The organism is Streptosporangium sp. NPDC002607, assembly GCF_053592655.1.
The window spans coordinates 171,936-266,419 of record NZ_JBSFWD010000002.1 but is presented as its reverse complement, the minus strand read 5'-3'; the positions used below and the strand labels follow the sequence as shown (position 1 = coordinate 266,419).

The window sequence follows — 94,484 nt, the reverse complement described above, 5'->3', positions numbered from 1 at the left end:
TGGGATGCCGGGTGCGGTCGGGTTCGCCTTCGCGCACCTGCCGCAGTCGGCGCCGGTGTTCTCCCGGCCCAGTCGGTCCGGCGCGCGCTGTCCCCTGTTCTGGACGCACGCCAACCTTTACGGCACGATCCAGATCGACGTGGACCCCCATCTCGGCCTCGGCCTGGTTGCACAAAGAAGATGAGGAACTTCTCGTTCCGCGGCTGCGTCCGTAGGCCCATGGGAGATCCTCCTGAGCCGGCGGTACCGGCGTACGCGGCGCGCCGCCGCTTCGCGAGGAGGTCGTCCGTCCACAGCGGACGATGAAGGGAAAGGGGAGTACCCACTCCTTTCCACTCTCAACGTATAGCGCACCGGGGGGCTTGCCACAAGACCCGGGTCGTGCCGCAGAATCGTCGGCCGAGGCCAGAACCTGCGGAAACGGGGGATACGAAATGCGGGTGTTGTTGTCGACGTATGGGTCACGCGGGGACGTCGAACCGCTGGTGGGACTCGCGGTGCGGTTGCGGGAACTCGGCGCGGAGGTGCGGGTGTGCGCGCCGCCGGACGAGGACTTCGCGCAGCGGTTGGCCGGTGTCGACGTGCCGCTGGTGCCGGTCGGTCGGTCGGCGCGCGCGCTGACAACTACGGCGTCGCCGCCGTCGGCGGCGGACCTGCCCCGGCGCGCGGCCGAGTTGATCGCCGGCCAGTTCGACGTGGTCACCGCGGCGGCCGAGGGATGTGACGCGTTGGTGGCGACCGGCATAATGCCGGCCGCGGCCGGCGCGCGGTCGGTGGCCGAGAAACTGGGCATCCGCTCCGTGTCCGTGACCTTCCAGCAGCTCACCCTGCCGTCGCCGTACCACTCGCCGCTGGCGTATCCGGGCCGGCCGTTCCCGCCGGACGTGACCGACAACCGGGTGCTGTGGGAGCTGGACGCCCAGAGCGTCAACGCGCTGTTCGGTGCGGCGCTCAACACGAACCGGGCGTCGATCGGCCTGCCACCGGTGGACAACGTTCGCGACTACGTCATCGGCGACCGGCCGTGGCTGGCGACGGACCCGACCCTGGACCCGTGGCAGGAGACGCCGGACCTCGACGTCGTGCAGACCGGCGCGTGGATCCTGCCGGACGAACGCCTGCTCCCGGCCGAGTTGGCGGCGTTCCTGGACGCCGGCACACCACCGGTGTACGTGGGCTTCGGCAGCATGCCCATGCGCGCGTCGAAGGACGCCGCCCGGGTGGCCATCGAGGCGATCCGCGCGCAGGGCCGCCGTGTACTGGTCTCCCACGGCTGGGCGGACCTGGCCCTGATCGACGACCGGGACGACTGCTTCGTCGTCGGTGAGGTCAACCAGCAGGCACTGTTCGGCCGGGTGGCCGCCGTCGTGCATCACGGCGGCGCGGGCACGACGACGACGGCCACCCGGGCCGGCGCGCCTCAGGTGGTGGTACCCCAGGCGACGGATCAGCCGTACTGGGCCGGCCGGGTGGCCGGCCTGGGCATCGGCGCGGCACACGACGGTCCGACTCCGACCGTCGAGTCCCTGTCGGCCGCGCTCAGGACGGTCCTGGCCCCCGAGACCCGCGTACGGGCGAGGGCCGTGGCCGGCACGATCCGCACCGACGGGGCGGCGGTGGCCGCGACGTTGCTGCTCGACGCGATCAGCCGGGAAAGGCCGCCGGTGTCCGCGTGAACCACACGGGATCGGCGATCCAGGACCCGGAACACGAGAACCTGCGAACCCTGGCGACCTGAACCGGCAACGGCCGGGGGCCATGTCAGGCGGAGCGTTGCTCGTCATGGCCACCAGGTTCGTCACGCTCGTCCAGACACCTTGCCACGCGCAATGGCCGCAAGCGACCTCAGATCGGAGCTGATGCCATGAACCCCCTGACCACCAGTGCGTTCGACCTTCCCGACCACCTCGCCCCCAAGGCCGACCCGACGCTGATCGACGGCGACGAGCAGCACTTCGCGGCCATCGCGGAGAGCCTTGAGCACTCGATCGCCGACCTGTCCGACCGCCTCGATGCCGAGCGCAGGGCGCCCGGCGGCAAAGGCCGGCAGGCGATGGACCGGGACCTGGAGATCCACCGGCTGACCGCTCGCCTGCGTGCGCTGCGTCGCTTCGGCTTGGACCTGTGCCTCGGACACATGGTCAGCGCGGACAACCCCGAGCCCGTGTACGTCGGACGACTCGGCCTCACGGACAGCGCGGGTCGTCGGCTGCTGCTCGACTGGCGCTCCCCCGCGGCCGAGCCGTTCTTCGGAGCCACCCACGCCAACCCGATGGGGCTGGCAAGCCGTCGCAGGTATCGCTGGACCCGCGGCCGGATCAGCGACTACTGGGACGAGGTGTTCACCCCGGACGGGCTTGTCGGGCACGCCGCGCTCGACGACCAGTCCGCCTTCATCGCCAGCCTGGGCGACAACCGGTCGGCCCGGATGCGAGACGTGCTCGGCACCATCCAGGCCGACCAGGACGCCATCATCCGTGCGGGATCGCGCGGCGCTCTCGTCGTCGACGGCGGTCCGGGTACGGGGAAGACCGTCGTCGCTCTGCACCGCTCCGCCTACCTCCTCTACTCCGACCCTCGCCTCGGTCACCACCGGGGCGGCGTGCTGTTCGTCGGTCCGCACCAGCCGTACCTGGCCTACGTCGCCGACGTCCTCCCCAGCCTCGGCGAGGAGGGCGTGCAGACCTGCACCCTGCGGGGCCTCGTCGCCGAGGGAGCCGCAGCGGCGATCGAGGCCGACCCGGACGTGGCCCGCCTGAAGTCGTCCGCGGATCTGGTGAAGGCGATCGAGCCTGCCGTCAGGTTCTACGAGAACCCGCCCACCAAGGGGATGACGGTCACCACCCTCTGGTCCGACGTCTGGCTGAGTGCCGACGATTGGGCCGAGGCGTTCGAAGCACCGGACCCCGGCACTCCGCACAACGAGGCCCGCGACCAGATCTGGGAGGAATTGCTCACGATCCTGATGGACAAGCACGGCGACGACGCCCCGGCTCACCTGCTCCGCAAGTCGCTGCTGCAGGACAGGGAGCTGCTCACGACCTTCAACCGCGCGTGGCCGCTGATCGAAGCGGCCGACCTCGTCGGAGACCTGTGGTCGGTACCCGCCTACCTGCGGAAGTGCGCTCCCTGGCTCAGCCGCGATGACGTTCAGGCGCTGCAGCGCGCGGACGCCCAGGCCTGGACGGTGTCCGACCTGCCGCTCCTGGACGCGGCGCGGCAGCGGCTCGGCGACCCGGAGGCGTCACGACGCAAGCGCCGACAGGAAGCCGCTCTCGCCGCCCAACGCGAGCGCATGGCCCAGGTCGTCGACGCCCTGATCGAGGCCGATGACGACGGCGAAGGCCTCGTGACGCAGCTGCGCCGAGAGGACCTCCAGCGAAATCTGGTTGACGAGTCCGAGCTGCCCACCCTCGACCCGGACCTGCTCGCCGGCCCGTTCGCGCACATCGTCGTGGACGAGGCTCAGGAACTGACCGACGCGGAGTGGCAGATGTTGCTGCTCCGCTGCCCGTCCCGGAGCTTCACCATCGTCGGGGACCGTGCCCAGGCCAGGCACGGGTTCACGGAGTCGTGGCAGGAACGGCTTGAGCGGATCGGGCTCGACCGGATCAACCTGGCCTCCCTGACCGTCAACTACCGGACGCCGGAAGAGATCATGGCGGAGGCCGAACCGGTCATCCGGGCCGTGCTCCCGGACGCCAACGTGCCGACCTCCATCCGCAGCGGCGACGTCCCCGTCGTCTACGGATCCGCTTCGGATCTGGGCTCGATCCTCGACACCTGGCTCGCCGCGCATGCCGACGGGATCGCCTGCGTCATCGGCGATCCCACGTTCCGGGCGACGCCTCGCGTCCGGTCGCTGACCCCGGAGCTGTCGAAGGGGCTCGAGTTCGACCTGGTCGTCCTCATCGACCCGGAGGCGTTCGGCGACGGCATCGAAGGAGCGGTCGACCGCTATGTCGCGATGACCCGAGCGACCCGGCAACTCGTCATCCTGACGAGCTCCTGACGTCGGCCGGACGAACGCCCGTTCCCGGCCGAGTCGGTGGCGTTCCTGGACGCCGGCGCACCATCGAGTCCCTGTCGGCCGTGCTCAGGACGGTCCTGGCCCCCGAGACCCGCGTACGGGCGAGGGCCGTGGCCGGCACGATCCGCACCGACGGGGCGGCGGTGGCCGCGACGCTGCTGCTCGACGCGATCAGCCGGGAAAGGCCGCCGGTGTCCGGGTGAACCACGTGGGATCGTCGAGCCAGGGAAAGTGCCTTGTCCACGGGTGCCCGGCGACACCGGAGGTATCGCGCGGCATCGGGCACCCGTCACGTCGCGCCCAGGCTTCGTGTCGGCCGATCTTTGACTCGTCCTCGTCGAGGCCCGGTAAACCTTTACTCGAAGGCCAATGGTCAGCCCACTAGCAATTAGGAAACTTTCCTATTAGATTTGCGCCAAGCCGCCGTGGGAGCGCTTTCCCCGGAGGTTCTGGACAACGTGGGGTCTGCGCGCCTTCGGCATGGGACGCCGACCGGTCGTCAGGCGAGGAGTGGTGAATGAAGCGCGGCCCAGAGCTGCTCCGTCTGGCGGAGACCGTCGTCCTTCCCGGTTTCGAGGGCAAGGCCCCGCCCGACTGGGTGCGGCGCAGGCTCGGCGAAGGACTGGCCGGGGTGGTGCTCTTCTCCAGGAACATCGCCACCCCCTCCCAGGTCGCCGACCTCACCGCCGCGCTCCGCGAGGAGAACCCCCAGGTCCTCGTCGGCATCGATGAGGAGTCGGGCGAGGTCACCCGCCTGGAGGCGGCCGGCGGGAGCACCCGGCCGGGCAACTTCGCCCTCGGCGTGGTCGACGACACCGGCCTCACCGAGGAACTCGCCGCCGATCTCGGCCGTGACCTGGCCCTGGCGGGCGTCAACCTCAACTTCGCCCCCTCGGCGGATGTGAACTCCAACCCCGACAACCCGGTCATCGGCCTGCGCTCCTTCGGCGCGGACCCCGATCTCGTCGCCAGGCACACCGTGGCCTGGATCCGGGGCATGCAGTCGGCGGGCGTGGCGGCCTGCGCCAAGCACTTCCCCGGTCACGGCGACACCTCGGTCGACTCCCACCACGGCGTGCCGCTCGTCGCCGCCACCGCGGGGGAACTGCGCGACGTGGCGCTGCGGCCCTTCCGCGCGGCCGTCGAGCAGGGGGTGCGCACGGTCATGACCGGCCACCTGCTCGTCTCCGCCCTGGACCCGGTGATGGCCGCCACGCTCAGCCGCCGGGTCCTGCACGACCTGCTCAGGGTCGAGCTGGGCTTCGAAGGCGTCATCGTCACCGACGGCATCGAGATGACCGCGGTCTCCGGCCCGTACGGCATCGGCGGTGCCTCGGCCCTCGCCGTCGCCGCGGGCGCCGACGCGATCTGCGTGGGCGGCGAGCACGCCGGAGAGGAGACCGCGATCGCGGTCCGTGACGCGATCGCGGACGCCGTGATCGAGGGCAGGCTCTCCGAGGAACGGCTGGCCGACGCCGCCCGCCGCGTCCGCGAGCTCGCCCTCTGGACCGCGACCACCCGGCGGGGCACGCCCGCGCGCGCCGCCTCCGGCGGTTCCGGCGACGCGTCGATCGGCCTGGCCGCGGCCCGGCGCGCGCTGCGGGTCACCCGCCGCTCCGCGACCGCGGCCTTCCCCCTGTCCGCCCCACCGCACGTCGCCGAACTCGCCCCCGAGATGAACCTCGCCATCGAGAAGGACACCCCCTGGGGCGTCGGCGAGCCGCTCGGCAAGCTCCTCCCCGGCACCACGGTCACCCGGCTGGACGCCTCCACCGCCACCGGGAGCGCCATCGAGACCGTACTCGCCACCGCGGCCGGGCGCCCCCTGGTCATCGTCGTCCGCGACGCGCACCGCCACCCCTGGCAGACCGACGCACTCCGGCACCTGCTGGCCGCCCGCTCCGACGCCGTCGTGGTCGAGATGGGCCTGCCCGGCCGATCCGACCTCGGCGCCGTGCACATCGCCACCCACGGATCCGCCCGCGTCTGCGGCCAGGCGGCCGCCGAACTCCTCGCCGGAGACGAGAACGGGACCTGACCGGCGGACGGCGCGAGTGTCGCCCGACACCCGGCTCCTTCCCGCGGGGGCGTACGGCGCGGTGATTCTGTCGGGGCGGGCTGCTTGAATCGCCGGATGGATGTGGCACGGTTGCTGGCGGACCAGCGGGAGATCAACGGGGTCGATCTGGCGAGGCTCTCGCTCGGCGATCATCTGACCGGCGAGGGGCCCTACGTCTTCAAGGAGTGCGACCTCACCGGCGCCGACTTCAGCGGGGCGTCACTCGTGGGGGCCTCGTTCGAGGGATGCGTGCTGGAGCGGGCCGACTTCCGCCGTACGGATCTGGACGGGGCGCGTTTCTCCGGCGGCGGGGGAGCGGGGCTCAGGTTCGCGAACGCCGAACTCGTCGACGCGGCCTTCACCGACGTCGACCTGTCGGGTGCGAACTTCGGGCGGGCACTGCTCACCGACGTCGTCTTCACCGGCTGCCGCATGATCGGCGCGGTGCTGACAGGTTGCCGGGGCATCGGTTACCGGTTCGACGGTGCCAACCTGATGCTGGCCGACCTGATCGGCTGCTCGTTCCGAGGCGCCCACCTGCGGGGCACCCGTCTCGACGAGGCCAACCTGTCGAACTGCGACTTCACCAATGCCGTGTTCGAGGACTGCCGCATGATCGGCGCCCGCACCGTCGACACGGTCTTCACCATGGCCGACCTGCGCGGCCTGGACCTCGGCGAGGTCGACGACGCCCGGCTCCGATCGCTGCGCGGAGCGATCATCAGCCCGTCCCAGGCCGCCCTGATCCTCGCCTCCCGAGGGCTGACCGTGAACTGACGGAGACTCACTCCACCGGAGGCCCGCCGAACCCGGCCCGCCGATCCTGCTCGGCCTGCCACGCCCACTCCGCCATGTCGGCTCCAGGGTGTTCGGCGGGACCTGCCCGGCAGGTGAATCGCTGCCCTGTCACGGTTCCGGTGTTCGAAGCGGTGATGGAGGGAGCGGCGGAGTCACTTCGACCGGTTCGTTGCGGACGGCCCACCGGGCCGAGACCGTCAGGATCAAGGCGTCCGGTCCAGACGGTCCAGGTGGTCCAGCACGGCGTGCGCCTCCCACATGATCCGGTCGATCAGCTCCGCGCAGGACGGCAGGTCGTCGATCAGCCCGACGACCTGCCCGGAGGCCATGACGCCGAGGTCCGCGCGCCCGTCCACCATGGCGGCCTTGAGCAGCACCGGGGTGTTGGCCGCCTGGAGCACCTGGGCCCAGGTCAGGTCCCGGCCGTGCCGCATCCGGCGGCCTTCGCGGATCATCGCCGCCCACGACATGCCGGACAGCCGCTTGAACCTGGCCCCGTTGGCGACCGCGCGGAGCAGCCGCAGGCGCGAGCGTTCGAGCGAGTCGACGAACGGGGTGCGCAGCACGCGGTGCGGAACGCCGTCCACCCGCGTGGTGACCACCGTCTCGGCGGTGCCGAGGTAGACCTTCTTCACCTCGTCGCCGACCGTGGAGTCCGAGGTCAGCAGGAAGCGGGTGCCCATCGCGACCCCGCAGGCGCCGTACGACAGGGCGGCGACCAGCCCGCGCCCGTCGCAGAACCCGCCCGCCGCGATCACCGGGATGTCCACCGCGTCCACGACCTGGGGGAGCAGCACGGTGGTGGGGACGGCCCCGGTGTGCCCGCCGCCCTCACCGCCCTGCACGATCACCGCGTCCACGCCCCAGGCGGCGACCTTCTCGGCGTGCCGGCGCGCGCCGACCGAGGGGATCGTCAGCACCCCGGCGTCCTTGAGCCGGGCGATCAGCTCGCGCTTGGGGGCCAGCGCGAACGACGCGACCCGTACGCCTTCGCGGATCATGACGTCGATCCGCTCGCCGGCGTCGTCGGCGTCGGAGCGGATGTTCACCCCGAAGGGCGCGTCGGTGCGCTCCTTGACCGACCGGATCGCGGCGGTCATCTGCTCGACGGGCATGGTGGCCGCCGCGATGACGCCCAGACCTCCGGCGGCGGAGGTGGCGGCGGCCAGCCGAGCCCCGGCCACGTAGCCCATGCCGGTCTGCACGACGGGGTGGCGGCAGCCGACCATCTCGGTGAGCCGGGTCACCAGCCCCGGCGGCTCCTTTCGCGGTGCGGACGTGCCGGTCGCGGGTCCCGGCGGGTCCGGGACGGGGCCGGAGTACGAGGTCATGGGAGTTCTCCTGACGGGCGGCTGGCGGTGAGGCGGGAAGCCCGGCCGGCGAGGACTCTGCCGGTCTCGTCATCCGATGCGGGACACCCAGGTCGCGAAGATCGAGAACGAATCGACCGGCAGGGTCCGTGCGGGATGGAATCCCTGGTTCCGGCGGTGGGGAGGAGGTCAGGCGGGGATCTCGCGGTCGCGGAGTGAGCCGGGGTCGAGGACCTCGCGCAGGACGCGGAGCTCCTCGCCGGTCGGCTGCCGGGTCTCGGGGACGTCGCCGGTGACGGCCAGCGGGAAGCCGGTCGCCGCCACGACCTCGTCCACGGTGACGCCCGGGTGGACCGAGGCCAGGCGCATCGAGTGGTCGGGGCTCTGGAAGTCCAGCACCGCCAGGTCGGTGACCACACGGCGCAGGTCGTGGTGGCGGTGGGCGCTCGGCCCCGCCTCGGCCGCGCGGTCGTGGCCGACGCCGCTGACCATGTCCACCCGCGGTACGAACACCCGGGTCGAGTGCCGGGGGACCCAGTAGCTGGTCGGGCAGCAAACGGTGTTGCCCGGCACCCCGCGCACGCCCAGGAGCTGGGACTTCGGCCGGGACCAGTCGCCGATGCAGGAGATGTTGCTGTTGCCGTACCGGTCGATCTGGCTGGCTCCCAGCATGACGTGCCGCCTGCCGTTGAGCACCAGCCACAGGTGGTCCCGGAACGGCAGCCAGCCCTCGACGACCTGTGGACTCTGTCCCAGCGGCGGCACGTCGCCGGTCAGCAGGCACAGCCCGTCGTGCGTGATGAGGTCGGGCTCGAAGGTGAGCCGGGCCAGCCGGGCGGCCAGCACGGTGATCGCGCCGCCGATGCCCGCGGCCAGGATCTCCCCGTCCCCCCTGAACGCCTCGGCGCAGGCGACGACGCACACCTCGGCCCGCGTGGCGACGGTCACGCTCATGATTCCTCCCGAAACTGGCGTACGGCCTCCTGGTAGGCGGCCTCGTCCCCGGACAGGTAGCGGCCGGTGAAGGCCCGCCACGTCTCGGGGCCGGTGGCGGCGCTCGCGTACGCCTTCTGGAACGCCTCGTCGCGACCGTAGTCGGGCTCGCAGGTGGTGAAGTGGGCGCCGCCGGGGGTCTCCACCACGCCGGTCACCATGGATCGGCTGATCAGCAGAGACTGGACCGGCCCCTCCTTGAGCAGGTCGGCGGTGTCCACCACGCGCTCGCAGGAGACGTAGCAGCGCTCGGCCGCCTTGGCGTAGAGGTCGTCGAAGTAGGGGTCGGGGCCGAGATACTGGGCGTTGCCGCGCTGGTCGGCCCGGTTGAGATGGACGAGCGCGACGTCCAGGGTCAGCGCGGGGACGGCGACGAGCTCCTCGCCTCCGGCGTAGGGCGACCGTACGGTCCGCAGTTCGGGGTTGACCCGCATCACATCCGAGCCGAGCCCGGCGCGGGTCGGCAGGAACGGCAGCCGGTGCGCCGCCGCGAGCAGGCCGAACATGAACATGCTCTCGTCGTACTCGGTGAACTTCACGGTCCCGGCCTGCCTGGCGGTCCGGAAGTGCGGTTCGAGGGGGATCGAGTCGAGCGACACGAACGGGGCGACCACCCGGGCGACCTTGCCGTACGCGCACAGCAGGCCGACGTCGGGGCCGCCGTACGAGACGACCGTCAGGTCTTCCAGAGAGGACCGGCAGATCGCCCGGACCAGCGCCATCGGCTTGCGACGCGATCCCCAGCCGCCGATCCCGACGGTCATCCCACTGCGCAGTTCCCCGACGACGCCGTCAATGGACATGATCTTGCTCACTGCTCGCTCACCGCTCCTCCCTCGCTGCGTCGGGTTCGCTTCGGGTTCACTGGTCGCTCACCGCTTCTCCCTCGCTGCGCGGGCGGCTTCGTTCCTCGCTCACCGGCTGTCCGCCTCTCCAACCGGCGATGTGCCGGACGGCTCCCGACTCGCAGAGCCATTGCCTCTCGCGATGAACGCGTCGCGGTGTCTGTCACCGGAGCCCATCAGGTTGAGTTCGAAGGTGAAGCCCTGCTCGAACCGGTAGCTGCGCCTGACATCGACCGGGTCGATGCCGTTCAGCGACTCCTTGGCCCGCCGGATGACGTAGGGGTCCTTTCCGGCGATCTGGGCGGCGACCTCGAAGGCGGTCTCGCGCAGCCGGTCGCGGGGCACGACCTCCAGCACCGAGCCGAAGGCGTGCAGTTCGGTGGCGGTGACGGTGCGGCACGTGTAGACCATGGCCCGCATCAGATGCTGGGGGACCAGCCTGGCCAGGTGGGTGGCCGCGCCGAGCGCGCCCCGGTCCACCTCGGGCAGGCCGAAGTAGGCGTCGTCGGAGGCCACCACGATGTCGGCGTTGCCCGCCAGCCCGACCCCGCCACCGAGGCAGAAACCGTGCACGGCGGCGATCACCGGGACCTCGCACTCGTAGACCGCCGCGAACGCCGCGAAGCATCCGCGGTTGGCGCCGACCAGCGCGGCGTGCCCGCTGGTGGCCTGCATCTCCTTGACGTCCACCCCGGCGTTGAACCCCCGGCCCTCCGCGCGCAGTACCACGACGCGGGTCTCGGGCGCGTGCCCGGCCTCCTGGACGGCCTCGGCCAGCTCGAACCAGCCGGAGACGGGTAACGCGTTGACCGGTGGCACGTCCATTACGACCTCGGCGACCGCTCCACCGCCGTGAAGGATGATTCTCATCGCGCCTCACTGTTCGCACCTAACGCTTGCTTGGTACGGTAGCACGCGGCAGCCGGACACAGGAGTGCACCCGGCGGCTGCCGCCGGGCGACCTTCCGGTGGCCGGTTCGAGGCTCGGCCGGCCCACCTGGGAGGGCATGTGACGGCGGCCGGTCTTCCGGAGGCTCCCCCGGGTGACCGCTTCGAGGACGAGGGCGAGGAGGCGAGCGCCGTGAACGCTGAGGGCGATGCGGATCGCGCGGCCGGTGTGGACGGCGCGACGGGCTCTCGTGGCGAGGTGGACGCCGAGGCTCGTGGAAGTGGCGGAGTACCCGGCCGGGTTCGCTACGACCACACCGGATCGGTCGTGCTGGTGACCGGTGGCACCAGGGGGCTCGGCGCGGGTATCGCCGACGCGTTCCTGGCCGCCGGAGCCGAGGTGGTCGTGTGCGCCCGCAGGAAGCCGGAGACCCTGCCCGAGGACCTCACGTTCGTCGCGGCCGACGTGCGCGACACGGCGGACGTGGACCGGCTGGTCACCGAGGTCGAGGAACGGTACGGGAGGCTCGACACGGTGGTCAACAACGCCGGAGGCTCACCGTACGCGCTCCTGGCCGGAACCTCCCCGCGGCTGCACGCCCGGATCGTGGAACTCAACCTGATCGCCCCGCTGCTGGTCGCGCAGCGCGCCCACCCCCTGCTCGCCGCCTCCGGCGGCTCGGTCATCATGATCGGCAGCTCCAGCGGTACCCGCCCCTCCCCGGGCACCTCCGCGTACGGCGCGGCCAAGGCGGGCCTGCACCACCTGGCCGCCTGCCTCGCCGCCGAGTGGGCGCCGCGGGTGCGGGTCAACACGGTGGTCGTCGGCCTCGCCGAGACGGAGGACTCGGCAGACCACTACGGCGGCCCCGACGGGGTCGCGCGGATGGGCGCCGCCGTTCCCGCGGGCCGGATGGCCCTTCCCGCCGACGTGGCCGAGGTGTGCCTGTGGCTGGCGGTCCCCGGCTACGTGACCGGCGCGGAGATCGCGGTGCACGGCGGTGGCGAGATCCCCGCCTGGCGGGAGATCGCATCTGGACACGACGGGTGAACAGCCGGGAAACTCTGCATGATCACGATGAAAGGAGCCCTGGCATGGGTGGGATCTGTGACGGGCGTGTGGTGATCGTGACCGGTGCCGGGCGCGGCATCGGCAGGGAGCACGCCCTGGAGTTCGCCCGGCAGGGGGCCAGGGTCGTGGTCAACGACCTCGGCACCGGCCGCGAGGGGGACGGGCGGTCGGGCGACCCGGCCCTGCGGGTGGTCGAGGAGATCCACGCCCTGGGCGGCCGGGCCATCGCCAACAACGACGACGTCACCGACTGGGGCGGCGCCGACCGGCTGGTCAAGACGGCGCTGAGCGCCTTCGGGCGGCTGGACGTACTGGTGAACAACGCCGGATTCGTCCGTGACCGGATGCTGGTCTCGATGACCGAGCAGGAGTGGGACGACGTGATCCGGGTCCACCTCAAGGGCCACTTCCTGCCGCTCCGGCACGCGGGCGCGCACTGGCGGGAACGCTCGAAGGCGGGCGACCCGGTGGACGCCCGAGTGATCAACACCTCCTCGGGGGCCGGACTGCTCGGCAGCGTCGCCCAGGGCAACTACTCCGCGGCCAAGGCCGGCATCGTCGCGCTCACCCAGGTCGCCGCCGCCGAACTCGGCCGCTACGGCGTCACGGTGAACGCGATCGCCCCGGCCGCCCGCACCCGGATGACCGAGGAGGTCTTCGCCACCATGATGGCCAGACCCGAGGACGGCTTCGACGTCATGGACCCGGCCAACATCGCACCCCTGGTGACCTGGCTCGGCTCGGCCGCCTCCGGGCACGTCACCGGCCGGGTCTTCGAGGTGGAGGGCGGCGTCATCTCCCTCGCCGACGGCTGGCGCCACGGCCCCCGCGTCGACCGGGGCGCCCGCTGGAACCCGGCCGACATCGGCGACGCCGTCGCCGAACTCCTCACCGAGGCCCCCAGCCCCGAGCCGGTCTACGGGGCATAGCCACCGGGCCGGGCCGCAGGCGCTGCCTTTGGCGAGAGAAGAGCGCTCAGCTCATGTCCTCCGGGTAAGTAGACCTGCTCGTGCCCCGGAGCCTGGGCAGCAGCGGCCAAAGCACATCGCGGACGGGGCACGCACTGCCGATGGATGGTGGTGGAGCGGATCCTGGGCTTCGTCTCCGAGGAGGACGACTGACCCTGGCGCGCGGCAGTACGACGCCCTGTGGTCTCCGGTCCAGCGGTGCAGCCCGGTCTCCGCCTGATGAGGCGACCCGCCTGGCGCCATCAGCCGCTCGGCTTGTCAGATCATCCGCACACCCTCTGAAGGGGCGCGTATCGAGACGCAGGTCTTTACGGTTTCCCGCCATTGAAGTCGGAGGTTCGCCTCCATGGTGGCCGTGGCCGTCGGTTGCCTAGCGTTGGCCGACGTGATCAGTCTCCAAGGTTTGTGCAAACGCTACGGTGACCGGATGGTCGTCGACGACCTGTCGTTGGACGTGAGGCCCGGCACGGTCACGGGCTTCCTCGGGCCGAACGGGGCAGGCAAGTCGACGACGATGCGCCTGATCCTCGGGCTCGACCGCCCCACTGCGGGCACGGCGCTGATCGGCGGTGTGCCGTACCACGAGATCAGGAACCCGCTGCGGACGGTGGGCGCGATGCTGGACGCACGGGCGCTGCATCCCGGGCGTAGCGGGTACGCGCATCTGCGGGCGCTGGCGCGCAGCAACGGCATCACGCGGAGCCGGGTGACGGAGGTCCTGGAGCAGGTCGGGATGGCGGATGCGGCGGGTAAGCGGGCCGGTGGGCTGTCGCTGGGAATGAGCCAGCGGCTCGGTATCGCGGGCGCGTTACTGGGCGATCCGAAGGTGCTGATGTTCGACGAACCGGTCAACGGTCTGGACCTCGACGGCGTGCGCTGGGTGCGCCACCTGATGCGCTCGCTGGCCGAGGAGGGCCGCACGGTGTTCGTCTCCAGCCACCTGATGAGCGAGATGCAGCTCACCGCCGACCATCTGGTGGTGATCGGCAGGGGACGGCTCATCATGGACGCGCCGCTGGCGGAGGTCATCGGGCGCAACTCCCTGACCGCCGTGGTCGTCCGCACCCCGCACGCGGCCGACCTGTCCGTACGGTTGAACGGCGCCGGGATCACGGTGGAACGGCTCGGCGAGAACGAGCTCGTCGCCACCGGCGCCACGATCGAGCGGGTCGGCGACCTGGCGTACGAGGCGGGCATCCGGCTGCACGAGCTGCGTACTCGCGAGGCCTCGCTGGAGCAGGCATATCAGGAGCTGACCGCGAGCAGCGTGGAGTACGGCACACGGGAAGCGGGAGTGTCAGCTTCTCGGCCCCGAAGGGCTGAGCTTGCAGCTCCTCACCGTGCATAGGGTGCACGGTTCAGGCCGCGTCGTCGGCAGCGTGACTCACTGCCCTGCGACCGATGTTGATCGCAGCGTTGTGGTCGGCGGGGCCGGCGAACCCGCAGCCGAGGCACTTGAAGTCGTCCCGGTTGGGACGGTTGCGTTTGTCGCAGTGCCCGCACCGGTGGCAGGTGCGGGAGGTGTTGCGAGGGTCGACCAGACGCACGGGCACGCCGGCGATGGCGGCCTTGTAGGTCACGAACGTGCGGAGCTGGTAGAACGCCCACGAGTGCAGGTCGGCACGCTGAGCCTTACGAACCGTTACCCGGTCGCGGATACCTTCGAGGTCTTCGAGGGCGATCCCGGCCTGGGTGTCTTTGGCTTTGCCGACCAGCTGCTTGCTGATCACATGGTTGACGTCCCGGGCGAACCGGGACTCGGTGCGCTTGCGTTTCTTCAGGAGTCGCTTGGCGGACTTGGTGCCCTTGGCCTGCAGGCGTGCCCGCAGGCGGGCGTTGCGCCGCCGCACAGCCCGTACACCCTTGCCGGTGTGTGTTTCGCCGGTGGAGTCGGTGGCCAGGTTGACGATGCCGAGATCCACACCCAGCCACTCGTCCGGCTCATCACCCCGCGGCGGTTCGGGAACGTCGATCACGGTGGCGAGGAAGAACATGCCGTCGCGGTAGACGAGATCGGCCTGTCCCCGCGCGGTGGCCCCGCTGGTCTTCAACCAGCGACCCTGATAGACGACGGGGACAACGATGCGGCCGGTGAGGGTGAGGATGCTGACCGCGTCGCGGCCTTTCCAGGTGAGAATCCGCTGGTCGTAGGCGACCGCACCCAATTCACGAAACACCGGCTTGATCTTCTTGTCGCGTTTGTACGCCTCACATGCCTTGGCGATCGACCGGATGGCCATCTGTGCCGACAGGCCGAACTCGGCTCGCAGGTCGGCGTACACCAGCTTCTGCAGGGCGATCTTGTTGGCGGTGTGGTGCTCGAGCGCCACACCGGCGGCACGGTTGGCGGCGGCGTTGCATGCCCGCATCGTCGCCAGCAGCGCCTCGCGCTGTTCAGCGTTCGGGGCGAGCTTCAGCATCTCCGTCACCAGCATGCATTGAGTATGGCATTCAATGGTTCTTCCGTTCCGTGTTTCCTCTACACGACTCAGAAAGAAGCTGATCGAAATGACTGACCGGTCTGGGCACGCTCGGGCCTTGGCGGCCCTCCCGCTCCCGATTCCTCCCAGGTCTGAAGGCTGGGGCATCCTCGGGAGGTGTCGGTGAACATGCGGACCAGAGAGTTGGGCCAGGCGGTCGGCGCGGAGTGGGCGAAGCTGTGGTCGGTCCGCTCCACCTGGTGGTGCCTGGCCGGCGCGATGGTGCTCATGGTGATGAGCGCGCTGACGCTGGGCGGGGCGACGGCCACGGACATGCTCCGTGCCGAGGGCGGCGGAACCCGCTTTCCGGCGAGCGAGCCGGTGATCTCGGCGACGTCGTTCGCCCAGTTCGCACTGGTCGCGCTGGCGATGCTGGTGATCACCTCGGAATACGCGTCGGGCAGCATCCGGAGCACGCTGCAGGCCACGCCGATCCGCGGCCGGGTGATCGCCGCGAAGGCACTGGTGGTGGGGCCGGTGATGTTCGCCGTCGGAGTGCTGTCCGGGGCCGTGGCCACCGCGGTCGTCTACACGGTGCTGTCCGCCGACCTGTTCGGCGGCTATGTGGCGCTGCCGCCCGCCGAGGTCGCGCTCGACCTGCTGCGGGTCGGTGTCTTCTTTGCCCTGGTATCGGTGATGACGCTCGGCGTGGGCACCGCGGTGCGCAGTGCGGCGGGCACCCTGACCGTGGTGTTCATGCTGCTGATGGGCCTGCCGCTGATGCTGCTGATGACGGGTGTTCCGGCGGCGTTGGAGGTGTCCCTGCGCATGCCGCTGTTCGCCGGCCTGGCCTTCATGGGCAGTACCGACAACCTGACCGGCGGCCCGATGCCCTACGGGGCGGGAGAAGGTCTGCTCTGGCTGCTGGCATGGACGGTGGCGGCGGTGGCGGCCGGCCATGTCGTGCTGCGCCGGCGTGATGCCTAGACTTCGGGCCGTGTCAGGTAACCGTGCCGCGCGCACCCTGGTGGGGGTACTCGCGGGCATGGTCCTCGGGGTCGTCGAGCTGGCCTTCCTCTGCCTGGCCTGGCCGGCTTCCCTGATCGCGGCCACGCGGCCCGCCGCCGACCGGGGCCTGGCCCGGCTGATGGCACTCGAACGGGCCCGGCTGGCCAGGTGGCTGGGCCACGACACGACGCGGACGGCCGGCGGCTACGGCTTTCTCACCGCCCGCGCCGCCCTGGGCGTGGTGGGCGGGTACGGCTGCGCGGCGGGTCTGTTCCTTGGTGGCCTGCTCCTGTTCGGAGGGCTGTGGGACCTGCTCTGGGGCGAGTCCGAGGCGGTGCCGGTGAACCTGCCCGGCGTGAAGCTGGTCACCACCGGCGGGATCCTCGGGCTGACCGGCGCGGGGGCACTACTGGCCCTGGTGACGCTCGGGGTCCTCGCCGTGGGAGCGGCCGAACGGCGGCTGGCCGACCACTTCCTCGGACCGGGCAGGCAGGAGCTGATGCGCAGGCGCATCGCCGAACTGACCGCGACCCGCGCGGGCATCATCCGGGCCGTCGACGACGAACGGCGCAGGATCGAGCGCGACCTGCACGACGGCGTGCAGCAACGGGGGGTGGCGCTGGCCATGCTGCTCGGCCGTGCCCAGCACAGCCCCGACCAGGCCAGGACCGCCGAGCTGGTGGGCCAGGCCTACACCGAGTCGCGCCAGCTCCTCGACGAGCTACGCAGTGTGGCCTGGCGGATCTATCCGACCGCACTCGACGAGCTGGGTCTGCGCGCCGCGCTCGCGGGCATCGCCGAGCGGTCGAGCATGCCGGTGACCGTGCACTACGGGCTGGCCGACCGGCCCGTCTCCGAGGTCGAGACCGCCCTGTACTTCACCGCCCGTGAGGCGATCACCAACGCGATCAAGCACGCGGGAGCCCGTGACATCCTGGTCATGCTGACAGAGGACGAGCGGACGGTGAGCGTGGCGATCTCGGACGACGGCAGGGGCGGCGCGGATCCCTCGGGGGGAGGGCTCTCCGGGCTGGCCAGGCGAGTCCTGGCGCTCGACGGAGTGTTCACCGTCGACAGTCCGGAAGGCGGCCCCACCAAGATCGCCGCGACGCTGCCGAAGGACACGCCGTGCAACTGATCCTGGCCGACGATTCCGTGCTGCTCCGCGAGGGCCTGATCCGGCTGCTGAACGACGCCGGGCACGAGGTCCTCGCCGCCGTCGGCGACGCGCGGGCGCTGCTCGACGCCATCCGGCGGCACCCGCCGGACGTGGCCGTGATCGACGTACGCATGCCCCCCACGCACACCGACGAGGGGCTGCGGGCAGCACTGGAGATCCGCGAACACCGGCCGGACGTCGGGGTCCTCGTGCTGTCCCAGTACGTGGAGAAGACGTACGCGGCCACGCTCCTCGCGGGAAACACCGAAGGGCTGGGCTACCTGCTCAAGGACCGGGTCTCGGAGGTCGCCGACTTCCTGGACTCGCTGGAGCGGGTACGCGCCGGCGGCACGGTCTTCGACCCGGAGGTGGTCCGCCAGCTGCTCGCCCGCACCACCCACGCCGACCCGTTGAGCAGGCTGAGCAGGCGCGAGACGGAGGTGCTGCGGCACCTCGCGCAGGGCTACGTCAACGCGGCGATCGCCGAACGCCTGCACGTGTCGCTCAGCACCGTCGAAAAGCACATCAACGCCATCATGGACAAGCTCGACCTACCCCGCGACCCCGGCTACAGCCGCAGGGTGCTGGCCATCCTGCGCTACCTCGACGCCTGAAGGCCCGGCCGCTCCTTACGGCATCGACCCCGCGCCGTGTCGGAGAGACACGCGTCCCCTACGGGGGCAGCCGGAATACGGGAGAAAAGACACCGAGGCCGGGTGTTCCCGCTGGTCGGTGGCGTCGGCGGGGTGCGGCGAGGTGTTCAATGACGGCGGCGATCACCTCGCTGCCGGGCCGGGTGTTCGGAGCGGGCGGGAAATTCTCGCGGTCCGGTGCCGCAAGAATGTGGCACCGGCTCCGACTCCATGGTGAACGGCGCCTTCGGGGGTGCCGCCCGACCATTGAGGGAGACGACGTTGAAGTTCATGTTGATCATGCACAACAACCCGCAGATCTGGGACGCGCTGACCGAGGAGGAGCGCAACGAGGTGATGAGCGGCCACGGCCCGTTCATGGAGACCATCAAGAAGTCCGGGGAGATGATCGGCACCACCGCGCTGGCCGACCCGTCGCAGAGCGCCGTGGTCAGGGTCCGGGGCGGCGTCCCGGCGGTGACGGACGGGCCCTACCTTGAGGCCAAGGAGTACCTCGGCGGCTACTACCTGGTGGAATGCGACAGCCGGGAGCGCGCCCTGGAGCTGGCCGCGCTCATCCCGGACGCCGGCGTCGAGGGCCTCGGCGTCGAGGTGCGGCCGGTGGTCTACGCGGGCACGGCCGACGACTGAGCACGCGGTGAAGTTCCTGCTGAGTCTCTACCTGAGCGCCGCGGCCCTACCCCGGGGAGGGCTCGACCATGAGGAGTTCCTGGCCACGGCCGGGCAGGCAGGGGAGCTGATCAGTGCTCACGTGTTCGCCGATCCGTCCATCAGCGCCGTCGTATGGGCTCGGGACGGTGTGGTGACCGTGACCGAGGGCCCGTACCTGCAGACCCCGGATCATGTCGTCGGCCAGTACGTGGTCGACTGCGAAAGCCGGGAACGCGCCGTGGAACTGGCCGCCCTGATACCGAGTGGTCAGGTCGGCGGCGTGGAGGTGCGGCCGCTGATGGACTCGGCCGGGATGGAGATGTGAGCACGACCGAACGCCTTGGGGACCTGCTGCGCGAACTCGCGCCGCAGGTCCTCGGCGTGCTCCTGCGCCGCTACGGCGGATTCGAGGAGTGCGAGGACGCGGTCCAGGAGGCGCTGCTCGCCGCGGCGACGCAGTGGCCCGCCGACGGGGTTCCGGACAGCCCGCGTGCCTGGCTGGTCACCGTTGCCTCCCGCCGCCTGGTCGACCAGGTACGCAGCGAGCAGGCGCGCCGCCGCCGGGAGGTCACCGCGGCGGTGCGGGAGGCGCCGGACGCCGCCGTCGTGCCGGCGCCCGGCGAGGAAAGCCCGGGCGACCAGGACGACACGCTCGCGCTGCTGTTCCTGTGCTGTCATCCGGCGCTGACACCCGCCTCTCAGGTGGCGCTCACGCTGCGCGCCGTCGGCGGGCTCACCACCGCCGAGGTGGCGCGGGCGTTCCTCGTGCCGGAGGCCACCATGGCGCCGCGGGTCAGCCGTGCCAAGCAGCGGATCAAAGCCGTCGGTGCGTCGTTTGAGATGCCGAGCGTCCAGGAGCGGGCCAAACGGCTGGACGCCCTCCTGCATGTGCTCTACCTGATCTTCAACGAGGGTTACACCGCCAGTTCCGGACCCGACCTGCACCGCGGCGAGCTCACCGCAGAGGCGATCCGGCTCACCCGTATGGTGCACCGGTCCTTGCCGGATGACGGGGAGGTCGCCGGGCTGCTGGCACTGATGCTGTTGACCGACGCCCGCCGTGCGGCTCGCACCGGCCCGGACGGCGTCCTCATACCGCTGGCCGAGCAGGACCGGAACCGGTGGGACGCCGCCCTGATCGAAGAGGGCACCGCGCTGGTCACCGGCGCCATGTCCTCCTCACCCCTCGGCCCCTACCATCTCCAGGCGGCGACCGCCGCGCTGCACGTCCAGGCACCGCGGGCTGAGGACACCGACTGGGAACAGATCCGCATCCTGTACGCAATCCTCGGCCGGATCGCGCCGAACCCGATGGTCACGCTCAATCACGCCGTCGCGGTCGCGATGACCCGCGGGCCCCAGGCCGGACTCGAACTGCTGGAAAGCCTGGACAGCGACCCTCGGATCGCCCGCCACCATCGCCTCTACGCCGTCCGCGCCCACCTCCAGGAACTGGCGGGCGAGTACGCCGCCGCACGAGAGAACTACCGGCTGGCGGCCCGGCGTACCACGAGCCTCCCCGAACAGCGCTACCTGCGAGACAGAGCGGAAAGGCTAGAGCGATAGCAACCGGCGAGAACGCGCCCGGTGTCCGCCCGTACCGATGTCAAGAAGCTCCCGACCGCTCCGACTGACCGGTGAGACATCGAGAGAACAGGGAGTTTCGGATATGCGAGTCAACCGGGCCTGGCTGGGACTGATCGTCCTCGTACTGCCGACATTTCTCGTCGCGATAGACATGACGGCGTTGCTCCTCGCGCTCCCACAGCTGGCTGCCGATCTGGGTGCCACCAACGTCCAGCAGCTGTGGATCAGTGACGGCTACGGATTCATGGTGGCCGGTTTCGTCATCACGATGGGTACGCTCGGCGACCGGATTGGCCGCCGACGGCTGCTGATGATCGGCGGGGCGGCGTTCGCGGTGCTGTCGGTCGTGGCCGCCTTCGCGACCAGCCCGCTGATGCTGATCGTCGCGCGTGCGCTGCTGGGTGTCGCCGGCGCGACCCTGGCACCGTCCACACTTGCCTTGATCACCAACATGTTCCGCGACGAACGGCAGCGTGGGCAGGCCATCGCGATCTGGGCGACCTGCCAGTTCACCGGTGGCGCGCTCGGACCCGTACTCGCCGGATTCCTGCTCCAGCACTTCTGGTGGGGATCGGTGTTCCTGGTCGCCGTGCCGGCGATGGCGTTGCTGCTGCTCGCCGGGCCGGTCCTGCTGCCGGAGTTCCGCAGTGACCAGGCCGGTCGGCTGGACCTGGCCGGCGTCGGGCTGTCGCTCGTGGCGGTGTTTTTGATGGTCTACGGCTTCAAGCAGCTGACCGTCGAGAGCGTGCCGGTCGTGCCGGCGGTGGCCCTCGTCGTCGGTGCGGCCATCGGATTCCTGTTCGTACGCCGGCAACTGCGGCTGGAGACGCCGCTGCTGGACCTGCGACTGCTCCGCAACCGCCCGTTCACGGCCGTACTCGTCGGGCTGGCCTTCGCCGGCATCGCCATGGCCGGTACCGGCCTGCTGGTGACCCAGTACCTGCAGAGCGTGCTGGGCTTCTCGCCGTTCGCGTCGGCGGTGCTGTTCGCACCGATGGGCCTGGGCGTGGCGGTCGGCACCATGGCCGCGCCGGCGCTGGGCCGGCGGATGAAGCAGACGACCGCGATCGCCGGCGGGCTGGTGGGGTCGGCGCTGGGCAGCCTGCTGCTGGTCGGCGTCGACGGTGCGAGCGCCCTGCCGCTGGTGATGATCGGCATCACCGTACTGGCGCTGGGCACCGGCCCGCTGTTCGCGCTGGGCACCGGGCTGGTCGTCGGGTCCGTACCACCGGAGCGCGCCGGCTCGGCGGCGTCGATGTCGGAGACCGGCAACTACCTCGGCGGTTCGCTCGGCTTCGCGCTGCTCGGTGTGGTGGCCGCGGTGGTCTACCGCAGCCGGATGGGCGGCACGTCCGACTCGCTGGCCGGCGCGGTCGCCGCCAGCCGGCACCTTCCCGCCGGCCAGGGCGCGGAACTGCTGCACACCGCGCGGGAGGCGTTCACCGCCGGCCTGCACGTGACCGGCGTCGTCGCCGCGGTCATCTTCGCCGGGCTGGCCGTACTGATCCTGACCATGCGCCCGGCAACCCGGACCACCCCGGCCGCACTACCCACGTCGACCCGCTGAGCAGGCTGAGCAGGCGCGAGACGGAGGTGTTGCGACACCTCGCGCAGGGCCACTGATCGCGATGGAGGGAGCGGTGCCCGGCCGGAGCCCGCTTCGCTCCTCGCGCGGCCGGGGTCTCAGGGGCGGAACGCCTTGAGGGTGAGGTCCACGAGGGCGTCGGCGTACTCGGGCGTGAGGGGGCCGGAGCGGTGCAGCCAGCGCTGGTAGAGGGGGGCGTAGAGCAGTTCGAGTACCAGGTCGAGATCGGCGTCCGCCGCGATCTGGCCCGCTCGCTGCGCGCTGCGCAGCCGCACCTTCTTGGCCTCGTCGACGGGGTCGGCCAGCTTCTCGCGGTACTGGGCGGCGAGGTCGGGATCGTTGATGATCTCCGTGTTGAGCGCCCGGATCGGCGCCTCGAAGTCCGGATCGGCGAACTCGGCGACGGTCGCGCGCATGACGACCTTGAGGTCGGCCTCGATGTCGCCGGTGTCGGGCAGCGTCATCCCCTCCCCGTGGGTCCCCTCGCTGAGCGCCAGGAAGGAGTCGAAGACCACGGCTCCCTTGGACCGCCACCACCGGTAGATCGTCTGCTTGCCCACGCCGGCCCGCGCGGCGATGGCCTCGATCGAGACCTTCGCGTACCCCACTTCGGAGACCAGTTCGCGCGCGGCGTCCAGAATCGCCCGCCGCGACCGCTCACTGCGGCGGGCAGGGTTCGGTTTCTTGGCGGTGGACATGCCGCTGAGGATAGCAGATGGACAAGACGAGACGGTCCGTCTTGACATGACGGGGAAGCGGGTGCAGATTAAGGATCGCAACATGGCGAGACGTAACGTCTCGTCTTGAGAGACGATCCAAAGGAGGTGAGGGCCTGTGACGAACGGCCGAGTATGGTTCATCACCGGCGCGTCCCGGGGCCTGGGCAGGGCGTTCACTGAGGCCGCACTGGCCGCGGGAGACCGGGTCGTGGCCGCTGCCCGCAATATCGATCCACTCGCGGAACTGGCCGAGGAGTATCCGGGCAGCCTCGTACGGCTGCCGCTGGACGTCTCCGACCGCACGGCCGTGCGGGAGGGGGTGGACCGGGCGGTGGCGGCCTTCGGCAGGCTCGACATCGTGGTCAACAACGCCGGCGGCCTGCTGTACGGCATGCTGGAGGAGGCCACCGAGGAGCAGATCCGGGCCCATTTCGACGTCAACCTCTTCGGCGCGGTCTGGGTCGCCCAAGCCGTCGTCCCGTATCTGCGGGCGCAGGGCTCCGGGCGCATCCTCCAGGTCACCTCGATGGGCTCCGGCGGCGGTTTCGCCTCAGTCGGGTTCTACGGGGCGGGCAAGGCGGCGCTCGACTCGGTCAGCGAGGCGCTGGCGATGGAGGTCGAGCCCTTCGGCATCAAGGTCACCATCGTCCAGATGGGCGGGTACGACACCGGGCTGTTCACGGTGGGCACCACGACGACACAGGCTCATCCGGCCTACGAGCCCCTGCGGGTCAAGCTGGCCGAGATGTGGGGCGAGGACGCCGGCCCCGCCCCCGGTACGGCCGCTCCCGTCATCATGGAATTGGTCGACCTGCCGGATCCGCCGCGGCGGCTGATCGTCGGCGGTCACTCCTACGACCTCGTCCAGCAGATGGACCAGGCCCGCACCGAGGAGTACCGCGCCTGGGAACACCTCAGCCGCAAGGCCCCGGGCTGACCGGCGAACGCGAGGCGACGCCGACTGAGCCTCCCTGAACGACTGGTTGCCGGACAAGACCAGCGCGCTCTTGGGTGTCGCCATGGAGGTCACTGACTGCCTTCACCGGGAGGGAGGGGGATTGTGTCCTGATGAGAGGGGCTCTGCCCGAGCTGGAACCAGACCGTTCCGCCGGTTTCGTCGTTCTGGCTGCTGCCCCATGTGCTCGCCAGGAGATTCACCCAGCTCAGGCCGCGCCCGCTGAGGCTGTCGTCGTCGGCCGTCCGGATCGCGGGCGCGCTGGTGGCCGAGCCGTCGTCGATCACCTCGATGTGGATCAGGCCGTCGCCCAACCCCACCCGGACCGTCACCAGCCCGCCGGGCCTGGCCGAGTCGCTGTGCAGGACGGCGTTGGTCACCACCTCGCTGACCAGTAGTTCGAGCGTCTCCAGCGTCTCGGCGGTCGCATGGCCGTCCAGGAGTTCCAGCACCCACTTGCGAGCGGCCCCCGCTGACTGCGCGATGCCGGGAAAGTCCCGCTGACCCACGATCCAAAGCCCGTCCCAGCGCTTGACCGCCGCCTCCGCCGCGCTGGGGCCGTCCTGTCCCCGCGCGCTCACGCGGTCACCGCCGACGCGATCATGTCGGCCGCGTTGTTCGCCTCGGCCCAGATCCAGTCACGCCGCCAGATTACCGACCACCAGGGACGCCAGACGAAGACCCAGCCGCAGGCCCGGCGGGTGACCTGGATCCGGACCCGAACCCCGGTAGAAGACATGATCTCCAACACCGGCGCCCCAGCGACGGGGACGACCACCGAGGTGGCCACCCCAAGAACCCGGAGGTCCCAGCCGAGTCGTACGAGGTGGATGTACTGCACTTGCTGCGAATCGCGCTCTCGCCCCGGTATCTCCATCACCCCACCGCTTCTGTAGTCATTCGATTACACTCCGATAAGCTACCTCGGGCCGTATGTTCCTGGTAGTTACCTAAGGAAGTTTCCAAAGATAGTTTTCAGACGTAAGACCTCCAGGAGGGTGCGGCCATGGCTGCCGACACAAGTCCCACCGTCCGCAGGCGTCGCCTGGCGTCAGAGCTGCGCCGGTTGCGCACCGAACGCGGCCTGTCCATGCAGGAGGTGGCCGACCGCATGGAGTTGACGGCGGCCTCGATCAGCCGGATCGAGACGGGCCGTAGAGGCATCCGACCGCGCGACCTCCGCGCGTTTCTCGACATGTACGAGGTCCCTGAGGCCGACAGGGAGCCGCTGATGGCCCTGTCCAGGGAAGCGCGACAGCGAGGATGGTGGCAGAACTACGGGGACGTGTTGCCCGGCGAGTACGCGACGCTCATCGGCCTCGAAGCCGAGGCGACATCCATCAAGACCTACCAGCAGACGTTGGTCCCCGGCCTGCTGCAGACCGCGGACTACGCGCGGGCGGTTGTCGCGGCCACCCGCCCCGGAGACGCATCAGAGGAGATCGAACGCAGGGTCTCCGTGCGGATGGAGCGTCAGAAGCGGCTCGCGGACGATAACCCGCTGGAACTATCCGTAATTCTCGGGGAGGGTGTGGTGCGTCAGCACGTGGGAACAGCCGAGATCACTGCCAGTCAGCTCAAGCACCTCGCCGAAGTCGGCCAGCGACCCAACATCATGATCCAGGTCCTCCCCTACCGGGCCGGCGCGCATCAGGCGATGACCGGATCATTTAACATCGTGGGCTTTCCTGCTCCGAGCGACCTGGATGTCATCTACCTGGAGAACATGTCCAGCGGTCTGTACCTGGAGGACAGCGCTGACGTCCGACGCTACGTCGCGGTGTTCGATTACCTCAGAGCAGCGGCACTCAGTCCGGCGGACACGATGGTTATGCTGATGAACGCGTCAAACAACCTGGTATGAGTGTCCAGCGGAAGGGCCGTGCGATGTCCAACCCGGTAGACCTGACCAAAGCCGTGTGGCGAAAGAGTTCGCTCAGCGGAGGCAACGGAGACTGCGTAGAAGTCGCGAACCTGGACGATGCAGTAGCCGTCCGGGATTCCAAGAACCCCGAGGGGCCCAGGCTCGTCTTTGCCCGTAACACCTGGGCGGCATTCGTGGCAGACCTGAAAAACGGCGCGTAGACCGCGGCACCACCAGCCTTCCACATGGCGCAAGAGCAGCCGCAGTGGTGGCAACGGCCGGTGCGTCGAGGTGACCGGCAACCTCACCGGCATCGTGGCCGTCCGCGACAGCAAAAACCCACACGGCCCCGCGTTGGTGTTCTCGCCCTGGACTGCCCGGAGGACGGCGTGGCACACGACCTCGGGGCCTGGGCACGCGCAGGCCTGAGGTTTGTGCGTCACACGGCCCATGTGGGCGGGAGGCCTCAGCCGGCGGTGACCCTGCTGTACTCGTAGAAGGTGCGACCGTTCTCATCCCCCTGGTGCCGGCGGCCGGTCATGACCAGAGGGGCGAACGCCTGCGAGGAGTGGTTGCTCTCCGTCATGGCCGCGGTCCACTGCCGGGAGGTGAGCCGCACCTGACTTCCGCGCCAGTGCAGCGTGCCGACGAGGTACCACGTCAGACCGTTCTCGTCGCCCTGATGCCTCCTGCCGATGAGGACCTGATCGGCAGAGGCGGCGAAGTACGAGTTGCTCTCCTTTATGCCGTAGCTCCAATTTCCGGTCTGCACGGTGACCGCTTCACCGTCGATGCGGATCTGGCCGCACCGGTAGCGGGTCCAGCCGTTCTCGTCCCCCCAGTGGGCGCGGTCGATCAGCACCTCTCCGGCTGAGCAGACGAAGGTGCTGTCCGGTTCCCTGAGGGTGATGGTGGGTCCGAAGATGGTCTCGATTGTCGGAGCCGCAGACGCGGGTGCCGGGGCCGGCGTGGACAGGACGGCCGCCGCCATCGCGACGGTCAGGGCCTTCTTGTACATTTCCATGTCCTCCGGTTCGCGTTCCGCTTCGTCCGATATGCACTGAGAGCGCATGCGCCGACAGCTCACGCCATCAGGTCTGGGGACAAGATTGCGGGCGGCACTGAAGATCGTCTTGGAGCTGACTTGCGGGTTTCTGGGAACGATCCGGCTTCCGATCCCTACGGCATCGACCCTGCGCTGTGTCGGAGAGACACGCGTCAGCTACGGCGATCAGCCTGAGCGGTCTCGTCGCGAGAGCTTCAGCGTCGGAGAGTCCACTGGGCGGCCGGAGAGTGAGCGGCTACGGCACGCACGCGGTACGGCGGGGTGGAAGGCGCGGAGGTGGGTGGGTGCTCCGGCCGGCGTATGAAAGCCCGCAACCACCGCGCCCGAGCAGGCCGGAGGCCTGAAACACCGGGGAGCGACTGAGACGGCCGGCCGGAGCACCCACCCACCGGAGCGCGCGCACGCCCGTAAGCCGTGAAGTCCTCATCGCCCCTGCGAGGGGTCGCAACACGTGCAGCGCGTTCAGCTCGAACACGGTGGCGTCGTGTCCTCATTGTCCCTACGAGGGGGGCACTGTCCGGGCGGCCGGTGCCTCGTGTGCGAGACCGGATACCTCCTCATCTGTCAGTCGAGGATGTTGGTGTGCAGGGCGCGCAGCACCGCGTTGGTGCGGTCGCGCGCCCCGAGTTTGAGCAGCACGGTCGAGACGTGGTTCTTGACCGTGCCTTCGGCCAGGAACAGGGCCTGGGCGATCTCGCGGTTGCTGTAACCCTCCGCGACGAGCCGCAGCACCTCCAGCTCTCGTTCGGTGAGCTGCTGGATCGCGGGCAGGTCGTCGTCGCCCGGCGGCCGGCGGCGGTGCACCGCGCGCAGCAGCCGGGCGGTGATCGACGGCGAGATCAGCGTCCCTCCGCCGGCCAGGACACGGATGGCCCGGGTCAGCCGTTCGAGCGTCACGTCCTTCAGCAGGTAACCGCATGCCCCCGCCCGCATCGCGTCCAGCACGAGGGTGTCGTTGTCGAACGTGGTCAACACGAGCACCGGTGGCGCGACGTCCGCGCGCTCCCGCAGCGCCGTGAGCGTCCAGATACCGTCATGGCGGGGCATGCGCAGGTCGAGCAGGACGACATCGGGGGCGTGCTCCTCGATCGCCGCCAGCGCGGACATGCCGTCGTCGGACTCTCCCACCACCTCGATGTCGTCGGTCAGGTCGAGCAGGCTGCGGATGCCCTGCCGCACCAGGGTCTGGTCGTCGACCACGATCACCCGGATCATCGCGCGGGCACCCTGGCGGTGACGCGGAACCCGTCGCTGCCGTCGAGCCGCACGTCGCCGCCGATCGCGTCGATCCGCTCGCTCAGGCCGCGCAGCCCGTTGCCGGGCCGCAGCTGAGGGCTGCCACGCCCGTCGTCGACGGAGGTGAGTTTCACGGCTTGGTCCGGCGTGTTCTCGATCCGGATGCGCAGCGAGGTCGCGTTCGCGTGCCGGATGGTGTTGGTGACGATCTCCTGGACGACGCGGATGAGCGTCATGGTCACTTCCTCGGTGGGGCGTACGTCGTCGTCGATCCACACGCCGATGTCGAGGCCGGGAATGTCGCGTACCACGGCGCTCAGGGACGCGCGCAGATCGGGCGCGTCGGCGCGCAGCTGCCCGACGGTCGTGCGCACGTCGCGGAGCAGGTCCCGCGCCACCCGGTCGGCGCGCTCGATGTGCACGCGCGCGCCGGAGCCGTCGTGGTGCCGGGCGACCTCCAGTTCCAGGGTGAGCGCCGTGAGCTGGTGCCCCATGAGGTCGTGCAGCTCCCGGGCGATGCGCAGGCGTTCGTGAGCGCGTGCGGTGTCGGCCAGGATGACGCTCGCCGCCCGCAGCTCCAGATGCGCCTCGACCAGCTCGCGGCGCATCCGCTGCTCCCGGATGATCGCCAGCGAGCTCAGCAGCGTCGCGGTCTGGATCAGCAGGTACAGCAGCGCGCTGAGGCCGATCTCGGTGAAGGTGGCGCCGGTGAGGCTCACGGTCACGGCGATGACGACGGTGTTGAGCGTGACCACCACCGGGCCCGCCCACAGTGGCGCGATGTACGCGCTCAAGGCCGCGGTGAAGACCAGCAGGATCGGCAGCAACCCGGCGCTGGGCGCCGTCAGGATCGTCAGCCACCCCAGCACGACGGCCGCGCCGTAGCAGACCCGCGCCGGCCTCGGCCGGCGATCCTCCCAGACCGCGGCGGTCAGCGACGTGGCCAGCAGCGCCACGAACAGCACGCCCCACACCAGCTTGGGCACCCGTGTCCCGGCCGCGCCGAGCAGCGTCGGGGCGCCCACCGCGAGGCACACCAGAAGTACCGCCAGCCCCGCCCACGCGTCCGGCTCGATTCGCCGCATACCGTCACTGTACTGGCGCTCGCATCCGGGCTGAGGTGCCGAAAGTCATGGGTGCCAATGCTGACCATCGGCACAGGCGCCAAGGGCTCGCCCCTCCTAACGTCGACGGCATGCATGCGACAACGTCATCTCCCGCCGTCGAAACGGAGCGCCTGCACAAGCGCTACCGCTCCAAGGTCGCCGTCGAAGAGGTCAGCCTGTCGGTCGCCACCGGCGAGATCTTCGGCATCCTGGGGCGCAACGGGGCCGGCAAGACGACCACCGTCGAGCTGATCGCCGGGCTCAGGCGGCCCGACCGCGGCACCGTCCGCGTGCTCGGCCTGGACGTCCGGCGCGACCGGGCCCGGCTGCGCCAGGTCCTCGGAGTCCAGCTGCAGGAGGCCACCCTGCACTCCGCGCTCACGGTCACCGAACTGGTCCGCCTGTACGGGACCTTCTACCGCGACCCGCTGCCTACCGGCGACCTGATCGAGTCGGTCGGCCTGACCGCCTCCCACCGCACCCGCTTCGAGAAGCTCTCCGGTGGCCAGCAGCAACGGCTGTCCATCGCGCTCGCCCTCGTCGGGCGGCCTCGGGTGGTGATCCTCGACGAGCTCACCACCGGGCTCGACCCCGAGGCGCGCCGCCAGATGTGGTCGACCCTTGAGCGCCTGCGCGAGTCCGGCGTGACCATCCTGCTCGTCAGCCATGCCATGGAGGAGGTCGAACGGTTGTGCGACCGGGTCGCGCTGCTCGACGCGGGACGGGTCGTCGCCCTCGACTCGCCCTCCGGGCTCGTTCGAAGGGCCGGGTTCGCTCAGCGGGTCACCTTCCGCACGGCCGCTCCCGTGCCGAGCGGGCTGCTCGAAGGACTCGACGAGGTCGAGCGGGTACGCGCCGACGGCGACCGCGTCGCCGTCGAAGGCCGCGGTGACCTGCTCCAGGCCGTCAGCGTCGCGCTCGTACGCGCCGGCGTCGTGGCGACCGAGACGCGCAGCGAACAGGCCGGCCTGGACGACGCCTTCGTCGCCCTGACCGGGCACCGGCTCGACACCAAGGAGGAGACGATCCGATGACGGACATCACCGTCCACCGCCCCGGCCCACGCGCCTGGGCCGGACTGCTGATCTGCGAGCTCAAGATGGTTGCCCGCGACACCGCCGGGCTGATCGTGCCGATCGGCCTGCCCATGCTCATCCTGGTGATGAGCGCCTCGTCCGCAGGCCGGGAGACGATCGCGCACGGCCGCACGGCCCTCGACGTCCATGTGCTGCCGCTGGTGTTCACGATGGTCGTGGCCACGACCGGCATCGTCAACATGCCGAGCTTCCTGGCTTACTACCGTCGCAGCGGCATCCTGCGACGCCTCGGGGTGACGCCCGCCTCGCCCGCGTTGGTCCTCGTCGCCCAGGCGGCCGCCGGCGTGCTGCAGATCGCCGTTGGCATCGCGGCCGCCTGGATCCTGGCCATCCTGGCGTTCGGCGCCAACCCCCCGGTGCACGTCGGCGCGGCGCTCGGTGTGCTGGCGCTGACAGTGGCCGCCATGTACGCCGTGGGCCTGATCGTCGCCGCACTGTCGCCCACCCCGAACTCCTCCGTGGCGATCGGCCTGAGCGTCTTCTTCGTCCTGGGCGCCGCCGGCGGCCTGTTCGGCGGGCGCGACAGCCTCCCGGACGCGATCGCGACGATCGGGCAGTGGCTGCCGTTCGGCGCTGGGACCCAGGCCCTGTCGGCTGCCTGGATCGGCGCGCCCGTCGAGGCCGCCCACCTGATCGGCCTCGCCGTCAGCCTCGTGTTCGGCAGCGTCGTCGCGGCCGTGTTCTTCCGCTGGGAGTAGGCGGAGGAACGCCTTTTTCACCTGAGAAGGAGCACGCCGGGTTCGGCGGACGGGCCGGGGAAACGGGCTGATCACAAGGTCAGCGCCGCGCCCCGGCCCGCCCGGCAAGCGGCAAGGTCGCCGGTGCCCGGTGCAGGTGGTTTACCGTCCCGGCCGTCCGCGCCGGACGTCACCTGCCTGCGAGCACCGTCCCACCTCAGCTTTCGGCGGTCAGCCGAGGAGGCTTCCAGCCGGCGATGGTGTTCTTATCGGGTGCGTACAGGCGCATGGTCAGCGTGAACGGGGCGTTGCCGACGGGCAGCCAGTTACTCGCCGGAATGTCAGCGCCGGGATCGTCGGGCTGAATGGCGATATCGGCGGACCCGTCGGTGTTGGTGGTGATGAGGTCCTGGTGGCCGACGGCGTACTTCTTGGCGTCGTTGGGGATGAAGTAGCCGTCGGTGTCGTAGGCGGTGATCGACCAGAAGGCATCGACCGGAGGGAGCTCGCCGGGCTCGAAATGCAGCCGGAAGCGGGTGGCGGTGGTGGAGCTGTCCGCGCTGGCCGTGCTGGGGTAGAGGGAATCCTCTGGCAGGTTGGCGCCCAGTCCATACAGCGCGGTGGAGGCGCGCAGATCGTAGTTGGTGTCGTAGGTGCCGAGGTTGGGAGACGACAACCAGCCGTTGAGGTCCTCAACCTCGGGGTTGGTGTAGGTCCTGACGCGGGTCTCGCCGTCCTTCTTGGCCTGCTCCAGCAGATCGCTGTTCAGGTCATCGACGGTGCCCCCGGGCACGATCCCGATGGAGGCCAGGCGCTCCATCATGCCCGAATCCTCAGGCGAGGCCGGGTTGGGGACCATCAGGGCACACAGCTGGTTGTAGAACGTCACCGCCTTCATGGCCTCCACCTGGGCGGGAGGCGGGGTTTTCAGGTCGATGTCGGGATCGAAGGTGCCTGGGGGCGGGACGTAGCCGCCGGATGAGGACCAGGCACTGAGCGGGATCAGCCGCATGTCGTCCTGCAGCGCGTGTACGTGCTCCAGTTCATCTGCGTCGTCGAGGGCCATCAGTTCGGTGCGGCCCACGATCCAGACGGTGTTGGTCGGCATCGACAGCGGTGTGGTGTTGGCCGGGACATCGCCGTTCCAGTCGGGGCCGTACAGCAGGAAGGCGGCGGGGGTGGCGGTGGTGGTCTGGCCGGGGTTGTGCAGGGTGTTGGACCAGGCGTCCATGATCTGCATCAGCCAGTACCGCGAACGCTCCGTCTCGTTGTCCGGCTCCTTGGTTTGCATGTCAGGCAGGGACAGCACGATCGGCTCGGCGGTCAGGTCGAGCCAGGAGAAGGAGTAGAGGGTGTCCTGGTTGGTGCGCACCACTGTGCGGTCTGCCGGGTCGGGCAGGTCGCGGGCGTGGATGAACTGGTTGATTGGGGCGTGTTCGTCCTCGTTGTTGGGATCCATGTTGGTATCGATGGCCTTGGTGATGTCCATCAAGACCAGCGGATAACCGAAGACGTAGGCGTCGGTGGCAATCTCAAGAAACTGGTCGTCAGGCAGGGGCATGCCGAGCTGTCCTTTCCGTCCGGCTCCGCCCTCTGGCCGTCAAGGCCCGCATCACCTTCGGCCAGGCAGCACTCCGCTGGCAGGGCGCATGTCTTCCAGGGCGGAGCAGAAGCGAATGATCGTAGATCGCCTGTTGCCTTGATCTTTTATCGTCACCGCACCGGCGGCCATGGCCTTGGCGTGACCAGATGTGGCCATCCTTACCGGGGGCGGCCGGAGTACGGGAGAAAAGACACCGCGGTCGGGTTTTCCCTCTGGTCGGTGGCATCCTCATCGTCCCTACAAGGGGTCGCGAACAACGGTTTGTTTTCACAGTCGGGGCAGGCCGCACGAGATGCCTCGCGCCGTTGCACCCGTACGGTGATCGACCCTGCGCTGTGTCGGCGAGACACGCGTCAGCTACGGTGACCAGCCCTGAGCGGCCTCGTCGCGAGAGCTTCAGCGTCGGAGAGTCCACTGGGCGGTCGGAGAGTGAGCGGCTACGGTCTGTACGCGGTACGGCGGGGTGGAAGGCGCGGAGGGGTGCTTCGGCCGGCGTGTAAAAGCCCACGATCACCGCGCCCGAGCAGGCCGGAGGCCTGGAACACCGGGGAGCGGCTGAGACGGCCGGCCGGAGCACCCACCCACCGGAGCGCGCACACCGGATCCGCCATAAAGGCGTGAGAACGCGACCGAGACAGCCGGAGCGCACACCCGGCCCGCCCGTAAGCCGTGCGGCATGAGCCGAGTTGACCTCTGAGAACACGACCCGCAGAGACCGGCCTGCGGTCGAAAACGCGGCTATAGGTAAGGTGCCTTATGTCTAATTGGTGATGACATAAAGGGATACCTCATGGGCGTTTCTGCGGCGTACGTGACCTTCGCGGACCCGGACAAGCTCGACGACGAGAAGGGAATCGTCGTCGCGGCCTGGGCCGAGGCGGGGATCACCGGCCACATCGTGTGCTGGGACGATCCCAGCGTCGACTGGGCCGCATTCGACGCCGTCGTGGTCCGTACCCCCTGGGACTATGTGACGAGGCGGACGGAGTTCCTCGACTGGGCCCGGCACGTCGAGTCCGTCACCCGGTTGTTCAACCCGGCCGCCGTGCTGGAACGCAACACCGACAAGGTCTATCTGAAAGACCTGAAGGCGCCGATCATCCCCACCTCCTGGGTCGCGCCGGGCGAGGCCGCGAACCTCCCGCTCCTCGACGAGTACGTGGTCAAGCCGTCGATCTCGGCCGGAGCCCGCGACACGATCAGGACCGCGGACCGCGGGGAGGCCGAGGAACACGCCGCCAAGCTGGCCGCCAACGGGCGGACCGCGATGATCCAGCCGTACCTGGACATGGTCGAGGGCGAGGGGGAGACCTCGATGCTCTACTTCGGCGGCAGGTTCAGCCACGCCGTCCGGCGCAACCCGATGCTGACCGAGAGTGCCACCAAGCCGGGACAGGGCAACGACCACGGGGAGCTCCGCACCCCCGAGCCCGACCAGTTCGCCCTGGCCGAGCAGGTGCTCGGCGAGTTTCCCGAACTGCTCTACGCCCGGGTGGACCTGGTCCGGCTGGCCGACGGCAGCCCGGCCCTCATCGAGATCGAGCTCACCGAGCCCTACCTGTTCCTGAGCTACGCGCCCGGCGCCGCCGCCAACCTGGCGACCGCCCTGGCCAAGGCGATCTGACGGTTCATGAACAAGCTCACGGAAACGTACTGGGGGCCAAAGCCGGAGGCAGTCACTGCTCACCTGGCGGAGGCTTACCGAATCGAGTCTGGCTGACCAGACAAACCGCTCTCGGTTCACTCCCATTAGGGCCTGTACGGAGTCGAGATCAGAGGGATTCACCTGCGCAGTCGACCACGGTGTGGTCGTCCTCCAGCACCATGCAGATGAACTCCTGGGTGAATCTTTTCTGCTGACGCTTCGGCACTCTGTAAACCCTTCCGGATAGTTTCAACCCTAACGGTCTGCCTATCCGGAACCATTGAGACGCCTCAGATCCGAGGGGGAGGGGCTGGTACCTTGCCGGCGAAGCGGTCAGAATCTATGCATGCCGTCGGGTGTGCCAGCAACAGAGCTTGTCGACCACACCCGACGGGTCATTCATCTACTCCGAGAAGCCTTTACTCCTCAGCCGGTCGATCAGTTCGTGCATGTTTTTCGGCTCCAGCCACGGCGACTGCCCGGCAGCGTCTAGGGGCTCTCTGCCACCGACGAGTGTAGGCTGGCCGGACTTCTGCTGGGCCAGGAGGGGATCTTCGAAGACCAGGCCTTGGGGTGGAGGACTCATCAGACGTGCCTGCTCGGGAAGTGGTTCTCCCCTGTCGAGAACCTTCTGCTCGTGCGGTGGCCTCTCCGTCACGAAGAGCATGACTTTTGTCCCTGCCGGAATGGAGGTCGCGAAGTCCTCTACTGCCTTCCTCGGCTTCCACTTCTCCGGCGGAAGGGAGTCGTCCCGGACAACCCCTCCCTGACGGAGTTCGACAAACATCATGCCCCCGGGGATGGACTCCCGTCCCTTTACGCCTTTAAGGGCGTCGGTGACCTTGACCTTCAGCACCGCACGGTAGTCGAGGGGACCTCCCTCATAGGTTTCCAGAATGGGTCCTTGCTGCCATCCCGCTACCACTCCGGCTGCAACGATGGGTTGCTGTTCAGCCAGGCTTTCCGGTGAAGTCACGAAATCATAGTCTGCTTCGGACTCGCGCAGAATAGATACTTTCAAAGATCCTTCGGGTGATTTTCCGACGCTATCCCCATGGCCATGACTCGGCGGCGCCACAGCTGCTTTTCTGTCGTTATCATGACTTGCGCACCCGGTGAGCAGTAAAGCGGCTGCCAGGAGGGCGGTAACGCTGGAACGCTTTTTCATTGCTACCTTCCCTTGGCTTAGAACCATGCGTTGATGTGGTCTTTGTGATGCTGATTGTACTGCCAGATCCATGACCCGGACGCTCCAGGAAGATTGGGGCTTGCAACCGATCCGCTTGCCTGGCAGTCGTGCGGCTGTCCTGCTGCCCCTGGGTACTCCGGAGGACTGAGGTTAGGGTTGTAGTGCGCGAGTCCGACCGAGTGCCCGAGTTCGTGGCAGACCGTCTTGATGTACTGGTGGTGGGGATCGTCTGAGACATCGATCGTCTCATTATTAATTCTGACATGCCACTGGTCACACCATCCCGGCTGGGATGCCGTGAATACTAGACACTCCACCTCGCCGTACGCATTGTTCACCCAGACCTGGAACCACGCCGCATCGGTGGCCGGGTCTCCTCCGGGGCCATTGGAGTTGTGAATATCACAAGGAGACTCCAGATATGTGCCCTCAACATCGGTGTTGTCTGCCAGATAGTTCATGGCACCGGGAATGTAGGACTTGAGGCCGCTTCCCACCGATGATGTGTAGCAGTAGGTGTGTACAGTCTTGTCTGGTGGAATCCCATCCACCCACGGCCATAGATCCGCTGAAGCAGGCGCGATGGTGGCCGTCAGAACGGCCACCATCGAGACGATAAGGAAGTACAGGCGACGTCCGACAGGCATGAATTTCCCTTCGGGAGAGTCCAATGGGATTCGCGGCGGATGATGTCGCGAAAAACCGCAGCGCCTGTCAAACGGTAATGGCTTAAGAGAGGCCTTGCAAGACTTGATCTTCGAGGTGCTCGATGTTACCTGTGGGGGAAATTTCTAATGGCGCTTAGCTGGGTTAGCTTACTGTGACTGATTAGTTAGTTTATTTGGGTGATTCGACATGGAGTCACCTCTGAATGGCTTTCTGAAATCAGGTAGTGACTGAAAGCCTCCGCCAAGGCTTTCAACTCGGATCGACGTCACCGGCCTCGAAATGGTCAGGGGGGCAGGGCCCCGGCGTTCCCGAGTTCTGATGCGGTATAGCGACGTTGAGTGTTTGGCCAGGTGGAGTACGAAAGAGCGCGACTTCCGCTGATCTTTCAGGTCTCGAATCCGAAGATCGTCGCAGGAGTCGCGCTAGTGTCCCCATCTTCCCTGACCAGCTCTCGTCTCGTCCCTGCTCTTGACCAACTCGCCGACCGGGCGTTGTCAGCCAGCAGGCCTTGATCGGGATGAACACCTGGCGGATCCGAGGGTGACGGGCCAGCCATTGCCTGACCCGCCAACTGAAGTGGCTGGACAGATTGTCGGTGATGACAACGATTGGGTCGCGCCGGTTGGCCTTGCCGATCTGCTCCAGTAGCTGGATCCAGCCGTCGCTGTTGCGCGAGGGCGCGCAGAAGGTGAGTTCGGTGCCGTCGCGGATGCGCAGCGCGCCGTACACCCAGGTCTTGTCGGTGCCGCGCGAATACTCCAGCCGGTCCTTGATCCGGTGCCCGTCGGGCGACCAGCCCGGGGCGGGTGGGAAGGTACGGCGGGGGGCACCGGCCCCAGTTCATCGGCGCAGATGACCGGGGTGCCGAGCGGCGGCTGGGTGTAGAGACCGATAACCTCGGCCCTTTGGGGGCGAAGTCCGGATCGGTTGAAGTGGTTCAGGAGCGGGTGTGGCGCCAGCGGACTCTCTCGGTGAGCAGATCCGGCGGACCTGGCTGCGCGCGATGAGGATGCCTTGAGCGCGGGCGGCAGCGGTCAGACTGTCCAGCGTCCACTGCGCAGGTCCGCTTTCGTCCTTCGCGAGGAGGTTCCCGGCCTCGCCGCGGACCGGCCGTCTGGGCGGAGTCGAACGCGCCAAGGCGATGATCTGTCCGCGTTCGACCTCGGTGATGCGTGGTTTGCGGCCCGCTCCGGGCCGATTGCCCAGTCCGGCCAGGCCTTCGGCGTTGAACCGCTCGATCCGCTCGCGCACGGTCTGCATGTGACAGCCCAGCTTGGCCGCGATGGCGCTGGTGCGCAGCCCTTGCCAGCTGAACACGATCATCTGCGCCCGCATGATCCAATCAGCCGGGGCGTGATGGGCCCCGGCCAATTTGCGGATCTGCCGTTCCTCTTCGGCGTCCAGCGGCGGACGCGCATACAGTAGCTTCGGCATGACAATCCCCCTGAGACCATCATCACCCCAGGTCAGCCGGGATCTTTGCCCTCATTCAGGGACGTTGCACTAGGGGCATGATCACGGGTCACGTCGAGCTTTCGAGGCCGGTACCGAGAACGGCGCGCGCCCCGCGAAAGGACGCGCGCCGCACCGGCTTTACTGCGGAAGTACCACCGCGAGCGGCGAGACCCCCGCGTCACGCAGCGCCCCGGGGAGCTTCCGCGCCCAGAGGTGCTCGTGCGTGTCGAGACCCTCGGGGTTGGCCACGACGAACCGGACCGCGCCGCCGGAAGCGGCCTGCTCGGTCCAGGTGGCACCGAAGCCGTTCAGCGCCGCGGCGGCCTTGTCACGGTCGGCGGTGGGAACCGTGACCCGGATCGGCGACTCGTGCTCCGGGATGGCCGCGGCGGCCTGCGAGGCGTCCGGGGCCGGGGCGAGCGCCCGCGCCCGCGCCGAGGCGGACGGCAGGTCGGCGGTGATCGCGTTGGCGACGATCTTCGCCGTGCCGTCGCTGAAGGCACGGAAGTTCGGCTCGGCGGCGAACAGCACCGCGTGGCCGCCTCCCACCGGCTCGTCGACAACCGCCGCCGTTCCGGCGAGCTCCTCGGCGCCCAGCGCGAAACCGGACAGGAACCAGTCGGGCGAGTCGGCGGCCGGGTAGGAGGTCACCACGTGCGAGGGGTTCGAGGCCCGCATGACCAGGTCGTACGCGTAGAACTGCATGACGCTCGACCCGATGTCCTTGCTCAGCGGCCCCTGGGCCACGTTCGTCCGGAGGAGCGAGCCGGGGATGTCCGAGGTCGGCTCGGTCAGCGTCACGCTGGAGACACCGGCCAGGGCGGCCAGCCGGGCGCCGCCCGCCCAGCCGACGTAGCGCCCGCCGCCGCCGACCCAGTCGCGCAGCGCCGCGCGCCCGGTCTCGCCGAGGGCGTTGTTCGCCGAGTTGGACGAGCCGTCCGGCACGAGCAGCACGTCCAGCCCGCCCAGCTTGCCCGCGGCGACATCGGCCGGCGTGAGCACCTGGTAGGACAGCTTCCAGTCGCGGTCCAGGCGGTGGCGGAGCCAGCCGGAGGACTCGGCCGCGTTCTGCGCGGTGCCACCGGACAGCTGCAGGACTCCGATCTTGCGGGAGGTGGTGACCTTGACCGAGGGGGCGTCCACCGCCCGCACCGGCGTCGCGACGGGCAGCAGCACCTGGCCCGAGGAGCCGCCGGAGACGTTGCCGAGCAGCGGCAGGCTCCACGCGGTCACGTCGTAGAAGTAGGGGAACGGGGTGTAGGTGTCCTCGTTCAGCATGGCCTGGACCCAGTGCTTCTGCGCCTGGGCCAGCGGGATCCAGTAGGTGCCCTTGGGCAGGGTGGTCTTCGCCTCGGGCCTGCCGTACGCCTTGAAGTCCTTGACCGTCAGCGGCGTGGCCAGCTTGTACACCTGGACGTCCATCCGCTGGAGCCGCCGCACGACGAGGTCGGTCTCCGCCCTCTTGGCCGGGTCGTCGGCGCGCAGGAAGTAGTGGCGCACCTTCCGGTCGGGCACCTGGGTGATGACCTCGTGGCCCGGGTTGTAGACCTGGTTCGGCTCCAGGTGGCCGTTGATCCCCTGCTTGAGGGCGTCGGCGTACATGCCGTGCCAGGTGGTGAGGATCTCGGTCTTCTTGGCCGCCGCCGCCGAGAGCGAGACCCACTGGGTGAGCCACTGCTCGAAGGTCCGGGCCGCGATCGGGGAGGCGTTGCCCTTCTCGAAGGTCATGCCCGCCGCGTTGAATCCGCCTGCCGGGACCGTGTCGCCGTAGCCCATGTAGAACAGGTCGTAGACGCTGCGGTTGAAGAACGGGATCCCACGCTTGGTGAACTCGCCGATCATCGCGGCGCCGTAGGTGTTGTTGATCCAGTCGACCGTCGGCTCGGCGATGTCGTGGTAGATCGGGTCGGCGTTCGGCGGGAAGAAGTACTCGGTGCCGCCCATCTCGTGGGCGTCGATGAAGAGCTGCGGCGGATACTTCCGCATCAGCTCGATCTTGCCGTCGGTCTCCGGCTGGGTCCGCGCGAACCAGTCGCGGTTCATGTCGAAGGCGTAGGCGTTCCGCCTGGTGTCGGCCTCGCGGCCGTCGGGGTTCTGCGTCGGCAGGATCACCGTGACGGCGTTGTCCAGGATTCGCCTGGCCGCGCAGTCGTCCCGCCCGGCCAGGTCGTAGAGGGTCTTCAGCGCCGCGTCGGTGCCGCTCTCCTCGCCGCCGTGCACGTTTCCGGCGACCCACAGGATCGCGGGCGTGTTCCTGGCGAGGACCTTCGCCGCGGGGGCGGGGGTGAGGGGGTTGCGCAGCAGCTTGATGGAGTTCTCGATCGCGCGCAGGTTCCGGATGTTCTTCGGGGTGCCGACGATCGCGTACTTCAGTGGACGTCCCTGGGCGGTGGTGGCCAGGGTGCCGGAGACGACCCGGTCGCTGGCCGCGTCGATCGCGGTCAGCAGCGTGTCGGACTCGGCCGAGGTGACCTCCCGCTCGCCAAGGTCGAAGCCGAGGACACTCTTCGGCGTCGGCACCTTGCCGTGGTAGACGGCGGGAGTCTGGGTGGCGTCACAGGTGGTCACGGGTGGTGCGGCCGGAGTGGGGTCCGCCTGGGCGGCACCGGCTGGGAGGGCGATGGCGACGGCCAGAACGGCCGGCGCCACCACCTTGAAGCGCTTCAGCATGAAGTAAAGCTGTCATCTGTGAGAAATGACAGCAAGAGGTAAAATTTTACACTTGCGTTACGAATGGTGCTTTTGGGGCAAAGTGTGGTTGAAGGACCGGATGATCCGGTCGTGGGGGGAGAGTCCGGGAGCTACGCGTGGCCGGAGATGCCGCCGTCCACCGGGATCACGGTCCCGGTGAGGTAGGCGCCGGCGCGTGAGGACAGGAAGATCGCGGTGCCCGCCATGTCGTCGGGGCGGCCGATCCTGCCCAGCGGGACGTGGGAGGCGACCGCCGCGCGCATCCTCTCGTCCTGGAGCGCGAAGGCCATCATCTTCGACTCGAACGGCCCGGGGGCGATCGCGTTGACCGTGATCGACTCCTTGGCGAGCCGCTGGGATAGGTGCCGGGTGAGCATGTGCACCGCCGCCTTGGCCGCGGAGTAGGCGTAGTTCTCCATCGAGGGCACCCGGATACCGTCCACCGAGCCGATGTTGATCACCCTGGCCGGGGACTCGGGGCTCGCGGCGGCGCGGAGCAGCGGCAGGAACCGCTGGGTCAGGTAGAACACGCCCTTGACGTTGATCCCCCAGAGCTTGTCGAACGCCTGCTCGGGGTATTCCTCCAGCGGCGCGCCCCAGGTCGCCCCGGCATTGTTGACCAGCACGTCCAGCCGGGACTCCCGCTCCGCGACCGCCTCGAACAGGGTGGAGACCCCGTCCTCGGTGGACAGGTCGGCCGGGATGGCCGTGCATCCCAGCTCCGCGGCGGTTTTTTCGACCTCGGCCGCCTTGCGGGAGGAGATGTAGACCGTGGCTCCCGCGTCGACGAACCCGGCCGCGATCATCCGGCCGATTCCCCTGGAGCCGCCGGTGACGACGACGATCTTGCCTTCCACCGAGAACAGAGTCATGTTCTGTAGCATGCCGCACCCCGACCGCCCCGTCCATACCGGACGGTCGGTCCAGCACCCCGCAGTAACCCCCGGGTACACATAAGCCCCTTTGTGTCGATTCGTGCCGAAGGGAGTGAAAAATAATGTCGGCAAATAAAACGAGAGTGAAACAATCTTCCACCGCTCGTTGACACACGCTGTTTGTATGGTGTGCCTTCGTTGTCAATAAGTCACCGATCCGAAGGTGGGGCACACCATGGTCAGAACGGGGACGCGCCTGGCGGCGCTGAGCCTGGCGCTGTCGATGGCGACACTTCTCGTGGCGCACGCATCACCCTCTGCCGCCCAGACCGCCCAGACCTCCCAGGGGACGGCCGTGCGGGCACCCCAGACCGAGAAGAGGATCGTCCGGCTGGGCGCGACGCAGAGCATGGACTCGATGAACCCGTTCCTGGCGGTCCGGGTGGTCTCCACGTCGATCCACCGCTGGATGTACGGCTTCCTCACGGTGCCCGATTCCAAGACCCTGAAGCCCAGCCCCGACCTCGCCGAGTCGTGGGAGACCTCACCGGACAAGTTGACCTGGACCTTCACCATGCGTGCCGGGGCCACCTGGTCGGATGGCAAGCCCGTCACCGCCCAGGACGCCGCGTGGACCTTCAACAAGATCATGACGGATGACGGGGCCAAGACGGCCAACGGCCCCGCCGTCGAGAACTTCGACACCGTGACCGCGTCCGACGACCGGACCCTGGTGATCAAGACCAAGAAGCCCCAGGCCTCGATGCTGGAGCTGCCGATCCCGATCATGCCCAAGCACGTCTGGGAGAGCGTCCCCGACATCGGCACCTACGAGAACGAGACCTACCCCGCCGTCGGCAGCGGGCCCTACATCGCCGTCGAGCACAAGAAGAACGGCTATGTGAAGCTCAAGGCCAATCCGTCGTACTGGCGCGGCGCCCCCGGCATCGACGAGCTGCACGTCATCTTCTACGAGAACCCCGAGGCGGCGATCGCCGGTCTGAAGAAGGGCGACATCGACTGGATCGGCCGCCTGCAGGGCCCGCAGTTCGAGGCCCTCGCGGGCGATGCGAACATCACGCAGTGGAACACCCAGGGCCGCAGGGCCAGCTACCTGCAGTTCAACCCGGGCGCCGCGACGGCCGGCGGCGAGCCGATCGGCGATGGGCACCCCGCGCTGAAGGACGTCAGGGTGCGTCAGGCCATCCATCACGCGATCGACAAGAAGGCCCTCGTCGAGCAGGCGCAGAACGGTCTCGCCGTACCGGCGGACGGTTCGATCATCCCGCCGATGTACCAGGAGTTCTTCTGGAAGGCCGAGGGCGACAAGGCCGTCACCTTCGACCTGGCGGAGGCCAACCGCATCCTCGACGAGGCCGGCTACGCCAAGGGCGCGGACGGCGTTCGCACCATGCCCGACGGCGGGCGCAAGCTGGAGATGCGCTTCAGCATCCACACCGACGAGCCCGTCGAGGACAAGATCGCCCAGTTCCTCACCGGCTGGCTGAAGGACATCGGCATCCAGCTCACCACCCGCAGGCTCGACTCCAACAAGTTCACCGAGGAGACGGGCAGCACGGCGCTCTACGACATCGCGATCAGCGGCTGGTCCGTCAACCCGGATCCGGAGGAGATCCTGGCCACCCACCTGTGCAGCCGCAGGCCCACCGCGAGCGGGCAGGGCGGCGGCACCGAGTCGTTCTTCTGTGACAAGGAGTTCGAGAGGCTCTACCAGGCGCAGCTGGCCGAACTCGATCGAGCCGCCCGGGTCGAGCTGATCAAGCAGATGCAGGAGCGGCTCTACACCGAGGCCCCCGTCGTCGCGATCTACTATCCCAACAACCTGGAGGGCTACCGCAAGGACCGGATCGCCTCCATCACCCCGATCCCCGAGGACAAGGGCATCCTGTACGGCGGGAGCAGCTACTGGCCGGTCTACTCGCTGCGTGCGGTGGAGCGCGCCGCCGCCCCGGCCGGGAGCGGTTCGGGAAGCGGCACCGCGGTGGCCGTCGCGGTGGTCGTCGTGGTGGTTCTCGGCGCCGGGGGCTTCTTCCTCCTGCGGCGCCGCCGCACCGCCGCCGACGACCGCGAGTAGCGGCCGATGCTCACATCGCCGCAACAGGCGAGGGGCGACACCGAGGAGGGCGGTGCCCGCCGGGCCGTGGCGCGCTACGCGCTGGTCAAGCTCGGCGGGGCACTGCTCAGCATCGGACTGGTGATCGTCGCCACGTTCTTCCTGTTCCGTCTGATCCCCGGCGACCCCACCATCGCCTACACCCGCGACGTGCCGGTGACCCCGGAACAGCTCGCCCTGCTCAGACGGCAGATGGGCCTGGATCGGCCGCTGGGCGCGCAGTTCCTGGACTTCGTGGGCCGGACCCTGCGGCTGGACCTGGGCACCTCGTACGAGTACCGCAGACCGGTCGCCGAGCTCATCGGCGACCGGGTGGGGCCGACGTTGCTGCTGGTGGGCACCGGGCTGGCCGTCGCGGTCGGCCTGGGCATGTGGCAGGGCACCCGGGCCGCCTGGCACCACGGCGGCCGCTTCGACCGCCTCTCCACCGGGACCGCGCTGACCCTGTGGTCGGTGCCGACCTTCTGGCTGGGACTGCTGCTGCTCATGGTCCTCGCCGCAGGGATCGGCCCGGTACCGGGCCTGTTCCCCACCCGGGGCATGGAGGACGTCGACGCCCCCGACGGGCCGCTCTACCTGCTGCACGTCGCCCACCACCTGGTGCTGCCCTGCCTCACCCTGGTCGCCGTCGTCTACGCGCAGTACCTGCTGGTCATGCGCTCCTCGCTGCTCGACGAGATCGGCCAGGACTACGTGACCACCGCCCGCGCCAAGGGCCTGCGCGACGACGACGTCCGGCGCCGCCACGCGGTGCCGAACGCGCTGCTGCCGACGGTGACCCTGGTCTTCATGCAGATCGGGTTCGTGGTCGGCGGCGCGGTCTCGGTGGAGTTCGTCTACTCCTGGCCCGGTCTCGGGCTGCTGTTCGTCGAGGCGATCAGGGGACCCGACTACGCCGTCATGCAGGGCACCTTCATGCTCGTCTGCGTCGCGGTGATCGTCATGAACACGCTGGCCGACGTGGTCTACCACGTCCTGGACCCGAGGGTGAGGTCGGCTTGAGCACGATCACCCGCACCCGCCGCCGCGCCGCTCTGACGCGGTTCTGCCGCCGGTACGCCAGGCAGCGAGCCGGGCTGTACGGGGCGGCGATCCTGCTGGTCGCCGTCCTGGCGGCCCTGCTCACGCCGCTGCTCACCGACCCGTCGGGGATGGACGTGACGAAGGCGACGGGCACCAGGATGGCACCGCCGAGCATGGACTTCCCGCTCGGCACCGACGAGTCCGGCCGCTCGGTTCTGCTCATGCTGCTGTGGGGCGCGCGGGTCTCGCTGCTCGTCGGGTTCATGTCGGCGCTGCTCAGCATGGTGATCGGCACGGTGTTCGGCATCGCGGCCGGGCACTTCCGGGGCTGGGTCGCCGCCGTGCTGATGCGCGTCACCGACTGGTTCCTGGTGCTGCCCGCGCTGGTCCTGGCCATGGTGCTCGCGGCCATCCTCGGCGGTGGCCCGTCCACGATCATCCTGGCGATCGGGGTGACCTCCTGGGCGTCCACGGCGAGGCTGATCCGGGCGCAGACGCTGGCGGTCGAGGCCAGGCCGTACATCGAGCGGTCCAGGGCACTGGGCGCCGGGCACTGGCACGTCATGACCCGGCACGTGCTGCCGAACGTCGCCCCGCTGGTCCTGGCCAACACCACGCTCATGGTGGCCAGCGCCATCGTCACCGAGTCCACCCTCGCCTTCCTCGGCGCGGGCTCCGGCCAGGTCTCGTGGGGCAGCATGCTGCGCGGCTCCTACGACTGGGGCGCGGCCACCTCGGGAGCCTGGTGGTACGTGCTGTCGCCCGGCCTGTGCATCGTGGCGGTGGTCCTGGCGTTCACCCTCTGCGGGCGCGCCCTGGAGACCGTACTCAACCCGCGGCTGAGAGGAGCCTCGTGACCCTGCTCGAACTACGCGACCTGGCGGTGACCTACCGGGGCGCGGCCGGGGACGTGCCCGCCGTGCGGGGCGTCTCGCTCGGCCTGGAGGCCGGTGAGGCTCTCGGCGTGGCGGGGGAGTCGGGGTCGGGCAAGTCGACGCTGGCCATGTCCCTGCTGCGGCTGCTGCCCAGGAACGCGCTGGTGTCCGGGGAGATCCTGCTGGACGGCGAGGACGTCCTGGCGATGAGCTGGGGGCGGTTGCGCGCGGTCCGGTGGGCCTCGGCCTCGCTGGTCTTCCAGGGTGCCCAGCACGCACTGAACCCGGTGCGCCGGATCGGCGACCAGATCGCCGAGCCGCTGCGGGTGCACGGCATGGCGACCGGGGCCGAGGCGCGGCGCAGGGTGGCGGAACTGCTGGAGCAGGTCGGCCTGCCGGCCTGGCGGGCGCGCGGCTACCCGCACGAGCTGTCCGGTGGCCAGCGCCAGCGGGTGATGATCGCCATGGCGCTGGCCTGCTCACCCCGCCTGATCATCGCCGACGAGCCGACCACCGCGCTGGACGTGATGATCCAGGCGCAGGTGCTCTCGCTGATCCGCTCGCTCATCGCCGAGCACGGGATCGGCCTCGTCATGATCTCCCACGACCTGTCGGTCCTGGCGTCGACGTGCGACCGGCTGGCGGTCATGTACGCGGGCCGGGTGGTCGAGTCCGGCCCCTCGCGCGAGGTCTTCACCGGCGGGCGGCACCCCTACAGCAGGGCGCTGGCCGAGGCGTTCCCCACCGTCGGGGACCCCGCCTCCAGGATGGCGCCCAGGGGACTGGGCGGTGACCCGCCCGACCCCGCGCACCTGCCCGCGGGGTGCTCCTTCCACCCTCGCTGCCCGGTCTCGCTCGTCTCGTGCGCGTCGGAGCCGGTCGAGTTGCGGGCCGCGGGCGACGGCACCGGAGCGCCGCACACCGCCGCGTGCGTCCACGTCAGTGAGGAGAGCCGATGACCCTGCTCGAAGCGCGGGAGGTGCGGGTGGAGTTCGCCTCGCGCGGGCGCCGCGCCCGCGCGGTGGACGGGGTGAACCTCGCCGTGGGCGAGGGGGAGATCGTCGCGCTGGTCGGCGAGTCCGGCTGCGGCAAGACGACGCTGGCCAGGACCCTGCTCGGCCTGGAGCGGCCCACCTCGGGGTCGGTCCGCTACGGCGGTGTCCCGCTGGCCTACTCATCGCGCGCCCTGCGGGCCCACCGCCGCGAGGTGCAGCTCGTGCTCCAGGACCCCACCGGATCGCTCAACCCCCGGCACACCGTCTACGAGGCGGTGGCCGAGGGGCCGCGCATCCATCGCCTGCCCGGCGAGGGCGACCTGGTCGCCTCCGCCCTGTCGAGGGCCGGGCTGCGTCCTCCCGAACGGTTCTTCGACCGCTACCCGCACGAGCTGTCCGGTGGCCAGCGCCAGCGCGTCGTCATCGCCGGAGCCCTCGCGCTGGAGCCCAGGGTGCTGGTCGCCGACGAGCCGGTGGCCTCGCTGGACGCGTCGGTACGCGGCGAGATCCTCGCCCTGCTGCTCCGCCTCCGCGCCGAGCTGGGCCTGTCGGCCCTGGTCGTCACCCACGACCTCGGGCTGGCCTGGAACATCGCCGACCGGGTCGCGGTGATGTATCTCGGCAGGATCGTCGAGTCGGGGCCGGTGGAGCGGATCCTCACCTCGCCCTCGCACCCGTACACCCAGGCACTGCTGTCGGTCCTGCCGGAGTCGCGGTCGCCCGTGGTGCTGGGCGGCGAGCCGCCGGACCCCACCCGGATCCCGGCCGGCTGCCGCTTCCACCCGCGCTGCCAGGTGCTGGCCTCGGGCGCGGCGGCCGAGGCGGGGGTCGAAGGGCTGTGCGCGTCCGGGGAACTGCCGGTCCTGCCGTCCTCGGCCGGGGCCCAGGTCGCCTGCCACCACGCCGAGGCCCGCTCCGCCCGGCGCGAGGCGGAGTCGGAAACGGAGTCGGAAACGGAGGCGGAGCGGCGGTGAGATGAGGCGACCGGCGCCGGGCGCGGCCCTTCCCGAAGGACGTTCACGGAGAACGGTTCCGGAGCCCGGCTCCCGAAGCCGATCACAGGGGCCGATCACAGGGGCCGCTCTCGGGGGCCGGGCCGGCAAGCCGGACTCAGAGGCCGGGGAGGAGGCCGTTCCTGAACAGGTCGACGAAGAGCCCGTGGTCGGCCCTGGCCCGTGCCCCGTAGGCGTGCGCGAAGTCGACCAGGGTGCGGGTGAAGCCCTCGGTGTCGCCGTCGATCACGGCCACGATCGCGTCCTCGGTGGAGAAGTCGACCAGGTCGTGGCTGGACTCGTCGTCGGCCACCGAGTGCATCCTGGCCACCGCCCGGCCCAGGTCGCGAATCACCGAGGCGAGCTCGTCCGGCTCGTTGACGTCGCCCCAGTCCAGGTCGGCGGTGTAGGGGGAGACCTCGGCGACCATCTGGCCGACGCCGTTCAGCGTGGTGTAGCCGAGCCACGGGTCGGCGTACGCCTGCAGGGCCCGCTGCGATTCGGCGGTGCGGTGGCCCTGGTGCTTGAAGTAGCCGTGCACCTTCTCGTCCGTCACGTACCGCGCCACGGCCGGGACCTGGGCCTGCTTCATGTAGAGGATGACGTCGTTCTCCAGGGCCTGGGTGTGGCCCTCAAGCAGCATGTTGTACGAGGGCAGCCCGGCCGAGCCGATCCCGATGCCGGTGCGGAGCGCGAAATCCTTGATCTTGTGCTCGACCGCCGAGACGGTGGGAAGGGTCGTCAGGTAGTCCTGGAAGGCCGCCTCCACCAGCTGCCGGGTCTCCTCGTCGACCGGGTAGCGGCCGTCCATGACGGCGAACCTGCGGTCGAAGTTCTCGACGGTGGTCTCCAGCTCCAGCAGCGCCACCCGGGTGTTCAGCCGGGCGTGCTGCAGCACCCGGTGCAGCACGCCGGTGGTGGTCTCCAGGGTCAGCGAGCCGATCGCGTCGTCCCCACCCTCGGAGATGCCGGTCAGCTCGGCGAGGTAGGCGCCGGCGAACTCGGTCACCAGGGCGGTGATGACGTCGTCGGACAGCGCCTTGGCGTACCCGATGAGCGCGATGCTGGCCGAGAACCGACGCAGGTCCCAGATGTACGGTCCGACGTAGGCCTCGTCGAAGTCGTTGACGTTGAAGACCAGCACGCCGGAGGCGTTCATGTAGGTACCGAAGTTCTCGGCGTGCAGGTCGCCGTGGATCCAGACCCGCCTCGTCTGGTCGTCCAGGAAGGCGTCGTCGGCGAACTCACCGGTCATGTCCGCGTAGAACAGGCAGGCGCTGCCCCGGTAGAAGGCGAACGGCGAGGCGGCCATCTTCCGGAACTTGCGCCGGAAGGCGGCGGGATCGCGCTTCATGGAGTCGCCGAACTCGGTGATCAGGACGTCGAGAATGTGCGCCGAGCGCCCATCGATGGTCATGGTCCGCACGCTAGGGCGTACGACCGAAACTCCGCCAGTTCTCCGAGATTACAGATCTGGAACGCACCAATGGCCGGGCACGGCTCGCGCGGCGTGGCGGGCGTCGACAGCCGCACCGCGCGATCATAGATTCGACGATGAGATGAGGTCCACAAGGGGAGTGGAGGTCGACATGGCGGTGCTGGAGGGCAAGGCGGCGGTGGTCACCGGGGGGTCGCGGGGCATCGGCCGGGCGATCGTGGAGCGCCTCGCCCGCGACGGGGCGGACGTGCTCTTCAGCTACGCGAGCGACGCCGGCGCCGCGGCCGAGGTCGAGCGGACGGTCAAGGAGGCGGGCGGGAGTGCCCGCGCCGTCCAGGCCGACCTGGCGGAGCCGGGCGCCGCCGAGCGGCTGATGGAGACCGCGGAGGAGTTTCTCGGCGGCCTCGACATCCTGGTCAACAACGCCGCGCTGAGCTTCACCCCGACCCCCGTCGCGGAGACCGGCGAGGAACTGTACGACCGCGTCATGGCGGTCAACGCCAGAGCCGTCTTCCTGACCATCCGATACGCCGCCAGGCACATGCGCGACGGCGGGCGCATCGTCAACATCTCCACACTCAACACCGTCCGCCCGGCACCCGGCATCGCCCCCTACGCGGCGAGCAAGGGCGCGCTCGAACAGCTGACCGCCGTCACGGCCCGTGAGCTCGGCGGCCGGGGCATCACCGTCAACACGGTCTCGCCCGGTGCCACGGACACCGATCTGCTGCGCGGCACCAACCCTGCGGCGGCCCTGGCCCAGGTCGCGGGCATGACCTCGCTCGGCCGCCTCGGCGAGCCCTCGGACATCGCCGACGTCGTGGCCTTCCTGGCGGGCCCCGACGGCCGCTGGCTCACCGGCCAGAACCTCCACGCCAACGGCGGCCTCGGCTGAGGATGTAGGCGAGCGTCTCCCGGTTGCGACCGCTGTCAGCGGCCCGGCCTTCCTGTGCCGTTGCGCTGCGCCGTGTTCGGCCTCAGGGTTCGCGGGCGCAGAGGTACGCGTCCAGGTCGGCGGCGCCCTTGAGCATGGCGCGGCCCCGGGCGGACAGGCGGGCCTGCCAGTCGCGCAGGGTCGACTCCAGCGGGGCGACGCCTCCGGCGGAGCGGACCTGAGCGATCAGCGGGGCGATCTGCTCCAGCAGGTAGCCGCCCCGCCTGAGCTGGTGGGTCAGCCGGACGTCCCGTACGTCGGCCGCGTTGTAGATCCGGTAGCCCGTCTGCGGATCGCGGCGCGGCCGGACCAGCCCGGCGTTCTCCCATTTGCGCAGGGTGGCAGGGCGGATGCCGAGCCTCCTGGCCAGCGGGCCGATGAACGTGTCGCCGCGCTCCTGCGGCACGGGCGCCAGATCGCGGAGCGCGGCTTCGACGGCTTGGAGGGTGCGGCGGTCGTCGAGGAGTTGGCCGTGGCTCTCGTCGATGAGCCGCAGCGCGTCCTCGGTGGCACCCCGGTTGACCGCCTGCATGATCGACGTGGCCGTCTGGTGACCGTGCCCGGGCATGAGGGCGAGGAACGCGCGCAGGGCTTGCGCGTGCAGCGGCGTATAGGTGCGATAGCCGTGGACGGTGCGTTCGGCGGCGGGCAGGATGCCGGCGTCCTCGTAGTTCCTGATCGCCTGGGTGGACAGGCCGTGCTCGCGCGCCAGGTCCACTGGCCTCATGGATGCACCACCGATTGAAGGTTCGTCGCGATGAGAGCGGGGATTTCCATGGAAAAGTTTACACCGGAGGTTCAACGATACCGTTGAAGGTATGGATATCAAGGACACGGCCCGGCCGCTCGACGGCACGGGCGTCTCGGCGTTCCTCCGGTCGCTTCCCGCCAAGCCCCTGCTGCTCGGCCTGGGCGAGGCCAGGCACTTCGCGGGGGAGCTGGGCGAGCTGCGCAACGAGATCTTCCGGCATCTGGTCGAGCACGAGGGCTACCGGTCGTTCGCCATCGAGAGCGACTGTCTCATGGGCCTCGTGGTCGACGACCACATCACGACGGGCACCGGCACGCTCGATGACGTCATGGAACGCGGCTTCAGCCACGGCTTCGGCGCGTCACCGGCCAATCGCGAGCTCGTGCGCTGGATGCGCGCGTACAACGAGGAGCATGATGAAAAGCTCCGGTTCTACGGCTTCGACGGCCCTCTGGAGTATTGGGCGGCGAGCCCGCGTCAGGCGCTCACCGCCCTCTACGCCCTCCTCGACGGCCCGCTGCCCTGCACCATGGAAACCCTCGACGCGCTGCTGGGCCCGGACGACCGGTGGACGAACGAGGCCACGGTCATGGACCCGTCCCAGTCGATCGGCCGGTCCGCCGACGCCCAGCGGCTGCGCCTGATCGCCGACGACCTGGTGGCGCTGCTCGACACTCAGTCGCCGCGGCTGAGCGCGGAGGACAGGGAGCGGGCGGCGCTGTACGGGCGCACCGCCGTCGGCCTGCTCCGCTACCACTCCTGGATGGCTGATGCCTACCCGGAACGGTGGACCCGGCTGTCGGCCCTGCGGGACGCGATGATGGCCGCCAACCTGCGTGCCGTCGCCGAGCAGGGCCCGGCCCTGGTTTTCGCCAGCAACCTTCACCTGCAGCGGAACAAGAGCCTCATGTCGTTCGGCGACCAGGCGCTGGAGTGGTGGAGCGCGGGGGCGATCGCCGAAACGCGCCTGGGCGACCGGTACGCCTTTCTGGCCTCGGCCCTCGGCACGGTCGGCGACGACATTCCGTCTCCTGACACCGTCGAGGGCCTCCTGTCCACGCTCCCGTGGGACCACTCTCTCATCGACGCCCGCCGTCTGGCCGAGGCCGTCACGAAGCCCGCCCCGCGCATCTCCCACGATTTCGCCTATTTCCCGCTGGACCCGGCCCAGCTCGACATGATCGACGGCATCGTCTTCCTCAAGCAGGCTGTCAGGCTGAAAAAGCTGGGTTGACACGCACGCGCATCAATCACACCATCCATGCCCGCCCCCTCACCGAAGGCGGCGCCCGGGATCGCCAGGCGATCGCCGCTGTGCGGGCTGGTCGCCGGCCCGCTTTGACGGTAACCGGCTGCGCCGACAGACCGAGGGCTTCCCATGTCGGCGGCCTGTCCTGACCGGCCTTCCGTTCCCGGGCGGTCAAGCGGGCGGCCGTACGGTTCGAGCCGGGCGGGAGGCGTTGTTTTGGGCCTTGTAGGCATCCGGCGCCGGGGTTACGATCCGCGTAATTATTAGGAAACTTTCCTAAATGGAAAGGCATTTACGTGCGCCGATTAGCCTCCATGCTGCTGGTTCTCGCCATGGCAGCCACTCTCGCCGCTCTCTCGTCCCCCGCCTCGGCCGCCGCCCGGCTCACCGCGGTCTTCACCCTCACCGGCACCCAGGGCAAGTTCGTGGTGAGTAACCCCGGCACCACTCCGGTCACCGGCTGGTCGATCACCTTCGACCTGCCCGCGGGCATCACGGTCAGCGGTGCCCAGAACGCCACCACCACGCAGAACGGGACGCGGGTCAAGCTGACCCCCGCCTTCTACATCAACACGGTACGGGCGAACGGCAACACCGAGCCGTACAGCCCCACCTTCACGCTCAGCGCGGCGGCCCAGCCGGTGAGCTGCACGATCAACGGCGCCAACTGCGACGGCAGCGGCGACCCGCCGCCCCCGGACGCGCCCGTCACCGCGACCTACTCGGGGAGCGGCACCCAGGGCAGATTCGTGGTCGCCAACAACACCGACACCGCGCTCAACGGCTGGTCGATCACCTTCGACCTGCCCGCCGGGGTCACCGCGAGCGCCGCGCAGAACGGGTCGCTGAGCCAGAGCGGGCGCCAGGTCACGCTGAGCCCGGCCCACTACAACACGACCGTGGCGGCACGCGGTACCACCGAGCCGTACAGCCCCGCGTTCACGCTCAGCAGCGCGTCCGCCGAGCCGGAGAACTGCAGGATCAACGACGTCAGGTGCGACGGCGCCGCCGACACGCCGCCCGGCGCGCCCGGCAACCTGCGTTCGCCGGTCAAGACCACCAGAACCGTCTCGCTGGCCTGGGACGCCGCGACCCCGGGCAGCCTGCCGATCTCCGGCTACCAGGTCTACCGGGGCGCCGACCTCGCCGCGACGGTCACCGGGACGAGCACCACCGTCACCGGCCTGACCTCGAACACCGAGTACACGTTCACCGTGAAGACCAGGGACCGGAAGGGAACCCTCTCCCCGGCGAGCGCCGCGCTGAAGGTGACCACCAACAACGCCGGTGACGACACCCAGCCGCCGACCGTGCCCGCGAACCTGCGCGTCACCGGCAAGAGCTCCTCCAGCGTCTCGCTCACCTGGGACGCCTCGACGGACAACAAGGGCATCGCCGGGTACGAGGTCTACACCGGCGCCACCCTGGCCACGACGGTGACCGGCACCTCCGCCACGGTGAGCGGGCTGTCGCCGTCCACCGAGTACACGTTCACCGTGAAGGCCCGCGACCTGTACGACAACACGTCGGCGGCGAGCACCGCGCTGAAGGTGAGCACCGACGACATCATCGGCAGCGGATACGCCAGGATCGGCTACTTCGTCCAGTGGGGCATCTACGGCCGCCAGTACTTCGTGCGCAACCTCGACACCACCGGTGCCGCCGCGAAGCTGACCCACCTCAACTACGCCTTCGGCAACATCGACCCGGTGAACCTGACGTGCCTGCAGGGTGTCACCAAGGGCACCACCGCGAACCCGCAGGACCCGAACCAGGGCGACGGCTCCGGCGACGCGGACGCCGACTACGGCAGGCCGATGAGCGCGGCGCAGTCGGTGGACGGTGTCGCCGACACCGGCTGGGAGAAGCTGCGCGGCAACTACAACCAGCTCCGCAAGCTCAAGGCGAAGTATCCGAACCTCAAGGTGCTGATCTCGCTCGGCGGCTGGACGTACTCGAAGTACTTCTCCGACGTGGCGGCCACCGACGCGGCGCGCAAGAAGTTCGTGAGCTCCTGCATCGACACGTACATCAAGGGGAACCTGCCGGTCTACAACGGCGCGGGCGGCCCCGGCAGCGCCGCCGGGATCTTCGACGGCATCGACCTGGACTGGGAGTGGCCGGGCTCGGAGGGGCACGCGGGCAACCACATCGGCCCGAACGACAAGGCGAACAACACGCTGCTGATCGCCGAGTTCCGCAGGCAGCTCGACGCGCTGACCCAGGAGACCGGCAGGCGCTACCAGCTCACCGCCTTCACCCCCGCCGACCCGGCGAAGATCGCCGCCGGCTGGGACCTGCCCGAGGTCGCCAGGTCCCTGGACATCTTCAACGTCCAGGGCTACGACTTCCACGGCGCGGGCAGCGACAACTCCTGGGAGCCCAACCGGGCCGGACACCAGGGCAACCTGTACGCCGACGCCGAGGACCCGTACCCGTTCCACTTCAGCGTCGAGGACTCGGTCGGCGTCTATCTCCAGGCGGGGGTGAACCCGCGCAAGATCACCATTGGTCTCGCGTACTACGGGCGGGGCTGGCAGGGCGTCGCCGACGGCGGGAGGTTCGGCGAGTGGCAGACGGCCACCGGCGCGGCGCCGGGGCAGTTCCCGGACGAGGCGGGCACCCGCGGATACGCCAACCTGCTGGCCTCCGTGCCGGGATGCGCGGTGAGACACGACGAGCAGTCGGTGGCGACCTACTGCTACACCGGCAACGGCGGTCAGTGGTGGACCTTCGACGACGTCTGGTCGATCGGGAAGAAGACCGCGTGGCTCCGGAGCAAGGGCCTGCTCGGCGCGATGGTCTGGGAGATGTCCGGTGACCCCGGCACCCTGACCACCGCCCTGGACGCGGGTCTGCGATAACCGTTCCGCCCGGCTCGCCGGGACGTCGCCCCCGGTTCACCGCGGGGCGACGTCCCGGCCCATCACCCCCGCCAGGCGGAGGGCGCCCCTGGTAGCGCTCGGGCACGCCGGGGCGAGAAAGGGGAACTCGTGGACGGCGTCGATCGCGTACAGGTCGGCGGACCTGTCGGGCATCGCGCGGTGGAGGCGGGTGACGACGGCCGAGAGAGACGTTCCGGGCACGGGGGCCGGCTCCGTTCGTACCGAAGGCGGCGGGACCGGTCAGCGCTCGTAGTCCTTCAGGGTGATGGCGTTCGCCGTCTTCCTGATGCCCTTGGCGATCAGCCCCTTCCACGGCACGTAGGGCAGCAGCTTGTAGTTCTGGTTGACGATCCAGGCCTTGAAACGGTTCTCGGGAACCATCCAGCCGCCCACTCCGTCCGCCGACTTCTGGCAGCCCTTCGCGTACTCGCGCATGGCCTCCTCGTAGCGGGCGAAGCCCACCCGGTGGTCGCCGCCCGCCGCCGCCAGTTCCCCGGCGAGGACGTAGGCGCCGATCATGGCCAGTCCGGTGCCCATGCCCGACAGCGGCGAGGCGCAGCAGGCGGCGTCCCCGAGCAGCACCGAGCGGCCCTGGGACCAGCGGTCCAGGTGGACCTGGCTGATCGAGTCGAAGTAGAAGTCCCGGGCGTCCCGCATCGCGTCCAGCAGCCGGGGCGTCTCCCAGCCGATGCCGGCGAACGCCTCGGCGAGGATCCTCTGCTGCTGCTCGACGTCGCGGCGGTCATAGCTCAGCGATGGGGAGCCGAAGTAGAACATGGCCTTCGCCTCGGTGTTCTTCCGGGCGCTGTACACGGACACGAGCCTGCCGGGAGTGTTGTAGAGCTGCCCGGTGTGGTCGAGGCCGAGGTGGTTGGCGGTGGTGAAGATCGCGCAGTACAGACCCATCCCCTTCACGAACCGCGACTCCGGCCCGAACGCGAGCGCCCGGACGTTGGAGTGCAGCCCGTCGGCCCCCACGACCAGGTCGAACCGGCGTGGCGCACCCCGCTCGAAGGTGACCTGGACGCCCTTCGCGTCCTCGGTGATGGAGGTGATGGAGTCGTCGAAGACATACTCGACGTCCTTTCCGGTCCGCTCGTACAGGATGCGCGCCAGGTCGCCGCGGAGGATCTCCAGGTCGCCGCTGAAGACGTCGGCGGGCATGCTGGAGATCTTCTTGCCCGCCTCGTTGACGTACGTCATCGCGCCCATGTTCGTCCGTTCCCGCCGGATGTCGGCCAGGATCCCCATCCGGTCGAGCACGGTGAGGTGCGCCTCGCCGCGAAAGTCGACCGCGTAGCCGCCGTCGCGGATGCCGGGTGCCGACTCCACGACCGTGGGGGTGAAGCCGTGACGGTGCAGCCAGTAGGCCAGCGCCGGACCGGCGACGCCGGCCCCGGAGATCAGGATGTTCTTGTTCCTCAGACGCGGTGTGGTGTTCATGCCGCGAGCCTGTCCGAGGGCGCTCACCGGAGGCTCACCGGAAGCTCACCGGCCGCGAGCGGGTCGGCGGGCCGCACGCCCTCGGGGACAGGGAGCCCAGCCCTGAGCCGGCCGCGAGCGGGTCAGCCGGGCCGGAGCATCCCGCGGTCGGTGACGCTGTTGATCGGTGACGTCCGGATGACGGCCTCGGGGATACCGGCCAGGCGAAGCGCGTCTGCCGTGGGCAACAGGGTGCCCGCGCGATGGGCGGCCTCGTACACTGCCTCGCCCAGCACGGCCCGCGCCGTGGCGGCCGTGCGGGAGACGTCGGGGTCGTCGGCGACGGAGACTCCCCGAAGGGAGACCGCCGCGCCGAGCAGCATGGCGGCGGCCCGGGCGTCGCCCTCCAGCAGGGCGATCCGGGCCAGGGCCTCGACCGGGCGGGCGCTCTCGGTGATCGCCCCCGCTCCCACCGCGACCTCGACGGCCCGCCGGTACAGGGCTCCGGCCTCGGCGAGGTCCCCGGCGACCTCGGCGATCCTGCCGAGCCCGAAGAGCGCACCGGTACGGCCTCCCGCGCTCTTCACCCAGTGGGTCTCAAAGCGTTCGAGCGCCTGCTCGTACAGTCCGCGCGCTCCGGCCAGGTCGCCCTCCAGCCGTGCGATGTCGCCGAGGCCGCGCAGCGCCGCGGCCAGATAGGTGGGGCTGCCCGCACGGCGGGCGATCTCGGCGGCCCGCTCGTAGTCGGCGCGCGCCCGCGCGAGGCCGTCGCCGGTCGGGTCCCGCTCCGCCCGCGCGGCGTGGACGCGGTAGTCGCCCCGGTTGCAGAGCAGGTCGGGAACGTCCTCGACGGCCCCGAGCCGCTCGGTGAGGGCGAGGGCCTCGTCGGTCAGGGCGATCGCCTTTCCCTCCTCACCGCGCAGGGCCGCCAGACCGGCCAGCGCGTCCAGCGCCAGCGATGTTCCCCACCGGTCGCCCAGTGCGCGGAAGGCGTCCGCGGCCGAGGCGAACTCATGCTCGGCCCGGGCCGGGTCCCCGCTCGAAAGCCGCGGGTATCCCCAGAGCAGATGGACGACGGCGTGCTCCCAGGGGTCGGGCCCCGCCTGCCCGCGAGCGATCACCGAGAGCGCGACGCTCGGGTCCTCCGCGCCGGCGGTGATCATCGGCCAGAGAAAGGTGATGACCGGATGGCGGTGTGGCCGCTCCCGGGCGACGACGATCGCCTCGGCGGTCGCCCGGTGGCGCTCCCACGCCTCCCGCCCACCGTCGCCGGCCGCCGCCGTCAGCGCGCAGAGCACGTACTCGTCCCCGAGCTCGGGGGGCGGGCCGTCACCGATCTCCTCCAGCAGCGTGACCGCCTGCGCCGTCGCCGAGACACGCATGCCGCGCATCCAGAAATACGACGACAGGGAGGCGAGCAGCCCGAGGCCGAGCTCGACCTCTCCGGCCTCGACGGCCCGGCGCAGCGCCGCCTGGAGGTTGTCGTGCTCGGCGACGAGGATCTCCAGCCACCGGAGCTGCTCGGAGCGCCGCAGGTGTGGATCCGCGGTCCGGGCCAGCTCCAGGAAGTGGTCCGCGTGCGCGCGCCGCAGGGCCTCCGACTCCCCGGCCACCTCCAGCTGCTCGGCGCAGTAGGCGTGGATCGTGTCGAGCATCCGGTAGCGCCCGCCGCCGACCTCCACCAGGGACTTGTCGGCCAGGGAGTCCAGCACGTCCTCGGCGTCGGGCACCCCGCAGACGCGCGCCGCGGCCGGTGCGGTCGCACCGCCCGCGAAGACCGTCAGGCGCCTGGCCATCACCTGCTCGTCTCCGGACAGCAGGTCCCAGCTCCACGCCACGACCGCGCGCAGCGTCCGGTGCCTGGCCTCGGCCCCGCGGCTACCCCGGGACAGCAGGCGGAACCGGTCGTCCAGGCGGTCGGCGAGCTCGGGGAGCTCGTACGTGCGCGCCCTGGCCGCGGCGAGCTCGATGGCGAGCGGCAGCCCGTCGAGCTCGCGGCAGATCCGCCGCACGGCCTCGGTACCGGCCTCGTCCAGGACGAGGCCGGGACGCACCGCCGAGGCCCGGTCGGTGAACAGCCGCGCGGCGGGGGAGGGAGCGAGCGGCCGGACCGGCCACAGGTTCTCGCCGGTGATGCCGAGCGGCTCCCGGCTCGTCGCCAGGACGCGCAGCTCGGGGCAGCCGGCGAGCAGCCGCGCGGCCAGCTCGGCGACCGCCTCGACGACGTGCTCGCAGTTGTCGAGGACGAGCAGCAGCGGCCGGCCGGCCAGCGCCGCGAGCAGCCGGGAGACGGGCTCAGCCCCGGCGGGCATGGCGAGCAGTCCGCTCTCGCGCAGGCCGAGCGCGGCGAGCAGGGCCTGCGACAGCCGCCGCCCGTCAGGCAGCGGTGCGAGCTCGACGTAGCAGACGTCCGGCAGGCGACTCGCGACCTCGATCGCCAGCCTGGTCTTGCCCGCCCCGCCGGGGCCGACCAGGGTGACCAGGCGCGCGGTACCGAGCAGCCGGGTGACCTCGGCCAGATCCTCCGCGCGGCCCACGAAGCTGGTCAGCTGCGCCGGTGGCGCGGGCGGCTCGAACGGCCGCTCGCCCCCCAGCAGCTCCTGGTGGACGGCCGCCAGCTCGGCCGAGGGATCCGCGCCGAGCTCGTCGGCCAGCAGCCGCCGGGTCTCCTCGAAGGCGAGCAGGGCCTCCGCCTGCCTGCCGCCCGCCTGCAGGGCGCGCATGAGCAGGACGCGGAGTCTTTCCCGCAGCGGATGGCGGGCGGCCAGCTCCTGCAACTCGGGCACCGCGGCCCGGTGCTCGCCCCGCCGCAGGTCGGCCTCGATCCGGTCCTCCAGGGCGCCGAGCCTGCGCTCCTGAAGCCGCAGGACCAGGGCCTGCACGGAGGCGGCGTTCGCGGCGTCGGCGAGCGCGGGCCCCCGCCACAGGTCCAGGGCCTCCCGCAGCAGCACGGCCGCTCCCGCCGGGTCTCCGTCGCGCAGGGCCTGACGCCCCTCGTCGGCGAGCCGTTCGAAGCGGTGGGCGTCGAGATCGCCGGGGCCGGCCGAGAGCCGGTAGCCCGAGGAGACGGCCTCGATCTCGACCTGGGGCCCCAGCAGTCGGCGGAGCCGGGAGACCTGCGACTGCAGGGCGTGCGCCGCCCCGTCCCGGGGGCGTGCGCCGTAGAGGTCGTCGACCAGGAGATCGGCGGCCACCACCTCCCCGGCACGGGCGAGCAGCAGGCCCAGCAGCGCCCGCAGGGCGGGCCCGCCGACGCCCACCTCGCCGTCGTCGTCGTGCCACACCCGCGTGGTGCCCAGGATCCCGAAACGCATGGGGGCAATTGTCGTCCTTCGCGAGGCTCCCCGTCTTTCTGCGGGAGTCGCGGCGTTTCACGGAGGTCCGCGTACGTCGTACGACCCGGCGCCGCCCTAAGGGTGCCGGTTGGAGACCGAGACGACCTCGCCGGTCATGTACGTGGAGTACTCGCTCGCCAGGAAGACGATCACGTTGGCCACCTCCCACGGTTCCGCCGAGCGGCCGAAGGCCTCGCGGGAGGTCAGTTCGGCGAGCAGTTCGTCGGTGGTGACCTTGGCCAGGAAGGGGTGCATGACCAGCGAGGGGGCCACCGCGTTGACCCGGATGCCGTGCGGGGCGGCCTCCAGGGCGGCGCACCTGGTCAGGGCCATCACCCCGGCCTTGGCGGCCGCGTAGTGCGACTGGCCCTCCTGGGCGCGCCAGCCGATCACCGAGGAGTTGTTGACGATCACTCCGGAACCCTGGGGGACCATCAGCCGCAGGGCGGCCCTGGTACAGCGCATCGTGCCGGTGAGGGTCACCCCCAGGACGGCGTCCCACTGCTCGTCGGTCATCTCCACCAGCCGCGCCGTACCGCCCAGGCCCGCGTTGTTGACCACCACGTCCACCCGCCCGTGCGCCTCGGTCACCGCGTCGAACATGGCGCGCACCTCGGCCTCGGAGGTGACGTCGCAGGGCACCGCGAGCGGTTTGACCCCACTCAGCTCGGCCAGCGCCTCGGCGGCCTCGCCGAGGCGCCGCTCGTGCCGGTCGGAGACGACCACGGTCGCGCCCTCCTCGGCGCAGCGCCTGGCGGTGGCGTACCCGATGCCCGTCCCGGCCGCCGCCGTGACCAGGACGACCTTTCCGTCAAGCAGGCCGTGGGCGCGGGGGTAGGGGGGAGGTGTCGCCATACGGGCTCCGTTCCGGTGGTCGTGTCTCAGCCCTTGGGCAGGCCCAGGGTGCGCTCGGCGATGATGTTGCGCTGGATCTCGCTGGACCCGGCGTAGATGGTGTCGGCGCGGCTGAACAGGTAGAGCCGCTGCAGCGCGTTGAGGTCGTACGGCGGGGCGTCGGCGACCAGGCCCGCGCGCCCCTGCACGGCCTGGGCCAGCTCGCCCAGCCGCCGGTGCCACTCCGACCAGTACAGCTTGCCGATCGACACCTCGGGTCCCGGTTCGCCCGCCGACAGTGAGGTCATGGTGCGCAACGCGTTGAGCCGCATGATGTCCAGCTCCAGCCACGAGCGCACCAGCCGGTCGCGGAGCACCGGGTCCTCGGCGGCCCCGGTGCGCCTGGCGGTGGCCACCACCTCCGCGAACTCCCGCTGGAAGCCGATCTGCTGGCCCAGGGTGGAGGCGCCGCGCTCGTAGCCGAGGGTGGCCATCGCGATCCGCCAGCCCTCGCCGGGAGCGCCCAGGATGTTGCCCGCCGCGGTGCGGGCGCCGTCGAGGAAGACCTCGTTGAACTCGCTGGTGCCGGTCATCTGGAGGATGGGCCGTACCTCGATCCCCGGCTGGTCCATCGGGACCAGCAGGTAGGACAGGCCGCGGTGGCGCGCCGAGCCGGGCTCGGTCCTGGCGAGCACGAAGCACCAGTCGGCCACGTGGGCCAGTGAGGTCCACACCTTCTGGCCGGTGATGACCCACTCGCCGTCGTCCAGGCGCGCCCGCGTCTGGACGCCTGCCAGGTCGGAGCCCGCCTCCGGCTCCGAGTAGCCCTGGCACCACAGCTCCTCGCCACGCTGGATGGGCGGCAGGAAGCGCCGCCGCTGCTCCTCGGTGCCGTGCTCCAGGATGGTCGGCCCGATCAGTCCCTCGCCGATGTGCCCGACCCTCGCCGGGGCGGCGGCACGGGCGTACTCCTCGTGGAAGGCGACCTGGTCCTCCAGAGTGGCGTCCCGGCCTCCGTACTCCCTGGGCCAGCCCAGGCAGGTCCACCCGGCCTCGCCCAGCCGCCGCTCCCAGGCGAGCCGGACCTCGTGCCCCTCGTGCTCGCGGCCGGGCCCGCCCAGTCCCCGGGCGTGCGCGAACTCGCCCGTGAGGTTCTCCTCCAGCCAGGAGCGTGCCTCCTCGCGCAGGGTCATGGAATACCTCCGGCGTGGGGACGTCAGGCGTGGAAACGGCCGTAGCCGCCCCTGAAGAAGAGCAGCGGGCCGCCGTCGCCGTGGACACCGAGCCGGTGGACCCTGGCGACGACGATGACGTGGTCGCCCGCGGGATGCTCCGCCTCGATCGAGCAGTCGATCCAGGCCAGGCTCTCCTCGATCACCGGGTTGCCACCCGGGGAGACCGTCCAGTCGAGCCCGGCGAACTTGTCGCCGCCCCGGCCGGCGAGCGCGGCGCAGACCGGTTGCTGGTGCTCGGCGAGCACGTTGATCGTCTGGGTTCTGGCGGCGCGCAGGCGCGGCCAGCTCGTGCTGCTGTGGGCCACGCAGAAGGCCACCAGCGGCGGGTCCAGTGACACCGAGGTGAAGGAGTTGGCCGCCAGGCCGCACGGCTCGCCGGTGTCGGGGTCGATGGCGGTGATGGCCACCACACCGGTGGCGAAGTGGCCGAGCACGGAGCGGAACCACCGGCCGTCCACGGCGCCGCCCTGGTGCGTGGCCCCGTTGATCTCAGGTCTCTCGGCTCCGTTTGACGGGCCCTGCGAAAGGCCACTCTGCATGGCGACTCCGTTGGCGGTGGTGCCGCGCCCGGCCAAGGTGGCGCGGGGGTGGTCGGCGGTCTCCAGCAGCCGGGCCGCGTGAGTGCTCATGGTGCTACTCGCCTCCTCAATCGCGCCCGATCGGCCTCCGAGGGGGTTCGGCGGCGGACGGCGTCCTCCACCGTCTGGCGCCATCTTACCAAGCGCTTGCTTGGATTGTAGGGGAGTGCCGGAAAAAGTCCCCGGTCGCCGTCGGCGCGCGCCCGTCGTTGACATCCGCGATTCGCCCGGCCTAGCCTCTGGCCAAGCGCTTGCTTGAGATCGGAGGCTCGTACGTGGGTGGTTTCCGGGACCGCACGGCCGTCGCGGGCGTCGGGTACACCCGGTTCTCCAAGGATTCCGGGGTCAGCACCCTCACCCTGGCCTGCGAGGCCGTGCTGGCGGCCCTGGACGACGCGGGCCTGACCGCCGACGACGTCGACGGCATCGCCACCCACCGGGTCGGTGACTCCGCCGCGCCCTGTCTGGTCGGTCCCGCGCTCGGCATCCACGAGCCCTCCTGGTACCTCGACCAGTTCGGCGGCGGCAGCGTCTCCCACTCGGTGGTCGGCCAGGCGGCGCTCGCGGTCGCGGCGGGCGTCGCCGAGACCGTCGTCTGCTACCGGGCGATCAACGCGCGCTCGGAGTTCCGGATGGGCGGGACCGGCCGGGGGTTGCCGGTCAGCCCCGAGGTCCAGTACCAGGCGCCGTACGGCTACTTCGCGCCGCCGCAGCAGTACGCGATGTTCGCCCGCGCCCACATGTCGAGGTACGGCACCCGTCCCGAGCACTTCGGCGCGCTGGCGGTCGTCCAGCGCGCCAACGCGGCCAAGAACCCCCGGGCGCTCATGCGCACCCCGATCACCCTGGACGACTACCTGGCGAGCCGGTGGATCGCCGAGCCGTTCCGGCTGCTCGACTGCTGCCTGGAGACCGACGGCGCCTGCGCGCTCGTCGTCACGAGCGCCGAGCGGGCCGCCGACCTGCGCAGGCCGCCGGTGCTCATCTCCGCCGCCGCGTGGGGAGGCGGCGACTCCTTCCTGTCCGGCGGCCGGGCGGACACCACGGTGACCAGCGCGGCCGAACTGGCCCCGCGCCTGTACCGCCAGGCGGGCATCGGGCCCGCCGACGTCGACGTGGCCGAGATCTACGACTGCTTCACCTACTCGGTGATCGTGCAGCTGGAGGACTACGGCTTCTGCGCCAAGGGCGAGGGCGGCCCGTACGTCGCCTCGGGTGCCGTCGCGCCGGGTGGTGAGCTGCCGGTGAACACGCACGGCGGGTTCCTGTCGGAGGGGTACGTGCACGGCGTCAACCACATCGCCGAGGCCGTCTCACAGCTGAGGGGGGACGCGGGGGACAGGCAGGTGGAAGGGGCCGAGGTGGCGCTCTCCACGGCCCAGCCCGGCTACATCCTGCCCGCCACCTCGGCGCTGATCCTGCGGAAGGGGTGAGGGGTGCGTCCGGTTGCCGATCGCGACTCGGCGGAGTGGTGGAGGCGGACCGCCGGCGGGGAGTTCGTGCTCCAGCGGTGCGACTCCTGCGCCACGCCGCGCTTTCCCGCCCGCGCCTACTGCCACCGCTGCAGGACCCGCGAGTGGCACTGGGAGCCCATCGCCCCGGCCGGCCGCGTCGAGAGCTGGATCGTCAGCCACCAGCCCTTCCTGGCCGGGGTGAGCGAGCCGTACACGGTGGTGATGGTACGGCTGGACGAGGCGCCCGAATGCGTCATGTACGGCAACTGGCGCGGTGCGGAGCCGCCGGTCGCGGGCCTGCCCGTCCGGGCGTGCTTCAGGAAGGTGGACGAGGAGCTGTCGCTGATCGACTGGCGTCCGCTCGGCTGAGGCGCGTTCGCGGTGGGGCTCATCGTCGGGGTCGCGTCACGGGTGCGTCCCGGCGGGTCCCGTTCCCGCCGATCGCGCTCCGGAGATGGGGAGCGCGCCCTGGCGGGCGTGGGGGACCCGCCAGGACGCGTTCCGCTCCGGCGCGATAGGCGGAGGACCCCGGCGAGGGGTGGGGTCCTCCGCCGGCTAGTCGCGCTCGGAGTCTGTGTCGGCGAAGGCGCGGACCTGGTGGTCCGCCTCCTCCTCCGCGAGGTCGTCGTCAGGCGTGGGCCGCCGGTAGTGCTGCGAGATGAGGCGGGCCGCCCCAGCCGGGTCGTCGGCCGGATGCGAGGACTCAACGCCATCCTCGTTCCAGACAAAGAGCCCGTTCTTGCACCAAACGGTTAGATCGGTCAGCACCGAGAGCACGGACATCCCGCTTCCGTTGCTCTGGTAGGTGTGGGTGAACCCCTGGCGGTGCAACGCGTAGCGCAGTAAACGCGTCGCCTCGCGGGGGTCGCGCCAGGGCAGGTACGGCGCATCCACGCGGACCGACAGCACCGGCCTCCACCCCCTCGCTGACCTATCGATGGATTTGTACCAACGATTGGATGATGCGGGTCTTGGGAGGTTGGGTCAAGGGGCTGTTCCCCGCTAGAACCAGATCGTCTAGTTTTGTTGGCACAAAGGGGACTTAATGGCGCGGTCAACGCTGTATCAACTGGTGGCCTCCGATCTGAGGAGGACCATCTACTCCGGTGCGCTCGGACCGGGGGATCAGCTGCCGACCGAGGCGGAGCTCATGCTCGTGCACCAGGTGAGCCGGAACACCGTGCGGCTGGCTCTCGGCGAGCTGGTGAACGAGGGCCTGGTCACCCGTACCCCCCGCAGGGGCACCGTCGTGCGGGAGCGCCGTCCGCTGCTCATGCACCCCCAGCGCGAGCTGCAGCCGCGGGGCGAGGAGACCCTGGAGGCCTTCGCCTGGGCGGTCTCGCAGGAGGGGCGCGCGCCGAGCCAGGAGATCGAGGTCTCGATCGTGCACCCGGCCGAGGAGATCGCCAGCAGGCTGGAGCTCGCGGACGACGAGCTCGCCGTGGTCCGCCGCAGGCTGCGCTTCGTGGACGGCCAGCCGTACAACACCAACGACTCCTACTTCCCGCTGGCCCTGGTCGCCGACTCCGAGATCACCCGTCCCGGCGACATCAGGCGCGGGGCCAACAAGGTCCTTGAGGAGCTCGGCCACCGGCAGGTGCGGATGGTGGACGACATCTGGGCGCGGATGCCCAACAGCGCGGAGACCGAGCGGCTCCAGCTCCAGCTCGGTACGCCGGTCGTCGTCTACGTCCGAGTCGGTTACGACGTGGAGGACACCCCCGTGCGCGTGGCGGTGTCGGTACTGCCCGCGGACAAGCACCTGATCAGGTACGAGCTGGAAAGCCGTTGACATCTCGGTAACCGCCCTGACGGGCCGGCCTCCACTCCGTCCGCGCCGCGGGCGCCCGGCGGGCCGCGCCCGCAGGGCGGCCGTTCTCCTTCCGGCCGGCGCACTCCGGGCCGGGCCTTCCCCGGACCCGGCCGTCTCGCCCGAGCTCCCCCCGCCCGTCGCCCTCCCGCCGGGCTCTCTCGCGCCGCCCGCGCCTCTCACCCCGACCGGCGTCTCCCCGCCGCTCGCCCCCAGCCCCTAGGCATCCGCCTAGCCCGACATGGGTGCCGTGCGCCATCAGGCGGCCACGCTCCGTGTCAACTCGCGTACCGAACGCAACGAAGGGATGAACCATGCACTCGAACACCGCCAGTCCCACCACCGTGCGCCCGTTCACGCTGCGCAGGGCCACGGACGGTGATCTCGGCGGGGTGCTCGCGCTCCTCGCCGAGACCGCCGGGTGGCTGAACCGCCGCGGCGTGCGGCAGTGGCCCGCCGCCGGCTTCCCCGCCGAGCGCATCACCCCGCTGATCGACGAGGGCGTCATGTACCTGCTGGACGGGGAGGACGGGCCCGCCGCGACCCTCGCCCTGGACGCTCACGCCGACCCCGAGTTCTGGGCTCCGGGAGACGACCCCGGCTCGGCGCTCTACGTCCACAAGCTGGCCGTGGCGCGCGCCCACGCCGGCCGGGGGCTGGGAGAGGCGCTGCTCGACTGGGCGGGCCTGCGGGTCCTGGCCCTGGGGAGAAGATGGCTCAGGCTTGACTGCTCCAAGGACAACTCGCGGCTCCAGGACTACTATCGGGGACAGCGTTTCGCGCATCTCCGCACGGTCGACCTGTCGCATCGCGCCTCCGGCGCCCTGTTCCAGCGGCCGGGGGGCCTGCGCGCCCACGCGTCCGGCCTCGCGCTGTCCTTCTCGGACCGGCGCGGGTCGTCCGTCCCCGAGCATGTCTGAACCACGGCGATCCCAGGGCAAACCCATCCGATAGCCTCCATTCATGACCGGATCCTTGCTTGAGGTGATCACGCTTGACGTGCGTGATGCCGTCGCGGCCGAAGCCGGCGGCGCCGATCGCCTGGAGGTCGTCGCCGACATGGCCGTGGACGGGCTCACCCCGGCTGCGGAGACGGTCGCGGCGATCTCCAAGGAGTGCGCGCTGCCGCAGATGGTGATGCTGCGTGGCGAGGCCTCGTTCCTGGCCACGCCCGAGTCGCTGAAGACCCTGAGCCGCGAGGCCAGGGCACTCGCCGACGCGGGCGCGGCCGGGTTCGTGTTCGGGTTCCTCGACCGGGCGGGGGCGGTCGACCTGGCCGCCACCGAGGCGCTCATCCACGCGGTCGCACCGCTGCCCTGGACCTTTCACCGGGCGGTGGATCACGCGGCCGACACCCAGGCGAGCTGGCGTGCCGTCCGCCTGCTGCCCAACCTCGCCACCGTGCTCACCTCGGGTGCGCCCGGTGGCGTGGCGGACGGGCTGCCACTGCTCAAGACCCGGTGCGAGGCGGGCGACGGCCCGCTGATCCTGGCCGGGGGCAGGCTGAGGCCCAGCCATGTCGGGGTGCTGATGGAGTACGGCGTGCGGGCCTTCCACGTCGGCAGCGCCGTGCGGGCGTCCTGGTCGGACCCGGTCGACGAGCGCCGGGTCCGCCAGTGGCGCGCCCTGATCGACTGAGGCGCGCCAGGTCTCGCGATGATCGGCCGGGAGCCGGGGGACCGGCGATCGAGGTCAGGCCGGTGGAGCGCCCAGGGCCAGGTCGGCGCGGCGCAGGGCGGCGGTCATGGTCTTGATCGTGGCGGGCTCGTCCATCACACCCTCGCCCGCCTCGCGCCGCTCCTGCCAGGCGCGCACCCGGTGGGCGTACTCCTGGTAACGGGACAGGTGGAAGGCGTAGACCGTCGCGTACCGGCTGACCAGGTGTGACGGGTGCATGTCCCAGCCCTGGTAGAAGCCGTGGCCCAGGGAGTGCCCGACCAGCTCCGCGTGGCGCCGCCACAACTCCTGCACGGCCCGCCTGTCATCCGAGGCGGGGGAGGCCGCCAGCGAACCGTCCGACAACTCCACGCCGGTCCCGGCGAAGACCGTCTGCATGACGTTCCTGGCGTGATCGCAGACGGGATGGTCCAGCCGCTGCTCGTGCGGGGGCAGGGCGCAGCTCGCCGTGTAGTCGAAGACGCCGAAGTGCGCCGCGGCCAGCCTGCCCCGCAGGGAGGCGACCAGAGCGGAGTCGAGGAACAGCACCGTCTGCGGCGCCTCGACCTGGATCTCGAACCGGAGCGCGCCCTCGTCGAGGCCCAGCCCGTCCTCCAGTGCCCGCAGGCAGTCGGCGAACTGGTGGAGGTAGGCCCTCATCAGCACCTTCGGGAAGGTGACCACGAATCCCCCGGGCAGCCGCCCGACCCGCTCGACCACGCCGGTGAGAAAGCCGTCCAGCGTCCTGAGGGAGCGGACCGGGTCGCCGTCGGCGAACGACTTCACCCGCAGACCCCAGCGGCGGGGGAGCGTTCCGGCCGCGTGCATGGCCGCGATCGCCTCGGCGGCGGTGGAGGCGTGACCGTCCTCCTCCGCGGGGCGCGGCCCGTACCCGTCCTCGAAGTCGACGCGCAGGTCCTCGACGGGCTCCTCGCCGAGCTTGGCGGCCACCCGGCCGTGCACGGCTCCGGCGAGGTCCTCGCCCACGCCGAGGATCGCGGCCAGATCGCCCTGCGGCAGGTGCCGCCGCATCAGCTCCAGCGCGGCGTCACCCCACGCCCGCACCGTCCCGGCGTCGAGGCGGTCCGCGGGGACGTAGACCGTGTGCACCGGCTGCCACCCGGCCGGTCCGTACGGGTACAGCGCCGACTGCTCGCGGTGGACCCGCTCGAAGCCCGGGATCAGGGCGGACGGGTCGGCGAGCGTGACGCGCATGCTGGTGCTCCTCTGGGGACGTGCCGATATGGACGTGCCGGTTCGGACCGGACGCGCCGTTTTGAACGCACCTTAGCCGCAGCCCTCCGCCACCGGTCACCCCTGCCACCGTCGCCCCACGCCGATCAGTGGACTCAGCCGGTCCCAACCGGATCACAAGTCACCATGGCTAAACTTTGCCATCGGAGTTCGATCACTCGGCGATGGGATGACATGAACAGACTCAAGGGGCTCTCCGCGCTGGCCGGGTCCCTGCTGGCCGTACTGCTGATGACGCAGGCGGCTCCGGCCGCCGCGGCGGCCGCGCCCGCGAAGCCCAAGGTGGCCGTGGCGGTGAAGGCGGGTCCGGCCAAGCACACCGGTAAGTGCCCGGTGACCGTCGGCTTCACGGCGAAGATCAAGGTGAGCGCGCCCACCGTGGTGGCCTACCGCTGGCTCAGGGGCGACGGCTCCAAGAGTGCGGTGAAGACCGTGAAGGTGAACGGGACGAAGATCCTGAAGGACCGCGCCACCTTCCGCGGCAACCTGAAGGGCTGGCAGGCGCTCCAGGTGCTGAGCCCGCGCAAGGTCGTCTCCAAGAAGGCGGCCTTCACGATCTCCTGCGCGCCGCAGAGCGGCGGCGGTAACGGTGACAACGGCGGTGACGGTGGCGTCGACCCGCAGGGTCCGGCGGAGGGGCAGGGCGGCACCGAGAACGGCGAGTAGCGCGAACAGCGCCCCGGCCGCGGCCACCCTCCGGTTCTCCGGGCGTGGCCGCGGCCGTGTCATTGACGGCCGCAGGCGGTGAGCATGGCGGCGATGCCGAGGAGTTTCACCCGCTCGCCCCGGTCGAGGGACCTGGCCAGTGCCGCCTCGGCGGCCTCGATGGCCAGCCAGTGCTCGTAGGTGATCGGTGAGATGCCCCGGGAGGCGAGGAGCTCGTCCGGGTCCGTGCGGTGTACCGGATCGCGGCCGGCGAGATCGGCGAGGAGGGTGCGGACCGTCTCGGCGGCGTCGGACTTGTTGGTGCCGATCACACCGCTGGGACCGCGCTTGAGCCAGCCCGCCACGTACTCGCGGTCGCGGACCCGGCCGGCCTCGTTCGGCACGGTCATGGTGGCCTCGGAGAAGGGAACGCCGGGTAGCGGCACGCTCTGGTAGCCGACCGAGCGCAGCACCATGCCGACCGGGAGGGTCTCGAACTCGCCGGTGCCGACCACCCGGCCGTCCAGCAGCCGGGTTCGCTCCAGCTTGAGCGCCTCCACCCGCCCCTCGCCGAGGATCTCCACCGGGCGCATCCAGAACCGCACGTCCAGCCGCCGGGGACGGCCCGTCAGGCCGCGGGCCGCCCAGCTCTGCAGGACCTCGACGTTGCCTCTGATCTGCCGGGACGCCGTCGAGACGTCCGCGGCGCTCTCCTCGGGCCGCACCCGCACGTCCGCGTTGGTCAGCTCGCCCAGCTCCCTGAGCTCCTTCAGGGTGAACTTGGCGTGCTCGGGCCCCCGGCGGCCGATCATGTGGATGGCCTTCACCTCGCTGGCGGCCAGCCGGTCGAGCACCTCCTGCGGCACGTCGGTGGCGCGCAGCTCGTCGGCGGTCTTGGCCAGGATGCGCACCACGTCGACCGCCACGTTCCCCACGCCGATCACCGCGACCTCGGGGCTGTCGAGGACGAAGCGGTCACCGGGCATGTCGGGATGGCCGCAGTACCAGTTGACGAAGTCGGTGGCGGCCACGCTGCCCGGCAGGTCCTCGCCGGGGATGCCCATCCGCCGGTCCACCATCGCGCCGGTGCAGTAGACCACGGCGTCGTAGCAGTCGAGCAGATCGGTGACGCCGATGTCCCTGCCGAACTCGACACCGCCGAGGAACCGCACGTCCGGAAGCTCCAGCACGCCGCGCAGGTAGCCCGCTATCGACTTGATCGAGGTGTGGTCGGGGGCGACCCCGTAGCGCACCAGACCGTACGGGGTCGGCAGCCGCTCCAGCACGTCCACCCGCAGGGGCGCGGTGGCCTGTTTCCTCAGGGCCTCGGCCGTGTAGATCCCGGCGGGCCCCGACCCCACGATCGCGACTCGCAGCGACACATCGCCTCCCAGGGTGCTGGCTGTCATGACGCGATTCTCCATTACCGGTGCCCGCCGGGCCAGTCTCGGCGGTCCGTTGTGATCGAACCGGTCATCCGGCACGGGGCGTCCGGCGGATACGTTTCCAATATTTCCGAACATTCCCTGCGAACACGGTGTTCCCGGCGGGCCTGATCCTCCGTGGGAGCACGTGCCTCGGAGGTTCTCTGCATTTCCCGCGAACACGGTATGCCCGGCGTGCCCGGTGCCCCGTGAGAGGACGTGCTCGTGCGCCCGCCCGTCCACGGGGCCGCTCGTGCTGTCTACGGGGTCGTCCGCGCGCGCAGGGCGCGTTTGTCTATCTTCCCGTTGCCGGTGACGGGAAGGGCGTCGACCACGATCACCCGCCTGGGCACCTTGTAGTTGGACATGTTGTCGCGGGCCCAGGAGATGACCTTCTCCGGCTCGACGGCCGCCCCCGGCCTCGGGACCACGAACGCCCAGCCGACCTCGCCCATCCGCTCGTCGGGCACCGAGACCACCGCGGCCTGGGCCAGGGAGCCCTCCCGCAGCAGGAGCCCCTCCACCTCGGCGGGGGAGACGTTGAACCCCCCGGCGATGAACAGCTCCTTCTTACGGTCCACGATGGCGAGGTCGCCGCGGGTGTCGAGGGCGCCGATGTCGCCGGTGTGCAACCAGCCGTCCCTGATCACCTCGGCCGTTCTTTCCGGCTCGCCCCAGTAACCGCGCATGACCCCGTACCCGCGGACGAGGACCTCGCCGCGCTCGCCGCGCGGCACCTCCAGGCCGTCGTCGTCGACGATCCGCACCTCCATGCCCGGCACGGGGCGGCCCGTGCTGCCCGCGATGACCTCGACGGGGTCGTCGGCCCTGGTCATGGAGACGACCGTGCCCTCCATCAACCCGTACGCGTTGATCATGCGTTCCAGGCCGATCCGCTCCAGCAGCCTGCGTACCAGCTCGGAGGGGACGGAGGCCGCCCCGCAGATCGCCACGCGCACCGAGTGCTCGCCGATCTCGGTCTCCTCGAGCAGCCGGTGGAACAGCATCGGGGGCCCGGCCAGGATCGTGATCCCGCCGTCGCGGATCAGGCCGGCCAGCAGGTCGGGGCCGAACGTGGCGATCGGCATCATCGTGGCCCTGCGCATGACCGAGGCCAGCAGCCCGGCGTTGAGCCCGAAGCCGTGCGCGAACGGGGCGATCACCGGGTAGCGGTCGCCGGGGCCGAGCGTGACGATCTCCGCCCAGTCCCAGTAACCGCGCAGCATCCGGCCGTGTTCGAGCATCACGCCCTTGGGCGTGCCCGTGGTGCCCGAGGTGGAGATGATCTCGCACAGGTCGTCAGGTCGTACGGCCAGCGCGCGCTCCTCGGCCTCGGCGCGCCCGATGAGGGAGCCGGCGACGAGCACCTGCGATGGCTGCGCCGAGCCGGGCCGCTCCAGCCCCTCGGGCACGATCGAGTGCCGCAGGTCCGGCAGGCCGGCGAAGGGCAGGCCGCCGCCCGTCTCGCCGGCGGCCTCGGCCAGCAGGTCGGCCAGGACGGCGCCGTCGTGACCGTACCCGGTGATCAGCACGCTCGCCCCGGTCGAGCGGAGCGTCGCGGCGGCCTCGATGCCCTTGTAGCGCGACGACAGCGGCACGAGCACCGCGCCGGCGTCCCAGACGCCGAACGCGGTGATCACCCAGTGCGCGTCGTTCGGGCCCCAGACGGCGACCCGATCGCCCGGCAGCACGCCCAGCGCGATCAGGCCCCTGGCGACCTCGCCCGCCCGGTCGCGCAGCTCGGCGAGGGTCAGCCGGACCGTCCCGTCGTCCACGACGACGTCCGAGGGGTGATCGCCGGACAGGGCGCGGAGCATGCGGGGAATCGTTCGCCAGCCGGGTACTTCCATGGCGGTCGCGCCTTTCGTGGATCAGCGGGCGATGGCTGTGCGATCCCTGCCCAGGTGGTGGCCTCGCGTGTCGTTCACCACGCCGGGGGAGACCGTCTCCGAGATCCGGTCGGAGATCTCGACGGCGATCGTGACCGGGGTGAGCGCCTTGAGCGACTGCTGGAGGCGCGACCTCCACATGGGATTCCCGACGAGGCTCTCCCGCTTGAAGGTCACGGTCAGGACCGCGGTGTCGAGCGTGCCCTGCCGCGAGACGCCCAGCTCCCAGCCGGAGACTCCGTCGATCTTGTTGAGCGCCCGCTGGATCCGGTTCAGCGACACCCACACCCCGCGCACCAGCACGTGGTCGCCGACCGTGTGCTCGGGGGCGGGGATCGCCTCCCCGCCGGAGACCCTGACCACCTGGCCGGTGCGCACCGCCTCCCCGGCCCGCGGGCCGGCGACGACCAGCTCGGCCGGCCCCGAGGCGTACGGCGGTGCCTGCAGCTCGTCCTTCTCCAGCGGGGCCAGGCCCACCGAGCCGGGTACGAGCAGGGTCAGCGGCGCCGACTCCGAGGACCGCCAACCCAGCGGCGTCGCGGTGAACGGCGAGCAGTAGACCTCCGTCACCCGTGCCCCGAACTCCGTCGCCAGATGCGACATCGTGCGGCGCGAGGCGATCTCCCCGGTCAGCACGACGTGCCGCAGGCCCAGGTCCAGCGGGTCCAGCAGGAACTCCAGGTGTAGCCGGGCCAGCAGGTCCATCGCGCCGGTCGGCGTGATCACCAGGGTGGTCGCGCCCAGCGACTCCAGCGCGTGGTGCAGCCTGAGCCTGCCCCGGGGGCCGACGGAGGCACCCGCCCCCGCGACCTCGGCGGCGGCGCGCGCCCACTGCGGGCCCGCCAGCTCGCCGTCGCCCGACAGCGCCGCCACCACCCGGTCCCGCCCGTCCACGCCCGCCGCCCGCAGCGCGGCGGCGTAGGCGGCGGTCAGCTCGCCGACCTCGCCCGCGGGGGTCACGCTGCCGGCGTCGGCGGAGACCAGCAGCAGCCCGGACGCGCTCCGGCTCCCGGCGGCGAGGTCGTCCCTGGTCAGCCATACGGAGGGCGCACCGAGCGGGACGGCTCCGGCGGGCGCCGCGTTCGGGGCGGGCGCGGCGCCGTCGCCGCGGGCCGCCGGGTTCGTCGTCAATTGATCACCTCGGTCATGAAAAGCCGCATCGACTCGCAGACGTGTTCGTGGGCGAGGCCGCCCACCTGTGCCTGCAGGATCAGGTCGGTGGCCCCGGCCTCGGCGATGCGGGCCGCGGCCTTCCGGGAGCCCTCCACGTCGTCCACCACGACCATGTGGTGCTCGCGGAGCGTGGCCATGGCCTCCTCGGGGGGCATGCCGGCCGCGAGCTGGCCCAGGACCTTGTGGGTGGCGTGCCGGGCGTCGTAGTAGTCGGGAGGGGTGACCAGGTTGACCTGGCGCCGGATGTACCACAGGACCGGGTCGGAGGCGATCTCGAACGCCCGCTCCCTGGTGCCGCCGACGAACCACGGGATCATCAGCGCGATCCGCCGGCTGTCGGGGTCGAAGCCGTTGTCGGCCAGGCACTGCCGGTAGCTCGCGATGTCCTCGGCGACGTCGTCGAGGCCCTTGAGCATCGTCATGCCCAGCAGGTTGTAACCGTGCCTGGCCGCGGCCAGGTAGCCCTCCAGGGAGGTGGACGCCACCCACACGGGAGGGTGCGGCACCTGGGCCGGTCGAGGGTAGACGGAGACGTCGGGGATCTCGAAGAACTCGTTGGACCGGCTGATCGGCTCGCCGTCGGCGTTCCAGATGGCGAGGGTGGCCTCCAGCGAGTCCTCCCAGATCTGCCGCGACTTCTCGAAGGGCTTCTGGAACGCCTGGTACTCCAGCGGGGACGCGCCCCGTCCGGTGCCGAACTCCACCCGGCCGCCGGAGATGACGTCGAGGGTCGCGACGCGTTCGGCGGTCCTGATGGGCGACTGGAAGGGCAGCAGCACCACGCCCAGGCCGAGGTGGATCCGCTCGGTGCGCTGGGAGATGGCGGCCAGCACGAGGTCGGGGGCCGATGAGTGGGAGAAGCCCCGGGTGAAGTGGTGCTCGACGAACCACGCGGTGTCGAAGCCCAGCCGGTCTCCGAGGACCACCTGGTCGATCACGTTGCGGAACGTCTGCTGTTCGACCTCGCGGGAGCGTCCGCGGACCTCCAGCTCGTAGCCCAGGCTGATCCTTAGGGACGTCATCCACGCCTCCGTTGTGTCCATCCGACCCCCGGCCGAGGCCTTCCACTTAACCAAGCGCTCGCTTGGCGAGATTACCAGCATGCCGGGACGTCAACAAGCCGACCCGTGAGGCGCTCTCCCTACAGGCCCGCGGCGGCGGCCAGGCGGGCGCGGTGCGCCTGCGGGGTGCCGAGGAGCTGGGCGTCCGCGGTGGCCCGCTTGAAGTAGCGATGGGCCGGATGCTCCCAGGTGACGCCGGTGCCGCCGTGGACCTGGATGCTCTCGCCCGCGGCGGCCAGGTAGGCCTCCGTGCAGTAGGAGCCCGCGACGGCGGCCCGGACGGGAAGCTCCTCCAGCGGGGCGCACGCGGCGGCCAGGGCGGCCGAGCGGGCCGACTCGACCAGCAGGAGCACGTCGGCGAGCTTGTGCTTGACCGCCTGGAAGGAACCGATCGGGCGGCCGAACTGGTGGCGCTGTCTCGCGTGGGCCACCGCGGTCTCCAGGCAGCGGGCCGCCCCGCCCACCTGTTCGGCGGCCAGCGCGGCGACCGCCAGGTCGCGGACCCGCTCGTGCGCCGTGCCGGAGCCGATCCGGACGGCGGGGACGGCGTCGAAGGCGAGCGCGGTGAGCGGGCGGGTCTGGTCCAGGGTGGGCAGCGGCGTGCGGGAGGAGGGGGCGGCCTCAAGGAGCGCGCCGCCCGCGTAGGCCAGCACCAGCTCGCCGTCCAGGGCGTGCCGGGCGATCCCGGTCAGCCGGTCGCCGTCCAGCACCAGCTCGGCGTCGCCGGGGAGCAGCACGGTCGCGGTGACGGCGCCTTCGGCGATGCCGGGAAGCAGCCTGGCCATGGCCGCCCGGTCGCCGGTGGCCTTGATCGCCTCCACGGCCAGCACCGCGGTCTGCAGGTAGGGATGGGGCGACAGGGCGCGGCCGACCTCCTCGCACACGACGGCCGCCTCGGCCATGCCGCAGCCCGCGCCGCCGTACTCCTCGGGGACCGCCAGGCCGGCCACGCCCAGCTCGGCGGCGAACCGGACCCAGGGGGCGTCCGGGTGCCGGGTGAGGAAGGAGCGGACCGCGTCACGGAGCTCCAGCCGCTCCTCGGAAAGGCTTGGGGAAACGCTCGCGAAAAGACTCACGGCAACAGCATAACCAAGCGCTCGCTTGCCTAGTAAAATTTGTCCCACTCTGGGTATTAGTGCAGGTCAGATATACTGCCGGTGGCCACGAGTACATGTGATCGGGGGATCGGTGGCTTTGGCAGAACGCAACTACACGCTTGACTTCGTCGCGGGGGACCGACGGGATCGCGCCATTCTCCGGCACATGGTCCTCTCGCTCTTCGTGGGGATGCTGCTGGGTGGCGTCGGAGCGCTACTGCTCTACGGCCCCGGCCTGCCTGGTGCGATCTACAACCCGTACGCGTACGTCCTCCTCGCCGTCGTCGTGGGGCGGAGCGCGGCCGGTTTCGGCTGGGCGGTGCTCTCCAGCGTGCTCGCCGCGTTCGGGGTGCTGCTCTCGATACTGACCGCCACCCTCTTCGAACCGGGAGACTGGCTCGCCAGGCTCGGCGACGACGGCGCCACGATGAACCTCACGGTCGTCAATCTCGTGACGATCGGGGTTCTCGCCTATCTCGCCAAGCGCCCCGGCCGCTGGGGAGCCCTCGCGGCCGGCGGGGCGGTCGGGCTGGCCCTGTTCGAAGGCATCGACAAGATGATGCCCGGCCCCGAGCACGTCCCCGGCTTCTGGCCGTGGGGAGCCGCGGTCGTGATCGTGTTCGCGCTGGGGATGTTGGTCTCACTGGCCCGCGGCAGGGAGCGTGTCTGCTCCGCGTTGGTCGCGCTGGCCCTCGGGGCCTTCTACTTCGTTTTCCTCGCCGGGCTCTGAAAGGGGCGACGGCCGACAATCGGCTTGCCGGACTCGATAGCCTGTAGGGCATCGATCCCTGCTAGCTAGGAGTAGCCGTGCTGCTGCGCATGTCGTCGCTGTTTCTTCGAACGCTGAGGGACGACCCGGCAGACGCGGAAGTCCCGAGCCACAAGCTGCTCGTCCGCGCCGGTTACGTCCGCCGCGTCGCCCCCGGCGTCTACTCCTGGCTGCCCCTCGGCAAGACGGTCCTGGAGAACGTCACGCGCGTGGTGCGCGAGGAGATGAACCGCATGGGCGGCCAGGAGGTGCTCTTCCCCGCGCTCCTGCCCCGTGAGTACTACGAGGCGACCGGCCGCTGGACCGAGTACGGGGACACGCTCTTCCGCCTCAAGGACCGCAAGGGTGCCGACTACCTGCTCGGTCCCACCCACGAGGAGATGTTCACCGACATGGTCAAGGGGGAGTACTCCTCCTACAAGGACTATCCGGTGACCCTCTACCAGATCCAGACGAAATATCGCGACGAGGCCAGGCCCCGGGCCGGCATCCTGCGCGGGCGCGAGTTCATCATGAAGGACTCCTACTCCTTCGACCTCGACGACGAGGGTCTCAAGCACTCCTACGAGCGCCACCGCGAGACCTACATCAAGACCTTCGACCGGCTCGGCATCACCTACAAGATCTGTTTCGCCACCTCCGGCGCGATGGGCGGGTCGGCCTCCGAGGAGTTCCTCGCCCCCGCGGCCACCGGTGAGGACACCTTCGTGGCCTGCCACGACTGTGGCTACGCGGCCAACGCGGAGGCCGTCGTCACCCCCGCCCCGGTCGCCGAGGGCACCGGCGAGCGGCCCGCCATGCGGGTGCTCGACACCCCCGGCACCCCGACCATCGAGTCGCTGGTCAACCACGTCAACGAGCACCACGGCCTGGGCATCACCGCCGCCCAGACGCTCAAGAACATCGTGGTCAAGGTGACCGTCCCGGGCTCCGGCAAGACCGAGACCCTGGTCGTGGGTGTTCCCGGAGACCGCGAGGTCGACTTCAAGCGGCTGGAGGCGTCCCTGGCCCCCGGTGAGCCCGCCATCTTCGAGGCCGAGGACTTCGCCAGGCACCCCGGCCTGGTCCGCGGCTACATCGGCCCGCAGGTCCTGCGGGATCTCGGCATCCGCTACCTCGTCGACCCCCGCGTGGTCGACGGCACCGCCTGGGTGACCGGCGCCAACGAGCCGGGCAAGCACGCCGCGGACGTCGTCGCGGGCCGTGACTTCGTCGCCGACGGCACCATCGAGGCCGCCGAGGTCCGCGCGGGCGACGCCTGCCCGGTCTGCGGTTCGGGCCTCTCCATCGACCGCGGTATCGAGATCGGTCACATCTTCCAGCTCGGCCGAAAGTACGCCGACGCCGCGAAGCTCGACGCCCTCGGCCCCGACGGCAAGCCGATCCGCATCACCATGGGCTCCTACGGCGTCGGCGTCTCCCGCGCCGTGGCGGTGCTGGCCGAGCAGCGGCACGACGAACTCGGCCTGCGGTGGCCCCGCGAGATCGCCCCGGCCGACGTCCACATCGTGGGCACCGGCAAGGACGGCCAGATCGAGGCCGCTGTGAAGATCGCCGAGGAGTTGGAGGGCCGCGGCCTGCGCGTCCTGGTGGACGACCGCTCCGGGGTCTCGCCGGGCGTGAAGTTCAAGGACGCCGAGCTGCTCGGCATGCCGACGATCCTGATCGTCGGCCGAGGCCTCACCCAGGGCGTCGTGGAGCTGCGCGACCGCGCCACCGGTGCCAAGGAGGAGATCCCGCTCGCCGAGGCGGTCGACCGCGTCGTGGCGGCCTGCGAGGAGTGAACCCGCGGGCCGGGAGGCGACGATCTCGCCCCGCGCCACCGCACATGTGAAGGAGCGGCCCACCCGGCGGGTGGGCCGCTCCTTCAGGTCTGTGGCCCCGTCTCAGTAGTGGCGGTAGCGGGAACTCCGGCCGACCGTCCGGCCGATCGTCCTGCCCACGTGGAATCCGCCGGGCAGGTTGACGGTGATGTGTTTGCGGCCGTCGGGAGTTCTCGCGACGTGGAATCTGCGATTGCCGAAGCCGTGGCCGACCCCTCGTGGAGACAGGTCGATCCGGAAGGGACCGATTTTGATCGACTTTCTGTATCCCCAGCCCATTGTTCTCTCCCCGAACCTCGTGCCGTGTCAGAAGAACGACCGGGGTTCGCGAACGGTTCCCGGGAAACGCCCGTCAGCGACGCGCACCGCTGCCGAGCGTCTTGCGCCAGTGGAAACCGCCGGGCAGGTTGACGCTCAGCGTGCGGCGCCCATCTGCCGTCTTGGTGACTCTGAAGGCACGGTTTCCCCAGCTGTGACCCACTCCACTCCGCGAAAGGTTAAGACGGAACGGACCGAACTTCATGGATTTCCGGTATCCCCAGCCCATTACTCCTCCTCCTCAGGCGTGTTTCACGGAGATTCAGCTACCCGGCAGGCGCCGTACAAACATGCTCGAAAGCGGGTTTGAATCTCATCTCATGAACACGGGGGCCGTGGTCAGGCATCGATACCGCGCCGACCGGCCCGTCACCCCGGGAAATCCTTACTCCGGGAAAGCGGCCATCGGTGAAAGTCACTCGGCGGCGGTCGCCGTGGGGGTGGCGGTGGGTGAGGTGCTGGGAGAGGTGGCGGGCGCGGGCGGCATGCCGGGGAAGGTGTCGATCTCCGGGCGCAGGTTGTAGGAGCGGGTGACGCACTCCTGCATGGCCAGCGCGGCCATCTTGCGCAGCGCCGTGTCGGCGGAGGCCGCCAGCTCCAGGTAGGCGCCGGTCACCCTCCGCTCGACCAGCACGGCCAGCTCCACCGCCTGCGCCGCCGTGGACGGCGTGACCGGGAGCTCGTAGACCGCGGTCGGCTCGGCCGGGGTGCCGCCCATCTTGACGATCATGGCGCGGAGCTGGTCACGGCGGGCGCGGTGGGCGTTGTAGGCCGCCGTCATCTCGGTGCGCAGCCTCCCCGTGCTCCTGGCCCCGATGACCCCGTACGCGTACACGGCGGCGTGCTCGGCCGCCAGCGCCGCGCCGAGTCCCTGGCCGGCCCTCACAGCGATCTCGACAGGGCCAGGGCGTGCGCGGCCTCGCAGGCGCCGATGGACGCGATCAGCTGGGCCAGCGGGGGCGAGGCCCCCTCGACCTGCCGGGCACGGAGCGCGGCCGCCCTGCGCTCCAGATCGCGAAGGGCCCGCACCGACGTCCTGCCGCCCGCGGACGCGCCGCCGGAGGGCGAGGGGGTGGGCGAGGGGGTGGGCGTCGCGGAGACGGCGGCGGGCGGGAGACGGCGGCGGAGCTCGGCCAGATGGGCCTCGTGCCGCTGCCTGAAGGGCGCGAGCCTGGCCGAGGCGGCCGAGGCGTACAGGGCCACTGCCCGCTCCTTGCCCGCGATCAGCTCCCGCAGGAGCACGGTTTCGGGATCGGGACGCTCGGCCACCGGAGGCACCCGTTCCTCGGCGGCGCAGCCCGCGGCGGCCACGGCCGCAACCCCGAGAGCGCCGCCCCGCAACAGGGCGCGCCGGGAGACGGAACGCACGGACGACCTCCGGTTCTGTGTCGGCAGCTGACGCACCTAGCATCGTACGGGCTTGGAATAATGGCACCCACCTCGCTTCTCGGGCGGCTCCGCCACACCGAGTGGCGCTGTTTCCACGCCCTGGTGTGGATAGGCTGGTTAATCGCATGGGCGAGGTCCGCCCGGCTGAGATCGTGACAATGGGAGGTCGGCATGGGCAACGCCACATCCCGCGACCGCCTGATGAAGCTTCTGGAACCTGTCGTCGGAGCCGAGGGGCTCGACTTGGAGGACGTCACGGTCACCCCCGCGGGCAAGAGGCGGCTGCTGCGTGTCGTCGTCGACCGTGACGGCGGCGTGAGCCTCGACGACGTCGCGGAGGTCAGCCACGCGGTCTCCGCGACGCTGGACGCCGACGACGCGATGGGAAGCACCCCGTACGTGCTGGAGGTCTCCTCCCCGGGGGTGGACCGCCCGCTCACCGAGCCGCGCCACTGGCGCCGCGCGGTGCGGAGGCTGGTCAAGGCCGACCTGAGGGACGGCACCGCCGTGGAGGGCCGGATCGTCGCCACCGACGAGACCGGCGTGGAGCTGGACGTCGACGGCGCGCCGCGCCGCATCGACTATGAGGACCTGACCCGAGGACGGGTTCAGGTGGAATTCCGCCGGCTCGACGACGCCGAAGACGACGGCGAAGACGGCGACGAGGGCTAAGGGGGAAGCCTCGTGGACATCGACATGAGCGTCCTGCGCAGCCTGGAGCGGGAGAAGGACATCTCCTTCGACCTGGTCGTCAAGGCGATCGAGGACGCGCTGCTGATCGCATATTTCCGGAGCGAGGGCGCGGCGGCCAAGGCGCGCGCCGAGCTCGACCGCAAGTCCGGGCACGTGACCATCTTCGCCGCCGAACTCGACGCCGAGAGCGGGGAGGTGCTCAGGGAGTTCGACGACACCCCGGGCAACTTCAGCCGCATCGCCGCGACCACCGCCAAGCAGGTCATCCTGCAGCAGCTCCGTGACGCCGAGGACGAGATCAACTTCGGGGAGTTCGCCAGCCGCGAGGGCGAGCTGGTGGCCGGCGTCATCCAGCAGGGCAAGGACCCGAGGGTGGTCCTGGTCGACCTGGGCAAGATCGAGGCGGTGCTGCCGCACAGCGAGCAGGTCCCGGGTGAGGAGTACGTCCACGGCGAGCGGATCCGCTGCTACGTGGTCCAGGTCAAGAAGGGGCACAAGGGCCCCTCGGTGACCCTGTCGCGCACCCACCCCGGACTGGTGAAGAAGCTCTTCGCGCTGGAGGTGCCGGAGATCGCCGACGGTACGGTGGAGATCGCCGCCATCGCCCGCGAGGCCGGTCACCGCACCAAGCTCGCGGTCAGGTCGCGGCGGCCGGGGGTGAACGCCAAGGGCGCCTGTATCGGCCCGATGGGCTCGCGCGTGCGCAACGTGATGACCGAGTTGCACGGTGAGAAGATCGACATCATCGACTGGTCGGAGGATCCCGCGGAGTTCGTGGGGAATGCCCTGTCGCCGGCGCGCGTTTCCCACGTAGAGGTGATCGACTTCGACGGCCGTGCCGCGCGGGTGACCGTGCCGGACTACCAGCTCTCCCTTGCCATCGGCAAGGAGGGGCAGAACGCCCGGCTGGCCAACCGCCTCACCGGCTGGCGCATCGACATCCGTCCCGACACCCAGCCGGGGGACGCGGCAGGTTCCGCAGATGCGTCCACACGGTAAGCTGGAATATGGTGGCCAGGCTGCCCCACTGAGAACGTGTGTGGGGTGCCGGGTTCGCACGGTTTCCTCCGAGCTGCTCCGCCTGGTGGTGGTCGAGGGCGTTATAGTCCCCGACCTGCGAAGACGGCTCCAGGGGCGTGGTGCTTCACTGCATCCCACCCTGAGCTGTCTCGAACTCGCAGAGCGTCGCCGAGCGTTTCCGCGTGCGTTTCGCGTTGCGGTTCCGCTCGACCTGTCGCGGCTGCGTGGCCACCTGGAAGAGCAACAGGCTGAAAGGATCGGGTGAAATGGTTACCGACTGTCATGTAGGACGCCGATTTGATGGGCTGGTCAGATAGCTATGAGCGCCTGATGAGCATGCGGCGATGAGTACGTCAACGTAACGACGGTCCGGCGGCACCGCCTCCCGGGCCGAGACAAGGGAGTGCAGTGGCGAAGGTCCGGGTATACGAGCTCGCCAAGGAGTTCGGTGTGGAGAGCAAGGTCGTCATGGCCAAGCTCCAGGAGATGGGCGAGTTCGTGCGTTCGGCGTCCTCGACTATCGAAGCACCGGTAGTCCGCAGGCTCACGGAAGCGCTAGGCGGCCCCAGTAAGGGTTCGTCCGACAGGGGCAGAGGCCCCAGGCCGCCTCAGGCGGCACCTCGGCCGGGTGACGGCCAGCCAAACGGCGTCTCTTCGGCGCCGACATCCATCCCCAAGCCGGGACCGGCCCCTCGGCCGGGACCGCGACCGGGTCCCGTACCGGCTCGTCCTGCGGCGCCCGCGCCGCAGGCCCCGCCGGTCGTTCCCAAGCCGGAGCCCCAGCAGGTGCAGCCTCCGCAGCCGCCGCGGCAGCAGCCGCCGCAGGTGCAGCCGCCGCGCTTCGAGGCGCCCCGCAGCGACAGCGGCCGTCCGGCGGCCTCCGGCCCCAAGCCGGGTCCGCGGCCCGCTCCGCGCCCCGGTCCGGCGGCGCGCCCCGAGGGTCGTCCGGAGGGTCGTCCCTCGGGTGGCCCCGGCGGAGCGCCCTCGGGTCCCAGGTCCGGTGCCGGCGCGGGCGCGCCCAAGCCGGGTCCGCGTCCGGGCCCGCGTGGTCCGCGCCCCGGTAACAACCCGTTCTCGTCGAACGCCAGCGGCATGGGCCAGGCCCGTCCGCCGCGTCCCGGCGGTCCCGGTGGCCCCGGTGGTCCCGGCCGCGACGGCGGTCCCGGCGACAGGGGGCCGCGTCCCGGTCCGCGTGAGGATCGCGGTCCCCGCGAGGGTCGCGACAGTGCCGGTCCCCGTCCGCCCGGCGCCCGTTCCGGTCCGCCCGGTGCGGCCGGCCCGCGTCCGGGTCCCGGCGCGGGTGGCCCGCGTCCCGGCGGCGGTGCGGGTGGCCCCGGTGGTCCGCGCCCCGGTGGTCCGCGTCCCAGCCCGATGATGATGCCGCAGGGCCGGCCCGCCGGTCCCGGTGGCGGCGCGGGCCGCCCCGGTGGCGGTGCGGGTGCCGGTCGTCCCGGTGGCGGCGCGGGCCGTCCCGGTGGCGGCGGCGGTCGTCCCGGTGGCGGTGGCGGCGGTTTCGCCGGCCGTCCGGGTGGCGGTGGCGGCGCGGGCCGTCCCGGCACCGGAACCGGTGGTCCCGGTGGCGGTGGCGGCGGTTTCGCCGGCCGTCCCGGTGGCGGTGGCCGTGGCCGCGGTGGAGGCACCGCGGGCGCGTTCGGCCGTCCCGGCGGACGCCCGACCCGCGGTCGCAAGTCCAAGCGCCAGCGGCGTCAAGAGTTCGACAACATGCAGGCCCCGGCGATCGGCGGCGTGCAGGCTCCTCGCGGCAACGGGCAGACGATCCGCCTGTCGCGCGGCGCCTCCCTGTCGGACTTCGCCGACAAGATCGGCGCGATCCCGGCGTCCCTGGTGCAGATCATGCTGCACCTGGGCGAGATGGTGACCGCCACGCAGTCGGTCAACGAGGAGACGCTCCAGCTTCTGGCCGCCGAGCTCGACTACAACCTGCTTGTGGTCAGCCCGGAGGAGGAGGACCGCGAGCTCCTGGAGACCTTCGACATCGAGTTCGGCGAGGACGAGGGCGACGAGTCCGACCTGGTCGCGCGCCCGCCGGTGGTGACCGTCATGGGTCACGTCGACCACGGTAAGACCAAGCTGCTCGACGCCATCCGCAACACCAACGAGGTGGCGCAGGAGGCGGGTGGCATCACCCAGCACATCGGTGCCTACCAGATCGCCGCCGAGCACGAGGGCGAGGACCGGAAGATCACCTTCATCGACACCCCGGGTCACGAGGCGTTCACCGCCATGCGTGCCCGAGGTGCCAAGGTGACCGACATCGCCGTCCTGGTCGTCGCGGCCGACGACGGTGTGAAGCCGCAGACCATCGAGGCGCTCAACCACGCCCAGGCGGCCGACGTGCCGATCGTCGTCGCGGTCAACAAGGTCGACAAGGAGGGGGCGGACCCGAACAAGGTGCGCGCCCAGCTCACCGAGTACGGCCTGGTCGCCGAGGAGTACGGCGGCACCACGATGTTCGTCGACATCTCCGCCAAGAACGGGACCGGCATCGAGAACCTTCTCGAGGCCATCCTGCTCACCGCGGACGCCGAGCTCGACCTGCGGGCCAACGACACGATGGACGCGCAGGGCGTCGCCATCGAGGCCCACCTCGACAAGGGCCGTGGTCCGGTCGCGACCGTGCTGGTCCAGCGCGGCACGCTCCGCGTCGGCGACTCGATCGTCTGTGGCGAGGCCTTCGGCCGCGTCCGGGCGATGCTCGACGACAAGGGCGAGGCGATCCAGGAGGCCGACCCGTCCCGTCCGGTGGCGGTCCTCGGTCTGACCGCGGTGCCGGGCGCCGGTGACAACTTCATCGTCGTCACCGACGACCGGATGGCGCGCCAGATCGCCCAGCAGCGCGCGGCGCGCAAGCGCATCGCGGACATGGCCAAGTCCGGCCGTCGCCGCACCCTCGAAGAGCTCTTCAGCGAGATGGAGAAGGGCCAGGTCGACGAGCTCAAGCTCATCATCAAGGGTGACGTCTCCGGTTCCGTCGAGGCTCTGGAAGACGCGCTGCTCAAGATCGACGTCGGTGACGAGGTGCGCCTGCGGGTGCTCCACCGCGCCGTCGGTGCGATCACCGAGTACGACGTCAACCTGGCGGTCGCCGACGACAACGCGGTCATCATCGGCTTCAACGTGCGCCCCGAGGTCAGGGCGCGCGATCTGGCCGAGCGCGAGGGCGTCGACATCCGCTACTACTCGGTCATCTACCAGGCGATCGAGGAGATCGAGGCGGCCCTCAAGGGCATGCTCAAGCCGGAGTTCGAAGAGGTCCAGATGGGCACCGCGGAAGTCCGCGAGGTCTTCAAGGTGCCGAAGATCGGCAACATCGCCGGTGCTCTGGTCCGCTCGGGCACGATCGTCCGCAACAGCAAGGCCCGTCTCATCCGCGGCGGGGTCGTCATCTCCGACAACCTCACCGTCTCCTCGCTGCGTCGCTTCAAGGACGACGCGACCGAGGTGCGCGAAGGGTTCGAGTGCGGTATCGGTGTCGGCTACAGCGACATCAAGATCGATGACGTCATCGAGACCTTCGAGATGCGGGAGAAGCCGCGCGTCTGATGCCCCCGGACAGGCAGCAGGACCGTCCCGCCGGCCGCCCCCTCTGGGGCGGCGGCCGGCGGGCGGCCCGCCCCTGAGGTGGCACAGTGACGATCGTGGCGGGTGATCCACTATGTATGTAGGTGCCCTGACATTGGACATCCTGCTCGGCGAGGTCCACTCGCTGAAGCAGAAGCGCTCGGTGGTGCGTCCCATCGTCGCCGAGGTGCAGCGACGGTTCCCGGGTGTGGCCGTGGCGGAGACCGGTCATCTCGATCTGCACCGCCGTACCGAGATCGGGATCGCGGTCGTCTCCGCCACCGCGGCCAACTGCGGTGCGGTGCTGGACGACTGCGAGCGGCTGATCGCGTTCCGCCCGGAGATCGAGTTGCTGTCCGCCAGACACCGGCTCTACAACGAGGACGAAGACTAGGTGTGGAGACGGCCGGCGGCGGAGGCACCCCTCCCGCTCCGGCCGTTCCCACAAGAAGGGGGGAGCTATGGACGCCGCACGAGCACGCAAGATCGCCGACCGGATCCAGCAGGTCGTGGCGGAGATGCTGGAGCGCCGGATCAAGGACCCCAGGCTGGGGTTCGTGACCGTGACGGACACGCGAATCACCAACGACCTGAGCGACGCCACGGTGTTCTACACCGTTTTCGGCTCTGAGGCGGAACGAGCCGACTCCGCCCTGGCGCTGGAGAGCGCCAAGGGGCTCATCCGTTCGGAGGTGGGCCGCCAGACGGGGCTGCGCCACACGCCGACGCTGACGTTCACCCACGACCCGCTCCCGGACACCGCCCGTCACCTGGAGGACCTGCTCGCCGAGGCGAAGGCCAGGGACGTGGAGATCGCCAAGCGGGCCGAGGGGGCCCTGCACGCGGGGGACGCCGACCCCTACCGCAAGCCCGAGGACAGGGACCACGACTTCGGGGACGAAGAGGACGAATCCTCGGAGCGCGCGGGACGCTCCGCGACGTGACGCCCGATCCGCGTGCCGACGGCCCGGTCTCCGGCCAGGACTGGGACCGGGCCGTCGAGCTCATCTCGGCCGCGGACGAGGTCGCGCTGGCCTGTCACGTCTCGCCCGACGGTGACGCACTCGGCTCCACGCTGGCCGTCGGGCTCGCGCTGCGCGCGGCGGGCAAGCGGGTCACCGCGTCCTTCGGTGACCGGAGTTTCCATGTGCCCAGGCTGCTCCGCTTCCTGCCGGGGCAGGACCTGCTGACCGACCCCGCGCACTATCCCGCGGTACCCGAGGTGATGGTCACCTTCGACGTCCCCACCGCCGAGCGCCTTGGCACGCTGGCCGGAAACGCGGTCAGGGCACGAGAGCTGATCGTGCTGGACCACCACCCGTCCAACACCGGGTTCGGCACGCTCAACCTGATCGACCCCGCCGCCGCAGCCACCGCCGTGCTCGCCGAGGAGTTGATCCGCAGGCTCGGCCTGCCGATCGACGGGGCCGTCGCGACCTGCCTGTACGTCGGGCTCGTCACCGACACCGGCTCGTTCCGGCACTCCTCCACCACCCCGCGGGCGCATGCCATGGCCGCCCGGCTGGTGGCATGCGGGCTTGACCCCGAGCAGATCGCCCGTGAGCTGTGGGACCGTTCCCCGTTCGGCTACCTGAAGGTGCTCGGTGCCGCGCTGGAGCGGGTTCGGCTGGAGCCCGAGGTGGGCGGCGGCCTGGTCTGGACGTTCGTCACCCGGGCCGACCGGGCCGCGTACGGGCTGCCGTACGACGAGGTGGAGGGGATCATCGACGTGGTCCGGCGCACCGACGAGGCGGACGTCGCCGCGATCCTCAAGGAGGACGACGAGGGCGCCTGGCAGGTCTCGACGCGCTCCAAGGGCGGGGTGGACGTCTCGCGCGTCTGTGCCGAACTGGGCGGCGGCGGGCACGCCAAGGCGGCGGGTTTCACCTCCCACCTGCCCGTCGAGGAGACGATCGCCAGTCTCCGGGCACTGCTGTAGAACTCTCCTGACACATCTGTCAAAGGAATCCCATTGAGCACGGCTCGCGCCAAGCGCACCCCGCCGCCGAGCGGGCTGATCATCGTCGACAAGCCCGCCGAGTGGACCTCCCACGATGTCGTGGCCAAGCTCCGCGGCATCGCGGGCACCCGCAAGGTCGGCCACGCGGGCACCCTCGACCCGATGGCCACCGGGGTGCTGGTGGTCGGCGTCGAGAAGGCCACCCGCCTGCTCGGCCACCTCGCGCTCACCGAGAAGGGCTACGACGCCACGATCCGCCTCGGCCAGGCCACCAACACCGACGACGCCGAGGGGGAGATCATCGCTACGGCGTCGGCGGCGGGTGTCACCGAGGAGGACGTCCGCAAGGGGATCGCCGCACTGACCGGTCCGATCATGCAGATCCCGCCGCAGGTCAGCGCCATCAAGGTGAACGGCGAACGGGCCTACAAGCGAGCCAGGGCGGGGGAGGAGGTCACGCTCAAGCCACGCCCGGTGACCGTGTCGGGTTTCGAGATCACCGCGGTGCGACGGCACGGCGACCTCGTCGACGTCGACGCCTCGGTCTCCTGCTCCAGCGGCACCTACATCCGCGCGCTCGCCCGTGACCTGGGCGCCGGTCTGGGCGTCGGCGGCCACCTGACCGCCCTGCGCCGTACCCGGGTGGGCCCCTACGACCTGTCGGCGGCCCACACCCTGGAGGGGCTCGCCGCCGAGTGCGTGATCCTGCCGATGGCCGACGCCGTCGCGGCGGCCTTTCCCCGCCGGGACGTGACCGCGGCGGAGGCGGGCTCCGTCGCGCACGGTGGACGGCTTCCCGCGCTGGGCATGGGGGACGGGCCCATCGGGGTGTTCGGCCCCGACGGCACGCTGGTGGCACTGGTGGAGGAGCACGGCAAGATCGCCAAGTCCCTGGCGGTGTTCGTCCCCTGACGGCCGTACCGTGGTGGGTGCGCCTTCGACCGACGTCAGGGGGCACGTCGACGCCAAGGGGCTCCCCGATTGGGGAGAAGGTCCAAGAGCATGGCAGGCTTTAGGGGTCGATCCGCTACAAGGGGAAGAGGCTGCGGTGCGAGGCTGGCACGGATTGGACGACGTGCCCGAAGACTGGGGCAGGTCCGTCGTCACGATCGGCGTCTTCGACGGCGTTCACCGCGGGCATCAGCAGATGGTGGCTAGAGCCGTCGCGATGGCCGCGGATCTTGGAGTGCCCTCGGTGGTGGTGACCTTCGACCCGCATCCGGAGGAGGTGGTGCGGCCCGGCACGCACCCTCCGAGGCTGACGACGGCCAGGCACCGCACCGAGCTTCTGGCCGGGCTGGGGGTCGACGCGGTGTGCGTCCTGCCGTTCACCCTGGAGTTCTCCCGGATGAGCCCCGACGAGTTCGTGCAGACCGTGCTCGTCGACCGGCTGCACGCCGCCGGGGTCGTGGTGGGGGAGAACTTCCGCTTCGGCCACAAGGCCTCCGGTGACGTGGAGACGCTGCGCACCCTCGGCGAGAAGTACGACTTCGTGGCCGAGGCGGTCCCGCTGGTCAGCGATGGTGAGACGATCTCCTCCACGCTGATCCGCGAGCAGATCGCCTCCGGTGACATGGAGGCGGTCAGGCTGACGCTCGGCCGCCCGCACCGGGTCGAGGGTGTGGTGGTCCGCGGCTACCAGCGCGGCCGGCAGCTCGGTTTCCCGACGGCCAACCTGGAGTCGCCGGAGTTCACCGCGATCCCCGCCGACGGCGTCTACGCCGGCTGGCTGCAGGGTGTCGAGACCGGCAACCTGCCCGCCGTGTACGGCGGCGAGCGCTGGCCCGCGGCGATCTCCGTGGGTACCAATCCGACCTTCGAGGGCGTGCCCCGCACCGTCGAGGCGTACGCGCTCGACCGTGACGACCTCGACCTCTACGGCGCGCACGTGGCCGTCGACTTCGGGCCGAGGCTCCGCGGCAACACCAGGTTCGACTCGATCGAGGCGCTCATCGAGCAGATCCACGCGGACGTGGACGAGGTGCGGCGCCTGACCGGCTGATCTCTCCCGCACGACCCTCGCGCCACAAGGGCCGTCACCGTCCCCGCGGGCCCCTTGGGAGGGGCGGTTCACGGGGGCCGGAGCCATGGGGCTCCCGCATGATGTGCGGGGGCTGCGAGGCCGATGGTAGCCTGGCATGTCAGCTCTGTAATCGGTGTTCTCGTGATCCCGATGCTGATCTCGCCACGGCGACTGTAGGCACGCACGGTCGTTCGGGGAGCCGGAATTGCGCGTGCCCGTAGAGGTTCAAGGAGAAAAGTGTCGCTCGACACCGCCGCAAAGAAGCAGATCATCGGTGACTACGCCAAGGGTGAGACCGACACCGGTTCGCCCGAGGTGCAGATCGCGCTGCTGAGCAAGCGCATCAGCGAGCTCACCGAGCACCTGAAGGTGCACAAGCACGACCACCACAGCCGTCGCGGTCTGCTGCTGCTCGTCGGCCGCCGCCGCCGGCTGCTGAAGTACCTGCAGAGCAAGGACATCGCGCGCTACCGTTCGCTCATCGAGCGGCTCGGCCTGCGCCGATAGAGTCATGAGGGAGCGGCCTGCATGCCGCTCCCTCATCTCATATGGTCCGGTGTCGGCGCGTCGCGCCATGAAGACACCGTTCCAGTGAGCAAACTGAATAGCCGAGACAGTGCCCCGCGTCCGCAAGCAAGCGCGCCCCACGGCGTCGGAGGGCCGGTCCTCGGTAGTGGCCCCCGGTCATCTTGGCACAAGCCATACGGAACCGGGCGCTTCGATCGAAGACCGGCGCTGCACCTACGGGGAGCCGGCAACACGACGAACCAGGCGCGACACGTGCGTCTGGCCGGACGCGGGCGACCGACCCACAAGGAGGTCCCCCGTGGAGGGTGTCCACAGCAGCGAAGCCGTTATAGACAACGGCTCATTCGGCACGCGTACCATCCGGTTCGAGACCGGGCGGCTCGCGCGCCAGGCGGCGGGTTCCGCCGTCGTCTACCTCGACGACGACACGATGGTCCTCTCCGCGACCACCGCGTCCAAGAATCCCAAGGAGAACCTCGACTTCTTCCCCCTCACGGTGGACGTCGAGGAGCGGATGTACGCCGCGGGCCGCATTCCCGGTTCGTTCTTCCGGCGTGAGGGCCGTCCCTCCGAGGACGCCATCCTCACCTGCCGCCTGATCGACCGGCCGCTGCGCCCCTCGTTCGTCAAGGGCCTGCGCAACGAGATCCAGGTGGTCGCCACCATCATGGCGCTCCACCCCGAGCACCTGTACGACGTCATCGCGATCAACGCCGCGTCCCTCTCCACCCAGCTGGCGGGGCTGCCGTTCTCCGGCCCGATCGGCGGCGTCCGCGTCGCGCTGATCGAGGGCCAGTGGGTCGCCTTCCCGACCAACTCCGAGCTGGCGAACGCCACCTTCGACATGGTGGTCGCGGGCCGCGTGCTCGACGACGGCGACGTCGCGATCATGATGGTCGAGGCCGAGTCCACCCGCGACACGCTCAAGCTCGTCGCCGAGGGGGCCATGGCGCCGACCGAGGAGACCGTGGCGCAGGGCCTGGAGGCTTCCAAGCCGTTCATCAAGGTGCTCTGCGAGGCGCAGGCCAAGGTCGCGAAGGTCGCCGCCAAGGAGACCGCCGAGTACCCGCTCTTCCTCGACTACCAGGACGACGTCCTGGAGGCCGTGACCGGCGCGATCAGGAGCGAGCTCGCCGCCGCGCTGACCATCGCGGGCAAGCAGGAGCGCGAGACCGAGCTCGACAGGGTCAAGGCCCTGGCGCTGGAGAAGGTCGGACCCGACTTCGAGGGCCGCGAGAAGGAGATCAGCGCCGCCTTCAGGTCGCTGACCAAGAAGCTCATGCGCGAGCGCGTCATCGCCGAGGGCGTCCGTATCGACGGCCGCGGCGTCAAGGACATCAGGCAGCTCAGCGCCGAGGTCCACGTCGTGCCCCGGGTGCACGGTTCGGCCCTGTTCGAGCGCGGTGAGACCCAGATCCTGGGCATCACCACCCTCAACATGCTGCGCATGGAGCAGATGATCGACACGCTCAACCCCGAGCGCACCAAGCGCTACATGCACAACTACAACTTCCCGCCCTACTCCACCGGCGAGACCGGCCGCGTGGGCTCTCCCAAGCGGCGCGAGATCGGCCACGGCGCGCTCGCCGAGCGGGCGCTGCTGCCCGTCCTGCCGCTGCGCGAGGAGTTCCCGTACGCGATCCGTCAGGTCTCCGAGGCGCTGGGTTCCAACGGCTCGACCTCCATGGGGTCGGTCTGCGCCTCGACGATGGCGCTGCTCGACGCGGGTGTCCCGCTCAAGGGCATCGTCGCGGGCATCGCGATGGGGCTCATCAACGAGGGCGACCAGTACGTCACGCTGACCGACATCCTCGGGGCCGAGGACGCCATGGGCGACATGGACTTCAAGGTCGCCGGCACCAAGGACGTCATCACCGCGCTCCAGCTCGACACCAAGCTGGACGGCATTCCGGCCTCCGTGCTGGCGGCCGCGCTGAAGCAGGCCAAGGGCGCCCGCCTGGCGATCATCGACGTGATGCAGGAGGCCATCGACTCTCCGGCGGAGATGAACGTCACGGCTCCGCGCATCATCACGATCAAGATTCCGGTGGACAAGATCGGAGAGGTCATCGGCCCGAAGGGCAAGATGATCAACCAGATCCAGGACGACACCGGCGCCGAGATCACCCTCGAGGACGACGGAACCATCTACATCGGCGCCACCGACGGCCCGTCCGCCGAGGCGGCCAGGTCGGCGATCAACGCCATCGCGAACCCGCACATGCCGGAGGTCGGCGAGCGCTACCTGGGCACGGTCGTCAAGATCGCCGCCTTCGGCGCCTTCATCTCCCTCATGCCGGGCAAGGACGGTCTCCTGCACGTCTCCCAGATCCGCAAGCTGCACGGCGGCAAGCGCATCGAGAACGTCGAGGACGTCATGAACGTCGGTGAGAAGATCCAGGTGGAGATCGCCGAGATCGACTCGCGCGGCAAGCTCTCCCTGGTGCCCGTCGAGGTCATCGAGAAGGAGGCCGCGGCCAAGGCCGAGGCCGGCGACTCCGACACCTCGGCGGCCCCGCAGGCCGAGGCGCCCGCCGACGACCGGCCGCGCGAGGAGCGGCCCCGCCGCACCCGTACCCGCAGCAGCGGCAACCGTGGCGGAGGGGAAGACCGCAACTCGTGATCACCACCACTCTGCACCCCGGTAAGGAGGGCTCCGGGGTGGTGAAGCGCACCGTCCTCCCCGGTGGGCTCCGGGTGGTGACCGAGTCCATGCCGACCGTGCGTTCCGTCGCGGTCGGCATGTGGGTCGGCATCGGATCGAGAGACGAGTCCCCCCAGCACATGGGCTCCTCCCACTTCCTTGAGCACCTGCTGTTCAAGGGGACCCCCACGCGGGACGCGCTGGAGATCTCCGCGGCCATCGAGGGCATCGGCGGCGAGATCAACGCCTTCACCGCCAAGGAGTACACCTGCTACTACGCGCGGGTCCTCGACGAGGACCTGCGGGTGGCGATCGACGTGCTCGCCGATGTGGTGACCTCCTCGCTCATCACCCCCGAGGACGTCGAGGCCGAGCGTGGCGTGATCCTGGAGGAGATCGCCATGCACGACGACGACCCCTCCGACGTGGTGCACGAGCAGTTCTCCGCCGAGCTGTACGGCGACACGCCCGTCGGCAGGCCGATCCTCGGCACCGTCGACTCGATCACCGCGGTCACCCGGGACCGGATCGCCGAGTACTACCGGCGCTACTACCTGCCCACCCACACCGTGGTGTCGGTGGCGGGCAACATCGACCACGAGCGGGTCGTGGCCCTGGTCGCCGCGGCCTACGAGCGGGCGGGGGCCCTGGGCGGGGACGCCTCGCCGGTTCCCCCGCGCGTGTCGGGGCCCGGTGTCGAGGCCCGCTCGGGTACCCGGGTGGTGCACCGGCCGACCGAGCAGGCCAACCTGGTCCTCGGTACGACCGCGCTGACCCGCACCGACGATCGCCGCTTCGCGCTCGGCGTGCTCAACGCGGCGCTCGGCGGCGGCATGTCATCGCGGCTGTTCCAGGAGATCAGGGAGAAGAGGGGCCTCGCCTACTCGGCCTACTCCTACACCTCCGCCCTCGCCGACACCGGCCAGTTCGGCATCTACGTCGGCTGCCTGCCGTCGAAGATCGACGACGTGCTGAAGATCTGCCGCGAGGAGGTGCTCCGCGTGATCGCCGACGGCATCACCGAGGAGGAGATCGTCCGGGGCAAGGGTCAGATGCGCGGCGGTCTCGTGCTCGGCCTGGAGGACACCGGCTCCCGGATGTCCAGGATCGGCAAGGGCGAGCTGGTCTTCGACGAGCTGCTCTCGGTCGACGACCTGCTCGGCAGGATCGACGCGGTGACCCCTGAGGAGATCACCGCGGTCGCCGCGGACGTCCTCAACCGTCCGATGTCCCTCGCGGTCATCGGCCCCTACGACGAGGACAGGGACTTCAGCGCGACGCTGGCCGGCTGACGACCCCGTCTGCGAGCGGCCCCGGCGCGTTCTCGCGCCGGGGCCGTCCGCGTCTCCGGGGCGGCTCTCCGGACCCGGTGGTCCGCGACAGTCCGGCGGGCCCGCACGGTATAGCCTTGGGGCCGTGATCAGGGTTGGAGTTCTCGGCGCCCGAGGGCGCGTCGGTGTCGAAGTGTGCAAGGCCGTCGAGGCGGCGGACGATCTGGAGCTGGTCGCGGCGGTCGATCAGGGCGACCCGATCGAGGAGCTGGAGCGCGCCGAGGTGGTGGTCGACTTCACCCACCCCGACGTCGTCATGGACAACCTCAAGTGGTGCATCTCCCACGGCGTCCACCCGGTGGTCGGCACCACGGGCTTCGACGCCGGGCGGCTGGCGACGGTCAGGGGTTGGCTGGACGCCAACCCGGGCGTCAACGCGCTGATCGCCCCCAACTTCGGCATCGCGGCGGTGCTCATGATGCACTTCGCCCAGCAGGCCGCCCGCTACTTCGAGTCCGCCGAGATCGTCGAGCTGCACCACCCCAACAAGGCGGACGCGCCCTCGGGCACCGCCCGCCACACCGCCGAGCTGATCGCCGAGGCCCGGCGCAAGGCGGGTTCCGCGCCGATGCCCGACGCCACCAGCACGGAGCTGGACGGGGCCCGCGGCGCCGACGTCGACGGGGTGCGGGTGCACGCGGTACGGCTGGCCGGGCTCATCGCCCACCAGGAGGTCATCCTGGGCGGCGCCGGCGAGATCCTGACCATCCGCCACGACACGATGAACCGCTCGTCGTTCACCCCCGGCGTGCTCCTGGGCGTGCGCCGGGTCCGCGAGCTCCCCGGCCTGACCGTCGGCCTGGAGCCCCTTCTCGACCTCTGACAGGTGTGACGAGGCCCGGTGCGACCACAGTCCGCGCCGCGCCGCTCCTCGGCCCCCCGGGGCTCCCAGGGGCCCCGGGTGGCGTTCGTCGCGCGACCATGACGGGATCCGAGCCTGCCTGACCGCTCTGTCACGGCACCGAGTTCCGGCAGGAGGTGGGCAGGCTCGACGGCCGCTGAGGCGTCATCTCCCACCGGATAACCCTTATGGTCTGCGCGCGGTGCCGCGGTATCCTCCGGTTCCATGACAAGCACTCGATCTTCGACTGCGACCGAGGTCCGCTGGGCGCGGCCGGAGGAGCTGGCCGGGCTGGTGGCGGTGGAGGTCGCGGCCGACGGGATCTTCGCCGAGGTCGGGATCACCTTCCCGCCGGGGACCACGATGATCGAGGAGACCGAGGACCCCGGTCGGGTGCTCGTCGCGGGTGACCCGCCGATCGGGTTCGCCATGGTCGGCCTGGTCGACGGGCAGCTCCACCTCGACCAGCTCGCCGTCCATCCCGACCACGGGCGCCGGGGAGCCGGCGGGTGCCTGCTGGAGGCCGTCTGCGACCACGCGGTCTCGA

General features: G+C 70.4%; 89 protein-coding genes and 1 pseudogene (1 of these 90 only partly in view). 53 read left to right on the top strand and 37 right to left on the bottom strand.

The genetic code is table 11. The features are described from left to right. The 6 genes from ACWD3H_RS03670 to ACWD3H_RS03645 form a co-directional block, all read left to right on the top strand. Window positions 1-184: hypothetical protein (locus ACWD3H_RS03670; RefSeq protein ID WP_451953904.1), on the top strand; the 184-nt coding region annotated here is incomplete at its 5' end. Window positions 185-434: 250 nt separating this feature from the next. Further along, window positions 435-1,676, top strand: a complete 1,242-nt coding sequence (locus ACWD3H_RS03665) for a glycosyltransferase (RefSeq protein ID WP_451953903.1) — start codon at window positions 435-437, stop codon at window positions 1,674-1,676. 188 nt (window positions 1,677-1,864) lie between these two features. Further along, window positions 1,865-4,012 (top strand): RNA polymerase recycling motor ATPase HelR, encoded by a 2,148-nt coding sequence (gene helR, locus ACWD3H_RS03660; RefSeq protein WP_451953902.1) that lies wholly within the window; start codon window positions 1,865-1,867, stop codon window positions 4,010-4,012. Window positions 4,013-4,092: 80 nt separating this feature from the next. Further along, the gene (locus ACWD3H_RS03655; RefSeq protein ID WP_451953901.1) at window positions 4,093-4,233 is read left to right on the top strand and encodes a hypothetical protein; all 141 of its coding nucleotides are present in this window, start codon (window positions 4,093-4,095) and stop codon (window positions 4,231-4,233) included. A gap of 314 nt (window positions 4,234-4,547) precedes the next feature. Further along, on the top strand, window positions 4,548-6,068 hold the full coding sequence (locus ACWD3H_RS03650) for a glycoside hydrolase family 3 protein (RefSeq protein WP_451953900.1): 1,521 nt from the start codon (window positions 4,548-4,550) through the stop codon (window positions 6,066-6,068). 96 nt (window positions 6,069-6,164) lie between these two features. After that, complete coding sequence (locus tag ACWD3H_RS03645) at window positions 6,165-6,866, top strand: pentapeptide repeat-containing protein (protein ID WP_451953899.1); 702 nt, start codon at window positions 6,165-6,167, stop codon at window positions 6,864-6,866. A 224-nt stretch (window positions 6,867-7,090) separates the two neighbouring features. On the opposite strand, the gene ACWD3H_RS03640 is transcribed toward ACWD3H_RS03645, so the two are convergent. From ACWD3H_RS03640 to ACWD3H_RS03625, 4 genes are all read right to left on the bottom strand, one after another. Continuing rightward, window positions 7,091-8,218: an NAD(P)H-dependent flavin oxidoreductase gene (locus ACWD3H_RS03640; protein ID WP_451953898.1), complete on the bottom strand. Its 1,128-nt coding sequence runs from the start codon at window positions 8,216-8,218 to the stop codon at window positions 7,091-7,093. A gap of 168 nt (window positions 8,219-8,386) precedes the next feature. Continuing rightward, window positions 8,387-9,151 carry a CoA-transferase subunit beta gene (locus ACWD3H_RS03635; RefSeq protein WP_355554850.1) on the bottom strand — a complete coding sequence of 255 codons (765 nt, stop codon included), beginning with the start codon at window positions 9,149-9,151 and terminating at the stop codon, window positions 8,387-8,389. Continuing rightward, entirely contained in the window at window positions 9,148-9,993 is an 846-nt protein-coding gene (locus ACWD3H_RS03630) for a CoA transferase subunit A (RefSeq protein ID WP_350952370.1), read from the bottom strand. Before ACWD3H_RS03630 ends, ACWD3H_RS03635 begins: the two co-directional genes overlap by 4 nt. Before the next feature lie 111 nt (window positions 9,994-10,104). After that, the gene (locus ACWD3H_RS03625) at window positions 10,105-10,905 is read right to left on the bottom strand and encodes an enoyl-CoA hydratase family protein (RefSeq protein WP_451953897.1); all 801 of its coding nucleotides are present in this window, start codon (window positions 10,903-10,905) and stop codon (window positions 10,105-10,107) included. Window positions 10,906-11,044: 139 nt separating this feature from the next. On the opposite strand from ACWD3H_RS03625, the gene ACWD3H_RS03620 reads away from it, so the two are divergent. The 3 genes from ACWD3H_RS03620 to ACWD3H_RS03610 all read left to right on the top strand — a co-directional run bounded on the left by ACWD3H_RS03620 (window position 11,045) and on the right by ACWD3H_RS03610 (window position 14,311). Next, the gene (locus ACWD3H_RS03620) at window positions 11,045-11,974 is read left to right on the top strand and encodes an SDR family oxidoreductase (protein ID WP_451953896.1); all 930 of its coding nucleotides are present in this window, start codon (window positions 11,045-11,047) and stop codon (window positions 11,972-11,974) included. A 44-nt stretch (window positions 11,975-12,018) separates the two neighbouring features. Further along, window positions 12,019-12,924 (top strand): SDR family oxidoreductase, encoded by a 906-nt coding sequence (locus ACWD3H_RS03615; RefSeq protein WP_451953895.1) that lies wholly within the window; start codon window positions 12,019-12,021, stop codon window positions 12,922-12,924. 424 nt (window positions 12,925-13,348) lie between these two features. After that, entirely contained in the window at window positions 13,349-14,311 is a 963-nt protein-coding gene (locus ACWD3H_RS03610; protein WP_451953894.1) for an ABC transporter ATP-binding protein, read from the top strand. Between the two features lie 10 nt (window positions 14,312-14,321). On the opposite strand, the gene ACWD3H_RS03605 is transcribed toward ACWD3H_RS03610, so the two are convergent. Continuing rightward, complete coding sequence (locus ACWD3H_RS03605; RefSeq protein WP_451953893.1) at window positions 14,322-15,398, bottom strand: RNA-guided endonuclease InsQ/TnpB family protein; 1,077 nt, start codon at window positions 15,396-15,398, stop codon at window positions 14,322-14,324. A gap of 168 nt (window positions 15,399-15,566) precedes the next feature. Between ACWD3H_RS03605 and ACWD3H_RS03600 the strand changes: the two genes are divergently transcribed. The 7 genes from ACWD3H_RS03600 (at window position 15,567) to ACWD3H_RS03570 (ending at window position 22,008) form a co-directional block, all read left to right on the top strand. Then, window positions 15,567-16,370, top strand: coding sequence for an ABC transporter permease (locus ACWD3H_RS03600; RefSeq protein ID WP_451953892.1), 804 nt, complete (start codon window positions 15,567-15,569; stop codon window positions 16,368-16,370). Between the two features lie 10 nt (window positions 16,371-16,380). Beyond that, window positions 16,381-17,529, top strand: a complete 1,149-nt coding sequence (locus ACWD3H_RS03595; RefSeq protein ID WP_451953891.1) for a sensor histidine kinase — start codon at window positions 16,381-16,383, stop codon at window positions 17,527-17,529. Further along, the gene (locus tag ACWD3H_RS03590) at window positions 17,520-18,164 is read left to right on the top strand and encodes a response regulator (protein ID WP_451953890.1); all 645 of its coding nucleotides are present in this window, start codon (window positions 17,520-17,522) and stop codon (window positions 18,162-18,164) included. Before ACWD3H_RS03595 ends, ACWD3H_RS03590 begins: the two co-directional genes overlap by 10 nt. A gap of 309 nt (window positions 18,165-18,473) precedes the next feature. After that, window positions 18,474-18,833: a YciI family protein gene (locus tag ACWD3H_RS03585; RefSeq protein WP_451953942.1), complete on the top strand. Its 360-nt coding sequence runs from the start codon at window positions 18,474-18,476 to the stop codon at window positions 18,831-18,833. Between the two features lie 7 nt (window positions 18,834-18,840). Further along, window positions 18,841-19,179 (top strand): YciI family protein, encoded by a 339-nt coding sequence (locus tag ACWD3H_RS03580; RefSeq protein ID WP_451953889.1) that lies wholly within the window; start codon window positions 18,841-18,843, stop codon window positions 19,177-19,179. Then, window positions 19,176-20,420, top strand: a complete 1,245-nt coding sequence (locus tag ACWD3H_RS03575) for an RNA polymerase sigma factor (RefSeq protein WP_451953888.1) — start codon at window positions 19,176-19,178, stop codon at window positions 20,418-20,420. The genes ACWD3H_RS03580 and ACWD3H_RS03575 overlap by 4 nt, the downstream gene beginning before the upstream one ends. Window positions 20,421-20,523: 103 nt before the next feature. Then, window positions 20,524-22,008 carry an MFS transporter gene (locus ACWD3H_RS03570; protein WP_451953887.1) on the top strand — a complete coding sequence of 495 codons (1,485 nt, stop codon included), beginning with the start codon at window positions 20,524-20,526 and terminating at the stop codon, window positions 22,006-22,008. Window positions 22,009-22,124: 116 nt separating this feature from the next. Here ACWD3H_RS03570 and ACWD3H_RS03565 read toward each other — a convergent pair whose 3' ends face one another. Next, window positions 22,125-22,724: a TetR/AcrR family transcriptional regulator gene (locus ACWD3H_RS03565; protein WP_451953886.1), complete on the bottom strand. Its 600-nt coding sequence runs from the start codon at window positions 22,722-22,724 to the stop codon at window positions 22,125-22,127. 136 nt (window positions 22,725-22,860) lie between these two features. On the opposite strand from ACWD3H_RS03565, the gene ACWD3H_RS03560 reads away from it, so the two are divergent. Then, the gene (locus tag ACWD3H_RS03560) at window positions 22,861-23,682 is read left to right on the top strand and encodes an SDR family NAD(P)-dependent oxidoreductase (protein WP_350912938.1); all 822 of its coding nucleotides are present in this window, start codon (window positions 22,861-22,863) and stop codon (window positions 23,680-23,682) included. Window positions 23,683-23,771: 89 nt separating this feature from the next. On the opposite strand, the gene ACWD3H_RS03555 is transcribed toward ACWD3H_RS03560, so the two are convergent. Together ACWD3H_RS03555 and ACWD3H_RS03550 are read right to left on the bottom strand one after the other, a co-directional pair. After that, window positions 23,772-24,281: an ATP-binding protein gene (locus tag ACWD3H_RS03555; RefSeq protein ID WP_451953885.1), complete on the bottom strand. Its 510-nt coding sequence runs from the start codon at window positions 24,279-24,281 to the stop codon at window positions 23,772-23,774. Continuing rightward, window positions 24,278-24,541 carry a hypothetical protein gene (locus ACWD3H_RS03550; protein WP_451953884.1) on the bottom strand — a complete coding sequence of 88 codons (264 nt, stop codon included), beginning with the start codon at window positions 24,539-24,541 and terminating at the stop codon, window positions 24,278-24,280. Before ACWD3H_RS03550 ends, ACWD3H_RS03555 begins: the two co-directional genes overlap by 4 nt. A gap of 165 nt (window positions 24,542-24,706) precedes the next feature. Here ACWD3H_RS03550 and ACWD3H_RS03545 point away from each other — a divergent pair, with 165 nt between their 5' ends. The 3 genes and pseudogenes from ACWD3H_RS03545 to ACWD3H_RS03535 all read left to right on the top strand — a co-directional run. Next, complete coding sequence (locus ACWD3H_RS03545) at window positions 24,707-25,564, top strand: helix-turn-helix domain-containing protein (protein ID WP_451953883.1); 858 nt, start codon at window positions 24,707-24,709, stop codon at window positions 25,562-25,564. Next, window positions 25,561-25,785, top strand: a complete 225-nt coding sequence (locus ACWD3H_RS03540; protein ID WP_451953882.1) for a DUF397 domain-containing protein — start codon at window positions 25,561-25,563, stop codon at window positions 25,783-25,785. Before ACWD3H_RS03545 ends, ACWD3H_RS03540 begins: the two co-directional genes overlap by 4 nt. Before the next feature lie 34 nt (window positions 25,786-25,819). After that, window positions 25,820-25,993 (top strand): annotated as a pseudogene (locus ACWD3H_RS03535) (DUF397 domain-containing protein); the annotation flags it as partial. A 37-nt stretch (window positions 25,994-26,030) separates the two neighbouring features. On the opposite strand, the gene ACWD3H_RS03530 reads toward ACWD3H_RS03535, so the two are convergent. The 3 genes from ACWD3H_RS03530 to ACWD3H_RS03520 all read right to left on the bottom strand — a co-directional run bounded on the left by ACWD3H_RS03530 (window position 26,031) and on the right by ACWD3H_RS03520 (window position 28,951). Next, complete coding sequence (locus tag ACWD3H_RS03530; protein ID WP_451953881.1) at window positions 26,031-26,582, bottom strand: hypothetical protein; 552 nt, start codon at window positions 26,580-26,582, stop codon at window positions 26,031-26,033. A 612-nt stretch (window positions 26,583-27,194) separates the two neighbouring features. Continuing rightward, complete coding sequence (locus ACWD3H_RS03525; protein WP_451953880.1) at window positions 27,195-27,845, bottom strand: response regulator; 651 nt, start codon at window positions 27,843-27,845, stop codon at window positions 27,195-27,197. Then, window positions 27,842-28,951 (bottom strand): histidine kinase, encoded by a 1,110-nt coding sequence (locus ACWD3H_RS03520; protein WP_451953879.1) that lies wholly within the window; start codon window positions 28,949-28,951, stop codon window positions 27,842-27,844. The genes ACWD3H_RS03525 and ACWD3H_RS03520 overlap by 4 nt, the downstream gene beginning before the upstream one ends. A gap of 110 nt (window positions 28,952-29,061) precedes the next feature. Here ACWD3H_RS03520 and ACWD3H_RS03515 point away from each other — a divergent pair, with 110 nt between their 5' ends. Together ACWD3H_RS03515 and ACWD3H_RS03510 are read left to right on the top strand one after the other, a co-directional pair. Beyond that, the gene (locus ACWD3H_RS03515; protein WP_451953878.1) at window positions 29,062-30,006 is read left to right on the top strand and encodes an ABC transporter ATP-binding protein; all 945 of its coding nucleotides are present in this window, start codon (window positions 29,062-29,064) and stop codon (window positions 30,004-30,006) included. Beyond that, entirely contained in the window at window positions 30,003-30,767 is a 765-nt protein-coding gene (locus ACWD3H_RS03510; RefSeq protein WP_451953877.1) for an ABC transporter permease, read from the top strand. The genes ACWD3H_RS03515 and ACWD3H_RS03510 overlap by 4 nt, the downstream gene beginning before the upstream one ends. Before the next feature lie 196 nt (window positions 30,768-30,963). Here ACWD3H_RS03510 and ACWD3H_RS03505 read toward each other — a convergent pair whose 3' ends face one another. Further along, entirely contained in the window at window positions 30,964-32,307 is a 1,344-nt protein-coding gene (locus ACWD3H_RS03505; RefSeq protein WP_451953876.1) for a DUF1254 domain-containing protein, read from the bottom strand. Window positions 32,308-33,139: 832 nt separating this feature from the next. Between ACWD3H_RS03505 and ACWD3H_RS03500 the strand changes: the two genes are divergently transcribed. Next, complete coding sequence (locus ACWD3H_RS03500; protein WP_451953875.1) at window positions 33,140-33,973, top strand: ATP-grasp domain-containing protein; 834 nt, start codon at window positions 33,140-33,142, stop codon at window positions 33,971-33,973. Window positions 33,974-34,397: 424 nt separating this feature from the next. Here ACWD3H_RS03500 and ACWD3H_RS03495 read toward each other — a convergent pair whose 3' ends face one another. From ACWD3H_RS03495 to ACWD3H_RS03470, 6 genes are all read right to left on the bottom strand, one after another. Next, on the bottom strand, window positions 34,398-34,850 hold the full coding sequence (locus tag ACWD3H_RS03495; protein WP_451953874.1) for a hypothetical protein: 453 nt from the start codon (window positions 34,848-34,850) through the stop codon (window positions 34,398-34,400). 329 nt (window positions 34,851-35,179) lie between these two features. After that, window positions 35,180-35,830 (bottom strand): hypothetical protein, encoded by a 651-nt coding sequence (locus tag ACWD3H_RS03490; protein ID WP_451953873.1) that lies wholly within the window; start codon window positions 35,828-35,830, stop codon window positions 35,180-35,182. 271 nt (window positions 35,831-36,101) lie between these two features. After that, window positions 36,102-36,614 (bottom strand): transposase, encoded by a 513-nt coding sequence (locus tag ACWD3H_RS03485; RefSeq protein WP_451953941.1) that lies wholly within the window; start codon window positions 36,612-36,614, stop codon window positions 36,102-36,104. Between the two features lie 78 nt (window positions 36,615-36,692). Then, on the bottom strand, window positions 36,693-37,286 hold the full coding sequence (locus ACWD3H_RS03480; protein WP_451953872.1) for a helix-turn-helix domain-containing protein: 594 nt from the start codon (window positions 37,284-37,286) through the stop codon (window positions 36,693-36,695). A gap of 159 nt (window positions 37,287-37,445) precedes the next feature. Continuing rightward, on the bottom strand, window positions 37,446-39,977 hold the full coding sequence (locus ACWD3H_RS03475) for a M14 family zinc carboxypeptidase (RefSeq protein WP_451953871.1): 2,532 nt from the start codon (window positions 39,975-39,977) through the stop codon (window positions 37,446-37,448). A gap of 131 nt (window positions 39,978-40,108) precedes the next feature. Beyond that, window positions 40,109-40,870, bottom strand: coding sequence for an SDR family oxidoreductase (locus ACWD3H_RS03470; RefSeq protein ID WP_355564097.1), 762 nt, complete (start codon window positions 40,868-40,870; stop codon window positions 40,109-40,111). 238 nt (window positions 40,871-41,108) lie between these two features. Here ACWD3H_RS03470 and ACWD3H_RS03465 point away from each other — a divergent pair, with 238 nt between their 5' ends. From ACWD3H_RS03465 to ACWD3H_RS03445, 5 genes are read left to right on the top strand one after another with little or no spacing between them, the layout of a single operon-like run. Then, the gene (locus ACWD3H_RS03465; protein ID WP_451953870.1) at window positions 41,109-42,968 is read left to right on the top strand and encodes an ABC transporter substrate-binding protein; all 1,860 of its coding nucleotides are present in this window, start codon (window positions 41,109-41,111) and stop codon (window positions 42,966-42,968) included. A gap of 6 nt (window positions 42,969-42,974) precedes the next feature. Continuing rightward, the gene (locus ACWD3H_RS03460; RefSeq protein WP_355564091.1) at window positions 42,975-44,009 is read left to right on the top strand and encodes an ABC transporter permease; all 1,035 of its coding nucleotides are present in this window, start codon (window positions 42,975-42,977) and stop codon (window positions 44,007-44,009) included. Beyond that, window positions 44,006-44,887 (top strand): ABC transporter permease, encoded by an 882-nt coding sequence (locus tag ACWD3H_RS03455; RefSeq protein ID WP_451953869.1) that lies wholly within the window; start codon window positions 44,006-44,008, stop codon window positions 44,885-44,887. The genes ACWD3H_RS03460 and ACWD3H_RS03455 overlap by 4 nt, the downstream gene beginning before the upstream one ends. Further along, on the top strand, window positions 44,884-45,864 hold the full coding sequence (locus ACWD3H_RS03450) for an ABC transporter ATP-binding protein (RefSeq protein WP_451953868.1): 981 nt from the start codon (window positions 44,884-44,886) through the stop codon (window positions 45,862-45,864). Before ACWD3H_RS03455 ends, ACWD3H_RS03450 begins: the two co-directional genes overlap by 4 nt. Further along, entirely contained in the window at window positions 45,861-46,874 is a 1,014-nt protein-coding gene (locus ACWD3H_RS03445) for an ABC transporter ATP-binding protein (RefSeq protein ID WP_350952340.1), read from the top strand. Before ACWD3H_RS03450 ends, ACWD3H_RS03445 begins: the two co-directional genes overlap by 4 nt. Before the next feature lie 136 nt (window positions 46,875-47,010). Here the strand turns inward: ACWD3H_RS03445 and ACWD3H_RS03440 are convergent, their stop codons facing one another. Then, complete coding sequence (locus ACWD3H_RS03440) at window positions 47,011-48,309, bottom strand: DUF2252 domain-containing protein (protein WP_350952342.1); 1,299 nt, start codon at window positions 48,307-48,309, stop codon at window positions 47,011-47,013. A gap of 142 nt (window positions 48,310-48,451) precedes the next feature. On the opposite strand from ACWD3H_RS03440, the gene ACWD3H_RS03435 reads away from it, so the two are divergent. After that, the gene (locus ACWD3H_RS03435; protein WP_355564079.1) at window positions 48,452-49,225 is read left to right on the top strand and encodes an SDR family oxidoreductase; all 774 of its coding nucleotides are present in this window, start codon (window positions 48,452-48,454) and stop codon (window positions 49,223-49,225) included. A gap of 82 nt (window positions 49,226-49,307) precedes the next feature. Here the strand turns inward: ACWD3H_RS03435 and ACWD3H_RS03430 are convergent, their stop codons facing one another. Beyond that, on the bottom strand, window positions 49,308-49,991 hold the full coding sequence (locus ACWD3H_RS03430; protein ID WP_451953867.1) for a TioE family transcriptional regulator: 684 nt from the start codon (window positions 49,989-49,991) through the stop codon (window positions 49,308-49,310). Window positions 49,992-50,082: 91 nt separating this feature from the next. Here ACWD3H_RS03430 and ACWD3H_RS03425 point away from each other — a divergent pair, with 91 nt between their 5' ends. Both ACWD3H_RS03425 and ACWD3H_RS03420 read left to right on the top strand, forming a co-directional pair. Further along, window positions 50,083-51,249, top strand: a complete 1,167-nt coding sequence (locus tag ACWD3H_RS03425; protein ID WP_451953866.1) for an erythromycin esterase family protein — start codon at window positions 50,083-50,085, stop codon at window positions 51,247-51,249. A 311-nt stretch (window positions 51,250-51,560) separates the two neighbouring features. Further along, window positions 51,561-54,128 (top strand): glycosyl hydrolase family 18 protein, encoded by a 2,568-nt coding sequence (locus ACWD3H_RS03420; RefSeq protein ID WP_451953865.1) that lies wholly within the window; start codon window positions 51,561-51,563, stop codon window positions 54,126-54,128. Between the two features lie 36 nt (window positions 54,129-54,164). Here the strand turns inward: ACWD3H_RS03420 and ACWD3H_RS03415 are convergent, their stop codons facing one another. The 6 genes from ACWD3H_RS03415 to ACWD3H_RS03390 all read right to left on the bottom strand — a co-directional run bounded on the left by ACWD3H_RS03415 (window position 54,165) and on the right by ACWD3H_RS03390 (window position 61,604). After that, complete coding sequence (locus tag ACWD3H_RS03415; protein ID WP_451953864.1) at window positions 54,165-54,350, bottom strand: hypothetical protein; 186 nt, start codon at window positions 54,348-54,350, stop codon at window positions 54,165-54,167. 39 nt (window positions 54,351-54,389) lie between these two features. Then, complete coding sequence (locus tag ACWD3H_RS03410) at window positions 54,390-55,592, bottom strand: FAD-dependent monooxygenase (RefSeq protein WP_451953863.1); 1,203 nt, start codon at window positions 55,590-55,592, stop codon at window positions 54,390-54,392. A gap of 122 nt (window positions 55,593-55,714) precedes the next feature. Next, complete coding sequence (locus ACWD3H_RS03405; RefSeq protein WP_451953862.1) at window positions 55,715-58,885, bottom strand: ATP-binding protein; 3,171 nt, start codon at window positions 58,883-58,885, stop codon at window positions 55,715-55,717. A 96-nt stretch (window positions 58,886-58,981) separates the two neighbouring features. Further along, window positions 58,982-59,761: an SDR family oxidoreductase gene (locus tag ACWD3H_RS03400; RefSeq protein ID WP_350912987.1), complete on the bottom strand. Its 780-nt coding sequence runs from the start codon at window positions 59,759-59,761 to the stop codon at window positions 58,982-58,984. A 26-nt stretch (window positions 59,762-59,787) separates the two neighbouring features. Next, entirely contained in the window at window positions 59,788-60,933 is a 1,146-nt protein-coding gene (locus tag ACWD3H_RS03395) for an acyl-CoA dehydrogenase family protein (RefSeq protein ID WP_355626772.1), read from the bottom strand. A gap of 23 nt (window positions 60,934-60,956) precedes the next feature. After that, entirely contained in the window at window positions 60,957-61,604 is a 648-nt protein-coding gene (locus ACWD3H_RS03390) for a flavin reductase family protein (protein WP_350912992.1), read from the bottom strand. A 224-nt stretch (window positions 61,605-61,828) separates the two neighbouring features. Here ACWD3H_RS03390 and ACWD3H_RS03385 point away from each other — a divergent pair, with 224 nt between their 5' ends. Beyond that, window positions 61,829-62,986 carry a thiolase C-terminal domain-containing protein gene (locus ACWD3H_RS03385; RefSeq protein WP_355563192.1) on the top strand — a complete coding sequence of 386 codons (1,158 nt, stop codon included), beginning with the start codon at window positions 61,829-61,831 and terminating at the stop codon, window positions 62,984-62,986. Window positions 62,987-62,989: 3 nt separating this feature from the next. Beyond that, window positions 62,990-63,376, top strand: a complete 387-nt coding sequence (locus ACWD3H_RS03380; protein ID WP_451953861.1) for a Zn-ribbon domain-containing OB-fold protein — start codon at window positions 62,990-62,992, stop codon at window positions 63,374-63,376. Window positions 63,377-63,562: 186 nt separating this feature from the next. Here the strand turns inward: ACWD3H_RS03380 and ACWD3H_RS03375 are convergent, their stop codons facing one another. Next, the gene (locus ACWD3H_RS03375; protein ID WP_350912996.1) at window positions 63,563-63,916 is read right to left on the bottom strand and encodes a hypothetical protein; all 354 of its coding nucleotides are present in this window, start codon (window positions 63,914-63,916) and stop codon (window positions 63,563-63,565) included. A 136-nt stretch (window positions 63,917-64,052) separates the two neighbouring features. Here ACWD3H_RS03375 and ACWD3H_RS03370 point away from each other — a divergent pair, with 136 nt between their 5' ends. From ACWD3H_RS03370 to ACWD3H_RS03360, 3 genes are all read left to right on the top strand, one after another. Then, the gene (locus ACWD3H_RS03370; protein WP_350912998.1) at window positions 64,053-64,799 is read left to right on the top strand and encodes a GntR family transcriptional regulator; all 747 of its coding nucleotides are present in this window, start codon (window positions 64,053-64,055) and stop codon (window positions 64,797-64,799) included. Window positions 64,800-65,131: 332 nt separating this feature from the next. Beyond that, a complete protein-coding gene (locus tag ACWD3H_RS03365) occupies window positions 65,132-65,737 on the top strand; it encodes a GNAT family N-acetyltransferase (RefSeq protein ID WP_451953860.1) in 606 nt (201 codons plus the stop codon). A 43-nt stretch (window positions 65,738-65,780) separates the two neighbouring features. After that, window positions 65,781-66,455, top strand: a complete 675-nt coding sequence (locus ACWD3H_RS03360; protein WP_355563174.1) for a copper homeostasis protein CutC — start codon at window positions 65,781-65,783, stop codon at window positions 66,453-66,455. A gap of 54 nt (window positions 66,456-66,509) precedes the next feature. Here the strand turns inward: ACWD3H_RS03360 and ACWD3H_RS03355 are convergent, their stop codons facing one another. After that, window positions 66,510-67,688, bottom strand: coding sequence for a DUF6986 family protein (locus ACWD3H_RS03355; RefSeq protein WP_355563171.1), 1,179 nt, complete (start codon window positions 67,686-67,688; stop codon window positions 66,510-66,512). Between the two features lie 213 nt (window positions 67,689-67,901). Between ACWD3H_RS03355 and ACWD3H_RS03350 the strand changes: the two genes are divergently transcribed. Continuing rightward, the gene (locus ACWD3H_RS03350) at window positions 67,902-68,393 is read left to right on the top strand and encodes a hypothetical protein (RefSeq protein WP_355563168.1); all 492 of its coding nucleotides are present in this window, start codon (window positions 67,902-67,904) and stop codon (window positions 68,391-68,393) included. 59 nt (window positions 68,394-68,452) lie between these two features. On the opposite strand, the gene ACWD3H_RS03345 is transcribed toward ACWD3H_RS03350, so the two are convergent. The 5 genes from ACWD3H_RS03345 to ACWD3H_RS03325 all read right to left on the bottom strand — a co-directional run bounded on the left by ACWD3H_RS03345 (window position 68,453) and on the right by ACWD3H_RS03325 (window position 74,995). Then, window positions 68,453-69,781 (bottom strand): FAD-dependent oxidoreductase, encoded by a 1,329-nt coding sequence (locus ACWD3H_RS03345; protein WP_451953859.1) that lies wholly within the window; start codon window positions 69,779-69,781, stop codon window positions 68,453-68,455. A 275-nt stretch (window positions 69,782-70,056) separates the two neighbouring features. After that, window positions 70,057-71,613, bottom strand: a complete 1,557-nt coding sequence (locus ACWD3H_RS03340; RefSeq protein ID WP_451953858.1) for an AMP-binding protein — start codon at window positions 71,611-71,613, stop codon at window positions 70,057-70,059. A 54-nt stretch (window positions 71,614-71,667) separates the two neighbouring features. Beyond that, window positions 71,668-72,816, bottom strand: coding sequence for a hypothetical protein (locus ACWD3H_RS03335; RefSeq protein WP_451953857.1), 1,149 nt, complete (start codon window positions 72,814-72,816; stop codon window positions 71,668-71,670). Continuing rightward, complete coding sequence (locus ACWD3H_RS03330) at window positions 72,813-73,880, bottom strand: LLM class flavin-dependent oxidoreductase (protein WP_350913015.1); 1,068 nt, start codon at window positions 73,878-73,880, stop codon at window positions 72,813-72,815. Before ACWD3H_RS03330 ends, ACWD3H_RS03335 begins: the two co-directional genes overlap by 4 nt. A 119-nt stretch (window positions 73,881-73,999) precedes the next feature. Further along, complete coding sequence (locus ACWD3H_RS03325) at window positions 74,000-74,995, bottom strand: acyl-CoA dehydrogenase family protein (RefSeq protein ID WP_451953856.1); 996 nt, start codon at window positions 74,993-74,995, stop codon at window positions 74,000-74,002. Window positions 74,996-75,182: 187 nt separating this feature from the next. On the opposite strand from ACWD3H_RS03325, the gene ACWD3H_RS03320 reads away from it, so the two are divergent. Then, window positions 75,183-75,746, top strand: a complete 564-nt coding sequence (locus ACWD3H_RS03320; protein ID WP_451953855.1) for a hypothetical protein — start codon at window positions 75,183-75,185, stop codon at window positions 75,744-75,746. Between the two features lie 77 nt (window positions 75,747-75,823). Continuing rightward, window positions 75,824-77,569 (top strand): proline--tRNA ligase, encoded by a 1,746-nt coding sequence (locus ACWD3H_RS03315; RefSeq protein WP_451953854.1) that lies wholly within the window; start codon window positions 75,824-75,826, stop codon window positions 77,567-77,569. Between the two features lie 102 nt (window positions 77,570-77,671). On the opposite strand, the gene ACWD3H_RS03310 is transcribed toward ACWD3H_RS03315, so the two are convergent. From ACWD3H_RS03310 to ACWD3H_RS03295, 4 genes are all read right to left on the bottom strand, one after another. After that, complete coding sequence (locus ACWD3H_RS03310) at window positions 77,672-77,887, bottom strand: DUF4236 domain-containing protein (protein ID WP_451953853.1); 216 nt, start codon at window positions 77,885-77,887, stop codon at window positions 77,672-77,674. Between the two features lie 73 nt (window positions 77,888-77,960). Then, window positions 77,961-78,155: a DUF4236 domain-containing protein gene (locus ACWD3H_RS03305; RefSeq protein ID WP_350913025.1), complete on the bottom strand. Its 195-nt coding sequence runs from the start codon at window positions 78,153-78,155 to the stop codon at window positions 77,961-77,963. Between the two features lie 186 nt (window positions 78,156-78,341). Beyond that, window positions 78,342-78,812, bottom strand: coding sequence for a ferritin-like domain-containing protein (locus ACWD3H_RS03300; RefSeq protein WP_451953852.1), 471 nt, complete (start codon window positions 78,810-78,812; stop codon window positions 78,342-78,344). After that, on the bottom strand, window positions 78,809-79,294 hold the full coding sequence (locus tag ACWD3H_RS03295; RefSeq protein WP_451953851.1) for a hypothetical protein: 486 nt from the start codon (window positions 79,292-79,294) through the stop codon (window positions 78,809-78,811). The genes ACWD3H_RS03300 and ACWD3H_RS03295 overlap by 4 nt, the downstream gene beginning before the upstream one ends. 192 nt (window positions 79,295-79,486) lie before the next feature. Between ACWD3H_RS03295 and rimP the strand changes: the two genes are divergently transcribed. From rimP to ACWD3H_RS03225, 14 genes are all read left to right on the top strand, one after another. Further along, window positions 79,487-79,987 carry a ribosome maturation factor RimP gene (gene rimP, locus ACWD3H_RS03290; RefSeq protein ID WP_355563137.1) on the top strand — a complete coding sequence of 167 codons (501 nt, stop codon included), beginning with the start codon at window positions 79,487-79,489 and terminating at the stop codon, window positions 79,985-79,987. A 12-nt stretch (window positions 79,988-79,999) separates the two neighbouring features. Then, entirely contained in the window at window positions 80,000-81,007 is a 1,008-nt protein-coding gene (gene nusA, locus ACWD3H_RS03285; protein ID WP_350913032.1) for a transcription termination factor NusA, read from the top strand. Continuing rightward, a complete protein-coding gene (locus tag ACWD3H_RS03280) occupies window positions 80,991-81,293 on the top strand; it encodes a YlxR family protein (RefSeq protein WP_343968962.1) in 303 nt (100 codons plus the stop codon). The genes nusA and ACWD3H_RS03280 overlap by 17 nt, the downstream gene beginning before the upstream one ends. 143 nt (window positions 81,294-81,436) lie before the next feature. Next, complete coding sequence (gene infB, locus ACWD3H_RS03275; protein WP_451953850.1) at window positions 81,437-84,592, top strand: translation initiation factor IF-2; 3,156 nt, start codon at window positions 81,437-81,439, stop codon at window positions 84,590-84,592. A 112-nt stretch (window positions 84,593-84,704) separates the two neighbouring features. Continuing rightward, on the top strand, window positions 84,705-85,004 hold the full coding sequence (locus ACWD3H_RS03270; RefSeq protein ID WP_030904200.1) for a DUF503 domain-containing protein: 300 nt from the start codon (window positions 84,705-84,707) through the stop codon (window positions 85,002-85,004). A 67-nt stretch (window positions 85,005-85,071) separates the two neighbouring features. Beyond that, window positions 85,072-85,554, top strand: coding sequence for a 30S ribosome-binding factor RbfA (rbfA, locus tag ACWD3H_RS03265; RefSeq protein ID WP_350913038.1), 483 nt, complete (start codon window positions 85,072-85,074; stop codon window positions 85,552-85,554). Beyond that, entirely contained in the window at window positions 85,551-86,549 is a 999-nt protein-coding gene (locus ACWD3H_RS03260) for a DHH family phosphoesterase (RefSeq protein ID WP_451953849.1), read from the top strand. The genes rbfA and ACWD3H_RS03260 overlap by 4 nt, the downstream gene beginning before the upstream one ends. A gap of 33 nt (window positions 86,550-86,582) precedes the next feature. Continuing rightward, window positions 86,583-87,482 carry a tRNA pseudouridine(55) synthase TruB gene (gene truB / locus ACWD3H_RS03255; protein WP_451953848.1) on the top strand — a complete coding sequence of 300 codons (900 nt, stop codon included), beginning with the start codon at window positions 86,583-86,585 and terminating at the stop codon, window positions 87,480-87,482. A gap of 136 nt (window positions 87,483-87,618) precedes the next feature. Beyond that, a complete protein-coding gene (locus ACWD3H_RS03250) occupies window positions 87,619-88,572 on the top strand; it encodes a bifunctional riboflavin kinase/FAD synthetase (RefSeq protein WP_343973847.1) in 954 nt (317 codons plus the stop codon). A gap of 258 nt (window positions 88,573-88,830) precedes the next feature. Beyond that, entirely contained in the window at window positions 88,831-89,100 is a 270-nt protein-coding gene (gene rpsO, locus ACWD3H_RS03245; RefSeq protein WP_030904195.1) for a 30S ribosomal protein S15, read from the top strand. 319 nt (window positions 89,101-89,419) lie between these two features. Then, window positions 89,420-91,744 (top strand): polyribonucleotide nucleotidyltransferase, encoded by a 2,325-nt coding sequence (locus ACWD3H_RS03240; protein ID WP_451953847.1) that lies wholly within the window; start codon window positions 89,420-89,422, stop codon window positions 91,742-91,744. Beyond that, the gene (locus ACWD3H_RS03235) at window positions 91,744-93,057 is read left to right on the top strand and encodes a M16 family metallopeptidase (RefSeq protein WP_355561316.1); all 1,314 of its coding nucleotides are present in this window, start codon (window positions 91,744-91,746) and stop codon (window positions 93,055-93,057) included. Before ACWD3H_RS03240 ends, ACWD3H_RS03235 begins: the two co-directional genes overlap by 1 nt. A gap of 124 nt (window positions 93,058-93,181) precedes the next feature. Further along, a complete protein-coding gene (gene dapB, locus ACWD3H_RS03230) occupies window positions 93,182-93,919 on the top strand; it encodes a 4-hydroxy-tetrahydrodipicolinate reductase (RefSeq protein ID WP_350913047.1) in 738 nt (245 codons plus the stop codon). A 243-nt stretch (window positions 93,920-94,162) separates the two neighbouring features. Beyond that, on the top strand, window positions 94,163-94,484 hold the 5' portion of the coding sequence (locus ACWD3H_RS03225; protein WP_355561299.1) for a GNAT family N-acetyltransferase. The gene runs 188 nt beyond the window's last position; 322 of the gene's 510 nt are visible here — the first part of the coding sequence; it begins with the start codon at window positions 94,163-94,165; its stop codon lies off the right edge, out of view.

What these genes read in the sequence shown, in the direction of transcription:
- ACWD3H_RS03665 (WP_451953903.1), top strand. Translation starts at nt 435, where the DNA reads ATGCGGGTGTTGTTGTCGACGTATGGGTCACGCGGGGACGTCGAACCG.
- helR (WP_451953902.1), top strand. Translation starts at nt 1,865, where the DNA reads ATGAACCCCCTGACCACCAGTGCGTTCGACCTTCCCGACCACCTCGCC.
- ACWD3H_RS03650 (WP_451953900.1), top strand. Translation starts at nt 4,548, where the DNA reads ATGAAGCGCGGCCCAGAGCTGCTCCGTCTGGCGGAGACCGTCGTCCTT.
- ACWD3H_RS03645 (WP_451953899.1), top strand. Translation starts at nt 6,165, where the DNA reads ATGGATGTGGCACGGTTGCTGGCGGACCAGCGGGAGATCAACGGGGTC.
- ACWD3H_RS03640 (WP_451953898.1), bottom strand. Translation starts at nt 8,218, where the DNA reads ATGACCTCGTACTCCGGCCCCGTCCCGGACCCGCCGGGACCCGCGACC.
- ACWD3H_RS03635 (WP_355554850.1), bottom strand. Translation starts at nt 9,151, where the DNA reads ATGAGCGTGACCGTCGCCACGCGGGCCGAGGTGTGCGTCGTCGCCTGC.
- ACWD3H_RS03630 (WP_350952370.1), bottom strand. Translation starts at nt 9,993, where the DNA reads ATGTCCATTGACGGCGTCGTCGGGGAACTGCGCAGTGGGATGACCGTC.
- ACWD3H_RS03625 (WP_451953897.1), bottom strand. Translation starts at nt 10,905, where the DNA reads ATGAGAATCATCCTTCACGGCGGTGGAGCGGTCGCCGAGGTCGTAATG.
- ACWD3H_RS03615 (WP_451953895.1), top strand. Translation starts at nt 12,019, where the DNA reads ATGGGTGGGATCTGTGACGGGCGTGTGGTGATCGTGACCGGTGCCGGG.
- ACWD3H_RS03605 (WP_451953893.1), bottom strand. Translation starts at nt 15,398, where the DNA reads ATGCTGGTGACGGAGATGCTGAAGCTCGCCCCGAACGCTGAACAGCGC.
- ACWD3H_RS03585 (WP_451953942.1), top strand. Translation starts at nt 18,474, where the DNA reads ATGTTGATCATGCACAACAACCCGCAGATCTGGGACGCGCTGACCGAG.
- ACWD3H_RS03570 (WP_451953887.1), top strand. Translation starts at nt 20,524, where the DNA reads ATGCGAGTCAACCGGGCCTGGCTGGGACTGATCGTCCTCGTACTGCCG.
- ACWD3H_RS03565 (WP_451953886.1), bottom strand. Translation starts at nt 22,724, where the DNA reads ATGTCCACCGCCAAGAAACCGAACCCTGCCCGCCGCAGTGAGCGGTCG.
- ACWD3H_RS03545 (WP_451953883.1), top strand. Translation starts at nt 24,707, where the DNA reads ATGGCTGCCGACACAAGTCCCACCGTCCGCAGGCGTCGCCTGGCGTCA.
- ACWD3H_RS03540 (WP_451953882.1), top strand. Translation starts at nt 25,561, where the DNA reads ATGAGTGTCCAGCGGAAGGGCCGTGCGATGTCCAACCCGGTAGACCTG.
- ACWD3H_RS03530 (WP_451953881.1), bottom strand. Translation starts at nt 26,582, where the DNA reads ATGTACAAGAAGGCCCTGACCGTCGCGATGGCGGCGGCCGTCCTGTCC.
- ACWD3H_RS03525 (WP_451953880.1), bottom strand. Translation starts at nt 27,845, where the DNA reads ATGATCCGGGTGATCGTGGTCGACGACCAGACCCTGGTGCGGCAGGGC.
- ACWD3H_RS03520 (WP_451953879.1), bottom strand. Translation starts at nt 28,951, where the DNA reads ATGCGGCGAATCGAGCCGGACGCGTGGGCGGGGCTGGCGGTACTTCTG.
- ACWD3H_RS03515 (WP_451953878.1), top strand. Translation starts at nt 29,062, where the DNA reads ATGCATGCGACAACGTCATCTCCCGCCGTCGAAACGGAGCGCCTGCAC.
- ACWD3H_RS03510 (WP_451953877.1), top strand. Translation starts at nt 30,003, where the DNA reads ATGACGGACATCACCGTCCACCGCCCCGGCCCACGCGCCTGGGCCGGA.
- ACWD3H_RS03505 (WP_451953876.1), bottom strand. Translation starts at nt 32,307, where the DNA reads ATGCCCCTGCCTGACGACCAGTTTCTTGAGATTGCCACCGACGCCTAC.
- ACWD3H_RS03500 (WP_451953875.1), top strand. Translation starts at nt 33,140, where the DNA reads ATGGGCGTTTCTGCGGCGTACGTGACCTTCGCGGACCCGGACAAGCTC.
- ACWD3H_RS03490 (WP_451953873.1), bottom strand. Translation starts at nt 35,830, where the DNA reads ATGCCTGTCGGACGTCGCCTGTACTTCCTTATCGTCTCGATGGTGGCC.
- ACWD3H_RS03480 (WP_451953872.1), bottom strand. Translation starts at nt 37,286, where the DNA reads ATGCCGAAGCTACTGTATGCGCGTCCGCCGCTGGACGCCGAAGAGGAA.
- ACWD3H_RS03475 (WP_451953871.1), bottom strand. Translation starts at nt 39,977, where the DNA reads ATGCTGAAGCGCTTCAAGGTGGTGGCGCCGGCCGTTCTGGCCGTCGCC.
- ACWD3H_RS03470 (WP_355564097.1), bottom strand. Translation starts at nt 40,870, where the DNA reads ATGACTCTGTTCTCGGTGGAAGGCAAGATCGTCGTCGTCACCGGCGGC.
- ACWD3H_RS03465 (WP_451953870.1), top strand. Translation starts at nt 41,109, where the DNA reads ATGGTCAGAACGGGGACGCGCCTGGCGGCGCTGAGCCTGGCGCTGTCG.
- ACWD3H_RS03460 (WP_355564091.1), top strand. Translation starts at nt 42,975, where the DNA reads ATGCTCACATCGCCGCAACAGGCGAGGGGCGACACCGAGGAGGGCGGT.
- ACWD3H_RS03445 (WP_350952340.1), top strand. Translation starts at nt 45,861, where the DNA reads ATGACCCTGCTCGAAGCGCGGGAGGTGCGGGTGGAGTTCGCCTCGCGC.
- ACWD3H_RS03440 (WP_350952342.1), bottom strand. Translation starts at nt 48,309, where the DNA reads ATGACCATCGATGGGCGCTCGGCGCACATTCTCGACGTCCTGATCACC.
- ACWD3H_RS03435 (WP_355564079.1), top strand. Translation starts at nt 48,452, where the DNA reads ATGAGGTCCACAAGGGGAGTGGAGGTCGACATGGCGGTGCTGGAGGGC.
- ACWD3H_RS03430 (WP_451953867.1), bottom strand. Translation starts at nt 49,991, where the DNA reads ATGAGGCCAGTGGACCTGGCGCGCGAGCACGGCCTGTCCACCCAGGCG.
- ACWD3H_RS03425 (WP_451953866.1), top strand. Translation starts at nt 50,083, where the DNA reads ATGGATATCAAGGACACGGCCCGGCCGCTCGACGGCACGGGCGTCTCG.
- ACWD3H_RS03410 (WP_451953863.1), bottom strand. Translation starts at nt 55,592, where the DNA reads ATGAACACCACACCGCGTCTGAGGAACAAGAACATCCTGATCTCCGGG.
- ACWD3H_RS03405 (WP_451953862.1), bottom strand. Translation starts at nt 58,885, where the DNA reads ATGCGTTTCGGGATCCTGGGCACCACGCGGGTGTGGCACGACGACGAC.
- ACWD3H_RS03400 (WP_350912987.1), bottom strand. Translation starts at nt 59,761, where the DNA reads ATGGCGACACCTCCCCCCTACCCCCGCGCCCACGGCCTGCTTGACGGA.
- ACWD3H_RS03395 (WP_355626772.1), bottom strand. Translation starts at nt 60,933, where the DNA reads ATGACCCTGCGCGAGGAGGCACGCTCCTGGCTGGAGGAGAACCTCACG.
- ACWD3H_RS03390 (WP_350912992.1), bottom strand. Translation starts at nt 61,604, where the DNA reads ATGAGCACTCACGCGGCCCGGCTGCTGGAGACCGCCGACCACCCCCGC.
- ACWD3H_RS03370 (WP_350912998.1), top strand. Translation starts at nt 64,053, where the DNA reads ATGGCGCGGTCAACGCTGTATCAACTGGTGGCCTCCGATCTGAGGAGG.
- ACWD3H_RS03365 (WP_451953860.1), top strand. Translation starts at nt 65,132, where the DNA reads ATGCACTCGAACACCGCCAGTCCCACCACCGTGCGCCCGTTCACGCTG.
- ACWD3H_RS03360 (WP_355563174.1), top strand. Translation starts at nt 65,781, where the DNA reads ATGACCGGATCCTTGCTTGAGGTGATCACGCTTGACGTGCGTGATGCC.
- ACWD3H_RS03355 (WP_355563171.1), bottom strand. Translation starts at nt 67,688, where the DNA reads ATGCGCGTCACGCTCGCCGACCCGTCCGCCCTGATCCCGGGCTTCGAG.
- ACWD3H_RS03350 (WP_355563168.1), top strand. Translation starts at nt 67,902, where the DNA reads ATGAACAGACTCAAGGGGCTCTCCGCGCTGGCCGGGTCCCTGCTGGCC.
- ACWD3H_RS03345 (WP_451953859.1), bottom strand. Translation starts at nt 69,781, where the DNA reads ATGACAGCCAGCACCCTGGGAGGCGATGTGTCGCTGCGAGTCGCGATC.
- ACWD3H_RS03340 (WP_451953858.1), bottom strand. Translation starts at nt 71,613, where the DNA reads ATGCTCCGCGCCCTGTCCGGCGATCACCCCTCGGACGTCGTCGTGGAC.
- ACWD3H_RS03330 (WP_350913015.1), bottom strand. Translation starts at nt 73,880, where the DNA reads ATGACGTCCCTAAGGATCAGCCTGGGCTACGAGCTGGAGGTCCGCGGA.
- ACWD3H_RS03320 (WP_451953855.1), top strand. Translation starts at nt 75,183, where the DNA reads ATGGTCCTCTCGCTCTTCGTGGGGATGCTGCTGGGTGGCGTCGGAGCG.
- ACWD3H_RS03310 (WP_451953853.1), bottom strand. Translation starts at nt 77,887, where the DNA reads ATGGGCTGGGGATACAGAAAGTCGATCAAAATCGGTCCCTTCCGGATC.
- ACWD3H_RS03305 (WP_350913025.1), bottom strand. Translation starts at nt 78,155, where the DNA reads ATGGGCTGGGGATACCGGAAATCCATGAAGTTCGGTCCGTTCCGTCTT.
- rimP (WP_355563137.1), top strand. Translation starts at nt 79,487, where the DNA reads ATGGGCAACGCCACATCCCGCGACCGCCTGATGAAGCTTCTGGAACCT.
- ACWD3H_RS03280 (WP_343968962.1), top strand. Translation starts at nt 80,991, where the DNA reads ATGCGTCCACACGGTAAGCTGGAATATGGTGGCCAGGCTGCCCCACTG.
- ACWD3H_RS03270 (WP_030904200.1), top strand. Translation starts at nt 84,705, where the DNA reads ATGTATGTAGGTGCCCTGACATTGGACATCCTGCTCGGCGAGGTCCAC.
- rbfA (WP_350913038.1), top strand. Translation starts at nt 85,072, where the DNA reads ATGGACGCCGCACGAGCACGCAAGATCGCCGACCGGATCCAGCAGGTC.